This window comes from Streptomyces thermocarboxydus (genome assembly GCF_024760485.1).
GTDB lineage: Bacteria > Actinomycetota > Actinomycetes > Streptomycetales > Streptomycetaceae > Streptomyces > Streptomyces cellulosae.
Map to the genome: position 1 here is coordinate 1,568,662 of NZ_CP058273.1, position 115,097 is coordinate 1,683,758.

The window sequence follows — 115,097 nt, forward strand, 5'->3', positions numbered from 1 at the left end:
TCCCACAGCGGGCAGGGGTCGATGAGTCCCCTGCCGGCCTTGACCAGGTGGGGGCGGGTCCAGGGGCCCCGGATCTCGGGCGCGTTGACCTGGAAGATGCCCCGGTCGGGGTCGCCCCAGAAGATCCAGAAGCGGCCGTCGTGATGGCGCAGGGACGGCGCCCACACCCCGCGGTCGTGCCGGGGCACCGCGAACTCGCTCTCGGGTTCCAGCCGTTGCAGTGCGTGGCCGACGAGGGTCCAGTTGACCAGGTCGCGGGAGTGCAGCAGGGGCAGTCCGGGGACGCGGCCGAAGCTGGACGCGGTGAGGTAGAAGTCGTCGCCGACGCGGATCACGTCGGGGTCGGACCAGTCGGCGTCGAGGACCGGGTTGCGGTAGACGGGCTCGTCGGGGCGGACGCTCATGCGGTCACCGCCTTGGCCACCAGGGCGGCGGCCTCCTGGCGGTCCAGGCGGCCGTCGGCGACGACGGTGACGATCCGGCGCTCGACCGTCTCCCCGGGCGGGACGGGCAGCCGCGCGTCGTGCGCGAGGGAGGAGCCGACGCCCGGGTACTCCTCGGTGCGTACGAACCAGGGGTCGCGGCGGGTCCTGTCCGTGGCGGCGGCGAAGACGAGGGTCCAGGCGGAGCCGGCGAGGGCGACCCAGTCGGCGGTCCGCCCGTGGACCGCGTCCGTGCCGTCGGTCTCCGCGGTGAACACGTCGGGCTCCGTGTCCTCCTTGCGGGCCCGCCAGAAGAAGCCCCCGTAGGCGGCGCCGGGGCGGCCGTTGGTGGCGGGGCTGCCGACAGACAGCGGGCGTCCGGAGACGTTGGTGAGCGCGAAGGCCAGGTCGAGCGCCCAGGCGCCGTCGGTGAGGGCGGTCGCGGTGACCGTGCGCCGCTCGCGGAGGAGTTCGCCGGGCGCGGCCATCCAGCGGAGCTCCTCGGTGAAGCCGTCGGGCTCGCGCCGGTGGTAGGCGGTGTGCCGCTGGGCGCCGTGATTGTCCAGTTCGGTGGGGCCGCGGCCCTGGACGTAGGTGCGTCCGCCCCAGAAGTTGAACCCCTCGACGTCGGGAACGGCGACACCGACGCCGAGGTGGTGTGCGTGGTCGGCGGGGCTCAGTTCGGTGACCGCCGTGCCGGCCAGGGTGGTGACGGGGTGCAGACAGGGCCGTGGGGAGAGCCGGGCCGGCAGTTCCGGCCGGGTCAGGTACCGGCCGACGGGCCGTCCGGCGACGCGCAGCACCACGGAGTCGTTGCCGGTCATCGGGTGCTCACCTCTTTCGGCAGATGGTGGTGGGCGGGCCGGGCCCAGGGGGCGCCCAGCTCGGAGTAGAGGGACAGGCGGTCCGCGGCGGCCTCGACCAGCGCGTCGACGCCGGGCACCACCCGGCGGTCCTCGCCGGGGACGCGGCGCCAGGCGTCGTCGGGCAGCGGGGCCGGGTCGGGGGCGGTGCGGATGGCCTCGACGACCTGCATGAAGGCGCCGGTGTCGTCGGGCGTGACCAGCAGCGGGGCGCCGTCGCGGAGGTGGGCGACGAGGTTCTCCAGCAGGTCGGTGCGGCCGAAGCGCAGTTCCTCGGGACCGTGGTCCGCGCGCTGCAGGAGGACGCGGTCCTGCTTGTACCAGAAGGTGATCCGGCCGCTGGTGCCGTGCACCACCAGGTACGGCTCGTCGGCCCGTTCCGCGCACAGGGTGGCGGCGACGGTGACCGAGCCGCCCCGGACGGTGGTGACGCGGACGCAGGAGGTGTCGTCGGACTCGATGTCGTTGGCGCGCAGCAGCTCGGTCTCGATGCCGGCGACGTCCTCGGCGCGGGTGCTGCCGTCGAGCGCGAGGGCGGTGGCGACGGCGTGCGCGAGGGGGTTGGTGAGCGCCCCGTCCACCACGTCGACGCCGTCCAGCCTCCGGCGGCCCGCCCAGGGCGCGCGGCGGAAGTACGCCTCGGGGCGCACCCAGGCGCCGGCCCCGCCGATGCCGGTCACCCGGCCGACGGCGCCCTCGGCGATCAGGTCGCGGATCGCGGGCACCGCGTGCGAGCCGAGCGACTGGAACCCGATCTGGCAGGCCACCCCGGCCGCGGCGACCCCGTCGGCCATCCGCCGGAACTCCGCGTACGAGGGCGCCGGGGGCTTTTCCAGCAGCAGGTGCACGCCCCGCCCGGCGGCGGCGAGCGCGAGGTCGGTGTGGGTGGGGATGGGGGTGCAGATCACTGCGGCGCGGGCGCCGGTGGAGTCGAGGAGCGCCCCGAAGTCGGCGGACTGCTCGGGGAGTTCACCGCCGAACTCGTCCTCGGTGAGCGGGGTGAGCTCACAGACCCCGACGAGCCGGACCAGGCCCTGAGCCTGGAGGCGGCGGATGTTCTCCACATGCCAGCGGCCGTGGCCGCGGGCGCCGGCGAGGACGACCGGGAGCGGGACGCCGGGAGCGGCGGGCGAGGCGGTCATCCCTTCACCGCCCCCGCGCTGAAGCCGGTGATCAGCCACTTCTGGATGAAGGCGAACACGATGACGACGGGGACGGCCGCGATGATGCCGCCCGCGGCGAGCGCGCCGAGGTCGACGCTGTCCGCGCTCATCAGGGTGTTGAGGCCGACCGGAACGGTCTGCTTCTCCTGGTTGTTGAGGAACATCAGGGCGAACAGGAAGTGGTTCCAGGAGTGCACGAAGGCGAAGGAGCCGACGGCGATCAGGCCGGGCCGCAGCAGCGGCAGGACGACCACCCTGAACGCCCGGAACCGGTTGCAGCCGTCGACCCAGGCGGCCTCCTCCAGCGAGTAGGGCACGTTCTTGATGAAGTTGCTCAGCAGGATCATCGACAGCGGCAGCTGGAACACCGTCTCGGCGATGATGACGCTGCACAGCGAGTTGATCATCCGCAGCTCGGCGAAGATCTCGAACAGCGGGACCAGCAGCAGCGCGCCGGGCACGAACTGCGAGCAGAGCAGCGCCAGCATGAACCCGCGCTTGACCCGGAAGTCGAACCGGGCGAGCGCGTAGCCGCCGGCCAGGGCGACCAGGGTGGTCATGAACAGGGTGGCGACGCCGACGAGCACGCTGTTCTGGAAGAAGGTGCCGAAGCCGCGGTCCGTCCACACCTTCTCGAAGTGGGCGGTGGTCATCGGCCAGGGCACGAGCGAGGTGGAGCCGGCCGGGCGCAGCGCGAACAGCAGGATCCAGTAGAAGGGGATGAGCGTGAAGACGAGGTAGACGCCGAGCGGCAGGTAGATCTGCCAGCGGGGCGCCTCGTCCCAGGCCCTGCGCCGCTTGGCGGGCCGGGGCGGCTCGGGGACGGCCGGGGCGGGGGCGGGGGCGGCCTTGGTGGCCTCCTTGGTGATCACTTCTCGCCTCCGAACTTGCTCAGCCGCAGGTAGACCATCGAGCAGAAGAGCAGGATCACGAACGCCACCGTGGTCAGGGCCGACGCGTAGCCGAAGTCATGGGCGTCGACGGAGGTGTTGGCGATGTACAGCGGCAGCGTGGTGGTCGTGCCGGCGGGTCCGCCGCCGGTCAGCGTGTAGAGCAGGTCGACGTTGTTGAACTCCCACACGGCGCGCAGCAGCGTGGAGAGGATGATGGCGTCCTTCAGGTGCGGCAGCGTGATGTGCCAGAACTGCTTGAAGCGGCTGGCGCCGTCCACCTCGGCGGCCTCGTACAGGTCCTTGGAGACGGACTGGAGGTCGGCGAGGATGAGGATCGCGAAGAAGGGCACCCCGCGCCACAGGTCGGCGACGATCGCGGCGGGGAACACCGTGGAGGTGTCCGACAGCCAGCTCACGCCGTACTCGCCGACGCCCATGTCCGCGAGGTAACGGGTGATGCCCGTCTGGGAGTTGTACAGCAGCACCCAGATCGCGGAGGTGAGCACGCCGGAGACGGCCCACGGGGAGAAGACCAGCGCGCGGCCCAGCGCCCGGCCCACGAAGGTCTGGTTGACGATGAGGGCGAGGGCGAGCCCGAACAGCAGCTGCAGTCCGACCTCGACGAAGACCCACTTGGCGCTGAAGACGAGGGTGTCCCGGAAGAGGGGGTCGTCGGTGAAGATGCGGGTGAAGTTGCCGAATCCCGCGAAGCCGTTCCGCCAGGGCTTGGTGGGGTTGTAGTCCTGCAGGCTGTAGTAGAAGACGCTGAGCACCGGGTAGGCGATGAACCCCAGCATGAGCAGGGCGGCCGGCGCGATCAGCAGGTAGGGCAGTCGGCGGGGTGTGGCGGAGGCACGGCGCCGCCTCGGTGGCGCGGGCGGTTTCGCCACGGCTGCGGCTTGGGCCATGACTGTTCTCCGTTTCTCGGTACGTCGTGCTGTGCGGGGCGCCTGCGCGGGGGCCGGCGGTGCGGGGCGATGCTGGGTCGGGGCGGTGCTCGATCCTTGCGGCGCTTGACAGGAAGCGCTTTCTGCACGGGTGTGCGGGGGCCGGTTCCGCCCGGGCGGGCGGGTCAGCCCGCGTACGGGTCCTGGACGGCGCCCGGCCGGGCGAGGAACTCGAAGTCGCAGCCGGTGTCGGCCTGGGTGATCTGGTCGTTGTAGAGCGCGCCGTAACCGCGTTCGTAGCGTGCGGGCGGCGGCGTCCACTCCGCGCGGCGGCGGCCCAGCTCCTCGTCGTCGACGTCGAGGGTGAGGCTGCGGTTCTCGACGTCGAGGGTGATGAGGTCGCCGGTGCGCACCAGCGCGAGCGGCCCGCCGACGTACGACTCGGGGGCGACGTGCAGCACGCAGGCGCCGTAACTCGTGCCGCTCATGCGGGCGTCGGAGATCCGGACCATGTCCCGCACGCCCTGCTTGAGCAGGTGGTCGGGCAGCGGCAGCATGCCGTACTCGGGCATGCCGGGGCCGCCCTTGGGGCCGGCGTTGCGCAGCACCAGCACGCTGTCCGCGGTGATGTTCAGCGCCGGGTCGTTGATGGTCCGCTGCATCTCCTTGTAGTCGTCGAAGACGACGGCCGGACCGGTGTGCTTCAGCAGGTGCGGCTCGGCGGCGATGTGCTTGATGACGGCGCCGTCCGGGCAGAGGTTGCCGCGCAGCACGGCCACTCCGCCCTCGGCCGCGACCGGGTTGCCGCGGGGCCGGATGACGTCGTCGTCGTGCACCTGCGCCCCGGCGAGCTGGTCGCGCAGGGTGTCGTGGCAGACGGTGGGACGGTCCAGGTGCAACAGGTCAGGGATCCGGGAGAGGAACCCGGGCAGCCCGCCCGCGAAGTGGAAGTCCTCCATCAGGTAGGTCTGTCCGCCCGGACGTACGTTGGCGAGCACGGGGACAGTGCGGGCGATGCGGTCGAAGTCGTCGAGGGTGAGCCTCACGCCCGCGCGTCCGGCCATGGCGATGAGGTGGATGACCGCGTTGGTGGAGCCGCCGAGCCCCAGGACGGTCGTGACCGCGTCCTCGAAGGCGTCGGCGGTGAGGATGTCGCCGATCCTGCGGTCCTTGTGGATGAGGTCGACGATCGTCATGCCGGCCTTCGCGGCCATCCGGTCGTGTCCGGAGTCCACGGCCGGGATGCTGGACGCGCCGGGCACGGTGACGCCGAGCGCCTCGGCGGCGGCGGTCAGGGTGGACGCGGTGCCCATGGTCATGCAGTGGCCGGGCGAGCGGGCCAGGCCGCTCTCCAGTTCCTGCATCTCGCAGTCGCCGATGACGCCGGCCCGCTTGTCGTCCCAGTACTTCCACATGTCGGTGCCGGAGCCGAGGGTCTCGCCGCGCCAGTGACCGGGCAGCATCGGCCCCGCGGGCACGAACACGGCGGGCAGTCCGGCGCTGGCGGCGCCCATCAGCAGGGCGGGCGTGGACTTGTCGCAGCCGCCCATCAGCACGGCCCCGTCGACCGGGTAGGAGCGCAGCAGCTCCTCGGTCTCCAGGGCGAGGAGGTTGCGGTAGAGCATGGGGGTCGGCTTCTGGAAGGTCTCGCTGAGGGTGGAGACCGGGAACTCCAGCGGGAAGCCGCCCGCCTGCCACACGCCCCGCTTCACGGCCTGCGCGCGGTCCCGCAGATGGACGTGGCAGGGGTTGATGTCGGACCAGGTGTTGAGGATCGCCACGACCGGCTTGCCCAGGTGTTCCTCGGGCAGGTAGCCGAGCTGGCGGGTGCGGGCGCGGTGGCTGAAGGAGCGCAGTCCGTCCGTGCCGTACCACTGGTGGCTGCGGAGCTCCTCGGGGGACCTGCGGGGGCTCATATCGACCACCCCGCGGCGATGGCGGCGACCTCGGCGCGCTCGCTCTCGGGCAGCGGCCTGCTGGGCGGGCGTACCTCGCGGCGGCACAGTCCGAGGGAGGCGAGGGCCTCCTTGACGACGGTGACGTTGTTGGCGGAGCCGTTGGCGGCGCGCAGTTCCTCGAAGCGGCGGATCTGCTCCCACACCTTCATGGCGGTCGGGTAGTCGCCGGAGCGCAGCGCCTCCAGCATCGTCAGCGACACGGAGGGGGCGACGTTGACCAGCCCCGAGGTGAAGCCGGTCGCCCCGGCCGAGAAGTAGGAGGGGGCGTACGGCTCGGCGAGGCCCGCCACCCACACGAAGCGTTCCAGTCCCGCGTCCCGCGCGAAGGCGGCGAACCGGGCGGCGTCCGGCACCGCGTACTTCACGCCGACCACGTTGGGGCAGGCGTCGGCGAGTTCGGCGAGCCGGGCGCCGGTGAGCTGCGCGTTGCGGATGTAGGGGACGACGCCCAGCTCGGGCACCGACTCGGCGATGGCCCGGTGGTAGTCGACCCAGCCGCTCTGCGAGACGTACGGGTGGACGGGCTGGTGCACCATCACCATCTGCGCGCCCAGGTCGCGGGCGTGCCGCGCGGAGGCGACCGCGGTGGGTACGTCGTGGCCGACGCCGACGAGGATCGCGGCGCGGTCGCCGGCCTCCTCGAGGGTCAGCTCGGTGACGAGGCGCCGCTCGGCGGGGGTGAGGGCGTAGAACTCGCCGGTGTTGCCATTGGGGGTGAGCGTGGTGATGCCGCCGTCGAGGAGGCGGCGCAGCAACGCCCGGTAGGTGTCCGGGTCGACGGAGCCGTCCTCGGCGAACGGGGTGACGGGGATCGCCACCACGCCGGCCAGCGCCGCCCGCTGTGCCTCGAACGATCCGGCGGTACGGGTGTCGCGCGCCTGGATGGGAGACGTCGTCGTCATGCCTGACCGTCCTTCCGGGTGTCCTCCGCCGCCGGGTACTCCGCCTCGAACTCCGCCTCGGGGAAGGCGCGTCGCACGAAGGACGCGATGTGCGCGTGCAGGGCGCGGGCGGCGCCGTCCGCGTCCCCCGCGAGGGCCAGGTCGAGGATCTTGCGGTGCTCGTCGGCCTCCCGCTCCCAGGAGGGGTCGGCGGCCCAGGCGACCGCGGAGACCAGGGCGGCCTGGTCGCGGACCTCGTCCAGCATCCGGCCGAGCAGCGGGTTGCCGCAGGGCAGGTAGAGGGCGCGGTGGAACTCCCGGTTGGCGAGGGAGCGTTCGGCGGTGTCGGTGGCGCCGTCGGCGCGGGTGAGCGCGTCACGGGCGTCGTCCAGGGAGGCGCCGCGGCGCACGGCGCGCTTCAGCGCCTCCGGTTCGAGCAGCAGCCGCACGTCGTAGACCTCGCGCGCCATGTCCGCGTCGACCATGCGCACCGTGACGCCCTTGTACTGGCTCATCACCACCAGCCCGGTGCCGGCCAGGGTCTTGAGCGCCTCCCGCACCGGGGTCTTGGACACCCCGAACTGCGCGGCGAGGTCGGTCTCGACCAGGGCCTGGCCGGGCGTCAGCCGGCCGGTGAGGATGCGGCGTTTGATCTCCTCCAGCACGTACTGCGTGCGGGAGGGGATCGGCGTGGGCACAGAGGTCATGCGCGCCTCTCGGATCTCGCGTCGGATCGCGTATCGGATCTCGCGTATCGCGTCTCATATATGACGTACGAAGTACGACGCGGATGACCGTAGGAGTGGCCGGATGTTTCGTCAATGCTTCTGACAAAGGAAGTGGGGCTGCGTCTCACCGCGCGGTGGGTCGCGGCCCCCTCGCGCTTGCTCAGGCGAGCCGGGTCCAGCGCGGGTCGCGGCCGCTGAGGCCGAGCGCCCGGTCCAGCAGCGGGGTGTCCGCCGGGACGGGGACGACGGGTCCGAAGATGCCCTCGCCCCGGTCGCCCTCCTCGGCGGCGGCCCGGAGGAAGGCGTGGGCGCTCTCCAGCGCGGCGGGGTCGGGCGTGTACGGCTGTCCGGTCGCGCGGGCCAGGTCCCAGCCGTGGATCACCAGTTCGTCAAGGGCTACGGCGGCGGTGACCTCGCCCGGCATGTCGATGCCCCCGGCGCGTGTCATGCCGGTCCAGGCCGCCGGGTCCCGCCAGGCCTCGGCGAGTTCGTCGAGCGCCTTGGACAGCTCGGCGCGCCAGGCGGGCCCGACGTCCGGCAGGGCGTCCTGCGGGGCGGTGTCCGTGGTGGCCCCGAGGTCCTTGCGGCCCGCGTCGCGGAAGGCGACGGACAGTCCGAGCAGGTGGCCCAGGAGGTGGCGCACCGCGTACCGCGGGCAGGGGGTGGCGTCCGCCAGCTGCGCGTCGGTCACCCTTTCGGCCAGGCGGGCGACGATCCGGGTCTGCGGTCCGAGGTCGAGCGGAGTGTCGGTCATGGCTGCTCCCAAGGGGCGATGGCGTACGGAGGGGTGACCGGTCACGGCCCCGGAACTCATCGGCGGGCGGGTCCGGCGTCCACGCGCGTCCGCCTTCCCAGGGCATTCGCCCGATGCCGTCCCCGCCGCCTTAGGACCACGATGACCAGGCATGACGACGAGATGGACCGCGGTCCGCGTGCTGCGGGACCGCACGGCGGGACGGTGTCTGACGGCGGTGGTGGTGTCCGGGTTCGGGACCTCCGCGCTGTGGCTGGCGTCGGGGGTGTGGGTCAAGGACCTCACCGGCTCGGACGGGCTGGCGGCCCTGTGCATGCTGGCGATGTGGCTGCCGACCCTGGCGGGCCCGGTGCTCGGCACGCTCGCCGACCGCCACCGGCGCCGGCCGCTGCTGGTCACGCTGAGCCTGTGCATGGCGGCTCTGCTGCTCACGCTGTGCGCGGTCGACGCGCCGAGCGAGCTGTGGCTGCTCTACGCGGTGCTGTTCGTGTACGGCGCGGCCGGCACCGTGCACGACGCGGCGGAGTCGGCGCTGGTCGCGGGCGCCGTGGACCGCTCCCTGCTGGGGGACTTCAACGGGCTGCGGATGACGGCCGACGAGGGCATGAAACTGCTCGCCCCGCTGGCGGGTGCGGGACTCTACACGGCGTACGGCGGGCCGGGTGTCGCCGTCCTGGACGCGGCGAGCTTCCTGGCGGCGGCGCTGGTGTACGTGTCGCTGCGGGTACGGGAGGAGCGGCCGGAGCCGGCTCGCGAGGGCGGCCGGAGCGCGACCGCCGAGGGCGTCCGGCACCTGTGGGGCGACCCGGCGCTGCGTCCGCTGGTCCTCGCGGGCGGGGTCACCATGCTGTGCGCGGGCGTGAGCGGGGCGCTGACGTACGCGGTGGTCGAGGACCTGGGCCACTCCCCCGCGTACGCCGGTGTGCTGTACGCCGTGCAGGGCGCGGGGTCGGTGACGGTGGGGCTGCTCTCGGGCCCGGGCCTGCGGCGGCTGGGCGCACGACGGTTCGCCGGGTACGGCATCGGCCTGCTGGCGGTGGCGGTGGCGCTGCGCGCGGTGCCGTACGACCCGGTGGCGTGGGCGTGTGCCGCGGCGATCGGCGTGGGGCTGCCCGCCGCGCTGATCGCCGTGCTCACGGAGGTGCAGCGGCGCACGCCCGGCCCGCTGCTGGGCCGGGTCACCGCCACCGCCAACGCCCTGGTGTTCACCCCGAACGTGATCGGCCTCGCGGCCGGCGCGGGACTGGTCGAACTCATCGGCCACCGCATGCAGTTGACCGGCCTCGGGGCGGCGCTGGGGGTGACGGCGGCGGTGCTCCTCGGTCAGAGGCCGGCCAGCGCCGGCCGTACGGAGGCGAGGTCGGCGTCCGACGCCAGTCCCGCGTGATACAGCCGCAGTTCGGTCGCGCCCAGGCGGCGCGCCTCCGCCGCGTCGGCCGCGAGGGTGCCGGGGCTGCCGCCCATGCCGGAGACGACGGTGAAGTTGGCGGCGAGCACGGCGCCCTCCCGGCTTTCACGGGCGAACGGGGTGATCAGGCCGGGGTCGCCGGTGCAGGGGACGACCACGCCGTCGGCGACGGAGAGGATGTGCGCCGGGTCGACACCGGCGTTGGCGCCGCAGTGGTAGGACACCGGGTCGGCGTGCAGCAGCACCTGGAAGCCGTCCGGTGCGGTCCGGCGCACGGCGGCGACGGCCTCCTCCTGGAGGGTGCGGGCCGTGCGGTCGCGCCACGCGCGTGTGGCGTGCGCGCGGCTGTCGCCGAGCAGCTTCTCGACGCCCGTCCAGCCGCCCCCGGACTGCGCCTCGCCCCGCCACACCGGGTCCAGCGCGTCCCGTACGGCGGCGGCGAGGTCGTCCGCGTCCAGCCCCTCCGTCCCGTAGCCGTCCCGGCAGGCAGGGCAGAAGCACAGGGACATCAGGTACTGCCCGGCGTCCCCGAGCGCGACCCCGGCGGTCTTGTCGTGGGCGTGCAGATGGGCCAGCCCGTACCAGCCGAGCGACTCCAGTTCGGTGCCGTGCGCCCCGGGACGCACGGCCGCCTCGGCGGCGAGGTCCGTCAGGTAGGCGCGGGTGTCCGGCTGGGCGATGCACGGCGCCCACGGGTACCGGTCGCCGTAGGCGTTGACCACGGAGGTGTCCGGATGCTCCGCGCCCAGGCGGGAGTTGTGGGCGAGCACCACCCACGTGTGCACCTCCAGGCCCGCGTCCGTGAGCGCGGCGGCGGCCTCGCCGAAGGCGTCCCCCGGCGCCCAGCCGCCCGCCGGGCGGGGACGCAGGGCGCGTCCCGACCAGCGGGATTCCCCGGGCGGGTACAGCACGGCCGCGTACTCGGCGGTGACCACGCGGTGTCGGGGATGGCGCGGGGTGAGTGCGCGGGTGGAGTGGTAGGCCGCGGCGAGGGTCACCTGAGCGGTGCCCAGTTCCGCGATGCGCGCGGGCGCCCCGGGGTCCCCGTTGACGTCCCAGGGGTAGACGAACGCCGATGCCTTCACATGCCCTCCTCGAGCAGCGCCTGTCCCCGCTCGATCAGCTGAGCGAGCTGCTTGAGATGATCCCCGGCCGGCTCGTGCAGCGGGGGGCGGACCTCCCCCACGTCCAGCCCGCGCAGCCGCACCCCCGCCTTGACCAGCGAGACGGCGTACCCCTGGCCCTTGTCGCGCAGTTCGACGAACGGCCGGTAGAAGCCGTCGACGAGACGGTGCACGGTGGCCTCGTCGCCGGTGCGCAGGGCGGTGTGGCAGGCGAGGGCGATCTCCGGCACGAAGCAGAACACCGCCGACGAGTACAGGGTGACGCCGAGGCCGCGGTAGGCGGGCTGGGTCAGCTCGGCGGTGGGCAGCCCGTTGAAGTACAGGAAGTCCTCGACGCCGGCCGCGCGCACGGCGCTGACCGTGCGCTGCATCAGGTCGAGGTCGCCGTAGCCGTCCTTGAGGCCCACGATCCCCTCGGTGCGGGCGAGTTCGACGACGGTGGCGGGGTTGAGGACGGCGTTGTCCCGCTGATAGACGATCACGGGCAGGGCCGTCGCGGCGGCCAGCTCGCGGTAGTGCCGCAGCAGCCCCTCCTGCCCGGCCTTCACCAGGTACGGAGGCATGGCGAGCAGTCCGTCGGCGCCGGCGTCCTCGGCGAGGCGGGCGTAGCGGACGGCGAGGGCGGTGCCGTAGCCGGCGCCCGCGACCACCGGGACGCGCCCCTCGGCGGCCTCCACCGCCGCGCGCACACAGGTCCCGAACTCCTCGGGCGTCAGCGCGTGGAACTCCCCCGTGCCGCAGCAGGCGAAGACGGCGGCGGCCCCGGCCTCGACGCCGCGCCGCACATGGAGCCGGTATGTGTCCGGGTCGACGGCGCTGTCGGGTCCGTAGGCGGTGACCGGGAAGAACAGCGGCCCGCTGGGGATACTGAGTCGCGCGGCGAGAGGGGCTGACGTCACAAGCTCTCCCTGGTCATGGTGGTCCATATTCTTGATTGCCGTCCATATTTCTGAACGGGACCACGCTAAGGCGGGGCGGGGAGGCGGGTCAAGCGGATCGCTGCGCGTGGCTGACGCGGGTGGGATGGTGCGGGGATACTTGACGTGTCACGTCCAGGCTCCTTAGCGTGTCCACGCACGTGAACGCCGTGCGTCCACCTGCATGTTCGCTCCGTACCGTTCGGCCGGCGCCGCAAGGAGAACCGCAGATGCCCGCTCCCCGCACCGTCCTGCTCACCGGCGCCGCCGGCGGCCTCGGCACGCTGATGCGGGAGCTGCTGCCGCAGTACGGGTACGAACTGCGGCTGTTCGACATGCGGCCGGTGGGGGGTGCGCCCGACGCGGTCGTCGGGGACCTGGGCGACCGGAACGCCGTACGGGAGGCGGTGCGAGGGGTCGACGCGGTGGTGCACCTCGCGGGCATCTCGCTGGAGGCGTCCTTCGACAAGATCCTCAAGGCGAACATCGAGGGGACGTACAACCTCTACGAGGCCGCGCGGGAGGAGGGCGTGCGGCGGATCGTGTTCGCGTCCTCCAACCACGCCGTCGGCTACACCCCGCGCCCGCAGGGCGACGACCCCCTGATCCCGATCGACACGCCGCGCCGGCCGGACACCTTCTACGGGCTGTCCAAGTGCTTCGGCGAGGATCTGGCGCAGCTGTACTGGGACAAGCACGGGGTGGAGACGGTCTCCGTGCGGATCGGGTCCTGCTTCCCGGAGCCGACGAGCGTGCGGATGCTGTCGGTGTGGATGAGCCCGGCGGACGGGGCGCGGCTGTTCCACGCGGCACTGACGGCGGAGGGGGTGGGGCACACGGTGGTGTACGGCTCCTCCGCGAACACGCGGTTGTGGTGGGACCTTGGGTCGGCGCGGGCGCTGGGGTACGAGCCTGAGGACGACTCGGAGATCTTCGCGGAGAGACTGCTCGCCGAGCAGGGCGAGTTGGACCCTGCGGACCCGGCCCACGCCTGTCTGGGAGGCAACTTCGTCACGAACCCCCCGGTCTGGCCGCACTGACGGCACCCGTCTGCCGGGACCGGTCGCCGTCCGGGTGCGGCCCGTCATGGGCCGTTCGCGCAGTTCCCCGCGCCCCTGAAGGGCCGCTGGCCTGCGGGCAGTCGTGCCGCTTGGGGCGGCACGGGTGGGCGCAGGCGGCACCTCCGCAGCGCGCCCCGCTTGGACCCGCACCCTGCGCCGCACGGCAACCCATCTGCCAACACCCGCCGCCCGCCGCGGGCCACTCGCGCAGGTCCCCCCCGCCCCCGAGGGCGCGAAACGCGCCCCCGCCCGGGCGACCGGGCGAGAAACGGGCGCCCCCGGCTCCAAGAGCGGGCACCCGCCCTGCCCGCTCTCACCCCGCACCCAGGTCCGAGCCGGACACACGCCCGCCCACTCGGGCACAACCGGGCACCAACGAACCCGCAACAGACCTGGTCAGCACGCCGCCTCCGCTGTACAAAGTCCTGCAGAGGCCCGAACGGGCAACCGAGCACGACCAAGCACCACAGCGGCAGCGCAGAAAGCAGGGGTCCGGCCATGGCCAACAGAACGGCCGAGGAGCGCCAACGCGAGATCGTGCGGGTGGCCCGAGCCACCGGCTCGGTCGACGTGACCGCGCTCGCCGCCGAGCTGGGCGTGGCCAAGGAGACCGTCCGCCGTGACCTCCGCGCCCTGGAGGACCACGGCCTGGTCCGCCGTACCCACGGCGGCGCCTACCCCGTGGAGAGCGCCGGCTTCGAGACGACGCTCGCCTTCCGCGCCACCAGCCACGTCCCCGAGAAGCGCAGGGTCGCGGCCGCCGCGGCGGAGCTGCTCGGGGACGCCGAGACGGTCTTCGTCGACGAGGGCTTCACCCCGCAGCTCATCGCCGAGGCCCTGCCCGCCGACCGGCCGCTCACCGTGGTCACCGCCTCCCTGCCGGTCGCGGGCGCGCTCGCGCAGAACGGCAACGTGTCCGTCCTGCTGCTCGGCGGCCGTGTCCGCTCCGGGACGCTCGCCACCGTGGACCACTGGACGACGAAGATGCTCTCCGGCTTCGTCATCGACCTGGCGTTCATCGGCGCCAACGGGATCTCCCGCGAACACGGCCTGACCACGCCCGACCCTGCGGTCAGCGAGGTCAAGGCGCAGGCGGTGCGGGCCGCCCGCCGTGTGGTGTTCGCGGGCGTCCACACCAAGTTCGGAGCGGTCAGCTTCTGCCGGTTCGCCGAGGTCGGCGCGCTGGAGGCGATCGTGACGAGCACCCTCCTCCCGGCCTCGGAGGCCCACCGCTACACCCACCTCGGGCCGCAGGTCATCCGCGTCTGACACGGCGCGGCGCACAGAACACGGCGCCGCGCACAGAACCGCACCAACCGCACACCGTTTTCCGTCCCCCTCGGGGCCGAGCCATGCCAGGTGACGCCCGATGTCTCCCTATACGTCCAGGAGCGATCCATGCGAACCCAGAGCCGACGGAGGCCACGCGGCGTACTCGCCACGGCCGCCGCAGGGACGCTGATCGCCCCGCTGCTCTCCGGCTGCTGGGTCGGAGCGGGCGGGGCCGGGTCAGGCGGCGACGCCATCAACGTCCTGATGGTGAACAACTCGCAGATGGTCGAGTTGCAGAAGCTGACCGCCGCCCACTTCACCAAGGAGACCGGCATCAAGGTGAACTTCACCGTGCTGCCGGAGAACGACGTCCGCGACAAGATCAGCCAGGACTTCGCCAACCAGGCCGGCCAGTACGACGTGGCCACCTTGTCGAACTACGAGATACCCATCTACGCCAAGAACGGCTGGCTGAAGGAGATGGACCCGTACGTCGCCGAGGACACGGCGTACGACCAGCGGGACATCCTCAAACCGATGCGGCAGTCCCTCACCGGGGAGGACGGCAAGCTGTACGGGCAGCCGTTCTACGGCGAGTCGTCGTTCCTGATGTACCGGAAGGACATCTTCGCGGAGAAGGGCCTGACGATGCCCGCCCGGCCCACCTGGCAGCAGGTCGCCGACCTGGCCGCGAAGGCCGACGGGGCCCGCCCCGGCATGAAGGGCATCTGCCTGCGCGGCCTGCCCGGCTGGGGCGAGGTCATGGCGCCTCTCACCACGGTGGTCAACACCTTCGGCGGCACCTGGTTCGACAAGGACTGGAAGGCCCGGCTCGACTCCCCCGAGTGGAAGCAGGCCGTCAACTTCTACGTGGACCTGGTGCGGGAGCACGGCGAGTCCGGCGCGCCCCAGGCCGGCTTCGCCGAGTGCCTGAACAACCTCACCCAGGGCAAGGTCGCCATGTGGTACGACGCCACGTCCGCGGCCGGCTCCCTGGAGGCCGACGGCTCCCCCGTCGCCGGGAAGATCGGCTATGCCCCGGCGCCGGTCGAGAAGACGGAGTCGTCGGGCTGGCTCTACACCTGGGCGTGGGGCATCCAGAACGCCTCCCGCAACCCGGACAACGCCTGGAAGTTCGTCTCCTGGGCGTCCGGCAAGGAGTACGAGCAGCTGGCCGGCGAGAAGGTCGGCTGGTCCAACATCCCCGCCGGCAAGCGCGCCTCCACCTACGCCAACCCCGACTACCGGGCGGAGGCCGCCGCCTTCCAGGAGATGACCAAGCGGGCCATCGAGCAGGCCCGCCCCGACGACCCCGGCGTCCAGCCCCGCCCGGCGCCCGGCATCCAGTTCGTCGGCATCCCTGAGTTCACCGATCTCGGCACCAAGGTCTCCCAGGAGATCAGCGCGGCCATCGCCGGACGCCAGTCCGTCGAGGAGGCCCTGAGGAAGTCCCAGCAGCTCGCAGAAGAGATCGCCGAGGAGTACGAGGGACGATGACCGCCACGACCACGGCCCCCGCGGCCGCACCACAGACGTCCGCCGCACCGCACCGGCCCTCCGCCCGGCTGCGCGCCTGGGCCACCCGCGCCCCGCTGCTGCCCGCCCTGGTCTTCATGATCGTGGTCACCCAGCTGCCGTTCGTGGCGACCCTGGTGATCTCCTTCTTCGACTGGAACTCCCTCTACCCCGACGCCCGTCACTTCGCCGGGTTCGCCAACTACCAGGAGGTGCTGACCGATCCGGCGCTGCGCAAGTCCGTCTGGACGACGGTCCTGCTCACCGTGGGCGTGGTCCTCGCGAGCCTGGTGACCGGGCTGCTGCTCGCACTGCTCCTCGACCGGAAGTTCCGCGGGCGGGCCGTGGTGCGCACCCTGCTCATCGCGCCGTTCCTGGTGGTGCCGGTCGCCGCCGCGCTGCTGTGGAAGCACGTCCTGTACAACCCGGAGTACGGCCTGCTCAACGGCCTGCTGCACTACGTCGGCGGCCCCCAGCCCGACTGGATCTCCGGCACCCCGCTGCTCGCCGTGCAGGCGTCGCTGGTGTGGCAGTGGACGCCGTTCATGATGCTCATCCTGCTGGCCGGGCTGCAGAGCCGGGACGCGCAGCAGCTGGAGGCGGCCCGCGTCGACGGCGCGAGCGACTGGCAGATCTTCGTGCACATCACGCTGCCGCATCTGCGCCGCTACCTCGAACTGGGCGCGCTGCTCGGCTCGATCTACATCGTGCAGAACTTCGACGCGGTGTTCACCCTCACGTCCGGTGGTCTCGGCACCGCCAACCTGCCCTACACCGTCTACCAGACCTTCTACCAGGCGCACGAGAACGGCCTCGCCTCGGCGGCCGGCGTCCTTGTCGTCATCGGCTCCATCGTCATCGCGACCTTCGCCCTGCGCGTGGTCTCGTCCCTGTTCCGCGAGGAGGTGTCCCGCGCATGAGCAGCATCGCCGTACGCACCCGCGGCCGGTTCCGCGGCGGAGCGGGTCTCGGCCTGGTCGCCTGGCTGGCCGGCATCGTGTTCTTCCTGCCCATCGCCTGGATGGCGCTGACGTCCTTCCACTCCGAGACGGACGCGGCCACCAACCCGCCCTCGTGGGGCGCCGCCCTCACCCTGGACGGCTACCGCGAGTTCTTCGGCGCGGGCGGCGGCGCCAGCCCCTGGCCCGCCCTGATCAACTCGGCGGTCGCGTCCGTGACCTCGACGCTGCTGGTCCTGGTGCTGGCCCTGCCCGCCGCGTACGCCCTGTCCATCCGTCCGGTGAAGAAGTGGACGGACGTCCTGTTCTTCTTCCTCTCCACCAAGATGCTGCCCGTGGTGGCCGGCCTGCTGCCGATCTATCTGTTCGCGAAGAACGCCGGGATGCTCGACAACATCTGGCTGCTCGTCATCCTCTACACCTCGATGAATCTGCCGATCGCGGTGTGGATGATGCAGTCGTTCCTCTCCGAGATCCCGGTCGCGGTCGTCGAGGCCGCGCAGATCGACGGCGCCCGGCTGCCGACGGTGCTGACCCGGGTGGTCGCCCCGATCGCCCTCCCGGGCATCGCGGCGACGGCGCTGATCTGCTTCATCTTCAGCTGGAACGAGCTGCTGTTCGCCCGGGTCCTGACGGGCGTGGTCGCCGAGACCGCCCCCGTCTTCCTGACCGGCTTCATCACCAGCCAGGGCCTGTTCCTGGCGAAGGTGTGCGCCGCGTCGCTCGTCATCTCCCTGCCGGTGCTCGCCGCGGGGTTCGCCGCCCAGGACAAACTCGTCCAGGGCCTGTCGTTGGGAGCCGTGAAATGAAGGCCGCCGTCATCGAGTCCGTGGGCAGGGCCGTCGTCACCGAGGTCCCGGACCCGACGCCGGGCCCGAGGGACGTCGTCGTCGAGGTCGCCGCGTGCGGGCTGTGCGGGACCGATCTGCACATCCTCCAGGGCGAGTTCGCGCCCAAGCTGCCGATCGTGCCGGGCCACGAGTTCGCCGGCGAGGTGGTCGGCGTCGGCTCCCAGGTCACCGAGGTGGCGCTCGGCGACCAGGTCGCCGTCGACCCGTCCCTGTACTGCTACGAGTGCCGCTACTGCCGTACCGGTCACAACAACCTGTGCGAGCGGTGGGCGGCGATCGGCGTCACCACGGCGGGCGGCGCCGCGCAGTACGCGGTGGCGCCGGTGGCGAACTGCGTGAAGCTCCCCGAGCACGTCCGCACCCAGGACGCGGCCCTCGTCGAGCCGCTGTCCTGCGCGGTGCGCGGCTACGACGTGCTCCAGTCGCGGCTCGGCGCGCACGTGCTGATCTACGGCTCCGGGACCATGGGCCTGATGATGCTGGAGCTGGCCAAGCGGACCGGCGCGGCGAGCGTCGACATGGTCGACCTGAACCCGGCCCGTCTGGAGACGGCCCGAAAGCTGGGGGTCTCCGCGTCCGCGGCCACCCCGGACGAGCTGGACCGTCCGCAGGGCTGGGACCTGGTCATCGACGCGACCGGCAACGCGGCGGCCATCCAGGACGGGCTCGGCCGGGTCGCCAAGGCGGGCACGTTCCTCCAGTTCGGCGTCGCCGACTACGCGACCCGCGTGGAGATCGACCCGTACCGGATCTACAACCAGGAGATCACCATCACCGGCTCGATGGCCGTGCTGCACAGCTACGAGCGCGCGGCGGAGCTGTTCGCGAACGGCGTCCTCGACCCGGACGTCTTCATCAGCGACCGCCTGCCCCTGGACCAGTACCCGCAGGCGCTGGACCAGTTCGCCAAGGGCGTGGGCCGCAAGATCGTGGTGGTGCCGTAGTCCTGCCGGTCCGGTGTGAAGGGGGCGCCGGCGCCGAGGGGAAATCCCCTGGGCGTCCGCGCCCCCTCCCCGTACCATCGCCGGCATGGCCCGACCGAACGGCTTCGCGTACGAGGCGCACCCCGACGGCGCCGTCCACATCACCCACCACGGCCGCCGCGCCACCGTCCTTCGGGGCGACCGGGCCGCCCGTTTCCTCGACGAGGTCACCGGCGCCGACCCCCAGCTCGTCATGGCCCGCTGGACCGGCGACTACAAGCGCGGCAACGAACGCACGGCCCGCGCCCACCCCCGCAACCGGGGCTGACCGTCCCGGCCTGTCCGGCGTCCGAGGACGAGGCCCGTGCGGGGCCGGAGCGGGGATCCGAGGACGACAGCCCCCGGGCTGCGACGGCTGAGGGCGGCGGGGGCGAGAAGACGTACCGTTCGGCCCTGGGTAAGGGAACGGTAAAACGCCCTCGCTCGTTCACCCGGCATGACAGCTATGACCCCCGGCTCGAACATCCCTCTTCCCACCGCCCGCGTGGCGGTGGACGTCGCCGCGCCCGTGCGGCTCGACGTATCGGGCCTGCTGCTCACCGCCGATGGCAAGGTGCGCTCCGACGACGACTTCATCTTCTACAACCAGCCCACGGGCCCGGGCGTGACCTACCGCTCGGGCGGGGGCACGGCGCCCGACGCCATCACGGTCGACACCGCGGCCGTGCCGCCCGGCATCGAGAAGATCGTCGTGACCGCGAGCCCCGACGCGGCGGGCCAGACCTTCCAGGGCATCGAGCCCACCGCGACCGTCCGCGACGCGGACACCGGCGCCGTCCTGGCGACCTTCACTCCCCCGCGGCTCGGCTCGGAGACGGCCCTGGTGGTCGTCGAGATCTACCTGCGCAACGGCGCCTGGAAGGTCCGCGCGGTCGGCCAGGGCTACGCGAACGGCCTGGCCGGCATCGCCACGGACTTCGGCGTGTCCGTCGAGGAGCCGGCCGCCCCGGCGCAGCCGGTGACCCCGCCGGCCCCGCAGGCCGCGCCGCCCGCTCCCCCGGCCGGGGCCCCGCAGGCGCCGCCCGCCCCGGCGGCTCCCCCGGCCCCGCCCGCCGCCGCGCCCGGCACCGGCAAGATCAACCTGGACAAGGGGCGGGTCAGCCTCCAGAAGAACCAGACGGTCTCCCTGATGAAGGGCGGCCGCCCGCTGCTGTCCCAGGTGAAGATGGGCCTCGGCTGGGAGCCCGCCTACCGGGGCAAGGACATCGACCTGGACGCGTCGGTCATCGCCTTCGGCCCGCAGCGCAACCACATCGACAGCTGCTACTTCGGCAAGCTGCAGATCCTCGGCGGCGCGATCCAGCACTCCGGCGACAACCTCACCGGCGAGGGCGCGGGCGACGACGAGGTCATCACCGTCGACCTGGGCCGTCTCCCCATGGAGGTCTCGGGCCTGGTCTTCACGGTGAACTCGTTCTCCGGCCAGAAGTTCACGGAGGTCGCCAAGGCGTACTGCCGTCTGCTGGACGGGGCCACCGGCGAGGAACTGGTCCGCTTCGACCTCACGAGCGCCGAGCCGCAGACGGGCGTGATGATGGCGAAGCTGATCCGGCAGTTCTCCGGCGAGTGGGAGATGACCGCGATGGGCGAGTTCGTGAAGGGCCGCACGGTCCGCGGCATGGTCAAGCCGGCGGGCCAGGCGCTCTGATCCCGAGCCCGTATCCCGGCAACGTCCCACATCCGGGGGCCCGGCCGCGACTGGGGCCCCGGTGTTCGGGCGTGTCCGCTTCCGATGTGCCCTCGCGCGAACCTCGTAGGACCTCGCTTCGCGTCGCAGCAGTAGCTGCGCACGACGAGCTGCCGCAGAGCCTCGCACCCCGGCCCGGGTCGGTGGCCCGGGCCGGCCCGGTTGAGGTGCTCCGGCAGCTGGCAGGCGTCGGCGGCGGGGATCCAGGTCCCGAGGCCGGGTGGGATCACGCCGTGCGGCGTCGTCACCCGAGCCGTTGGGCGTGCTCGGGCCAGGCGTGGCCGAGCACGTCCTCGGTCATCAACGCGGCCTGGACCTGCAGGAGTGTCTCCGGTTGTGAGAGCGGCGACCCGAGCAATTCCTCGATCCGCTTGAGCCGCAGGCCGACGGTGTTCGGGTGCACATACAGCGCGGCTGCCGTGCGGGCGGTGTTCAGGTCCTGCTCCAGGTAGGTCCGCAGCGTCTCGATCAGAGCGGCGTCCCGGCGGGAGTCGTACGCGCGCAAGGGTGCCAGGACGCGATCGGCGTACCGGATGAGCTCGCGGGGATCGTCGAGCTGGAGCAGCAGGCCGTACACGCCCAGCTCGGACAGGGTGACCGTCCGGTCCCGCCCTCCGCGCAGCTGCGCGAGTTCCAGGGCGCCACGGGCCACCCGGAAAGCCGCGGCATAGTCGCTCAGTTCGGAGCAGACGGCCCCGACCGCGACGGATACGGTGGAGTCGTTGAGCGTCCGGCCGACCGCCCGGCGAATCATGTGGCCGGCAGTCACCGGGTCGGCCTGCTGGTTCTTCGATGTGTCGTCGGGCCACAACACCACCACGAACTCACCCCAATTGGTGACGAGCGGGCGGGGCCTGACACCGTCGGTCGCGCTGTGCACGATGCCGAGCAGCCGCCGCACGTCGGCCGGACGCGTACCAGTCGCGAGATCCGCCCCCGCCGTGCCTGCCGTGGTGGTGTCCGCCTTGATCACCAGCACCGCGTGGGGCCGGGAGAGGTCGTGGCCCAGCGTCCGGGCGCGCGAACCGAGTGTCCCGGACGCGACGCCGGAGAGCAGATCACTCAGCAGGTCCCCCCTCAGCCTCCACTCCACCTCCAGCGCGGTCCGGCGGCGGAGTAGTTCGAGGGCGGCCACAGTGGCTCCGTGTTCCACCGCGCGGTGGCCGAGCGGCCCGAGGTCGACGAGCCGGCCCGGCAGCCAGATCCGCGCCACGAGCTCTCCGCCGAGCAGCACCGGCGCCACGATCCGTGGGCCGCCTTCCGGGTCGGGCAGCTCCGTGAGCCGTTCGGAGCCGGTCTCGTCTGTCTGCTCGACGTGCGGGACCTCCAGCCGGCTCCCGTCCTTCTCAGCGCTCCCGAGCGGGTGCCCTGCCGGGTCGGTGATGAGCACGGGGCGGGCGAGGAGTCCGGACAGGGCGGCGGCGACGCCTTGCACTCCGGCCGCGCGCAACGCAACGGACGTCAGATCCCGGTGGATCTGGTCGGCCTCCTGCAGCAGCCGGTGCTGTGTGGTCAGGGACTCGTTCAGCTCCTCGAGATCGGCGATGGTGTCGCGTTCGCGGTCCCGGAGCCGGGCGGTCTCGATGGCTATCCCCGCCTGGTCGGCCAGCGTGATCAGAAGGTCCAGCTCGTCGGCGTCGAAGGTGTGGAGCTGGGTCCGATAGCAGTTCAACGCACCGGCCGGTGTTCCGGCGACCCTGAGCGGTACGGACACCATGGACCGGTAGCCCTGCTCGCGCGCCACCTCCCCCCAGGGCCGGAACATCGGTTCCACCGTGATGTCATCGATCGCCTGGGGCTCGCCGCTGTTGAACGCCCGGCTGGACGGCCCCTCTCCCAGCGGCCCGGGCCCGAGCCGGATCGGGTGGTCGGTGTTGACGCGAGCGACGTACTCGGGGGTGAGGCCGTACGACCCCTCGATCACCAACGCGTCCCGGCTGTCGTTGGCCAGCAGCACGGCGCACAGCTCGTACCCCATGAGGGTGCAGGCCTTCTCGGCCACCAGATCCAGGAGGACCGGCAGTGGCACCGGCGCATTCACGGCGGTCGCGATCTCGGCAACGCCCGCAAGCCATCGCCGCACATCGCTCGTGCCGTCATCGGTAGGGTTACGTTTCGCCTCGCACACGGCCCTCACTGTGCAGACACACAGCGAATCCGGCAAGGGGGGTGCCGGCACACATTGAGACGTGGGAGGCGCCCCGGAACAGTGGAGACACAGACTGATACCGGATTGCCAAGGAGTGCCGTGCCTCCACGTGTCGTCGTGATCGGTGGCTCTCTCGGTGGGCTCAATGCAGCACTCCACCTGTACCGGACGGGTGCGGACGTCGAGGTGTTCGAGCGCAACGGACACGAACCGCGCGACGACGGCGCCGGTGTGCTGCTGCCCCCGTCGACCGAAAGGCTGCTCGCCGAGTGCGGTGCTTTCCCCGTCGGCGTGGCGCGGACGGTGCGCCACTTCGACGCCCAGGGAGCGCTGCTTCGTGAAGAGCCACGCGCCCACCGCTTCGCGTCCTGGGCCGCGCTGCACCGGGCGCTGCTGACGGCATTGGGCCGGGACAGGGTGCGGCGAAACCACGCGGTGGTCGGTCTCGAGCAGGACGGCCGATCCGCCGCGGCCCTCTTCCGCGGCGGGCGGATCGAGCGCGCCGACCTGGTGGTCTGCGCCGACGGCACCGGCTCGACGAGCCGGCGGCTGCTGCTTCCGCGATCCTTCCCGCGCTATGCCGGCTATGTGGCCTGGCGTGGCCGCGTCCACGAGAGCTCCTTGCCGCCGTCCGCGGCCCGGGCCCTCGCCGGGGCGGTGAGCTTTCTCCGGCTGCCGGACAGCCATGTGAGGGTGAGTCCCGCACCGGGGCACCTGCTCGACTTCGTCTGGTACCGCGATCTCCCGGACGGCCGTGCGCTCACCGCGACGCTCACCGACCGCACCGGTACCCAGCGCTCACTGACGGTGTCGGCGGGCATGGTGCCCGACGCCTCCGTGCGACGGATGCGGGAAGCGGCGGCGGAGATGATGCCGCCGTTCTTCGCCGAGCTGGTGTCACGGGCACCGGAGCCGTACGTCGAGCAAGTCGTCGACGTCACGGTGCCCCGGATGGTCGTCGGGCGGATCTGCCTGATCGGCGACGCGGCCTTCACGTCCCGTCCTCCCGCGACGGCGGGCGCGGCGAAGGCGGTCGAGGACGGCTGGTCCCTCGCCGCGGCAATCGGCCGTACGGGCACCGCTGTGCCGGACGCTCTCGCGGAGTGGGAACCAGCCCGGCTGGAGCGGGGGCGTCGGCTGGTCGCCGGAGCATGCGCCCTCGGCCGCTCCGCGGGACTGTGGGAGTCCACAGCGAAATGGCCTTTCATCGTGTAGCCGCACATGTTCCGCCCGAGCCTCGAAGGCCAGTCTGTTCTAGGCCAGTACATGACCTGGAGGCAGATGATGAACGAATACGGTCGGCTGCGAGTGGCGGTGGTCGGCGGGTCCATGGGCGGCCTGACCGCCGCTCTGGTCCTGCGCGAACTCGGTTGCCAGGTGGATGTGTACGAGCGGTCGCCCGAGTTGCTCGACGGGCGCGGGGCGGGCGTGGTCCTGCAGCCCGACACCGTGCGCTGGTTCGAGGAGCACGGTGGAATCGCCGCGGTGGAAAAGGTCAGCACCGGATCGTCGACGCTGCGTTACCTCGGACCGGGCAACGAGATCATTCATGACGAGCCCAGCGCATGGCGGTTCACCTCGTGGACGGCTACCTACCGGGCTCTCCTCGACGATTTCGGGACCGAGCGGTACCACCTGGGTGAGCATGTGGCAGGGCTCGACCAGGACGCCGACCAGGTAACGCTGAGATTCGTCAGCGGGCGGCGGGTCCACGCCGACCTGGTGGTGTTCGCGGACGGCATCTCTTCGACCGGTCGACGGCGGCTGCTGCCGGAGGTCCGGGCGCAGTACTCCGGCTATGTCGGATGGCGCGGCACCGTGCTGGAGAGCGCGGTCAGCGAGGAGACGTTCGAGCTTTTGCACGACTCGCTCGCCTACTCGGTCGGACCGAGCACGCACATCTGCATGTACCCGATCCCCGGCCCGGCCGGAGAGCTTGAGATCGGCAAGCGGCATCTGAACTACGTCTGGTACCGCAATGTCGCCGAGGGGCCCGAGCTGGACGAGCTGCTCACCGACAAGCGGGGCTTCCCCTGCGCGGTGTCGGTACACCCCGGGATGGTCCAGGACCGTTACGTCGAGGAACTGCGCGCCGCGGCACGAGAGCTGCTGGCGCCGGCCGCTGCCGAGATCGTGGAGCGCACCGAGGAGCCGTTCATCCAGCCCGTGCTCGACATCGAGGTGCCCAGGATGGCCTTCGGCCGGGTCGCTCTCACGGGTGACGCCGCCTTCGCCGCGCGGCCCCACGCAGCCGCCGGTACCGCGAAGGCCGCCGCCGACGCCTGGGCTCTGGCCGCCGCGCTGCGCGAGACCGGCGGCGACGTGGTCTCCGCCCTGGCGGAGTGGGAGCCCGGCCGGCTGGAGCTCGGCCGCAGCCTGCTGAGCCGGGTCCGTGCCATGGGCACCCGCTACCAGGTCGACGGCACCGCCGATCCTCGCGACCGTTCGCTGCGATTCGGGCTGTACGGCCCGGACCGGTGAAGCCGACGGCCGTCAGACAGCAGACATCCGTACGACAGGAAAGGATCCACGCCATGCCTGAGGTTCCCGAGGTACAGGTGGTCCGGCACGAGGAGCTCGACGACGACACCCCGCAGACGCCGGGTCTGCAGCGCTTCGAGGCGGTGTCCGCGAAACGCCTCGGCTCCAGGGAGCTGTGGATGGGCCTGTCCGTGCTCCCGGCGGGCGCGAAGACGGGCGTCCACCATCACGGCGAGTCGGAGACGGCTCTGTACGTGCTCAGCGGCGTCGGCCGCTGGTGGGTGGGCGACCGGCTGGACCAGGCCCGCGAGGCGCATGCGGGGGACTTCGTGTTCATCCCGCCGGGCGCCGTGCACTGGGAGGAGAACGGCAGCGACACCGAGCCGGTACGGATGATCGTCGCGCGCAGTACGCAGGACGCCATCGTCGTCAATCTCGATCATCACCCGTACGCTCCCGCACACCGCTCGGACCCCACCCAGGACCGGGCGTCCCATGGTTGAGAACACATGATCCGCCCCACACCCTGTGGGGCACCACAGTCACCTGCCGGATGGCCCGTCGTAATCTCGGGGTAACCGCACCCCCGCCGACCTCGGCCCCGGGCCCCCGGTCACCCGCCCTTCCGCAGGAGCCGCACCGAAGGACAGGCAATGAAGCCGCCCGCATTCACGTACTGCGATCCCGATTCCGTCGATGAAGCCGTCGCGCTCAAGAACGAGTACGGCATCGACTCCCTCGTCCTCGCCGGAGGACAGAGTCTCCTCCCCATGTTGAACATCCGGCTTGCCAGGCCGGAGGCACTGATCGACATCAACAGAATCAGTGACCTGCAGAAGATCGAGCGCTGGTCCGACGTCCTGGAGATCGGCGCAGGGGTCCGGCAGTACCAGCTCGAGGACCACCCTCTCGTCCAGGAACTGGTGCCGCTGCTGCCCCAGGCCGTCAAATTCATCGGCCACATCGAGAACCGCCACCGCGGCACCGTCGGTGGGAGCATCGCGCACGCCGACTCCGCCGCCGAACTGCCGTGCACGGCGGTGGCCCTCGACGCGACGCTGGTCGTGCGCGGCCCGTCGGGCTCGCGCACCATCGCCGCCCGGGACTTCTTCCAGGGCTGGATGACCACCGCCCTGGAGCCCGAGGAGGTCCTCGTGGCGGTCCGCTACCCGGTCATGCCGTGGACCGCCGGCCACGGGTTCGTCGAGGTCGCCAGGCGGGAGGGCGACTTCGCGCTCGCCGGTGCCGCCGCGGTGGTGAACCTCGGCGAGGACGGCCGCATCGCCTCCCTCGCCGTCAGTGCCGCCAGCATCTCGGACACCCCCGTCCGCGCCACCGCGGTCGAGCAGGCGCTGGCCGGCGAGCTGCCGACCAAGGAGAACATCGCCAGGGCCGCCAAGGAGATCGTGCCCTCGGTGACCTCGGGAGACGACATGCACGCCACACGCGCGTACCGACAGCACCTGGCCACCGTGGTGGTGCAGCGAGCGATCACCGCGGCCGTGGCCCGCGCCCACGAGAGGAGCAACGCCCAGTGACGACCTCCACCGGCAGCAAGTACGGCACCGGCCAGCGGACCGTGACCGTGCGCGTCAACGGCCGGGATGTGACGCGCGAGGTGTCGACGCGCACCACACTCGCCGACTTCCTGCGCGACGAGCTCGACCTTGTCAGCGTCCATCTCGGCTGCGAACACGGCGTGTGCGGATGTTGCACCATCCTCCTCGACGGCCACTCGGTGCGCTCCTGCCTGATGCTCGCCGTCCAGGCGGACGGGCACGCGGTCGAGACCGTCGAGAGCCTTTCCGGCAACCCGGCGGAGCTGCACCCCATCCAGGAGTCCTTCGCCGAGGAACAGGGGCTGCAGTGCGGCTTCTGCACGCCCGCGATGGTGCTGCGCACGAAGGAGATCATCGAGACCGGTCGTGAGCTGACCGACGCCGAGGTGCGCCACGAGATCTCCGGAATCCTGTGCCGCTGCACCGGCTACCAGAACATCGTCAACGCGGTCCAGTCCGCCAGTGCCAAGCTCCGCTGCGGTGCGGCCGGGGCCGGCTGCGGCACGGCGGCGACCGACGACAGCACGGGAGGTCGTCACTGATGGCCACGGAGCACGCGAACACCGTGGAGAAGTCCCGCTACAAGTACCTCGGTGCGGACCGCAAGAGGGTCGAGGACCCGCGGCTGCTGGTCGGCCGTGGCGGGTACATCGCCGACCTCAAACTGCCGGGGATGCTGCACGCCGCGATCCTGCGCAGCCCCGTGCCGCACGCGCGGATCCGGTCCGTCGACGCCACCGAGGCGCTGAAGCTGCCGGGAGTCGTCGCCGTGGTCACGGGCGAGGACTGCAAGGCGAAGATGAACCCCTGCATGAACTTCGGCCCGGCATCGATCGCCCAGTACCCGCTCGCGGTGGACAAGGTCCGCTACGTCGGCGAGGCCGTCGCAGCGGTCGTCGCGGAGAGCAGGTACATCGCCGAGGACGCCGTGGAACTGCTCGAGGTCGACTTCGAGGATCTCCCGCCGGTCACCGACCCGATGGCGGCCATGGAGCCCGGGTCCGCCCTGCTGCACGAGGAGCACGGCAGCAACATCGGCTACGAGCGGACCTTCGAGTTCGGCGATGTGAACGCCGCGTTCTCCCAGGCCGACTTCGTGGTGGAGGACACCCTCCACTGGGGCCGCTCGGCAGGCATGCCGATGGAGACCTCGGGCGCGGTGGCCCACCCGGGGCTCAACGGCGTGCTGGAGATCTACTGCAACTCGCTCAACTTCAGCTACTTCTCCTTCCTGATCGCCTCGGCGCTGAAGCTGCCGTCCAACAAGCTGACGATGAAGCCGGTTCCGGCCGGCGGCAGCTTCGGCAGCAAGTTCACCGCGCACAAGGTGCCCACCCTCACCGGCTTCCTGGCCCTGCAGGTGGGGCGCCCGGTCTCGTACATCGAGGACCGGATCGACCACCTGATGAACTCCGATCACCACGCCTCCGACCGCTACTACGACGCCCGCATGGGCTTCCGCGACGACGGCACGATCGTCGGACTCGACATCGACTGCGTCGACGACTACGGCGCCTACATGCAGTTCGGCGTCGGCACCCACGGCAACGCCTTCTCCCAGATCGTCGGCCCGTACCGGTTCCGGGACGTGAAGTACCACGTGCGTGCCGTGCTCACGAACAAGTGCCAGCAGGGCGCCTACCGCGGCTTCGGCTCCGAGGTGCACAACTGGGTGCTGGAACGGCTGGTCGACAAGGCGGCGCGCCGGCTCGGGCTCGCGCCGGAGGAGATCCGCCGCCGCAACTTCATCCAGCCCGACCAGTTCCCGTACAAGATCCCCGGCGGCAACGTCTACGACAGCGGCAACTACCCGGCGGTGCTGGACAAGGCGCTGTCGATGATCGACCTGGACAAGTGGCGCGACGAGCAGAAGCAGCTGCGGGAGGAGGAGGGCCGCTACATCGGCATCGGCCTGGCCACCACCCAGGAGCGAAGCGTCTTCAGCGCCACCGAGTTCTGGGCGCTGATGGACAATCCGGCGTTCCCTCTCACCTCGAGCCCCGAGAGCGCGACGGTGACGATCGACCCCACCGGCGAGTTCCAGCTGCTGCTGCACTGCCAGTCGATGTGGGGCAACAGCCCTGAGACGGTGGGCGCCACCGTGCTGGCGGAGGAGTTCGGCATCGCGCCGGAGAGCGTCAACATCCGGTACGCCGACTCCGCTCACGCGCTGCCGGGCACCGGCCCGGGCGGCAGCCGCTACACCGTCATGCTGGCCGGTGCCGTACGAGGCGCGGCGCGCAAGCTGCAGAAGAAGCTCATCGACATCGCCGCGCACACCCTCGAAGTGGCCACGGAGGACCTCGAGCTCGTCGATGCACGCGTCCAGGTCAAGGGCGCACCCGAGCGGGGTCTGACGCTGGCCGAACTGGCGGGGACCGCGTACTTCTTCGCGCTCAACCTGCCCGAGGGCATGACGAGCGGGCTGGAGGAGTCGTACACCTACGACCACCCGTACACGACGCTGCCGTCACCGGACCGCTCGGACCTGGGCGTCTTCTATCCGATCATGGGCCATGCCTGCCACATCGCGGTCCTGGAGGTCGACCCCGACACCGGGATCCTGTCCTTCCTCGACTACGTGGCGGTGCACGACGCCGGGACGATCGTGAACCCCAAGAGTCTGGGCGGCCACGTCACCGGCGGCGCCGCGCAGGGGCTCGGGTCCACGTTGTACGAGGAGCTGGCCTACGACGAGGACGGGCAGTTCAAGTCCTCGACGTTCATGGACTACCTCATTCCCACGGCCAACGAGGTTCCGGCGTTCCGCATGGCGCACGTCGAGACGCCCTCGCCCTTCACCGAATACGGCATCAAGGGCGGCGGCGAGGGCGGCCGCATGGTGACCCCGTCGGTCGTCTCCGCAGCCATTGACGACGCGCTGCGGGACTTCGGGATGCGCGTCCGGGAGCTTCCGGTCAAGCCCTCGGAGATCGTGGCGACGGTGCAGGCGGGGCGCGCTGCGGCAGGGTCCGCCTGATGTCCGCCACCGCCGCGGAGCTCCTCGCGGTCCTCGGTGAGCTTCGGCCCGAGGACCGCGAGGGTCGGCCTCGCCCGCTCGCCCTTGCCACGCTTGTCGCCGTGCGCGGCTCGTCCTACCGCCGGCCCGGAGCCCGGCTGCTGGTACGCGAGGACTGCAGCACGGCCGGCAACCTCACCGGCGGCTGCCTCGACGCCGAGATCGTCGAGGCAGCCCGTGACGTCGAACGGACCGGGGCCGCCCGAATCGTGACGTTCGACCTCACGGCCGAGGAGGAAGCCGTCCTCGGCTGGGGCATGGGATGCAACGGCGTGCTCGACATCCTCGTCGAACCGGCCGAGTCCGCGCGGGCCGCGGGACACGTGCTCGCCGAAGCGGTGTCGGCCCGCCGCAGGGCCACGCTGCTGACGCTGGTCTCGGGCACGGCCGTCGGCCGGCGCTGGTGGCAGGTGGACTCCGAGGAGCCGACCGGCGGGGCCGACGCCGGGCCCCCGCCGAGCGCGGTCCGGTCCGCGCTCGCCGCAGGCAGAAGCGGCCTGGTGACGCTGCCCTCCGCAGCGGGTGAGGTGCGGGCGTTCGTCGAGGTCCTGCAGCCGCCGCCGCGGCTCGTGGTGTGCGGTGCGGGCGTCGACGCAGTGCCGGTGACCCGCCCCGCCGCGGAGCTCGGCTGGGATGTGGTCGTGGTCGACGACCGGCGGCTCGTGCTGGACCCCGACCGCTTCCCGCCCGGGACCACCCTGATCGTCAGCGCTGCGGGCACGGCCCGTGAGCTGCCGGTGGACGACAACACCTATGTCGTCGTGATGAGCCACAACTTCCTGCGGGACCGCGACTACCTGGGCGCGGCGCTCCGCACGAACGCCCGGTACATCGGGGTCCTCGGCCCCCGGCTGCGGCTCCAGCGGCTTCTCGACGACCTCGCCCGCGACGGAGTGCTGCCGACCGAACGTGACGGGCTGCGTCTCCATGGCCCGGCCGGGCTGGACCTCGGCGCGCAGGGGCCGGACGAGATCGCCCTCTCGATCGTCGCCGAAGTCCTGGCCACCAGTCGCGGACGCTCCGGCCAGGAGCCCATCAGCCGCCCGTACGCGCTGGATCTCACAGCAGAGCCCGCTGCCTGAGAGAGACCGTTACCCGAACGCAATCGATAGGAACACACCGTGCAACTCCAGAACTCATTCGTGGTGTCCTCCCCGGTCGACAAGGCCTGGGACTTCTTCCTCGACGTCGAGAACATCGTTCCCTGCATGCCGGGGGCGGAGCTCGTCGAGACCGTCGACGACAAGAACTGGCGCGGTCGGCTGAAGATCAAGTTCGGTCCGGTGGCGATGGCGTTCGAGGGCACCGTCGAGATGGTCGAGCGCGACGACGCCGAGCGGCGGATGATGTTGCGCGGCGCGGGCAAGGACCAGCGCGGCCGCGGCAACGCGTCGGCCGACATCCACGTGGTGGTCGAGCCCGGCCCGCAGCCGGACACCACGTCGGTGTCGGTGTTCACGGACCTCAAGGTGAGCGGTCAGATAGCCCAGTTCGGACGCGGCATGATGCAGGACGTCTCCGAGCAGATGACGAAGAAGTTCGCCCACTCGCTGCAGGCCCGCCTGCAGCAGTCGGAGCCGGTCCTGGTCGCGGAACCGGGGCAGGAGCCGAGCAGGGAGTGGGGCGCGTCGGCCCCCGTGGAGGGAGCTCCCGCCCCGGCGCAGGCGCCGGCCCGGCCCGCCCCCCGGGAAGCCGAGGCGGTCGCCGGGTTCCGGCTGCTGATGGGCCTCCTCGTACGCGCCCTTCTGCGGCAGTTCGGAAAGCTGCGCGGATCCGAAGGAGCACGGCGTGGCAACTGATGTCCAGCCGACGACGTCCGGGGGCCGCAACAGCATCTCCTCGGTCACCGAGGTCAAGGAGCGGCTCGGGCAGTTCCGTTACCTCGCCGACGAGGGACTCGCCACGGCCGCGTACCTGGCCCTCGGCCTGGAGCGCCCGCTTCTGCTCGAGGGCGAGAACGGCGTCGGAAAGACCGAGATCGCCAAGGCACTGTCCGGGCTGCTGGGCCGCGAGCTGATCCGCCTGCAGTGCTACGAGGGCATCGACACCAGCCAGGCCCTCTACGACTGGCACTACGGACGTCAGCTGCTCGCCGTGCGGGGCGCCGGGGACGGCGGGGCGGAAAACGTCTTCACCCGGGACTATCTGCTCACGCGCCCGCTCCTGGACGCCTTGGAGAAGGGCGACCGCGCCGTGCTGCTGATCGATGAAATCGACCGTGCGGACGATGAGTTCGAAGCATTTCTCCTGGAGCTGCTGTCGGACTTCGCGGTCACGATCCCCGAGGTGGGCCGGATCGAGGCGTCCTCGCGCCCGTTGGTCGTCCTCACCTCCAACCGCACCAGGGATCTGCACAACGCTCTGCGTCGGCGCTGCCTCTACTACTGGGTGGAGCATCCGGACACCGAACGCGAATTCCAGATCCTCAGGCTGCGCGCACCGGAGGTCCCGGAGCCGCTCGCCAGGGAGGTCGCCGCTGCCGTACGGCGGGTCCGCGGGCTCGGCCTCGGCAATCCGCCAGGGGTGGGAGAGAGCATCGACTGGGCCAACGCCCTGCACATGCTGGGTGTTTCCACGCTCTCGCCGGAGACGGCCGCGGCCACCCTGAGCGCCCTGGTCAAGGACGTGGACGACCAGCGGGTGGTGCGGGACCGGATCGCCGACGTCCTGCCGACGGCGCCATGATCTCGCCCTCAGCGTCTCCGGCCGAGGTGACCGGCCGCGCATGCGTGGAATTCGTCGCACTGCTCAGGGACCGGGGCCTGCAGTCCGGACCCGAGCAGACCGTGGCGTTCTACACGGCGCTGCACCTGATGGGCGCGGACTCCGCAGGACCACCCGGCATACGGCAGATGTACTGGGCCGGTCGCGCGGTGCTGGTCAGCCACCGGCACCACTACCCGGTGTACGACCGCGCGTTCGCCGACTTCTTCGGAGGCTCGCCCACCGATGCGCAGGAGGGGCCGCCCACGCCCAAAGCCGTGCCGACGAGCATCCACGAGCGGGAGGACGCCGCGCCCGGCACGCCGACCCCCCGGGCCGCCGACACCGACGACGAGCAGGCCGACGATGCCCGGCTGGTCCCCAGCGAGGTGCAGCTGCTGAAGGAGAAGTCCTTCGGCGCGATGACTCCGGAGGAACGGCGCCGGGTCGCCGCGCTGATCCGCCGGCTGCGCCCGGACCTCCCCCGGCGACGCAGCAGGCGGCAGCAGCCGGCGACTGTGGGCCGGTATCTCCACGTCCGGGGTCTGCTGCGCGGATCGCTGCGGACGGATGGCGAGCCGATGCGGCTGCCCCGCCGCCGGCAGCGCTTCCGGGAGCGTCCGCTGACCCTGGTGATTGACGTGTCCGGGTCCATGGCGCCGTACGCCAAGGCGCTGCTGCGCTTCGGCCATGCGCTGATGCACGCGGGACATCGGGTGGAGGTGTTCACCTGCGGGGTGCATCTGACCCGTGTCACCGACGCTCTGCGCAAGGTGTCGGTGGACGCCGCTTTGCGCCACATCGGCGGTGTCGTCGACGACTGGGACGGCGGCACCCTGCTCGGCACCTCGATGCGTGAACTCGTCGAACGCTACGGAGGACACTGCTCGGTGCGTGGCGCGCTGATCGTGGTGTGTTCCGACGGCCTGGACCGGGACGATCCAGCGACGCTGGGCGAGGCGATGCGCAACCTGTCGCGCCGGGCTCACCGCGTCGTGTGGCTCAACCCCCTGAAGGGCGATCCGCGGTACCGGCCGCTCGCCCGGGGTATGGCCGCCGCGCTGCCTCATATCGACATCTTCCTGCCCGGTCACAACCTTGCAAGCCTCGAGAACATGTGCCGGGCGATCACCACGCGGCACATGCCACGACGGAAAGCCGTGTCCCATGCCCCAGCCCACGCCGCAACCGATTGACCTCGGCCTGCCCCGTACCAGGCGAGCCCCCGACCTCGCGGGCCGCCCGGACACCCCGCTGCTGGTCGACCGCTTCGGCCGCTCGGCCACGGACCTGCGCGTCTCGCTCACCGACCGCTGCAACCTGCGCTGCACCTACTGCATGCCGGAGGAAGGCCTGGACTGGATGCCCGGGCCCGACCTGCTGGACGACGACGAGGTCATCGCCCTCATCACGGTCGCGGTGCACCGGCTCGGCGTCACCGAGGTCCGGTTCACCGGTGGCGAGCCGCTGCTGCGACGGGGGCTGGAGAAGATCGTCGCGGCCACCGCCGCCTTGTCGCCGCGGCCCCGGATCTCGCTCACCTCCAACGGCGTCGGGCTGGCCCGGCGTATCGACGCGCTGGCAACCGCCGGTCTGGACCGGGTCAACATCTCGCTCGACACCGTGCGCGCCGACCGGTACCGCATGATCACCCGGCGGGACCGATTCGACGACGTCCTGGCCGGACTGGCCGCCGCCAAGGCCCACGGCCTGGGGCCGGTGAAGATCAACGCAGTGCTGCTGCGGGGCGTGAACGACGACGAGGCGGTGCCTCTGCTGCGCTTCTGCCTCGAACACGGTTACCAGCTGCGCTTCATCGAGCAGATGCCGCTCGACGCCCAACACAGTTGGGACAGAGCACAGATGGTCACCGCCGCGGAGATTCTGGATTCACTCGGTGCCGCCTTCACCCTGGCCCCCACTGCCGACCCGCGGGGGTCGGCGCCCGCCGAGCGCTGGCTGGTGAACGGCGGCCCGGCGACGGTGGGTGTGATCGCGTCGACGACCAGACCGTTCTGCGACACGTGCGACCGTACCCGGCTGACCGCCGACGGCCAGGTGCGCAACTGTCTGTTCAGCCGGACCGAGACCGATCTCCGCGGCCCGCTTCGAGCCGGAGCGGACGAGGAGACCCTGGCCGGCCTGTGGCGGGGCTCGGCGTGGGCCAAGGCGGCCGGCCATGGGATCAACGATGCGGGGTTCACACAGCCGGGGCGCTCGATGAGCGCCATCGGTGGATGAGGGGGACACGGGTGCACTCCATCGCCGAACACGCCGGACGGCGCGCGTACAGCGCCGGCTTCTGGTTCGTGGCATGTGGCTTTGCGACCGTGATGTCGTTCGGCACGGTGCCGACGCCGCTGTACGTGCTCTACCAGGCCCGTGACCACCTCTCGGCGACGACGGTGACCTTGGTGTTCGCCGCGTACGCGGTGGGCGTACTGCTCAGCCTGTTTCTGCTGGGCCACTTCTCCGACGTGCTCGGCCGGCGGCGGGTGCTGCTGCCCGCGGTGTACGTCGCCGTCGTCGCCGACTTGTGTTTCCTCTTCTGGTCGTCACTGCCCGGACTGATCGTCGCGCGGGTGCTCACGGGCGTCTCGGTCGGACTGATCGCCACGACGGCCACGGCTTACCTGGCTGAGCTTCACCGTGCTGCCCGTCCCGGGGGAAGCATGCGGCGGGCGGAGGTGGTCGCGACCGCGGCGAATCTGGGCGGTCTCGGCCTGGGCCCGGTCGTCGCCGGTGCGCTCGCGGATCTCGCGCCCCGTCCGCTGCAACTGCCCTACTGGATCTATCTGGTCCTGCTGCTGGTGATGGCCGGGCTGATGAGCCTGGCTCCTGAGACCATCGACGTTCCCGAGCCTCGCCCGCCGTACCGCGTGCGGCGCATCGACGTGCCCGCCGCACAGCGCCGCCGGTTCCTCGCCGAAGCCGCCTCGGCGTTCGTCAGCTTCGCCCTGTTCGGGCTGTTCGCCGCGCTGGGGCCGTCGTTCGTCCTCGACACCCTGCGCGAGCCGTCGCACACCGTCGGCGGGCTCGCCGCCACGACCGCGCTGGGATCTGCCGCTGTCGCGCAGGCCCTGGTACGTGAGCGGGAGACGACCGCACGCCGCACGGTCGGGCCGGCCTTCGCCGCCCTGCTGGTCGGGCTGGGCATCGTGGTCGTCGCGGTATGGTCCGGCGCCCTGACCATGTTCCTGGCCGGCGCGGTCGTCGGTGGCGCCGGCGCGGGACTCGCCTTCGCCGCGGCGGTCAAGGCCGTGGCGGACAGCGCCTCCTCGCAGAACCGGGCAGACGCGTTGTCCGGACTGTTCCTGGCCGCTTACCTCGGAATCACTCTGCCCGTCGTCGGCCTCGGTGCAGCGACCCAGCTCGTCTCCCAGCCGCTCGCTCTCACCGCCTTCGCCGTGGTGATGGCGGCGGCGACGGTGGCTGCCGGGCTTGTTGCAGTCAGCGCACGGGTTGTGTCCGACGCGCATTCAGGTGACGTGACGTCAGGCCCGGATCGTTACTGCCGGCTGACCGACCGACCCCTGAGCGTGGACGAGGTGCTGACCGCGGTCACGGGGCCGGGCCAAGGCGGCACCGTGGTCTTCATCGGCACCGTGCGGGACCACAACAACGGCAAGTCGGTGACGCGTCTGGAGTACGAGGCGTACCCGAGTCTGGCGCTGAAGGTGCTGACCGACATCATCCGCCGCTGCGAGGCCACCGCACCCGGAGTCCGCGTCGCCGTCGCGCACCGAACCGGCCGGCTCGAGATCGGGGAACCCGCCGTGGTCCTCGCCGCGGCGGCACCCCACCGAGCCGAAGCGTTCGAGGCCGCCCGCGCGTGTATCGAGCTGCTCAAGGAAGAAGTCCCGATCTGGAAGAAGGAGTTCTCCCCCGACGGCGCCGAGTGGATCGGAACCGGACCGTGAAGCCTGATCGTCGCGCGGCACCGTAGGAGGGCGGCCCTCGCCCGGGCGGTTGATCGGATCACCGGCGCTTCGTCAGTTCCCTCGCTGCGACCGCGCCTTGAACGCAGCCTTCCGCGCTTCCTTCGCGACCTTCTTGTCCGAGTGGAGGCGGCCCATGGCCTCCAGGACGTCCGCCGTCGCCGGGTGGTCCACCCGCCATACCGTGTCGAAGAAGCCGCTGTGCTGCCGGGCCAGGCCCTCGACGAGGGCGTGCAGTTCTTCCGACTCGCCCTCGGCGGCGAGCTGCGCGGCCACCGTGTCGATGGTGAGCCAGAAGATCATCGCCTCGGACGGCGGCGGCACGTCCGCGGCTCCCTGCTCGGCGAGCCACACCCGCGCCAGACCGCCGAGTTCGGCGTCGTCCAGCACCTCCCGCAGCGCGGGCTCCGCGGCGCCGCCCACCAGCGACAGCGCCTGCTGGCAGCGCAGCCGCCGCAGCGGCGCGCCCTCGTCGGAGCCGCGCGCGGCGGCCAGCAGCTCCCGGGCGGCCTCCAGCGGCCGGCGCCGGCTCCAGCCAGTGTTCGGTCTCGGCGTGGGCGGCGGCCGGCGGGTAGGCGGCGGTGCCGTCGAGCAGCGCGTCGGCGCCCTTGTCCGCGAGGTCGCCGACCGCGGGCGCCTCGAAGCCGGCCTCCAGCAGCCGGGCGCGCAGCCCGTACAGCCCCAGCGGGGTGAGCCGTACCAGCCCGTAGCGGGCGACGTCCGTGTCGTCGACGGGCGCGGCGGGCTCCTCGTCGGCGTCGGCCATCAGCGCCTCGTCGACCGGCTGGTACTCCACCAGCCCGACCGGCTCCAGCATCCGGAACTGGTCGTCCAGCCGCATCATCGCGTCGGACACCTGCTCCAGGACGTCGTTGCTGGGCTCCGCCATGCCGTCGGGCACGATGACGGAGGCGGCCAGCGCGGGCAGCGGCACCGGCGCGTCGCCGGCCTTGTCCTCGCCGACGGTCAGCAGGTAGAGGTTGCCGAGGACCCCGTCGAGGAACTCCGCCTCGGCCTCCGGGTTCCAGTCGAGCGCGTCGAGGTCCAGCTCCCCCGACCCCTCGCCCCCGGCGATGGCGTCGACGAGACCGCCCAGGTCGGGCACGCTCGCGTCACCCAGCACGGTCTCCAGGGCGCCGAGCCACACGCTCAGCACGTCCTGCGGGGAGCCTCCGGTGAGCAGCGACAGCTCGTCGCCCGCGCGTACGGTGCCCTGCTCCTCGTCGACCACCTCGACGAGCCCGGTGTCCACGGCGACCCGCCAGGCCTCGCTGGCGTCGGCCGCGGCGTCCTCCCCGCTCAGACCCAACTCCGCGGCGGCGTCCGGGAGCTGCTCGTCGACCAGTCCGCCGCCGGCGTCCACCCGGGTCGCGGGGCCGGCCCAGCGGGCCAGCCGGGCGGCCCGGGACAGCACCGGAGTGGACAGGGCGTCGCGCGCCAGCTCCGCTTCGGGGCGCAACCGCGCCGGCGGCAGGGTGGAGCTGTCTGACATCGGCTGTTTCTCCTAGGGCCTGTGCGTCTCGCCCGCTCAGCCTAGACGGATTTCCACCCATGCCGCCCGCTTCCTCTCCGCGTCGTGCGGCGCACATGGCCGAAACCTTGACAAGTGGCTTGGGAAGGCTGGACATTGACGCGCGTAGACAGGGTGTGTCCCGTACCGCACCCGCCACCCTCGTTCCGGTCCCCGGAGGGAATCCGTTGCCGAGCAGACCGACCGCGCGCCTCGCCGCGCTCACCGTCGCCGCCGTGTGTTCCGCGGCGTCCACCGTCGTCCTCACGACGCCCGCGCACGCCGAGTCCGTGCGCATCCACGACATCCAGGGCGACACGCGTGTGTCGCCCTTCGCCGGGAAGCAGGTCACCGACGTGACCGGCATCGTCACCGGCATCCGTACCTACGGTTCGTCCCGCGGCTTCTGGATCCAGGACCCCGCCCCCGACGCCGACCCGGCCACCAGTGAGGGCGTGTTCGTCTTCACCAGCTCCACCCCGCAGGGTGTCGCGGTGGGCGACGAGGTCTCCGTCTCCGGAACGGTCTCGGAGTACGTCCCCGGCGGGACCTCCTCCGGCAACCAGTCGGTCACCGAGATCACCAAGCCCACCGTCACGGTCGTCTCCCGCGGCAACCCGGTCCCGGCCCCGGCGGTCCTCGACGCGCGCTCGGTCCCGGCCGCGTACGCGCCGCAGGGCGACCCGGCGGCCGCTGGTTCGGTCAACGCCCTCACGCTGCGGCCGGGCACGTACGCCCTCGACCTGTACGAGTCGCTGGAGGGCATGAACGTCCGGGTCGCCGACGCCCGCGTGGTCGGCGCGACCGACCCGTACACGGAGCTGTGGGTCACCGTGAAGCCGCACGAGAACCGGAACAAGCGCGGCGGCACGGTGTACGGCTCGTACGACTCCCAGAACACCGGCCGGATCCAGATCCAGTCGCTGGGCAAGGCGGCCGACTTCCCCGACGCGAACGTCGGCGACGTCCTCGCGGGCGCCACCACGGGCCCGCTGGACTACAACCAGTACGGCGGCTACACCCTGGTCGCGAGCGAGCTCGGCACGCTGGAGGCGGGCGGCACGCAGCGCGGGACGACCCGCGCGCAGCACCGCTCCGAGCTGGCGATAGCCACGTACAACGTGGAGAACCTCGACCCGTCGGACGACACGTTCGCCGCGCACGCCGAGGCGATCGTGCACAGCCTGTCCTCGCCCGACATCGTGTCGCTGGAGGAGATCCAGGACAACAACGGCGCCACGGACGACGGCACAGTCGCCGCCGACGTCACGCTCGCGAAGCTCATCGACGCCATCGAGGCGGCCGGCGGCCCGCGCTACGACTGGCGTGCCGTCGACCCGGCCGACAAGAAGGACGGCGGTGAGCCGGGCGGCAACATCCGCCAGGCGTTCCTGTTCAACCCGGCCCGGGTGTCCTTCACCGACCGGCCCGGCGGCGACGCCATCACGGCGACCGACGTGGTCAAGGTACGCGGCAAGGCCGCCCTGGCCTTGTCGCCCGGCCGGATCGCCCCGGACTCGGCGGCGTTCGAGAACAGCCGCAAGCCGCTGGCCGGCGAGTTCGTCTTCCGCGGCCGCACGGTCATCGTGATCGCCAACCACTTCTCGTCCAAGGGCGGCGACCAGGGGCTGACCTCGCAGTACCAGCCGCCGGTGCGCAGCTCGGAGACGCAGCGCCACCTCCAGGCGCAGGAGGTCCACGACTTCACCGCGAAAATCCTCAAGGCGCAGAAGAACGCGGCGGTGGTGGCGCTCGGCGACATCAACGACTTCGAGTTCTCCCGCACCACCCGCATCATGGAGGGCGACGGCGTGCTCTGGTCGGCGGTCAAGTCGCTGCCCGCGTCGGAGCGTTACTCGTACGTGTACCAGGGCAACAGCCAGGCGCTGGACCAGATCCTGATCAGCCCGTCGATCCGCCGCCAGTGCTCGTTCAGCTACGACAGCGTGCACATCAACGCGGAGTTCCACGACCAGATCAGCGACCACGACCCGCAGGTGCTGCGCTTCAAGCCGTGACCCCTGTGTGATCGCACGTGGCAGAAGGGGACGGGAGCGTTTGTCCGCTCCCGTCCCCAGCCGTTGCGCGGTGCGCCCGCTCAGTGGTGGCGGCGCTGCACCAACACCACCGCGCCCACGGCCACCATCACCAGCGCACCCGCGGCGGCCATCAGCTGCGTACGGTGCTGCTTGCCGACGTCGCCGGCGTGCGCTGCGGTGCTGCGCATCTGCACGCCCATCGCGCCGGCCCGGTCCTTGAATTCGTCGGCGCGCGCCCTGGCCCGTGCCTTGACGTCCATCTTCCCGGCCAGTTCCTCGACGGTGTCGCCGAGTTCGTGCCGGGTGCGTTCGATCTCGCGGCGCAGTTCGTCGGGGCCCTTGGCCCCGCGCGCCTGCTCACTGCCGGCGTCCACGTGGGCTCCCGACGAGGACGCCGAGCCCCTCACGTCGTGCGTCATCGGTGTGCCCTTCCCTTGATCTCCTCGACGTCGGCCTTCACGCTGCCCAGCGTCCGCTCCGGCTTGGGCGGCGTGGCCCGGCGCAGCTGCCCGCGTCCGGCGAGCGCGAGCACGCCGGCGATCAGGAACAGCACGCCCGTGATGATGAGCGCCGCCGCCCACAGCGGCAGCACCAGGTCGAGTGCGGCGATTCCCGTGGCGGCCAGCGCGAGCAGCCCCGCGTAACCGAACGCTCCCGCCGCTCCCAGCATCCCTCCGCCGACTCCGGCCCGGCGCCCCTTCTCCGCCAGTTCCTCCTTGGCGAGCGCCACTTCCTGCCGTGCGAGTCGCGAGATCTGTTCGGTGGCCTGGCCGACGAGCTCGCCGACGCTGTGCTCGTCGCGGACGGGCCGTTGTTGGATGGTTCCGGCCACGGTGCGCCTCCTCTCGGTGGGGTCACCCGAGTACCCCCGCGCACTCCGCACTATCCCTCAAGCAAAGCTTACGGATATCGGTCAGAACCTGTAAGTGGACCTTCACTGTGCGGGGGCCGACACTACTCCCATGACGACCGTTCCTCCCTCCCTCGGCCGCACGCTGTGCGCGATGATCACCCCCTTCACCTCTTCCGGCGCGCTGGACCTGGACGGCGCGCAGCGCCTCGCCGACCATCTGGTCACCCAGGGCTGCGACGGCCTGGTCCTGTCGGGCACGACCGGGGAGTCGCCGACGACGACGGACGCGGAGAAGCGGTCACTGATCGCGGCCGTACGGGAGGCCGTCGGGACCCGCGCCACGCTGGTCGCCGGCGTCGGCACCCCCGACACCGCGCACACCGCCGCCCTGGCGCGCGAGGCCGAGGAGGCGGGCGCCGACGCCCTGCTGGTGGTCGCCCCGTACTACAGCCGCCCGCCGCAGGACGCTATCGAGGCGTACTTCCGCGAGACCGCCGACGCGACGGGCCTCCCCGTGGTCCTGTACGACATCCCGGCCCGCACCGGGGTCCGCGTGGAGCCGGACACGGTGCTCCGCCTGGCGGAACATCCGCGCATCGTGGCGGTGAAGGACTGCAGCAACGACTTCCTGGCGGTGCAGAAGGTGATGGCCCGTACGGACCTGGCGTACTACGCGGGATGCGACGAGCACAATCTGGCGCTGTACGCGGTGGGCGGCGCGGGGTGCGTCAGCACGGTGGCCAACGTGGCCCCGTCCGCGGTGTGTTCCGTCCTGGACGCCTTCGACAAGGCCGACACGGCGGAGGCGACGCGCCTCCAGCAGCGGCTGACACCGCTGATCGAGGCGATGATGGCGGGCGGCCTGCCCGGCACGGTCACGGCCAAGGCCCTGCTCCCCGCCCTGGGCCTCCCCTCGGGCCCGGTCCGCCCGCCCCTACGCCCGGCGGACCCACGCACGACGGCCGCCCTGCGGGAGACCTACGACCTGCTGACGGAGGTCAGTTCCACACCTGCCCGTCGCTGAACGGCGGAACGTGCCCCTGCCCGGGGTCGGCGTTCACCAGCCACGCCCGGGGGCTGTCGGTCTCGTGCTCCCACACGAAGACGTCGTCCCGCTCGGGCCGGACGACCAGGGCGAACTGGTCACCCCCGCCGTTGTCCCCGAGGAACAGCAGAGGATCAAAGGGCATGTACAGCCCGGCGAACGCCTCCCCGGACCAGAACGACAGGTTCTCCTCGACGATGCGCTCGAGCGGCCACACGACGTCGGTCCCGTACGTGTCGACGACGACGCCGCCGCCGTTCTTCCGCAGCACATCGGCCAAAGGCCCCGGCAGCCGCCGCCCGAGCCGCCGCTCCGCGCCCCTCAGCGCGGCTTCGTCCACTCCGGGTCAGTCCCGCCCGGGCCAGACCGGCCCCTCGTCGGTCCAGACGACGCCCTTGTTGCGGCACAGACAGAAGGGGTGCCCGATCGGGTCGGTGAAGATCCGCCACCCGTACCCCTCGGGCCCGACGAAGTCCTTGCGCAGCGTGGCCCCGAGCCCGATCACACGGGCCTGCTCGGCGTCGATGTCGTCGACTTCGAAGTCGAGGTGAAACTGCTTGGGATGCTCGGTGTCGGGCCACTGAGGAGCCCGGTAGTCGTCGACGCGGAAGAAGGCCAACTCGATCTCTCCGAACCGAATCCCGGCCCAGTCCGCGGTGCTGTCCGCCTTGACGGGCCGTCCCGTGACCTCGGAGTAGAAGCCGGCCAACTCCATGGTGTCCGGACAGTCGATGATGAAGTCGGTGAGTCGCAGCATGCCGCGATGGTGTCACAGGGCCTCTGCGCCGTCGCCGTGGGAGCCGGGCACGAAGGTCACGCCGAGTTCGTACCGGGCGATGCCGAACGGCTGGAAATCGGCATCGGCGAGGACGCGGTGGAGGAACTCGGAGGCGGACATGTCGTCGTAGCGGTACCAGGGTCCGGGATCGTGGGACCGTGCGAGGACGGGACAGTGGCCAGGCCGCTCGGCGTCAAGCAACCAGCAGTACTGGTCGGCCCATTCGGTGCAGCCCCACGTGACGACGCCCTTGCCACCCGGCGCGTATTCCTCGTACGGCCCGACCGTGGTGCCCCGGTCGACGCACAGTCCGGCCCGCCACTGCGTGATCAAGTCGAACGAGACGTTGGGTACCGCCGGCTGAACCGCTCGACGAGAGCGGGCAGATCAACCGCGCCGGAAACCGCCAGACACACCTGCCCCGCCCCGTGCCCGCCCCACCCACACACCAACTCCGGCCCACCGGGCCGAACCAGGGAGGCAGCGCCGTCGAGCAGTTCCCGTTCGTCCATGACCGGGAAGTGAAACACACGCCAAGGACAACGCCCCGCGGGGCTCCCCGTACAGAGGGAAGTACAGCAACCACAGCGATCACAACCGATCGTCGCCGACAACGACTGCCGTGCCCGCAGTTCGCATCGAGGGGTATACCGCGACACCCCCGCCCGGGCCGTCCACGGGCCGTGCGGGGGTGCTCAACGACGACTGACGTTGATCATCGACGACAGCTAAGTCGCAGGTCAGGCATTGATCCATAGGGCGGCCGCAGGTCACGGCCGCCGGTGATCAGTTGTGGCTGTGCAGCACCTCGTTCAGCCCGCCCCACACCGCGTTGTTCGGGCGGGCCTCCACGCGGCCCGTTTCCGAGTTGCGGCGGAAGAGGATGTTGGAGGCGCCGGAGAGCTCGCGGGCCTTGACGACCTGGCCGTCCGGAAGAGTGACCCGGGTGCCGGCGGTGACGTAGAGGCCGGCCTCGACCACGCACTCGTCGCCCAGGGCGATGCCCACGCCCGCCTCCGCGCCGACCAGGCACCGCTCGCCGATGGAGATGCGGACGTTGCCGCCGCCCGACAGGGTGCCCATCGTGGACGCGCCGCCGCCGATGTCGGAGCCGTCGCCGACGACGACGCCCGCCGAGATGCGGCCCTCGACCATCGACGTGCCGAGCGTGCCGGCGTTGAAGTTGACGAAGCCCTCGTGCATCACGGTGGTGCCCTCGGCGAGGTGCGCGCCGAGGCGGACGCGGTCGGCGTCGGCGATGCGCACGCCCTTGGGGGCCACGTAGTCCGTCATGCGCGGGAACTTGTCCACGGAGGTCACCTGGAGGTGCAGGCCCTCCGCACGGGCGTTGAGCCGCACCTTCTCCAGCTCGTCCACGGCGACCGGACCCAGCGAGGTCCAGGCGACGTTGGCGAGGTGGGCGAAGATGCCGTCCAGGTTCTGACCGTGCGGCTTCACCAGGCGGTGGGAGAGCAGGTGGAGGCGCAGGTACACGTCGTGCGCGTCGACCGGCTTGGCGTCCAGGGAGGAGATGACCGTGCGGACCGCGACGACCTCGACGCCCCGGCGCTGGTCCGGGCCGACCGCGGCGGTGGCGCCGCCGCCCAGCAGCTCGGCCGCCTGCTCGGCGGAGAGCCGCTCCGTGCCGGACGGACCCGGCTCGGCGGCGAGCTCGGGGGCCGGGAACCAGGTGTCGAGGACGGTGCCGTCGGCGGCGATCGTGGCGAGGCCGGCGGCCACTGCGCCGGTGGTGCTCTGAGCAGTCGTGTCGGTCATGAGGGCAACCTAACCGGCAGGTGGCACCGGACGCGAACCGGTGCCGCCCGTATCTCAGGTGCCGGTCCGCAAGCGGCCTCCGGTGCCGTCCGGTACCCGCCTCAGGTGCCGGCCCCGGCCCCGCCGTCGCCCGGCAGCAGCCGCCCCAGCACCTCCCGCGCGTACGCCTCGTCGTACGGCGTCCCCGTCAGCAGGACCTGGAGGCAGATGCCGTCCATCAGGGCGACCAGGGCCCGCGCCGTCACCGGGTCCGTACGGCGGGACAGCGGCGCGGCGACCTCCTCGCACCACTCGGCGGCGACCGGGCGCAGGGCCGGGCGCCGCAGCGCGGCCAGGTACAGCTCGTACTCCAGCTCCACGCCCGTCCGCTCGCCGCCCAGCCACTCCCCCATCAGCGCCGCCAGCTCGGCCGCCAGGTCGGTGCGCGGGTCCTCCAGGCCGCCGCGTGAGGCGATCACCTTGGCGAAGCCCTCGTTGGCCTGGCGCAGGGCGGCCACCATCAGCTCGTCGAGGGTCTTGAAGTGGTACGTGGTGGAGCCGAGCGGCACGTCCGCCTCCCGGGCGACGCTGCGGTGGGTGAGCCCCGCGATGCCGCTGCGGCCGACCACCCGGATCGCCGCGTCGATGATCCGCTGCCGCCGCTCCGGGTCGTACCGGCGTGCCGCCATCAGTGCGCACCGCCCAGGTTCAGCACGACCACGCCGACGATGATCAGCCCGATGCCGACGGCCTTGGCGGCGCTCATGCCCTCGCCGAGGAACACGATCCCGATGGTCGCGATGGCGGCCGTGCCCACGCCGGCCCAGATGGCGTAGGCGGTGCCGACGGCCACGGTGCGCAGGGTCTGCGCGAGGAGCGCGAAGGAGACGACGTAGCCCAGCAGGGTCAGCAGGGAGGGCCAGAGCCTGCTGAAGCCGTCGCTGTACTTCATGGCGGTGGTGGCGCACACCTCGGCCGCGATGGCCCCGGCCAGCAGGAGGTATCCCATGTGTACGAGCGTACACAACGGCGCCCGGCGAGAAGCACGAAAACCGGCCGGGAGCACGTAAACGGCGACGCCCCCCGAAGGGAACGTCGCCGTCACGCCGTGTGCGGCGGAGCTCAGACGTTGAACCCCAGCGCCCGCAGCTGCTCACGGCCGTCGTCCGTGATCTTGTCCGGGCCCCACGGCGGCATCCAGACCCAGTTGATCCGCAGCTCGTTGACCAGGCCGTCCGTGGCGGACTTCGCCTGGTCCTCGATGACGTCGGTCAGCGGGCAGGCCGCCGAGGTCAGGGTCATGTCGACGGTCGCCACGTTGGAGTCGTCGATGTGGATGCCGTAGATGAGGCCGAGGTTGACGACGTCGATGCCCAGCTCCGGGTCGACGACGTCCATCAGGGCCTCGCGGAGCTCCTCCTCCGAGGCCGGCTTCATCTCCACGGTCTCGCTCATGCCGTAGTCCTTTCGGCGTCGGCGCCCAGCGCCTGGGCCGTCGCGTCCTTCCACGCCATCCAGCTCAGGAGGGCGCACTTGACCCGCGCGGGGTACTTGGAGACGCCGGCGAACGCGATCGCGTCCTCCAGCACCTCCTCCATCGCGTCGTCGGGCTCGATCTTCCCCTTGGACTGCATCAGCTCCAGGAACGTGCCCTGGATCTTCTGCGCCTCGGCGAGATCCTTGCCGACCAGCAGGTCGTTCAGCACGGACGCGGACGCCTGGCTGATGGAACAGCCCTGTCCCTCGTAGCTGACGTCGCTGATGGTCGTGCCGTCGTACTTCACGCGCAGCGTGATCTCGTCGCCGCACGTCGGGTTGACGTGGTGCACCTCGGCGTCGCCATCCCGAAGACCCCGGCCGTGCGGGTTCTTGTAGTGGTCCAGGATGACGTCCTGGTACATGGAGTCCAGCTTCACGCCTCAGCCCCTCATCCGAAGAAGTTCCGTACGTGCTCCAGACCGTCGACCAGTGCGTCGATGTCCGCCGGCGTGGAGTACAGATAGAACGACGCACGGGTGGTCGCAGGAATTCCGTACCGCAGGCAGACGGGGCGGGCGCAGTGGTGTCCGACCCGGACCGCGATGCCCTGCTCGTCGAGGACCTGGCCCACGTCGTGCGGGTGGATGTCCCCGAGGGTGAAGGAGATCGCGGCGCCGCGGTCCTCCGCGGTGGCCGGACCGATGATGCGCAGGTCCGGCACCTCGAGGAGCCGCTTGACGGCGTACTCGGTGATGGCGTGCTCGTGGGCGAGGATCTTGTCCATGCCGATGCCCGACAGGTAGTCGATCGCCGCGCCGAGACCGACCGCCTGGGCGATCGGCGGGGTGCCCGCCTCGAACTTGTGCGGGGCGGGCGCGTACGTCGACGAGCTCATCGACACGGTCTCGATCATCTCGCCGCCGCCGAGGAACGGAGGCAGGTCCTCGAGCAGCTCCTGGCGGCCCCACAGGACGCCGATGCCGGTCGGGCCGCACATCTTGTGGCCGGTGAAGGCCACGAAGTCGGCCTGGAGGGCCTGCACGTCCAGCGGCATGTGCGGCGCGGCCTGGGAGGCGTCGATGCACACGAGGGCGCCGACCTCCTGGGCGCGGCGCACTATGGCCTCGACCGGGTTGACCGTGCCCAGGATGTTGGAGACCAGCACGAAGGAGACGATCTTCGTCTTCTCGGTGATGATCTCGTCGATGTTGGACAGGTCGAGCCGGCCGTCGTCGGTGAGGCCGAACCACTTCAGCTTCGCGCCCGTGCGCTGCGCGAGCAGCTGCCACGGCACGATGTTGGAGTGGTGCTCCATCTCCGTGATGACGATCTCGGTCTCGTGGTCCACCCGGTAGGGCTCGTCGGCCCAGCCGAGCATGTTGGCCACGAGGTTGAGCGACTCGGAGGCGTTCTTGGTGAAGATCACCTCGTCGCGCGAGGGAGCGTTGACGAACTCCGCGACCTTGTCGCGCGCACCCTCGTACAGCGCCGTGGCCTCCTCGGCGAGCACATGCACACCGCGGTGGACGTTGGCGTTGTAGCGCTCGTAGTACTCGCCGAGGGCGTCCAGCACCTGCCGCGGCTTCTGGCTGGTCGCCGCGTTGTCCAGGTACACGAGCTTGCGCCCGTCGTGGACCTGACGGTCCAGGATGGGGAAGTCCTTGCGGATCGCCTCGGTGTCGAGGAGGCCCGGCAGCTGTGTCACTCGGATGCGCCACCCTTCGTGTAAGCCTCGTAGCCCTCGGCCTCCAGCTTGTCGGCGAGCTCGGGGCCGCCGGACTCGGCGATCCGTCCGGCCGCGAAGACGTGGACGTGGTCGGGCTTGATGTAGCGCAGGATGCGCGTGTAGTGCGTGATCAGCAGGGTGCCGACCTGGCCGGACTCGCGGACGCGGTTGACGCCCTCGGAGACGACGCGCAGGGCGTCGACGTCCAGGCCGGAGTCGGTCTCGTCGAGGATGGCGATCTTCGGCTTGAGCAGCTCCAGCTGAAGGATCTCGTGGCGCTTCTTCTCACCGCCGGAGAAGCCCTCGTTCACGTTCCGCTCGGCGAAGGCGGGGTCCATGTTGAGGCGCTCCATGGCCTCCTTGACCTCCTTCACCCAGGTACGCAGCTTGGGGGCCTCGCCGCGGACGGCGGTGGCGGAGGTGCGCAGGAAGTTGGAGACGGAGACGCCGGGGACCTCGACCGGGTACTGCATGGCGAGGAACAGGCCGGCGCGGGCGCGCTCGTCGACGGACATCTCCAGGACGTCCTCGCCGTCGAGGGTGACGGTGCCCTGCGTGATCGTGTACTTGGGGTGACCCGCGAGCGAGTAGGCGAGGGTCGACTTGCCCGAGCCGTTGGGGCCCATGATGGCGTGCGTCTCGCCCTGCTTCACGGTGAGGTCGACGCCCTTGAGGATCTCCTTCGTGGCGTTGTCGGCCTCGACGGTGACGTGCAGGTCTCGGATTTCAAGCGTTGCCATGGGTGCCTCAGGACTCCTGGGTGAGGGAGACGAGCACGTCGTCCCCTTCGATCTTTACGGGGTATACGGGGACGGGGCGCGTCGCCGGAAGGGCGTCGGGCTTGCCGGAACGGAGGTCGAAACGCGAGCCGTGCAGCCAGCACTCGATGTGGCAGTCGTCCACCTCGCCCTCCGAGAGGGACACGTTCGCGTGCGAGCAGATGTCGTTGATCGCGAACACCTCGCCCTCGGTGCGCACGATGGAGACCGGCGTGCCGTCGAGCTCCACCCGCTTGGGGGTGTCCTCCTCCAGCTCGCCCAGTCCACAGACGCGTACGAAGGTCATGCGACCGCGGCCTCCAGCTCCTCCTCGATCTTGGCGATCAGGCGCTCCTCGATGTCGGGGACGCCGATCTGCTGGACGAGCTCGGCGAAGAAGCCGCGGACCACCAGACGGCGGGCGTCCTTCTCGGGGATGCCGCGGGCCATCAGGTAGAAGAGCTGCTCGTCGTCGAAGCGGCCGGTCGCGGAGGCGTGGCCGGCGCCGACGATCTCGCCGGTCTCGATCTCCAGGTTCGGCACGGAGTCGACCCGCGCGCCGTCGGTGAGGACGAGGTTGCGGTTCATCTCGTAGGTGTCGGTGCCCTCGGCCTTGGCCTCGATGAGCACGTCGCCGATCCACACGGCGTGCGCGTCGTCGCCCTGCAGCGCGCCCTTGTAGACGACGTTGGACTTGCAGTGCGGGACGTTGTGGTCGACCAGGAGGCGGTGCTCCTGGTGCTGGCCGGCGTCCGTGAAGTACAGGCCGAACAGCTCGGCCTCGCCGCCGGTGCCCGCGTAGGTGACGCGCGGGTGCAGGCGGACGACGTCGCCGCCGAAGGTCACGACGACCGACTTGAAGGAGGCGTCGCGGCCGACGAGGGCGTTGTGCTGGGCGACGTGCACGGCCTTGTCGTCCCAGTCCTGGACGGACACCACGGTGAGCTTGGCGCCGTCGCCGAGGACGTACTCGACGTTGGCGGCGAGCACCGCGTCGCCGGTGTGGTCGATGACCACGAGGGCCTCGGCGAAGGCGCCGAGCTCGATCACCTGGTGGCCGTAGGCGATGCCGCCCTCGCCGTGCACCGCGATGCGGATCGGCTCGGTGAGGACGGTCTCCTTCGGCACGGTCACGACCGACGCCTGGGTGAAGGCCGAGTACGCCTGCGCGGCGACGCGGTCCACCGGGGCTCCGGTGCGGCCGAGCCGGGCGTCGTCACGGCCGACGGTCTCGACGGTGACGCCCTCGGGCGCCTCGACGGCGACCTTGACGCCCGCGTCGGTGGCGGCGGCGGTGCCGTCGTGCAGCCCGCGCAGCCGCTCCAGCGGGGTGAACCGCCACTCCTCCTCACGGCCGTGGGGGACGGGGAAGTCCGCCACGTCGAAGGACGCGGGCGCGCTCATGCGCGTGGCGACGGTCGACTCGGCGGCGACCGCAATCGAACCGGCGGTCGTGGAACCGACCGGTGGGGGTCCCCCCGCCGAAGCGTAGCCGGAGGTGGGGGAGTTCTGAGCCTCAGCCATGGCTGTCGTAGTGCTCGCTTTCCGTTGCGTAAGGGGCCTGACGGGAGACGGGGGCGGCGGTCAGCCGACCGCGCCTTCCATCTGGAGCTCGATCAGCCGGTTGAGCTCGAGCGCGTACTCCATCGGCAGTTCCTTGGCGATCGGCTCGACGAAGCCGCGCACGATCATCGCCATCGCCTCGTCCTCGGAGAGGCCGCGGCTCATCAGGTAGAAGAGCTGGTCCTCGGAGACCTTGGAGACGGTCGCCTCGTGGCCCATGGACACGTCGTCCTCGCGGACGTCCACGTAGGGGTAGGTGTCCGAGCGGGAGATGGTGTCCACCAGCAGCGCGTCGCACAGCACGTTGGACTTGGAGCCCGGGGCGCCCTCGCCGATCTCGATGAGACCGCGGTAGGAGGTCCGGCCGCCGCCGCGCGCCACCGACTTGGAGACGATGTTCGACGACGTGTTCGGGGCCATGTGGACCATCTTGGCGCCGGCGTCCTGGTGCTGGCCCTCGCCCGCGAAGGCGATGGACAGGGTCTCGCCCTTGGCGTGCTCGCCCATCAGGTAGACGGCCGGGTACTTCATCGTCACCTTGGAGCCGATGTTGCCGTCGACCCACTCCATGGTGGCGCCCTCGTAGGCCACGGCGCGCTTGGTCACCAGGTTGTAGACGTTGTTCGACCAGTTCTGGATGGTCGTGTAGCGGCAGCGGGCGTTCTTCTTGACGATGATCTCGACGACCGCGGAGTGCAGCGAGTCCGACTTGTAGATCGGCGCGGTGCAGCCCTCGACGTAGTGCACGTAGGCGCCCTCGTCGACGATGATCAGGGTCCGCTCGAACTGGCCCATGTTCTCGGTGTTGATCCGGAAGTAGGCCTGGAGCGGGATCTCGACATGCACGCCCGGGGGCACGTAGATGAAGGAACCGCCGGACCACACGGCCGTGTTCAGCGCGGCGAACTTGTTGTCACCGGCGGGGATGACCGTGCCGAAGTACTCCTTGAAGAGCTCCGGGTGCTCCTTCAGGGCGGTGTCGGTGTCGAGGAAGATGACGCCCTGCTCCTCCAGGTCCTCGCGGATCTGGTGGTAGACGACCTCCGACTCGTACTGGGCGGCGACACCGGCGACGAGGCGCTTCTTCTCGGCCTCGGGGATGCCCAGCTTGTCGTAGGTGTTCTTGATGTCCTCGGGGAGGTCCTCCCAGGACTCCGCCTGCTTCTCCGTCGACCGCACGAAGTACTTGATGTTGTCGAAGTCGATGCCGGAGAGGTCGGAGCCCCAGTTCGGCATGGGCTTCTTCTCGAACAGGCGCAGGCCCTTGAGGCGGAGCTTCGTCATCCACTCCGGCTCGTCCTTCTTCGAGGAGATGTCCCGGACGACGTCCTCGTTCAGGCCGCGGCGCGCCGACGCACCGGCCTCGTCACGGTCGGCCCAGCCGTATTCGTAGGTGCCCAGACCCTCCAGCTCGGGGTGGGCAGTCTCCGTGGGGAGAGTCATGCGGGGTTCCTCCCGGACGTGCTTGCAGATGCGGTGTGGGAAATCTTGGGGATGAACGTCGTGCAGACGCCGTCGCCGTGCGCGATCGTCGCCAGCCGCTGTACGTGAGTACCGAGGAGCTCGGCGAAAAATTCCGTCTCGGCCTCGCAGAGCTGCGGGAACTGTTCGGCGGCGTGGGCGACCGGGCAGTGGTGCTGGCAGAGCTGCTCGCCGACCGGTGCGCTGCGCGCGGTCGCAGCGTACCCGTCCGCGCTGAGCGCCTTGGCCAGGGCTTCGGTGCGCTGCTCGGGCGGTACGGACTCGACGGCCTTGCGGTAGGAGCCCGCCTGGGCGGCGATACGGGCGCGGGCGAACGCGGCGATGGCGTCGTCGCCGCCCTCCCGCTCGCCGATCCAGCGCAGCGCGTCCACCGCGAGCTTGTCGTAGGACTGGTCGAAGGCGTCCCGGCCGCAGTCGGTCAGGGCGAACACCTTGGCCGGACGTCCGCGCGAGCGCGTGCCGTAGACCCGCCGCTCGCGGGCCTCCACGACGTTGTCCGCGGCCAGGGCGTCGAGGTGGCGGCGCACGGCCGCCTGGGTGAGCTTCAGCCGCCCGGCCAGTTCGGCGACGGTCGACGGGCCGTGGTCCAGGATGGAGCGGGCGACGCGGTTGCGGGTGGACCGCTCACCGGTTGCCAGCTCCTCGTGGGACGCCTCGCCAACGTTTTTCACAACGCCATTGTTGCGTAATTCCTCGGAGCCGGGCAAGCCGCGTCCGGACGGCCCACAGTGCCTTGCATCACTTAGGTAAACCTAATCCGACCTGCGGAAACGATCTCTGATCGATCAGACAGGGGCCGACCGCACACACCGTGCCGACATCGCCCGCACCCCCTCCGACCGGCGCATTTCCCGTCCGGAAGCACATTCCGGACGGCCCACGCAAGACCGCCTTTCCCGTCCGGACGGCTTCCCGCACCCCCGGGTCCGGGGCCCCCGGAACCTCCCTAGACTCATGACCCATGCGAAGTGAGCCCGTGGTCCAGGTGCAGGCCCTGGTGAAGCGGTACGGCACGAAGACCGCGGTGGACGGCCTCGACCTGGCGGCCCGGCAGGGCGTGACCGCCGTGCTCGGCCCCAACGGAGCGGGCAAGACGAGCACGGTCGAGATCTGCGAGGGGTACCGGCGGCCGGACTCCGGCACGGTGCGCGTCCTGGGTCTCGACCCGGTCCGTGAGTCGGCGGCGCTGCGGCCCCGCATCGGCGTGATGCTCCAGTCCGGCGGCGTGTACGCGGGGGCGCGGGCGGACGAGATGCTGCGCCATGTGGCGAAGCTGCACGCGCGCCCGCTGGACGTGGACGCGCTGATGGAACGCCTGGGCCTCGGCTCCTGCGGCCGTACGTCCTACCGGCGGCTGTCCGGCGGGCAGCAGCAGCGGCTCGCGCTGGCGATGGCCGTGGTGGGCCGCCCCGAGCTCGTGTTCCTGGACGAGCCGACCGCCGGACTCGACCCGCAGGCCCGCCACGCCACCTGGGACCTGGTCCGGGACCTCCGCAACGACGGTGTCTCCGTCGTCCTCACCACGCACCACATGGACGAGGCCGAGCAGCTCGCCGACGACGTGGCGATCATCGACGCCGGCCGGGTCGTCGCCCAGGGCTCCCCCGAGGAGCTGTGCCGGGGCGGCGCCGAGAACACCCTGCGCTTCTCCGGGCGGCCCGGTCTGGACGTGGCGTCCCTGCTGAAGGCGCTGCCGTCCGACGCGTCGGCCGCCGAGGTGACGCCGGGCTCGTACCGGGTCACCGGCAAGGTAGACCCGCAGCTGCTCGCCACGGTGACGTCCTGGTGCGCGCAGCACGGTGTCCTGCCGGACCGGATCTCGGTGGAACGGCACACCTTGGAAGACGTCTTTCTTGAGCTGACCGGCAAGGAGCTGCGTTCGTGACGGCCACCGGGACCTACTCACCGCAGCCGGGCGCGGCGCCCCTCGTGCGCATGATCGCCGCCCAGGCGGTGCTCGAGACGAAGATGCTGCTGCGCAACGGCGAGCAGCTGCTGCTCACCGTGATCATCCCCAGCCTGCTCCTGGTGCTGTTCAGCACCGTGGACGTGGTGGACACCGGCGACGGCGCGGCGGTGGACTTCCTCGCGCCCGGCATCCTGGCGCTCGCGGTGATGTCGACCGCGTTCACCGGGCAGGCCATCGCGACCGGCTTCGAGCGGCGCTACGGCGTGCTGAAGCGGCTCGCCGCCTCTCCGCTGCCGCGCTGGGGGCTGATGACCGCCAAGACGCTGTCGGTGCTGGTCACCGAGGTGCTCCAGGTGGTCCTGCTGACGGTGATCGCGCTGATGCTCGGCTGGGACCCGCAGGGCGGCGCGCTCGCGGTGGTCGCCCTGCTGGCGCTGGGCACGGCCGCCTTCTCGGGGCTCGGACTGCTGATGGCCGGCACGCTCAAGGCGGAGGCGACGCTCGCCGCCGCCAACCTGGTCTTCCTGCTGCTGCTCGTCGGCGGCGGCGTGGTCGTACCGCTGGACAAGTTCCCCGAGGCCGCGCAGGACGTGCTCGGGCTGCTGCCGATCGCCGCGCTGTCGGAGGGCCTGCGGGACGTCCTCCAGCACGGCGCCGGGATGCCCTGGGCCGACCTGGGGATCCTCACCGCCTGGGCGGTCGCGGGGCTCGCCGCGGCCGGTGCGTTCTTCCGCTGGGAGTAGTGCGCGATGACCGGGACCGACCCTCGTGAAACCGTGCACAAGCGGACGCCTACGATGGGACGCGTGCCAAACGTGACCCGCGCCGACGCCCCCTCGCCGCTGCGCAACCCGCTCGCCTTCGTCGCCGCCCGCTGGACCCCGGCCCCCGGGACCGTCCGGCGCGCGGCCCTCGCCGCGCTCGTGATGTCGGTGGTCATCGTGGTCACCGGCGGCGCCGTCCGGCTGACCGGTTCCGGCCTGGGCTGCCCGACCTGGCCCAAGTGCACCGAGGACTCGCTCCACAACACGGCCGAGATGGGCATCCACGGCTACATCGAGTTCGGCAACCGCCTGCTGACGTACGTGCTGTGCGCGGCCGTCGGCTGGGCGATCGTCGCCGCGCGCTCCCAGAAGCCGTACCGGCGCAGCCTCACCCGGCTGGGCTGGGCGCAGTTCTGGGTGGTCATGGGCAACGCGGTGCTCGGCGGCATCGTGGTGCTGGTCGGTCTGAACCCGTACACGGTCGCGGCGCACTTCCTGCTGTCCTCGGCGCTGATCGCGGTCGCCACGGTGATGTGGCAGCGCACCCGCGAGGGCGACGCCGGGCCACGGCCGCTGGTCGGCAAGGCCGTGCAGCAGCTGGTGTGGTTCCTGGTGGCCGCGTCCGCGCTGCTGATCGCGGCCGGCACGGTGGTCACCGGCGCGGGCCCGCACGCGGGCGACTCCAGCGAGGTCCCGCGGATGCCGCTGGACTGGGAGACGGTCACCAAGCTGCACGCCGTCCTGGCGTGGATCGTGGTGACGCTGACCTTCGCCCTGTGGTTCGTGCTGAAGGCCGTCGACGCCCCCAAGGGCCCGCTGTCGCGCACCCGTGAGCTGTTCCTGGTCCTGCTGGCGCAGGGCGCGATCGGCTACGTGCAGTACTTCACCGACCTGCCCGAGATCCTGGTGGGCGCGCACATGTTCGGCTCGTGCGCGGTGTGGATCTGTGTGCTGCGCGTCCTGCTGTCGCTGCGCGAGCGCCCGGAGTCGGGCCCGCAGCCGTCGGCCGTCCCGGCTCAGGAGCCGGCCACCAGCGCGTCGATCGCCGGCCCCAGGTAACCCCGCACCAGCGCGGCACGCCGGCGCACGTCGGCCATGACCGCCCCGCCGTACCGGCGCGCGCGGATGTCCTCGACGACCTCCTCGGGCGCGCCGAGGCCGGGCAGCACGTCCAGCGCCTCCCGCTTGCTGATCAGCCGGCCCTCCCGGAGGGTGACGGTGGCCCGCGCGTGGGTCAGCATCCCCAGGTCGACCCATACGTCCCGCGTCCACAGGTCCGCCCGGTCCACGTGCGGCCGCCAGTAGTCGCGCTGGTCGCGCAGCACGAACGCGGCGAGCTCGCCGTCGGCACCGCAGGCAGCAGGTCCGCGGGCGGCGCACCGTGCAGCACCCGGCCCGACGTGTGCAGTTCGGTGCGGGTGACCGGGGTGACGGGCCGCCGCAGCAGCCGCTCGTGCGCCCAGGTGAGGTGCCTGCGCTCCGCGTCGGCTGCCGTCTTCGGAGCCAGGTACGTGCAGTGGAGCCCGCCCGCGAGCGGTGCGGCGCGCAGCCGGTTGTGCAGGACCGCCACCCGCCACACGGTGCCGGCGCCCGGCGGATGCGGCAGGACGGCGATCAGGTCGAGGTCGCTGCGGCCCTCCACGTAGTCCCCGGCGGCCAGGGAGCCGTGTGCCCACACCGCGAGCGGGGACAGGGGCGCGAGCCCGGCGAGGAAGCGGCCGAGCAGGGCGTCGGTCTGCTGCATCCGCCCAGTCTCCCCCGGCCAGCTCCCCCGCACGGCGTCTTCCGGTCAGCTCAGCCCGTACACCCGGGCCGCGTTGCCGGAGGCGATCATCGTGGCGACGCGCTGGGCGTCGTCCAGGGACCAGGCGCCCTCGGAGACCCAGCCGCCGAGGACCCGGGCGAGGGCCTCCCGGAAGAGGTGGGCGCCGACGACGTGCAGCTCGGGCAGGCCGCGGGCGCCGCTGGAGAAGAGGATCTTGCCGAAGGGGGCCAGTTCCAGCACCTCCGCGAGGACGGTCGCCGCGCGGGCGCCGGTGCGGACCAGGGCGGCGCCGCAGTCGGCGTAGACGTGCGGGAAGACGCCCGCGAGGTGGGCGGCGTGGCGGTGGTACGGGTAGCCGTGCAGCAGGACGAGGTCGGTGCCGAGTCCTGCGGTGGCCCGGACGAAGTCGGTGAGCAGGACCGGGTCGGTGCGGTCGACGCGCGCGCCCGGGGCGCCGAGGCCGGCGTGCAGCTGGAGCGGCAGTCCCGAGGCGACGGCGATCCACAGCAGATGGCGCAGCAGCACCGGGTCGGTGAGCCGGTCCCCAGCGACGCGCGCGGCCAGCCAGCGTCCGGCCGCGCCGCGCACCTCCCCCGCCTCGGGCGGCTCGGGGGCGAGTGCGAGGCCGTGGCGCAGTCCGGCCACGGAGGTGAAGGCGACGGCGTGCGCGGCGGCGCCGTGCACCGACTCGGCGAGGTTGGCGAGGAAGGACTCGACGGTGCCGGAGGTGTCGGCGACCTGTTCGGCGAGCTGCTCCAGGCGGACGATCTCGTGCGCCTCGGCCTGGCCGGCGCGGGCCAGCTCGTCGGGGTCGGTGAGGTCGTCGGGCAGGCCGGTGTCGACGAGGTAGGCGGTGATGCCGCTGCCGCGCAGCAGCCGGCGGCCCGCCTCGACCGTGCCGAGCTCACGGCGGCGGGCGAGGTAGCGGGCGGGAGGGCAGTGCGGTTCGAGGCCCAGCAGGGGCGGGCACCAGCGGCGCACCGCGAACCCGGTCTGGGTGTCGAAGAGGGTGGTGCCGGGCGCCGGCGGTCCCTCGGTGCGGGCCAGCTGGGCCTCGAACGTGCCGAGGCCCAGCTCCGTGCGCAGTACGCCGTGGCAGTACTGGTCCACGAGGGACGGCGGGTCGATCATCTCCGGACTCTCCCCGTGTGGACGCTGTCTACAGGTCCTAACGGGTGAACCGGGGAAGAGGTGTTGCCCGTGGGGCGGTCAGTCGTTGGAGGGGCCGCCGACCTGGATGCCGGCCATGCGGCTCCACTCGTACGGGCCGGTCCTCACCTTGGCGGCGAAGTCGCCGTCGAACTGCTCGTGCACGGTGATGCCCGCCTTCTCGACGGCCAGCCGGGCGATCTCCATGGAGGGCGCGTGCACGTCCCCCCAGGCGCCGTCCTCGCCGACGAGGACGATGCGGGCGCCGCGCTCTCCGAGGTACTCCACATGTCCCTCGGCGCCGCCGTGCTCCTTGGCGTAGCCGCCGATCCGCTTGGCGAGCCGGGCCGCCTTCTGCCCGTCCTTCGGGTCCACCTGCTGCGTGTCTGCCATGAGCAGGATGCTACCGACGGGTAGATCGAACGGCGACGGGCGGGGTCCGTGGCCTTGGCCACGTGCCCCGCCCGTCGGCGTGCAGGCGTGCGTCTCAGCGCAGGAAGGGGTCCACCGCGATGGCGACGAAGAGCAGGGAGACATAGGTGATGGACCAGTGGAAGAGGCGCATCTCCTTGAGCTTGGCGCCCGTCACCTCGGCCTTGGCGCGGTTCAGCAGCGCGTGCGCCTCCCACAGCCACCAGCCGCCGGCCGCCAGGGCGACCGCGGTGTAGAACCAGCCGGTGTAGCCCATCGGGGTGAGGAGCAGCGACACGCCGACCATCACCCAGCTGTAGAGGACGATCTGCTTGGCGACCGCCTTGTTGCCGGCGACGACCGGCAGCATCGGCACGCCCACGCGCGCGTAGTCCTCCTTCACCTTCATGGACAGCGGCCAGTAGTGCGGCGGCGTCCAGAAGAAGATGACGAGGAAGAGGACGACCGGGGCCCAGGACATCGAGTTGGTGACGGCGGACCAGCCGATCAGCACCGGCATGCAGCCGGCGATGCCGCCCCACACGATGTTCTGCGCCGTGCGGCGCTTGAGGATCATCGTGTAGACGACGACGTAGAAGAGGAGCGCGCCGAGGGACAGCCAGGCGGACAGCCAGTTGACGGTCAGGCCGAACAGCAGCGTCGAGACGACCGCCAGGGTGATGCCGAAGACCAGGGCCTCACGCGGGCTGACCATGCCGGTCACCAGCGGGCGCTGCGAGGTGCGGTCCATCAGCGCGTCGATGTCGCGGTCGATGTACATGTTGAGCGCGTTGGCGCCGCCGGCCGACAGATAGCCGCCGAGGCAGGTCAGCAGCACGAGCGTCAGGTCGGGCACGCCCTGCTGCGCCAGGAACATCACCGGGACGGTGGTGATGAGCAGCAGTTCGATGATCCGCGGCTTGGTGAGAGCCACGAATGCCGTCACACGGGCCCGGAACGGCCGATGCGCAGGGCTCTGACTCGTCCCCAAAACCCCCGCCGGGCGGGATTCAACGGCCGTCACGCACACCCCTACAGAGACATCCCAGCGAGCCTTTCCCTGTGAAGTGCCGGTAAAGGCTCGCGCGTACCACGCCACTCTAGACGTTGCCCAGACCCCGGCATTCGCGGGGGTCCGGTCGTGTTGGCGGACCCCTCTCCGAGGTGCGTCCCGAAGCTCGATTGAGCACGCGGATGAGCGGCTCCGTATTCATCTGCCGAATGCGGAAACTTCCCAGTCAGGAGGCGCGTCCCGGGGAGTGCCCGCACTCTGGAATGACCCGGAAAAAGGCACGTCCTACGGGGGTAGGCTCGACCACGCCGGTGGGCAATCGCCGGCATCCGACATGTGGAGAGGAGCCCTGACTCAGGGTGAGCACCAAGCCGACCACCACAGACCTCGAGTGGACCGAACTGGACCAGCGGGCCGTCGACACCGCCCGCGTCCTGGCCGCCGATGCCGTACAGAAGGTCGGCAACGGCCATCCGGGTACGGCGATGAGCCTGGCGCCTGCCGCCTACACCCTCTTCCAGAAGGTGATGCGGCACGACCCGGCGGACGCCGACTGGGTCGGGCGAGACCGCTTCGTGCTGTCCGCCGGCCATTCGTCCCTGACCCTCTACACCCAGCTCTACCTGGCCGGCTTCGGCCTGGAGCTGGACGACCTGAAGTCCTTCCGCACCTGGGGCTCGAAGACTCCGGGCCACCCGGAGTACGGGCACACCACGGGCGTGGAGACCACGACCGGCCCGCTCGGCCAGGGTGTCGCCAACGCGGTGGGCATGGCGATGGCCGCCCGCTACGAGCGCGGGCTGTTCGACCCGGAGGCCCCCGCCGGGGAGTCCCCGTTCGACCACTACATCTACTGCATCGCCGGTGACGGCTGCCTCCAGGAGGGCATCTCCGCCGAGGCCTCCTCGCTGGCCGGGCACCAGAAGCTCGGCAACCTGGTCCTGCTGTGGGACGACAACCACATCTCGATCGAGGGCGACACCGAGACGGCCGTCTCCGAGGACACGGTCAAGCGGTACGAGGCGTACGGCTGGCACGTGCAGCGTGTGGCGCCGAAGCCCGACGGGGACCTGGACCCGAACGCGATCTACGACGCGATCCAGGAGGCGAAGAAGGTCACCGACCGGCCGTCCTTCATCGCGATGCGCTCGATCATCGCCTGGCCCGCGCCGAACGCGCAGAACACCGAGGCCGCGCACGGCTCGGCGCTCGGCGACGACGAGGTCGCGGCCACCAAGCGGGTCCTCGGCTTCGACCCGGAGAAGACCTTCGAGGTCGCCGACGAGGTCATCGCGCACACCCGCAAGGCGCTGGAGCGCGGCCAGGCCGCGCGCGCCGTGTGGGAGAAGTCCTTCCAGCAGTGGCGGGACAACAACCCGGAGCGCGCCGCCCAGTACGACCGCATCGCCGCGGGCGAGCTGCCCAAGGGCTGGCAGGACGCGCTGCCGGTGTTCGAGCCGGGCAAGGGCGTCGCCACCCGCGCCGCCTCCGGCAAGGTGCTGCAGGCGCTCGGCGCGGTGATCCCGGAGCTGTGGGGCGGCTCGGCCGACCTCGCCGGCTCCAACAACACCACGATCGACAAGACGTCGTCGTTCCTCCCGGCGGACAACCCGCTGCCGGAGGCGAACCCGTACGGCCGCACGATCCACTTCGGCATCCGCGAGCACTCCATGGCCGCGGAGATGAACGGCATCGCGCTGCACGGAAACACCCGCATCTACGGCGGCACCTTCTTGGTGTTCTCCGACTACATGCGCAACGCCGTGCGTCTGTCGGCGCTGATGCACCTGCCGGTGACGTACGTGTGGACGCACGACTCCATCGGTCTCGGCGAGGACGGCCCGACCCACCAGCCGGTCGAGCACCTCGCGTCGCTGCGCGCCATTCCGGGCCTGAACGTGGTCCGCCCGGCCGACGCGAACGAGACCGCGATCGCCTGGCGCGAGATCCTCAAGCGCTGGACCAAGGAGTTCGGCAAGGGCGCCCCGCACGGTCTGGCGCTCACCCGCCAGGGCGTGCCGACGTACGAGCCGAACGAGGACGCGGCCCGCGGCGGGTACGTGCTGTTCGAGGCCGAGGGCGGCGAGCCCGAGGTCGTCCTGATCGCCACCGGCTCCGAGGTGCACGTCGCCGTCGAGGCGCGCGAGCGGCTCCAGGCCGACGGTGTGCCGACGCGCGTGGTGTCCATGCCGTCCGTGGAGTGGTTCGAGGAGCAGGACCAGGGGTACCGGGACAGCGTCCTGCCGCCGTCCGTGAAGGCGCGTGTGGCCGTCGAGGCGGGGATCGGCCTCACCTGGCACAAGTACGTGGGCGACGCCGGCCGCATCGTCTCGCTGGAGCACTTCGGCGCCTCGGCCGACGGCAAGGTGCTGTTCGAGAAGTACGGCTTCACCGCCGACAACGTGGCCGCCGTCGCGCGGGAATCGATCGCCGCCGCCCGGCGCTGACGCTCACACACGACACGTAGGAGATGGAATTTCCATGACAGACGCACTGAAGCGCCTTTCCGACGAGGGCGTCGCGATCTGGCTGGACGACCTGTCGCGCAAGCGGATCACGTCCGGCAACCTGTCGGAGCTGATCGACCAGCAGCACGTCGTGGGCGTCACCACCAACCCGACGATCTTCCAGAAGGCGATCTCCGAGGGCGACGGCTACGACACGCAGCTGGCCGACCTCGCGGCCCGGAAGGTCACCGTCGAGGAGGCCATCCGGATGATCACGACGGCGGACGTCCGTGACGCCGCCGACATCCTGCGTCCGGTCTTCGACGCCACCGACGGCCGTGACGGCCGGGTGTCCATCGAGGTGGACCCGCGGCTGGCGCACGACACCCGCGCGACGGTCGCCGAGGCCAAGCAGCTCGCCTGGCTGGTGGACCGGCCGAACACCCTGATCAAGATCCCGGCGACCGAGGCGGGCATCCCGGCCATCGCCGAGGTCATCGGCCTGGGCATCAGCGTCAACGTCACGCTGATCTTCTCCCTGGAGCGCTACCGCAAGGTGATGGACGCGTTCCTGACCGGCCTGGAGAAGGCCAAGGAGCGCGGCCTGGACCTGTCGAAGATCCACTCCGTGGCGTCCTTCTTCGTGTCCCGCGTGGACACCGAGATCGACAAGCGGATCGACGCGCTCGGCACCGACGAGGCCAAGGCGCTGCGCGGCAAGGCCGCCATCGCCAACGCGCGCCTGGCGTACCAGGCGTACGAGGAGGTCTTCTCCACGGACCGCTGGGCCGCGCTGGAGCGCGAGGGCGCCAACAAGCAGCGTCCGCTGTGGGCGTCGACCGGTGTGAAGGACAAGGCGTACAAGGCGACGATGTACGTCGACGAGCTGGTGGCGCCGAACACGGTGAACACCATGCCGGAGGCGACGCTGTTCGCCACCGAGGAGCAGGGCGACATCCGGGGCAACACCATCGCGGGCACGTACGAGCAGGCGCGCGCCGACCTCGACGCGGTCGAGCGGCTCGGCATCTCGTACGACGAGGTGGTGCGGCTTCTGGAGGACGAGGGCGTCGACAAGTTCGAGGCGTCCTGGAACGACCTGCTGAAGTCGACCGAGGCGGAGCTTCAGCGCCTCGCCCCTTCGGAGGGCTGAGATCTTGTCGAGCAGCAATCCGCTGCGTGACCCCGCCGACCGACGGCTCCCGCGTATCGCGGGGCCGTCGGGCCTGGTCATCTTCGGCGTCACGGGTGACCTGTCGCGCAAGAAGCTGATGCCGGCCGTGTACGACCTCGCCAACCGGGGGCTGCTGCCGCCGGGCTTCTCGCTGGTGGGCTTCGCCCGCCGGGAGTGGGCGAACGAGGACTTCGCGCAGGAGGTCCACGACGCGGTCAAGGAGCACGCGCGGACCCCCTTCCGTGAGGAGGTCTGGCAGCAGCTCATCCAGGGCATGCGCTTCGTGCAGGGTACCTTCGACGACGACGAGTCCTTCGAGCGGCTGCGCGGCACGATCGAGGAGCTGGACAAGGCACAGGGCACGGGCGGCAACTTCGCCTTCTACCTGTCGGTGCCGCCGCGGTCCTTCCCGGTGGTCATCCAGCAGCTGAAGAAGCACGGTCTCGCGGACCAGACGGGCGGCTCCTGGCGGCGCGCGGTCATCGAGAAGCCGTTCGGGCACGACCTGAAGTCGGCCGAGGAACTGAACGCCATCGTGCACGAGGTGTTCGCTCCGGACCAGGTCTTCCGGATCGACCACTACCTGGGCAAGGAGACCGTCCAGAACATCCTGGCGCTGCGCTTCGCCAACACGATGTTCGAACCGATCTGGAACCGGTCCTTCGTGGACCATGTGCAGATCACCATGGCCGAGGACATCGGCATCGGCGGCCGGGCCGGCTACTACGACGGCATCGGCGCCGCCCGCGACGTCATCCAGAACCACCTGCTGCAGTTGCTCGCGCTGACCGCGATGGAGGAGCCCGCCTCCTTCGACGCGGACGCGCTCGCCGCGGAGAAGACCAAGGTGCTCGGCGCCGTGCGGCTGCCGAAGGACCTGGGCAGGGACACCGTCCGCGCGCAGTACGCGGCCGGCTGGCAGGGCGGCGCGAAGGTCATCGGCTATCTGGAGGAGGAGGGCATCGACCCGTCCTCCAAGACCGACACCTACGCGGCGATCAAGGTGGGCATCGACAACCGCCGCTGGGCGGGCGTCCCCTTCTATCTGCGTACCGGCAAGCGCCTCGGCCGCCGGGTCACCGAGATCGCGGTGGTCTTCCAGCGGGCGCCGCACTCCCCCTTCGACACCACGGCCACCGAGGAGCTCGGCCAGAACGCCATCGTGATCCGCGTCCAGCCGGACGAGGGCGTCACGGTGCGGTTCGGCTCGAAGGTGCCGGGCACGTCGATGGAGATCCGGGACGTGTCGATGGACTTCGCGTACGGCGAGTCGTTCACCGAGTCCAGCCCGGAGGCGTACGAGCGGCTGATCCTCGACGTCCTGCTCGGCGACTCCAACCTCTTCCCGCGCACGGAGGAGGTCGAGCTGTCCTGGAAGATCCTCGACCCGATCGAGGAGTACTGGGACGCGCACGGCAGGCCGGCCCGGTACCAGGCCGGCACCTGGGGACCCGTCGAGGCGGACGAAATGCTCGAGCGAGACGGACGGAGCTGGCGCCGGCCATGAAGACAGACCTCACGGACACCACGGCCAGCAAGATCAACAAGGCGCTGGTGAAGGCGCGGCGGGCCATAGGCACGCCGGCCGTCGGCATGGTGCTGACCCTGGTCATCGTGACGGACGAGGAGAACGCCTACGACGCCTTGAAGGCGGCCGGCGACGCCTCGCGCGAGCACCCCTCGCGCACCCTGGTCGTCATCAGGCGCGTCTCCCGCTCCCCGCGCGACCGGACGCAGTCGCGGCTGGACGCCGAGGTGCGGGTCGGCGCGGACGCGGGCACCGGCGAGACGGTGGTCCTGCGGCTGTACGGCGAGGTCGTCGACCACGCCCAGTCGGTGGTGCTGCCGCTGCTGCTCCCCGACGCCCCGGTCGTGGTGTGGTGGCCGGTGAACGCGCCGCTGGACCCGGCGAACGACCCGCTGGGCGCGCTGGCCCAGCGCCGGGTGACCGACACCTACGCGTGCGAGCAGCCGGTGAAGGAGCTGGCCGCCCGCGCCGACGCCTACACCCCGGGCGACACGGACCTGTCGTGGACCCGCATCACGCCGTGGCGTTCGATGCTGGCCGCCGCGCTGGACCAGGTCGCCTGCCAGGTGCAGGGCGTCGAGGTGGAGGGCGAGGAGTTCAACCCGAGCTGCGAGCTGCTGGCGATGTGGCTCGCGGACCGGCTGGACGTGCCCGTGCGGCGCACCCGTTCCGCGGGCCCGGGTCTCACGGCGGTCCGGATGGACACCGACTGCGGCCCGATCGTGCTGGACCGCGCCGACGGTTCGCTGGCGACGCTGGCCATCCAGGGCCAGCCGAAGCGGGCGGTGGCGCTGAAGCGCCGGGACACCGCGGAGCTGATCGCGGAGGAGCTGCGCCGGCTCGACCCCGACGACACCTACGCGTCGGCCCTGCGCTACGGCGTGGAGCGGCTGAAGCAGGGGGACGGCGGTGACGCGCCGGCCAAAGGAGAACGGGACGCCGGGGCACGCGAGGCCGTCCCCGCTCCCGTCGAGTCGGCTGCGAAAGGTCCCGCGGCCGAAGCGACGGAGGAGGCACCGGTGAAGGAGGCGGCGGCGAAGTGACGACGGCACCCCAGCTGGTCGTGCACCGGGACAAGGAGCTGATGGCGCAGGCCGCGGCGGCCCGGCTGATCACCAGGATCGTGGACGCGCAGTCCTCGCGGGGCGAGGCGTCGGTCGTGCTGACCGGCGGCCGCAACGGCAACGGCCTGCTGGCCGCGCTGGCCGCCGCCCCGGCCCGGGACGCGATCGACTGGTCGCGCCTGGACCTGTGGTGGGGCGACGAGCGGTTCCTGCCCGAGGGCGACCCGGACCGCAATGTCACCCAGGCCCGCGAGGCGCTGCTGGACGCGGTGCCGCTGGACCCGAAGCGCGTGCACGCCATGCCCGCGTCGGACGGCCCGCACGGCTCGGACGTGGAGGCGGCGGCCGCCGCCTACGCGGCGGAGCTGGCCGCGGCGGCGGGCCCGGAGGACCACGGCCCGGTGCCGTCCTTCGACGTCCTGATGCTGGGCGTGGGCCCGGACACCCATGTGGCGTCCCTGTTCCCCGAACTGCCCGCGGTCCGCGAGACGGAACGCACGGTGGTGGGCGTCCACGGCGCCCCCAAGCCCCCGCCCACCCGCATCACCCTCACCCTCCCCGCGATCCGCGCGGCCCGAGAGGTGTGGCTGCTCGCGGCGGGCGAGGACAAGGCGGAGGCGGCGGCGATCGCGCTCTCGGGCGCGGGCGAGATCCAGGCCCCGGCAGCGGGAGCGTACGGCCGCAGCCGCACGCTGTGGCTCCTGGACGCGGCCGCGGCGTCGCAGCTCCCGAGGTCGCTGTACCCGCCGGCGACGCCGTGATCCTTCAAGTCCGCACGGCGCAGTCCAGCCCGTCCGGCGTTTGAGGACGAGGCCCGAAGGGCCGAAGGGGGCAAGGGGCGCAGCCCCAGGGACGGGAAGGGAAGGGGCGGAGGGGGCGACCAACCCTCCCCGCCCCACCCCCTACTTCACGGACCCCGCCATGACCCCCTGCACAAAGTGCCGCTGGAACGCGAAGAACACCACCACCGGCACCACCAGCGACAGAAACGCCCCCGGCGCCAGCACATCCACGTTGCTGCCGAACTGCCGGATCTGCGACTGCAGCTCCACCGTGAGCGGCTGCGACGAACTGTCCGCGAACAGCAGCGCCACCAGCATGTCGTTCCACACCCACAGGAACTGGAAGATGGCGAGGCTGGCGATCGCCGGCCGCCCCACCGGCAGCACGAGCCGGGTGAAGATCCGCCACTCGCTGCCGCCGTCCATCCGCGCGGCCTCCAGCATCTCCTTCGGCATCTCCGCGAAGTAGTTCCGCAGCAGGAACACCGCGAACGGCAGCCCGTAGGCGACGTGGAACAGCACGACACCGGGGATGGTCCCGAACAGGCCGAGCTGTCCGAAGAGTTTGGCGACCGGCAGCAGACCGATCTGCACGGGCACCACCAGCAGCGCCACCACGACCAGGAACACCGTGTCCCGTCCGGGGAACTCCAGCCAGGCGAAGGCGTATCCGGCGAGCGCGGCGACGACCACGACGAGCACGGTGGTCGGCACCGAGATGAGCACGGTGTTCCAGAACGCCTGCGTGATGCCGGAGTTCTCCAGCAGCGCCGAGTAGTTGTCGAAGGACAGCTGCCCGGGGCTGCTGAACACGGTCCACCAGCCGCCCTTCGCGGTGTCCTCGGCGGACCGCAGCGAGGACAGGAACAGGCCGGCCAGCGGGGTCATCCAGACCAGCCCGATGACGACCAGGAAGGCCTGCACCACCGCGTTGCCCAGGCCGCGACGGATCACGTTCATCGCTGACTCCTCTTGAAGCGGCGGACGTTGAACACCATGGCCGGGATGACCAGGAGCAGCAGCAGGACGCCGAGCGCGCTGCCCAGCCCCTGGTTGTTGCCGCCGCCGAAGGACACCAGCCACATCTGGGTGGCGAGGACGGTCGCGTCCTCCTGCACGGGTCCGGGCGCGATGATGTAGACGAGGTCGAAGACCTTCATCACGTTGATCACCAGCGTCACGAACACCACGGTCAGGACGGGCGCGAGCAGCGGGACGGTGATCCTGCGGAAGATCTGCCACTCGTTGGCGCCGTCCATCCGGGCCGCCTCGAGCGCGTCCCGGGGCAGCGTGGACAGGCCCGCCCCGATCAGCACCATCGCGAACCCGGTCCAGATCCACAGGTACGCCCCGATGATCGCCGGGGTGACCAGCGCCGGACCGAGCCAGGAGACGCCCTCGTAGGGCGGAGCGAAGTTGTCCGAGGGCAGCTTCAGGGCGTACGCGCCGTCGTCGAGGCCGGTGAAGCGGAAGGAGCCGTCGGACGCGGTGGTGGCGCTCGCTACCGTCTTCCCGTCGCGCACCGCCTCGACGGTCACGCCGGGCAGTCCGCTCTCCTCGAGGTCGACCACGCCCTGCTTCCCTCCCCCGCCGGGCGTGAAGTCCAGGTACACCACGCCGCGTACCTCGTCCGGGGCGGCCGTGTCCGACGCCGCCTTCGACGCGGGTCCGGCCTCGCCGGGCAGGTCCTTGGGGGCGACGCCGACCAGGCCGAGCGCCTGCGTGTCGCCGGGTGAGACGTCCGCTGCGGTGACGTAGGAGCCGTCCGGTTCCCTGGTGAGGCCCTGACCGTCGCGGGCGCGGGCGGTCGGGTAGGAGGAGCTGCCGGCGAAGGCGTCGTGGACGGAGACGACGGCCGCGTTGAGGACGCCCTTGTCGGGGTCCTCGTCGTAGGCGAGCCGGAAGATGATGCCGGCGGCGAGGAAGGAGACCGCCATCGGCATGAACAGCAGCAGTTTGAAGGCGGTGGCCCAGCGGACCTTCTCCACCAGCACGGCGAGGATCAGGCCGAGCCCGGTGAGCAGGGTCGGGGCGACGACGACCCAGACGGCCGTGTTGCGGATGGCCGTGAGGGTCGCCGGGTCGCGGAACATCTCGGCGTAGTTCTCGCCGCCGACGAACTCGGTGCCGGAGGCGTCGAAGAAGCTGCGGCCGACGGAGAACAGCACCGGGTAGACGACGAGCGCGCCGAGCAGCAGCAGCGCGGGGAGCGCGAACAGCAGGGCGACGATCCGGCCGCGCCGGCGCAGGCGCCGCCCGCGCGCGCCGTCGGGGCGCGCGGGGGCGGGCGGGGTCGCCTCTTTCACGACTGTGGCGGTCATGGCCGTCAGTTCCCGTAGGCCTTGGCGGCGGCCTTCTCGAGCTCGGCAGCGGTCTTCGCCGGGTCGGACGGGTCACGCAGGAAGTCCTGGAGGATCTTCCACTCGCCCGCGCCCTTGGTGCCGCCGAACGCCGCGGGGGCCTGGTCGGACATGTCGAAGCGGACCGAGTCGCCGGCCTTCACCAGGGACTCGGCGGTGGCGCGGGTGACGTCGTCGCCGTAGGAGGACAGGTCGAGCTTCTTGTTCGGGGAGAGGAAGCCGCCCGCCTCGGCCCAGACGGCCGCGGCCTCGGGGCTCGCCAGGTACTCGACGAGCGCCATGCCGGCCTCGCTGTTCTTGCCGTCCTTGAGGACGACGGCCGCGTCGCCGCCGCTGACCACGGGCGCCTCACCGCCGCCGACCGGCGGGAACGGGAAGAACTCGGCGTCGGTGCCGATGGTCCGGCCGAACTGGTCCTTGGCGACGCCGGCCACGAAGTCGCCCTCGTAGACCATGGCGGCCTCGGCCTCGGGTCCGAAGACCTTCTCCACCGAGCCGGGGAAGTCGGTGTTCAGGGCGCCCTTCTGGCCGCCCGCGATGAGCTGCTTGTCCTTGAACAGCTTGCCGAGGGTGGTGAGCGCGTCGACCACGGTCGGGTCGGTCCACTTGATCTCGTGCGCGGCGAGGGCGTCGTACTTCTCGGGTCCGGCCTGGGAGAGGTAGACGTTCTCGAACCAGTCGGTGAGGGTCCAGCCGTCCTGGCCGGCGACGGAGAAGGCGGCGAGTCCGGAGTCGGATATGGTCCGGCCGTTCTTCAGCATCTCGTCGTACGTCCGGGGCTCGGCGACGCCGGCCTGCTCGAGCGCCTCGGGGCTGTACCAGACGGTCGACTTGTGGGCGGCCTTGAAGTAGAGGCCGTACAGGGTGCCGTCGACGCTGCCGTAGTTCTGCCACACCTCGGCGAAGTTGGCGCCGACCGCGGACTGCACCTTCTTGTCCAGCGGCTTCAGCCAGCCCTGTCCGGCGAACTGCTTGAGCACGCCGACCTGCGGGACCATCACGACGTCGGGGGCGTTGCCGCCCTCGATCTTGCTGCCGACGACGGTGGAGACGTTGTCGCCGGTGGAGACGAACTGCGTCTTGGCGCCGGTCTTCTCGGTGAAGGCGTCGAGCACCTTCTGGAAGTTCTTCTGCTCGCTGCCGGACCAGACGCCGGCCACGGTGACGGTCTGTCCGTCGAGTGACTTGTCGCCGCCGCCGGCCGCGACGGGCTCGCCGCCTCCGCAGGCGGTCGCGCCGAGCGCGAGGACGAGGGCGGTGCATCCGGCGAGCAGGGTGGTACGTCGTCGCATCATCATCGATGTCCCTTCGGGGAAACGGGTGTTGACCGGGGCGTGCTTCTCGGCCGGGTGGTGGCCGGGGCGGTGCTTCTCAGGAGCCGTCGATCCACCAGGCGGCGGTGGAGCCGGGGAGCTCCCCGGGCCGGCAGGGGCCGCTGGAGAGCAGCGGGGTGCCGGGGACCGGGGCGGGTACGGGGGCGGTGCCGAAGTTGACCGCGCAGACGAGGTCGTCGCGGGCGAAGGCGAGGACGCCGGGCTGGGTGTCCAGCCAGCGCAGCGTGCCCTCGCCCAACTGATGCAGGGCGGACCGCAGTTGCAGACCGTCGCGGTACAGGTGCCAGGAGGAGCGGGTGTCGGCGAGGGCGCGGTGGGTGGCGTACTCGGCGAAGTAGTCGGGCTGCGGCAGCCAGGGCTTGGCGCCCTCGGCGCCGGAGGTGAAGCCGAACGGCGAGGCCTGTCCCGACCAGGGCAGCGGCACCCGGCAGCCGTCGCGGATACGGGCGCGGCTGCCGGTACGGCGGAAGATCGGGTCGGTGAGCACGTCGTCGGGCAGGTCCACGACCTCCGGAAGACCCAGCTCCTCGCCCTGGTAGATGTACGCGGCGCCGGGCAGCGCCAGCATCAGCAGCGCGGCGGCGCGGGCGCGGGCGGCGCCGAGTCCGCTGCCCTCGGGGGCGGGTTCGCCGTAGCGGGTGACGGTGCGCACCTGGTCGTGGTTGTTGAGCACCCAGGTGACCGTGGAGCCGGTGCCGGCGATGTCCTGCATGGCCTCGGAGATGACCTTGCGGAAGGCGTCGGCGTCCCAGGGCGCGCCGAGCAGGTCGAAGAAGAACGCCTGGTGGAGCTCGTCCGGGCGGACGTACTTGGCGTGCTCGCGGGCGGAGGGCACGGAGACCTCGCCGACCAGGAGGCGTTCGCGGCCGTCGCGGGCGGTGTACTCCTCGCACACCGCGCGCCAGTGCCGCCACACGTCGTGCACCTCGGGCTGGTTCCAGGCAAGCGGGTTGACCGAGTCGCGGGTGCGGGCGTCGGCCTCGGGGTCCGGGGAGTCGGGCAGTTCGGGGTGCTTGAACAGTCCCGCGGCGACGTCGATGCGGAAGCCGTCGACGCCCCGGTCCAGCCAGAACCGCAGGACCTGGTCGAACTCGTCGGCGACCTCGGGGTTGCGCCAGTTCCAGTCGGGCTGCTCGGGCGTGAACATGTGCAGGTACCACTGGCCGGGCCGGCCGTCCGCCTCGGTGACGCGGGTCCAGGCGGGGCCGCCGAACATGGCGTGCCAGTTGTTGGGCGGCTCACTGCCGTCGGGGCCGCGGCCGTCGGCGAAGTGGAAGCGGGCCCGCTCGGGGCTGCCGGGCGCGGCGGCCAGGGCCGCGCGGAACCACGGGTGGGCGCTGGAGCAGTGGTTGGGCACGACGTCGAGCAGCACCCGGATGCCCAGGCGGTGGGCGGAGGCCACCAGCCGGTCGAACTCGTCGAGGTCGCCGTAGACCGGGTCGACGTCGCGGTAGTCGGCCACGTCGTAGCCGTGGTCGTGCTGGGGCGACGGGTAGAACGGGCTGAGCCATATCCCGTCCACGCCGAGCTTCCTCAGGTACGGGAGTCCCGCCCTGACGCCGGCGAGATCGCCGATGCCGTCCCCGGTGCTGTCCAGAAAGCTGCGGACGTACACCTGGTAGATCACCGCGTCACGCCACCAATGGTGCCTGTTCACCCCGATTGACCTGTCTGTGAGGAGCGCTGCTTGTTATGCATGCATGTTAGGTAGCGGTGAACAGCGGGTGTCAATGAACGTGCGCAAGCTACCGGGAGGTTACGGGGTGCAGGCCAGGGCGAATAGGGGCGATTCCGGCGCGAACGAGACGTGCGCGTTATCTAACGTGTAACTAAGGAGAGGGTCAGCGGGAGGAGACGGCGGCCAGCTCGGCCGCCAGTCGGCGCACCGCGGCCTCCGGCGTCTGCCGCCCGCTCATCGCGTCGTGCACCACCGCCTGCACCACCAGGCTCACCTGGTCGTAGCGCGGGCTCTTGGGCCGCGGCGCGGCTGCCAGCACGCTCTCGCGCAGGGTCGGCAGATAGGGGAAGCGGCGCACCAGCTCCGGGTCGTCGTACAGACCTGCCCGTACGGGCGGCAGCGCGCCGCGCGTGAGGACCTGGCGCTGCACCCGCTCGCCGGTGAGGTACGCGAGCAGCCGGGCGGCGGAGTCGGGGTGCTCGGCGTGACTGCTGACGGCCAGGTTGGACCCGCCGAGCACGCTGGTCCCGGGACCGTCCGGTCCCGGCAGGGGCACGGCGCCGACCTTCCCGGCGACCTTCGAGCCCGGGGCGGAGGCGGCGACGTACGCGTAGGGCCAGTTGCGCAGGAAGAGCAGCCTGCCCTCCTGGAAGGCCCGCTTGGACTCCTCCTCCTTGTACGCCAGCGCCTCCTTCGGGATCCAGCCCTCGCGGACCCCTCTGGCCAGGAAGCCGATGCCCTTGCGGGCCGCCCGGGAGTCCACGGTGACGCGTTCGCCCTCGTCGCCGAGGATGGTGCCGCCCGCCGAGTAGACAGCCTCGGCCGCGTTCACGGTCAGCCCCTCGTAGGGCAGGAACTGGCCCGCGTAACCGTCGAGTCCGTGCGCGGGGGCGAGGGTCTTCGCGGCCCGTTCCAGTTCGGCCCAGGTGCGCGGCGGCGGGACGCCGGCCTCGTCGAGGACGTCCTTGCGGTACAGCAGCAGCCCGGCGTTGGTCACGTACGGCACGGCGTACAGCCGGTCGTCGTAGGTGGCCGTGTCGACGACCCGGGGCAGGAAGGTGTCCAGCGGGAACCGGTCGCGGGGCAACGGGCGGATCCAGCCCGCGGCGGCGAACTCGGAGGTCCAGCTGACGTCGATGTTCAGCACGTCGAAGCGGCCGCCCTCACCGGCCCGCAGGTCGGTGATCATCTGCGCGCGCGTCTCGTCGGCGGAGTCGGGCAGTTCGACGAGGGTGACCTCCTCGCCGGGGTGGGTGCGGTTCCAGCCGTCGAGGACGGAGCCGAGGTAGCCGGTGAGGTCCCCGGCGGTGGCGAGCGTGAGGGGTCCGCGCCCGTCCCCGGGACCCTCGTCGGCGCTCGCGCCGGAGGCGACATAACCGGTCATGACGACGATCAGGACGAGAAGGCCCCTACCCGCGGCATGGATCCACCGCATAGGTTCCTCCCTGTACACCGGCACCCGGGCACCCTTGCCGGGGTCAGAGGCCATGTATACCCGTTAGGTATGGGCGATACTAGGTCCTGCGGCACATTACCCAGGAGCGCGAGGAGGAGAGCACGAGTGCGGCTGCCCCTCCTGGCGCTGCTCGCCCGCGGCCCGGCGCACGGTTACGAGCTCAAGCAGGACCTTGAGCAACTGCTGGGCGCCGCGTACCCTCAGCCGAACGTCGGCCAGATCTACGTCACCCTCGGCCGCCTCGAGAAGACGGGGCTGATCGAGGGCGAGGCCATCGAGCAGTCGAGCCGGCCGAACAAGAAGGTCTACCACCTCACCGAGGCCGGGCACGAGGCGCTGCGCGCCTGGTTCGAGGAGACGGCGGACGAGCCGCGGGTGCGGGACGAGTTCTTCATGAAGCTGGCCCTGGCTCCGCAGACCGGTCTCGCCGACCAGATCTCACTGATCAACCGCCAGCGCCGCCAGTATCTGAACACCATGCGGCAGCTGTCGAAGCTGGCCGCCGCCGAGGACCGGGACAACCGCATCTCCCATCTGCTGATCGAGGGCGCGATGCTGCACCTGCAGGCCGATCTCGACTGGCTGGAGCGGTGTCAGGAAGAGCTGGAGGAGCTTCAGTGAGCGAGAGCGACGCTCCCCTGCTGCGCGCCGAAGGCCTGGTCAAGACCCACCACGGCGAGGGCGCCCCGGCACGCGCCGTGCGCGGCGTGGACCTGCGGGTGACCCGCGGCGAGTTCGTGGCGGTCACCGGCCCCTCCGGCGCGGGCAAGTCGACGCTGCTGCATCTGCTCGGCGGGCTCCAGCGGCCGGACGAGGGCTCCGTCTGGCTGGACGGCGAGCGCGCCGACGGCTGGAGCGAGGCGCGCTGGGCGGTGGAGCGGCGGCGGCGCATCGGGATCGTGTTCCAGTTCTTCAACCTGGTCTCCGACCTGTCGGTCGCGGACAACGTGGAGCTGCCCGCGCTGCTCGCCGGGGTCCCGCCGAAGAAGGCCCGCGCCGGGCGCCGGGAGCTGCTGGCCGAGCTGGGCCTGGAGGGCAAGGAGCGGAGCATGCCGGGCGAGCTGTCCGGCGGTGAGCAGCAGCGGGTCGCCCTGGCCCGCGCCCTGGTCAACCACCCTCCGCTGCTGCTGGCCGACGAGCCCGCGGGCAGCCTGGACAGCAGGGGCACGCGTGAGGTGATGCGGCTGCTGTCCCGCTTCCACCAGCGTGGGCAGACGATCCTGCTGGTCACGCACGACGCCCGGCTGGCGAGCGCCGCGGACCGGGTGATCTCGTTCTTCGACGGCCGGATAGCCGACGACGCCACCCTGGACGCGGGCCCGCCCCCGCGCCGGGCCGGCGCCTCCGGCGTGCTGGAGCTCAGGGACTGACATGCGCGTCCACGACCGACCCGCGAGGCACTGACATGCGCGTCACCCACCGACCCGCCGCGAGCACGCGTCCATGCGGTACGCGCCGCCCCGCCGCGCGCACGCCCATAGGCCTCACCCACCGCCCCGCCGCGGGCACGCGCACGCACGTCGTCCACCGACCCGCCGCGAGCACGCGCATACGCGTCGCCGGCCGACCCGCGAAGGGCTGAGGCCGGTGCGAGCGACTCTGCGCTGGGCGCACTCCGATCTGCGCACGCACCGCGGCGAGGCGCTGTTCCTGGTGCTCGCCACCGCGGGCATCGTGGTGTCCCTCCTGCTGGCCGCGGCCCTCTTCGGCTACGCCACCAACCCCTGGCAGCGCGTCTTCACCCAGGCGCACGGCGCCCACGTCACCCTGCACACCACCGCCTCCGCCGACGCCGGCAGGCTGACCGGCCTGGAGGGCGTGCGGTCGGTCTCCGGCCCCTACCCCACCTCCGCGCTCACCCTCGCCTCGCAGGGCGGCCGGGCCTCCGTCGAGGTGCGCGGCACACGGGACCGTCCCGAGGTGGGCCGCCCGCTCGTCACCTCCGGGCACTGGCTGGACCCGGCGACGCCCGACGGCGTGGTGCTGGAGAGCAACCTGGCCCGCGCCCTGCTCACCGCCCCCGGCGACACCCTCACCGTGCCCGGCACCGCACGGCAGTTCACCGTGGTCGGCGTCGCGGACAGCGCCGAGCCGCGGTTCCGGCCGGGCGAGCGGGCGGGGCTGGTGTGGGCGCTGCCGTCGGCGGTGCCGGAACCGGACGGGCAGGTCGTCGGGGTGCGGCTGGCCGACCCGGGCGACACCGGGTACGCCGTGCAGCGGGCGGTGACCGAACTGGGCGCCGGGGCGATCGGCGAGGTGGCGACCTGGCAGCAGGCCCGTGCCGAGGCGCAGGGCGACAACCGGCTGCTGGGGCAGGTGCTGGGCCTGTTCGGGCTGGGCGCGCTGGTCGCCGCCGGGTTCGCCGTGCACGGCGCGATCACCACCCGGATCCGGGGGCATCTGCGGGACATCTCCGTCCTCAAGGCGATCGGCTTCACGCCCGGCCAGGTGGTGCGCGTCTTCCTGATCCAGCACCTCGGCCACGCCCTGCTCGGGGCGGTGGCCGCCGCCGCGCTCACCGAGGCGCTGGGCGGCGCGGTGCCGGGACGGCTCGGGGACGCGGTGGACGTGTGGCAGGGGCTGCCCGGGCACACGGCCGCGCTGGTCGTGGTGCCGGTGGGCGCGGTGCTGTTCATCGGCGCGACGACCGGGCTGGCCGCCTGGCGGGCGGGCCGGGTGCCCCGGTGCCGGTGCCGCGTCGGCGGCGGCTCGGCGGGCGGCTGAGCGGCGGCGCGCCGGCGCTGGGCGGCGGGTGCCTCCGGCGCTGGTGCTGGGCTGGCACAAGGCGTTCACCCGGCGGTCGCGGGTCGCTGGGCGCGGTGGCCAGGCTGGCGCTGCCGCTGCTGCTGATCGGTGGTGGCGCTGAGCGCGTGGACGACGATCGACCCGCTTCCACGGCGCGCCCGAGCGGATCGGGCTGCCGGCGGCGCTCAGCGTGCGCGCGACGCCTCGCTGGACGACGGGGAGGCGCGGGAGCTGCTGGAGAGCGATCCGCAGGTCGCGGCCGCCCACCCGGGCTGGAGGTGGCCGCGCTGGTCCCGGCCAGACCGCGACGATCGCCTGCGCGGCTACGGCACGCACGAGGACCCGTACCCGTTCGCGCTGGCCGAGGGCAGGCCGGCGCACGGTCCTGACGAGGCGGTGGCGGGCAGGGCTGCTCGACCTGCGCACGTCCGGGTGGGCGACTGGGTCGGATGACCGTCGGCGACCGCCCGCAATCCTGCACATCGTGGCCGCAGCATCGAGCCGGAGAACGCGGACGGGTCATCTCCACCTCCCTCGACACGCTCCGCGCCAACGACCCGGAGATGCGCCGCCTCTACCAGGTGCGTCTCGGCCCGGCGCGACCCGGCGGAGGTGGCGGCGCGGCTCGCGGCGGAGAGCCGCGGCCATCTGGACGTGCACACCGTGGCGAACCCGGCGGACGGGCTGTCGCCGCTGCGGGCGGTGGTCCTGGGCTGGTGGCGTGCTGGCCTGATCGGTCTGGTGGAGCTGCTGACGGCGATCGGCGGCACGTCCGCGAGGGCGAGAGGGACCTGCTGGCGCTGAAGGCGGTCGGCCTGTCGCCCCGGCAGATCACCGCGGTCACGGTCACCGCCACCGCCGGCACGGCCCTGGCGGCGGTGCTGCTCGCCACCGCGCTGGGGCTGCCGCTGGCGCACTGGCTGATCGACGCCCAGGCAGGTCGAGCGGCATCGGCGCGGGCATCGCCGGCTGCCCTTCCCCGCGCTGCTGGTGCTGCTCGGCGCGGCCGCCCTGGCCGCCGTCCCGGCCGCCCGCGCGGCCCGCCGCCGCCTCGCGGACACCCTGAGCGCGGTGGCCTGAGCGGCGGGGTCGCAGGCCTTACGGTGCTGGGGCTCTCACGGACGGTACGGAGGCTGCGGGCCGGGCGGGGTGTACGGGTTCCCGCCGGGGCCGGGCGCGTAGGGGTTGCCGCCGCCCTGCCCGGGGACGAACCCGCTCCCGGGGTGCGGCTGCGGCGGGACGTAGGGGGCGCCGGGCGGAGGTCCGTACGGGTTGCCCGGGGGCGGGGCGAACGGGTTCCCCTGCGGCGGGACGTGCGGGTGCCCGGACGGCGGGCCCGGGGGCATCGGCGGGACGCGACCCGGGGCCGGCGCGTGACCGGCCGGGTGCGCCCCGAGCCTGATGCCGTAGCGCCGCCTGAGCCGGCCGGTCTCGAGCAGGGCGATCCCCGTGACCGTCACCGGGGCGCCGAGGATGAAGACGACGCCGAGGGTGAGCCCGAGTCCGTGCAGATCGCCGGTGACCAGGTCGGGGATCGCCACCAGCCAGGTGGTGACCGTGGCGAGCAGGGCGGGCAGACAGCGGTGCACGGCACCGGTGCCGAAGAAGTTGCCGGTCACCCGGAAGGCTCCCCGGGCGACGAAGCCGAGCATCCACATCATCGTGATGCCCACCCCGATGATGACGAGGGGGTTGTGCGTGGCGTTGACGGTCTGCACGAACAGCACCAGCGCGACGACGGAGCCGATGAACAGCAGGAGCAGCGCGAGGGAGTTGAGGAGCGGTGTCCTCAACTGCCGCAGCGGTCCGGTGCGCCGCCAGACGAGAAGCATCACGCCGACCGTGACGGGCGTGAGGACCAGCAGCGCCGCCGAGGCGGTGAGGGCGTTCTCCAGGAGCTCCGTGAAGTCGAAACCGCCCTCGAACACGGTGTACACACCGATGGAGGCCACCCCTCCGGCGATGACCCGGATCCGCTTGAGCCGGTCGATGGACGGGTCCAAGGACGGCGGGATCCACGCCGGGTGGAACACAGCGTCCGCCACCTTGTGCGGCCTCAGGATGTCGCGTGCCGTGAGTGTGCCGCCGGTCCACCGGCCGGGTGTTCGTGCCACTTCGTGTTCCCCCGAGTGCTCGCCGTGATCTTCGACCCGGGGATTGTACGGGAGCGGGCGGCGGCTCGCCGTCCGCTCCCGTGACGGGGGTCAGCTGCGGCCGCGCAGCTCCCGGTAGGCGGCGACCAGGGCCTTCGTCGAGGGGTCGAGGCCGGGGACGTCGGCGCCCTCGGTGAGGGCGGGCTCGACGCGCTTGGCGAGCACCTTGCCGAGTTCGACGCCCCACTGGTCGAAGGAGTCGATGTTCCAGATCGCGCCCTGCACGAAGACCTTGTGTTCGTAGAGGGCGACCAGCTGGCCGAGCACGGACGGGGTGAGCGCCCGGGCGACGATCGTGGTGGTGGGGTGGTTGCCCTGGAAGGTCTTGTGCGGGACCAGTTCCTCGGGCACGCCCTCGGCGCGCACCTCGTCCGGGGTCTTGCCGAACGCCAGCGCCTGCGTCTGGGCGAAGAAGTTGGCCATCAGCAGGTCGTGCTGGGCGGCGAGCCCGTCGCTCAGTTCCTCCACGGGCTGGGCGAATCCGATGAAGTCGGCGGGGATGAGCTTGGTGCCCTGGTGGATCAACTGGTAGTACGCGTGCTGGCCGTTGGTGCCCGGCGTGCCCCACACCACGGGGCCGGTCTGCCAGTCGACCTCACGTCCGTCCCGGCCGACGTACTTGCCGTTGGACTCCATGTCGAGCTGCTGGAGATAGGCGGTGAACTTCGACAGGTAGTGCGAGTACGGCAGCACCGCGTGCGACTGCGCGTCGTGGAAGTTGTTGTACCAGACCCCCAACAGGCCCATGAGCAGCGGCGCGTTGGCCTCCGGCGGGGCCGTGCGGAAGTGGTCGTCGACGATCCGGAACCCGTCCAGCATCTCCCGGAACCGGTCCGGACCGATCGCGATCATCAGCGACAGCCCGATCGCCGAGTCGTAGGAGTACCGCCCGCCGACCCAGTCCCAGAACTCGAACATGTTCGCCGTGTCGATCCCGAACGCCGACACCTTCTCCGCGTTCGTCGACAGCGCCACGAAGTGCCGCGCCACCGCCTTCTCGTCCCCGCCGAGCCCGTCCAGCAGCCAGCCGCGGGCGGACGTGGCGTTGGTGACCGTCTCGATCGTGGTGAACGTCTTCGACGCCACGATGAACAGCGTCTCCGCCTGATCCAGGTCCCGGACCGCCTCGTGCAGGTCCGCGCCGTCCACGTTGGACACGAACCGGAACGTCAAGTCCCGTGCGGTGTAGGCGCGCAGCGCCTCGTACGCCATCGCCGGGCCGAGATCCGAGCCGCCGATGCCGATGTTGACGACGTTGCGGATCCGCCGGCCCGTGTGACCGGTCCACTCCCCGGAGCGGACGCGGTCGGCGAAGTCGGCCATCCGGTCCAGGACCGCGTGCACGGCCGGGACGACGTTCTCCCCGTCGACCTCGACCACCGCGTCCCTGGGCGCCCGCAGCGCGGTGTGCAGCACCGCGCGGTCCTCGGTGGTGTTGATCCGCTCCCCGCGGAACATCGCGTCCCGCAGCCCGAACACGTCCGTGGCCACCGCCAGTTCCCGCAGCAGCCGCAGCGTCTCGTCGGTGACCAGATGCTTGGAGTAGTCGACGTACAGGTCACCGACCCGGAGGGTGTAGCCGGTGCCGCGGTCCGGGGCGGCCTCGAACAGCTCGCGCAGCCGCACCTCGCCGAGCTCCTCACGGTGCTTGGCCAGTGCGGTCCACTCGGGCGTCTGGTTGAGCCTGCTACGGCCGTCTGCGTTCATCTCGGACTTCAGCCTTCTTCCTTGGATGTCCCCGCTGTGCCGACTGGTATCAACCTAATTGATCAGTCGTGAGGAGAACGGAAGAGTCCGGAGAGCGAACCGGCCGTGCGGCAGACGAATGCGCCCGGTGTGCCGGTGCTTAGATCTCGCCCCGCAGCTTGGCGAGCGCCTCGGCGAGGATCGCCTCGCCGTCCGCGTCGCTGCGCCGCTCGCGCACATAGGCGAGGTGCGTCTTGTAGGGCTCGGTGCGGGGCGGGTCCGGCGGGTTGTCGCGGTCCTGCCCGGCCGGGAAGCCGCAGCGTGGGCAGTCCCAGGTGTCGGGCACCTGCGCGTCGCTGGCGAAGCTCGGCTGTGTCTCGTGCCCGTTGGAGCACCAGAAGGAGATGCGCAGCCGCGGCGCGGACTCGCCGCGCTCGGCCTCGCCCATCGGCCCCGCCCCGACCCGGCTTCCCCGGATCGCGTTGCCACTTGCCACGGTCGTAACTCCCTGCGTAATGGTGCCGCGAAGCGAGTCGGCGTACCGCTTCGCTGCGAGCGCCTCAGTCTACGTAAGGCCCAACGCGCGTCCAGTGATAGGAGTTACCTGTCTCCGCATCCAGACGCAAGCCCCATGATAGGCCGCGCTCAGCTGCGCGTACCGAACATGGGGCGTTACGTGGGGAATGCGGGCGGATCGCGCCGCGTGGGTCAGTTGTTCATCTTCATCGTGATGCCGAGCACCACGATGCACGCGAACCAGAGCAGACCGATCACGACCGTGATCCGGTCGAGGTTGCGCTCGGCGACCGAGGAGCCGCCGACGGACGACTGCATGCCACCACCGAACATGTCGGAGAGGCCGCCGCCCTTCCCCTTGTGCATCAGCACCAGCAGCATCAGCAGCAGGCTGAAGACGATCAGGGCGATGGAGAACCCCAGAACCACGGCTGGACCAACTTCCTCGGAAACGGATGGACGACACGGGGTCCAGCACCGGACTGGACCCCGCAAGAGTACGACGGATCGGCCCTGCGGCCTACTCCCGATCCCGGGGTGCGCCCGCGGGCGGGCGCACCCCGGCCGCTCACTGGTCGCGGAAGCGGATGATCTTCACGAACTCGTCGGCGTCCAGCGAGGCGCCGCCGACCAGGGCGCCGTCGATGTCGGCCTGCGCCATGATCTCGGCGACGTTGCCGGACTTCACGGAGCCGCCGTACTGGATGCGGACCTTGTCGGCCAGCTCCTGGGAGTACAGCTCGGCGAGCTTGCCGCGGATCGCCGCGCAGACCTCCTGCGCGTCCTCGGCGCCGCAGACCTTGCCGGTGCCGATGGCCCACACGGGCTCGTAGGCGATCACGACGGACTCGGCCTGCTCGGCCGGGACGTCCTTCAGACCGGCCTCGACCTGGGCGAGGGTGTGGGAGACGTGGTTGCCCGCCTCGCGGACCTCCAGCTCCTCGCCGACGCACAGGATGGGGGTGAGGCCGTGCTTGAAGGCGGCCTTGGCCTTGGCGTTGACGATCTCGTCGGTCTCGTGGTGGTACTGCCGGCGCTCGGAGTGGCCGACCGCGACGTAGGTGCACTTCAGCTTGGCCAGCATGGGGCCGGAGATCTCGCCGGTGTAGGCGCCGCCGTCATGGGCCGAGACGTCCTGGGCGCCGTACTTGATCTTCAGCTTGTCGCCGTCGACCAGGGTCTGCACGGAGCGCAGGTCGGTGAACGGCGGCAGGACGGCGACCTCGACGGCCTCGTAGTCCTTGTCGGCCAGGGCGAAGGCGAGCTTCTGGACGTGGGCGATGGCCTCGAGGTGGTTGAGGTTCATCTTCCAGTTGCCCGCCATCAGCGGCGTACGGGTGGTCATTGAGGGTCAGTCCTCCAGTGCTGCGAGGCCGGGGAGCGTCTTGCCCTCGAGGTATTCGAGGGAGGCGCCGCCGCCGGTCGAGATGTGGCCGAATGCCTGCTCGTCGAAGCCCAGGGTACGGACCGCGGCGGCGGAGTCCCCGCCGCCGACCACGGTGAAGCCCGGGGAGTCGAGGAGGGCCTGGGCGACCGCCTTGGTGCCCTCGGCGTAGTCGGGGTGCTCGAAGACGCCCATGGGGCCGTTCCAGAAGACGGTGGCGGCGTCGGCGAGCTTGGAAGCGTAGAGCTTGCGGGTCTCCGGGCCGATGTCCAGGCCCATCTTCCCGGCCGGGATGGCGTCCGCGGCGACGTTCTCGGGGTTGCCCGGCGTCTTGGCCTTCATGTCGGGGAACTCGTCGGCGACCAGGGTGTCGACCGGCAGCACCAGCTCGACGCCGCTCTTCTCGGCGCGCTCCAGGTACTCCTGGACGACCGGGATCTGGTCCTCCTGGACCAGGGACGAGCCGATCTCGTACCCCTTGGCCTTGAGGAAGGTGTACGCCATGCCGCCGCCGATGAGGATGCGGTCGGCCTTGCCGAGCAGCTGGTCGATGACGGCCAGCTTGTCGGAGACCTTGGCGCCGCCGAGGGCGACCACGTAGGGCCGCTTGACGTCGTCGGTGAGCTTCCTCAGCACGCCGACCTCGGTGGCGATGAGGTACCCGGCGTAGTGCGGCAGGCGGGCCGGGAGGTCGAAGACCGAGGCGTGCTTGCGGTGCACCGCGCCGAAGCCGTCGCCGACGTAGATGTCGGCGAGGGCGGCGAGCTGGTCGGCGAAGGCGCCGCGCTCGGCGTCGTCCTTGCTGGTCTCGCCCGCGTTGAAGCGCAGGTTCTCGACGACGGCGACCTGGCCGTCGGCGAGTGCCGCGACGGTCGAGGAGGCGGACTCGCCGACCGTGTCGGTGGCGAACGCGACGTCGGCGCCGAGGAGTTCACCGAGGCGCGTGGCGGCGGGGGCGAGGGAGAAAGCGGGGTCCGGGGCGCCCTTGGGGCGGCCCAGGTGCGAGGCGACGACCACGCGGGCGCCCGCGTCGGCGAGCGCCTTGACGGTGGGCAGCACGGCGCGGATGCGGCCGTCGTCGGTGATGGCCGTGCCGTCCAGCGGCACGTTGAGGTCGGCGCGGACGAAGACCCGCTTGCCCGCGACGCCTTCGGAGAGGAGTTCGTCGATCGTCTTCATAGGGGGCTCCCTGTCAGAGCAACGTGTTCAGCGACCTGTTCGCTCGTGATCGCTCGTGATCGAAAGAGGGCGACCGTTCCGATACGTGCGTCAGGGCCCGGACGGCGCGTCGCCGCACCGTCCGAGCCCTGCACTCATATCAGGCCGTCCGCTCCGTGATCAGAGCTGGTTGCCGATGAAGACCGTCAGGTCGACCAGGCGGTTGCTGTAGCCCCACTCGTTGTCGTACCAGCCGATGACCTTCACGTTCTTGCCCTCCTGGACCATGGTCAGGGAGGAGTCGAAGGTGCAGGACGCCGGGGCGTTGACGATGTCGGAGGAGACGATCGCGTCCTCCGTGTACTCCAGGTAGCCCTTCAGCTCGCCCTCGGCGGCCTTCTGGAAGGCGGCGTTGACCTCTTCCTTGGTGACCTCGCGGGAGAGCTCGACCACCAGGTCCGTGACGGAGCCGGTGGGGACCGGGACGCGCATGGCCATGCCGTCCAGCTTGCCCTTGAGCTGCGGCAGCACCAGGGCGGTGGCCTTCGCGGCGCCCGTGGTGGTCGGGATGATGTTCTCGGCGGCGGCACGGGCGCGGCGCAGGTCCTTGTGCGGGAAGTCAAGGATGCGCTGGTCGTTCGTGTACGCGTGGACCGTCGTCATCAGGCCCTTGACGATGCCGAAGTTCTCGTCGAGGACCTTCGCCATCGGCGCCACACAGTTGGTGGTGCAGGAGGCGTTGGAGATGACGTGGTGGTTCGCCGCGTCGTACTGATCGTGGTTCACGCCCATGACGAGAGTGATGTCCTCGCCCTTCGCCGGGGCGGAGATGATGACCTTCTTGGCGCCGCCGGCGATGTGCTTCTCGGCGTCTTCCTTCTTGGTGAAGATGCCGGTCGACTCGATGACGATGTCGGCACCCAGCTCGCCCCACGGAATGTCGGCGGGGTTGCGCTCGGAGAGGACCTTGATCGTCTTGTCACCGACAGTGATGGTGTCCTCGGTGTGCGAGACCTCCTGCTTCAGACGGCCCAGGATGGTGTCGTATTTCAGCAGGTGCGCGGTGGTCGCCGTGTCGCCCAGGTCGTTGACGGCCACGATCTCGATGTCGGCGCCCTGCTCCAGGAGCGCGCGGAAGTAGTTCCGACCGATGCGGCCAAACCCGTTGATGCCTACGCGGATCGTCACGAACCGATCTCCTCGTTGGTACGCCGGCTCTGACGCCGGCGAGCTGTATTTGGGATGTCCCCGACCACTGTCGACCCTACCTCTCCGGGGCCCCGGCCGTGACATCGAGTTGTCCCATACCCGGCAGTGCGGTCCGTACCCGCCAGTAGGGTACGGACCGCCCCTGGGCGACGGTGTTCGGTCACCCCTTTTCGCCGCGCGTGTCCGCTTTTGCCGGCGCCGGTGTCACCCCCGGACGGCGGCCAGCGCCTTCCTCAGCAGGGCGGCCCGGTCCGCCGCCGAGGTGAGGTGCTCCAGGCCGAAGCCCAGCAGCACGGTGTCCTCGGTGGTGACCGCCGCGAACGTCCGGAACAGCTCCCCGGTGCGGGTCCAGTCCTTCAGCACGGCCGGGCTGCCCGGTGGCGGCCCGGAGGCCCGCCAGGCGCCCAGGGACTCCTCGAAGCCCTCGGTCTCGGTGACCGTTCCGCCCACGACCAGGGAGGCCTCGTCGGCGAGGACGCCCCGGCCGCCGCTGCCCGGGTCGGTCACGTAGGCGACCGACACCTCGGCCGTCCGGCCCGCGTAGGCGCTCAGGTCGAACTCCACCTGCTGCCAGCCGCCGGAGGACCCGGTGAGGGCATTCCACGCGCCGGTGGTGCCGGCGGCGGTGCAGCCGTCCTCGCCGAGCGTCAGATAGTGCTCCAGCCAGGGGTGCCCGGCGATGTAGAACCCGGCCGCGCACTCGGCGGGCACGGTGGCGCGGGTGGCGCCGCCCGCCTCGGGCAGGGTCGTCCAGTCGTCGCCGCCGGCCGTGCGCGCCTCGACGATCACGTTGTCGTACCCCGGCTCGGTGTCCCACAGCAGCCGGGTGCGCAGCGTGGGCCGCTCGGCGGCGGTGACACCGGTGAGGTCGACGGTGCGGGTGAGCCGCTTGTAGCCGTCGTCGGTGTGCACGGCGGCCGCCATGGAGGAGCCCGCGTAGGGCCCGTACGGGTTGACCGTGCCGGTGAACGATCCGGCGCCGGCGCTCCTGAACTGCGGGTACGTCGCCGGCGGCAGTTCGTCGGAGGTGAGGGCGAAGCTGCCGGGCCCGTCGAGCGGGTTCCCGGGCGCGTCGCCGAGCGGTCCGCCGGTGCCCGCGAGGCGTCCGGCGCCTGTGAACGCGGTGGCGCCGGGGGTGGCGGTGCGGGAGTAGGCGCCCAGGTAGTACTGGCTGAAGTCGTCGGACAGGACGCCGTCGCCGAGGTCGACGCTGCCGCCGGCCCGCTCGCCCGCCTCGATCAGCCGGCCGCCCTCGTTGAGGTAGGCCCGCAGCTGGAGCTGGGTGGCGACGCCCGGGACGGCCGCCCCGGTGTGGTGGACGACGGTGCGGAAGTGGCTCAGCACGCCGAGCGCGTCCGGCGCGCCCTTCTCCGCGACGTCCCAGACGGCTGCGCTCCGGCCGTCCGCCCGCAGCGCGTCGAGGTACGCCTTCGTGCCTGTCGCCTTCGCGCCCTCCTCGGACACGACGAGCACGTCCGCGCGGGGCCGCTCGGCCACGGTGTAGGTGAAGGGCTTGCTCGACACCTTCTTGCCGCCGCGTGCCTTGCCGGTGAACCACACCTGGACCCGGTCGCCGGGCCGGGCGTGCCGGACCTCGGCGCGGTACTCGTCGAAGTAGAGGTCGTCCTCGCCGCCGTAGCGCTCGCCGCCCCGCCAGGTCCTGAGGTCCGCGCTGTGCGTGCGGCCGCCGTTCACGCGGTACCGCAGCTCCTTGTCACGGACCGACTTGCGGACGACGACGGAGACCTCCTGGTCCGCACCGCGCGCGTAGGACGTCGTGAACGCGGCCGGGGTGAAGTCCGCGGCCTCCAGGCCGACCGAGGAGGACGGCCGGTCGGGGTGCGCGGCGGTCTCGGCGACGGAGAGCGCGAACGGAACGTTCTTTTCGAACTCCTGCTGGATCAGGGCCTCGTCGTCCGGGAAGGTGAAGATCGAACGGCAGTCGCGGGGCTCCCAGGCGTCGTCGGGGTCGTACGCGGAGGCCGTCTGGCAGGTCGACATCTCCGGGGTGAACATCGCCATGCCGTTGACGTTTGCCGCATGCCCGTCGGCCTCGCCGTTGGTGGTGTACAGCTCGGAGGAGAGCTGCGGGTGGTAGCCGGGGACGGCCGAGTTGTCCGGCGTGCCCGCGAGCGCCTTGTACAGCACGTCGTCGGGGGTCGGCGTGGCCACCTGCCAGCCGACCCCGTAGAGGAGCAGCTCGGCGGCGGAGTGGTAGTTGATGCCGTAGGTGAAGCCGATGCGCTTCTGGAAGGCGTCGATCGCCTTGGTCTCGGGCTCGGAGCCCGGGGAGGCGCCCCGGTAGGTCTGGCTGGAGGGGCTGGGCGAGGAGCCCTCGTCGTCGTAGCCCCACTTGTAGGGGAAGTTCCGGTTGAGGTCGACGCCGTCGCCGGAGCCGATCTGCCCGTCGCCGTTGACGTCCCGCAGGTTCTTGCGCCACAGGCGGTTGGCGTCGTCGGCGAACGTGTAGTCGTAGCCGTCGGGGTTGGCGGAGAGGACGAACCAGAGCTCGGTGGTGTCGACGATCCTCTTGATCCGCTTGTCGGTGCGGTAGCGGTCCACGTAGTGGTGCATCAGCCGGCGCGTCATCTCCGGCGTGATCCACTCACGGGCGTGCTGGTTGGCCATGTAGAGGACGGCCGGCTTGGAGCCGTCCTTCCTGGTGCGGGCCTGCTTGGTGAGCTTCAGGGCCAGGATGTCCTTGCCCTGGATCGTCTTTCCGATGGAGACGACCTTGGTGAGGGAGGGGTTCTCCTGCGCGGTGCGCAGCATCTCCTCCTTGAGGCCGCCCTTGCCGCTGTACGGCCGGAACACGCCCTCCGCGGCGTCCGCCACGCGCTTCTCCGCCCGGGCGGGAAGCGTGTGCTCGGTGAGGTCGACGCCCTGCTTCTCCAGCTTTCGGGCCTGTCCCTCGGTGAGGTACACCTCGACGGCGGCCGTGCCCCGTTCGGGCACCCGTTCGCCGAGTTCGTGACCGTCCTGCCCCGCCGCGAGCAGCAGGGGTACCTGCTGCCGTGTGACGTCGGCGCGGTAGACCTTGACCTCGCCGGGATCACCGGACGAGGGCGGTGCGGGTTGTGCCTGGGCGACAGGTGCGAAGCCGGCTCCGCCGAGCAGGAGCGTGCCGACAGCGAGGATCGATCTCGCTCTTCGTCTCATGAGCCCCCCTGAAAGAGGTCCGCCACGGCAGCGAACAGATGCCAGGCTCATGACACAACATGATCGAGTCAAGGGTGCCGCCCCGACACACGGAACCGGCGCCGGTCACCCAACTGGGCGGCGGCGCCGGTTCTCTGATCAGACGTCAGAAGCCGGTCACGCGTCGGGGTCAGACGCCGATCTTGTCGTCCAGTTCCTCGCTGAGGTTGGCCTCCGTGCCCGGGATGCCGAGGTCCTGGGCGCGCTTGTCGGCCATGGCCAGCAGTCGGCGGATGCGCCCGGCCACCGCGTCCTTGGTGAGCGGCGGGTCGGCGAGCGCGCCCAGCTCCTCCAGGGAGGCCTGCTTGTGCTCCATGCGCAGCCGGCCGGCCGCGGCGAGGTGCTCGGGGACGTCGTCGCCGAGGATCTCCAGCGCGCGCTGCACCCGGGCGCCGGCCGCGACGGCGGCGCGGGCGGAGCGGCGCAGGTTGGCGTCGTCGAAGTTGGCCAGCCGGTTCGCCGTGGCGCGCACCTCGCGGCGCATCCGGCGCTCCTCCCAGGCCAGCACGGACTCGTGCGCGCCGAGCCGGGTGAGCAGCGCGCCGATCGCGTCGCCGTCCCGGACGACCACGCGGTCCACGCCGCGCACCTCGCGCGCCTTGGCGGCGATGTGCAGCCGGCGGGCGGCGCCGACCAGGGCGAGCGCGGCCTCGGGACCGGGGCAGGTCACCTCCAGGGAGGAGGAGCGGCCGGGCTCGGTGAGGGAGCCGTGCGCGAGGAAGGCGCCCCGCCAGGCGGCCTCGGCGTCGCAGGTGGCCCCCGAGACCACCTGCGGGGGCAGGCCGCGGATCGGGCGGCCCCGGCCGTCGACCAGGCCGGTCTGCCGGGCGAGCTGGTCACCGCCCGCGACGACGCGCACCACGTAGCGCGAGCCGCGACGCAGTCCGCCCGGCGCCATCACGATCAGCTCGGAGCTGTGGCCGAAGATCTCCAGGATGTCCCGCTTGAGCCGCCGGGCGGCCATGGCGGTGTCCAGCTCCGCCTCGATCACGATGCGCCCGCTGACCAGGTGGAGGCCGCCGGCGAACCGCAGAATGGCGGAGACCTCCGCCTTCCTGCAGCAGGTACGGGTGACGGGGAGCCGGCTGATCTCGTCCTTCACCGCTGCCGTCATCGCCATGGGCCGATCCTTCCATGCATCCGAAAAATACGGTCGTACGCGGCGGCCAACAGCTCCGGGTCGTGCCGGGGGCTTCCGTCGGGCCGGGCCACGGGGGCCAGCTCGACCGCGGCGCCGAGCCGCTTGGCGGCATCGGTCAGCAAGTCGCGGTCGGGCACGGCGGCCTCGTCGGCCAGCACCACGTCCAGGGCGAGTTTAGGGGCGTGTCGCCCCAAAACCTCCAAATGACGCTGCGGGGAGAAGCCCTCGGTTTCTCCGGGCTGCGGGGCGAGGTTCAGCGAGAGTACCCGCCGGGCCTTCGTCTCGACGAGGGCGTCCAGCAGTTCCGGGACCAGCAGGTGCGGGATCACCGAGGAGAACCAGGAGCCGGGTCCCAGCACCACCCAGTCGGCGTCCAGCACCGCCGCGACCGCCTCGGGCACGGCCGGCGGGTCGTTCGGCACGAGGTGCACGGACTGCACCTCGCCGGGGGTGAGCGCGACGGTGGCCTGGCCGCGCACGGTGTCCGTGTCGTCGGGACGCTCCGGGTCGTGGCCCTTGACCAGCGCCTGGAGCTCCAGCGGCACCGCCGACATGGGCAGTACCCGGCCGTGCGCGCCGAGCAGCCGCCCTACCAGGTCCAGCGCCTTGACGTGGTCGCCGAGCTGCTCCCACAGGGCGACGATCAGCAGGTTGCCGACCGCGTGCTCGTGCAGGTCGCCCTTGGACTGGAAGCGGTGCTGGATGACGCGCGCCCAGGTCTGGCCCCACTCGTCGTCCCCGCACAGCGCCGCCAGCGCTTTGCGCAGGTCACCCGGGGGCAGCACACCCAGTTCGTCACGCAGCCGGCCGCTGGAGCCGCCGTCGTCGGCGACGGTGACCACGGCCGTGAGGTCGCCGGTGATCCGGCGCAGGGCGGCGAGCGACGCGGACAGGCCCATGCCGCCGCCGAGGGCGACGACCTTGGGCTGGGCGCCCCGGCGGCGCGGGCGCGCGCCGCGCGTCTCGGCCGGCCGGCCGGCGCGGCCCTCGGGGACCGCCCTGCGCAGCCGGCTCAGCCGCGGAGTACGTCGTGTCATTCCCGTCCCATGTCCCGGTGGACGACCACCGTCTCCACGCCCTCCGCGGCGAGCCGGGCGGCGAGCTTCTCCGACATGGCGACCGAGCGGTGCTTGCCGCCCGTACAGCCGACCGCGATGGTCACGTAGCGCTTGCCTTCACGGCGGTAGCCCGCGGCGACCAGGCGCAGCAGCTCGGCGTACCGGTCGAGGAACTCCTTGGCGCCGGGCTGGTTGAAGACGTACGACGCCACCTCCTCGTTGAGGCCGGTGAAGGGGCGCAGCTCCGGGATCCAGTGCGGGTTGGGCAGGAACCGCATGTCCACGACCAGGTCGGCGTCGACCGGGAGGCCGTACTTGAAGCCGAAGGACATTACGGTGGCCCGCAGCTCGGGCTCCTCCTCGCCGGCGAACTGCGCGTGCATCTTCGCGCGCAGCTCGTGCACGTTGAGCCCGGAGGTGTCGATCACCAGGTCGGCGTCGCCGCGCAGCTCGCGCAGCAGCTCCCGCTCGGCGGCGATGCCGTCGACGATCCGGCCGTCGCCCTGGAGCGGGTGCGGACGGCGCACCGACTCGAAGCGGCGCACGAGGGCGTCGTCGGAGGACTCCAGGAAGACCGTGCGACGGGTGACCCCGCGCGCGTCGAGGTCGGCGAGGGACTCGCGCAGGTTGTCGAAGAAGCGCCGGCCGCGGACGTCGACGACGACCGCGATCCGCGCCACGTTCCCCTGGGAGCGCGCGCCGAGCTCCACCATGGTGGGGATCAGCGCGGGCGGCAGGTTGTCGACGACGAACCAGCCGAGGTCCTCCAGGCACTTCGCGGCCGTCGACCTGCCCGCCCCGGACATCCCGGAGATGATCACCAGCTCGGGGATGCCCGCCTCGGGCACCCCGCCGTTGTCCTTGCCCGTCTTCACCTGTGCTCCGTTGTCCTGCCGGACGCCGGCGCGGGCCGTGGCCCCGCCCGCCTGCTGTGCCGCCCGGTCGCCGGGCCCTGTCTCGTGCTCGGTCATCGCTCCTGCCCCCGTCGTTCGTCCGGGGCGCCCGTGGACACGGGCTCCCCCGGAGAACCCGTCTGCTGCCCGGGTTCTTCCGTGTCATCCATGATCTCGCCCGTCGCCGTGTTCACGGCGGGACCGCCGGGTGCGGCCTGGGCGAGAGCCGCGACGATCGTCTCGGCCGTCTTGCGGCCTATGCCGGGAACGTCACAGATCTGCTCGATTGTCGCCGACCGCAGCCTCTTCAACGAACCGAAGTGCTTGATCAGCGCCCGCTTCCGGGTCTCGCCGAGGCCGGGGACGTCGTCCAGGGGGCTGGAGCGGAAGCGCTTGGCGCGCTTGGCACGCTGATAGGTGATCGCGAAGCGGTGGGCCTCGTCCCGGATGCGCTGCAGCAGGTACAGGCCCTCACTCGTACGGGGCAGCACCACCGGGTCGTCCTCGCCGGGCAGCCAGACCTCCTCCAGCCGCTTGGCGAGGCCGCACACCGCGATGTCGTCGATGCCCAGCTCGTCCAGCGCCCGCTGGGCCGCCGCGACCTGCGGCGCGCCGCCGTCCACCACGACGAGCTGCGGCGGGTACGCGAACCGCTTGGGACGCCCGTCCTCCTCGGTGAGGGTGCTCGCCGGCGGCTCGGCGAGACCCGCGGCGGCCGTTTCGGGGTCGGCGGTCGCACCGGGCTCGTCGCCGTCGGTCCACTCCCCCGTGCGCTCCTTCTCCGCGAGGTAGCGGCGGAAGCGGCGGGTGATCACCTCGTGCATGGACCGCACGTCGTCCTGACCGGCGAAGCCCTTGATCTGGAAGCGGCGGTACTCGCTCTTGCGGGCCAGCCCGTCCTCGAAGACGACCATGGACGCCACCACGTCGTCACCCTGGAGGTGCGAGATGTCGTAGCACTCGATCCGCAGCGGGGCGCTGTCCAGGCCCAGGGCGTCGCTGATCTCCTCCAGCGCGCGCGAGCGCGTGGTGAGGTCGGAGGCGCGCTTGGTCTTGTGCAGCACGAGCGCCTGCTGCGCGTTCCGCTGCACCGTCTCCATCAGCGCCTTCTTGTCCCCGCGCTGCGGGATGCGCAGCGAGACGTTCGAACCGCGCCGGCCGGTCAGCCACTCCTGCACCGGCTCCACCGGGTCCGGCAGGGCGGGGACCAGCACCTCACGCGGGACGGCGTCGCCGGTCTCCTCGCCGTAGAGCTGCTGCAGGGCGTGCTCGACCAGGGCGCCGGTGGTGATCTCCTCGACCTTGTCCGTGACCCAGCCGCGCTGGCCGCGCACGCGCCCGCCGCGCACGTGGAAGATCTGGACGGCCGCCTCCAGCTCGTCCTCGGCGACCGCGATCAGGTCGGCGTCGGTGGCGTCCGCCAGCACCACCGCGTTCTTCTCCATGGCCTTCTTCAGCGCGCCGATGTCGTCGCGCAGGCGGGCGGCCCGCTCGTACTCCATCGCCTCGGCCGCCTCCGCCATCTGCTTCTCCAGACGGCGCAGATAGGTGCCGGTGCGGCCGGCCATGAAGTCGCAGAACTCCTCGGCCAGCTCCCGGTGGTCCTCGGCGGAGATCCGCCCCACGCAGGGCGCCGAGCACTTGCCGATGTACCCGAGCAGACAGGGGCGGCCGGTCCGGGCGGCGTTCTTGAACACGCCCGCCGAGCACGTGCGCACCGGGAAGACGCGCAGCATCAGGTCCACGGTGTCGCGGATCGCCCACGCGTGCGCGTACGGGCCGAAGTAGCGCACGCCCTTCTTCTTGTGACCGCGCATCACCTGCACGCGCGGGTACTCCTCGTTCATCGTCACCGCGAGGTACGGGTAGCTCTTGTCGTCGCGGTACTTGACGTTGAACCGGGGGTCGAACTCCTTGATCCAGGAGTACTCCAGCTGCAGCGCCTCGACCTCGGTCGAGACCACGGTCCACTCCACGGACGCGGCGGTGGTCACCATCGACCGGGTGCGCGGGTGCAGTCCGGCCAGGTCCTGGAAGTAATTCGCCAGGCGCTGGCGCAGGCTCTTCGCCTTCCCGACGTAGATCACCCGGCCGTGCTCGTCACGGAACCGGTAGACCCCCGGCGAGTCGGGGATCTCACCCGGTCTGGGGCGGTAGCTGGAGGGGTCGGCCATGTAACACACCCTACTGGCGGACACCGACATGACGGCGGGGGTGTGGACGGCGGGGGCGGGGTCGGCGGTGGCTCCGGAGACCTGTGGGAGGGGATGGCCGCGGAGAGTGCGGGAGAGGCCGCTCAGGGGGTCCGGCATGCGGTCGCGTGGAGTCCACGATGCGGTTCCGCCGGGCCGATGCGAGCCGGATGGGTTACGGCGGCCGGTTAGCGGGAATGTGGGGGGTCCGTGCCTCGGGCGATCACCGGGGCCGGCGGACGGGCCGCAGCGGCGGTCCGCCCGGCGGTCCGCACCGGCGCTCCTGCCGGTGGTCCGAGGCGGTCGTGACGGCGGTCACCCAGGTGGCCGCGAGTCGGGAGGTCGTATGCGCCAGATGCGGATCGAGAAAACACGACGGCCGGCCCGGTACCGGCGGTACACGGACGAGACTGCCGCCTTCCCCGAGTCCCTCGACCCGCGCGACCCCGACATCGTGCGCGCCAAGCGCCTCGCCGCCACGGATGCGCGGCTTCGCGGCGGGGGCCGTACCGAGAGGGCCTGATCCCGGACGAAGACGTACACACCCGCGTACACACCTCAGGGGGCCGTACCGGCCGCACGGCCGGTACGGCCCCCTCGCCGTGCCGCTCTTGCCGCCAGACGGTTGTCGGGACTTGGTCAACACGCTTCAATGCGGGGGAACTCGGGGCGCTGAACGACGGCGTACGCATGTGAAGACCGCGCCGTGCCGACGGGGGCGGGCCCCCGGGGATGCTCCGTGCGAACGGTCTGACCAGCCGTTGTGACATTCACAGAAAGGCCCCTGCATGCCGCACGCCACACAGCACGCGGACGTCGTGACCGCAGAACTGGACTCGGCCCTGCGCGGCGGCCCGTTCCACGTCGCCCTGCGCGCCGCGATCGCCGCGCGGGGACTGCCGTTGCAGCGGGTGCAGCACCACCTGTCGCGCCACGGCGTGAAGGTGGGCGTCACCAGCCTGAGCTACTGGCAGCAGGGCGCCCGCCGCCCGCAGCGCCCGGAGTCGCTGCGCGCCGTGCGGGCGCTGGAGGAGATACTGCAGCTGCCGGAGGAGTCGCTGATCCGTCTGCTCGCCGAGACGGACGACCGGGCCGGCGACCGCCGCTCCGCCGGCCGCGCCTACCGCTCCCTCGTCGAGGCCTCGGGCGTCCTGGACAAGCTCCTCGCCGAGTTCGGCGCCCCGCGCGACGGCGGGCTGCACACCCTCGGCCACCACGAGCGCGTCCGCATCGGCAACCGCCGCGAGCTGGCGGAACGCGAGTCGCACCACATCGTGCGCGCCCACCGCGACGGCATCGACCGCTATGTCGCCGTCCACCACGGCGACCCGGGCGCCGACCCCGAGCGCATGCGCGTCCGCGCCCTGGAGAACTGCCGCATCGGCCGCGTACGCCGGCACCACGACACCGGCGTCCTCGCCGCCGAGCTGCTTTTCGACATCCGGCTGCGCGCCGGCGACACCTTCCTCTTCCGGTACACCGTGGAGGACGGCACGGCCGGCGTCTGCCGCGAGTACGTACGGGGCGCCGACTCCCCCGGCGGCCAGTACGCACTCCAGGTCTGCTTCGACTCCTCCGCGCTCCCGGTGCGCTGCCACCGCTTCACCCAGCACTCGGCCGCCGCCCCGCGCGGGGGACGCCAGGAGCTGCGCCTCAGCGCGCTGCACCGCTCGGTGCACCTGGTGGAACCGCGCCTGCGGGCGGGGTACGTGGGGATCGCCTGGGACTGGGGGTGATCCGGGGCCCCCACGTGTGTGGTCAGTCCTGAGGCCTGGCGACCAGGGTGCCGTTCTTCACCTCGACGGCCAGCGGCTTCAGGGGCGCCACGGCCGGCTCCCGCAGCACCTTGCCGGTGCCGGCGTCGAACTCGCTGCCGTGACACGGACACACCAGCCTGGTCCCGTCCAGCTTGTTGATGGGGCACCCCGCGTGCGTGCACACCGTGCTGTACGCGGTGAAGGAGCCATCCTCGCCCCGGCTGACGACCACGTTGTGATCCCGGTACAGCTTCGCGCCGCCCGCGGGCACCTCGTTCTCCGGGCCCAGCTCGACGGGCTCGGACAGCGGCGCGGCCCTGTCGTCACCGCCCGCGCGGCAGGCCGTGAGGCCCAATCCCGCGACGGGCGTGAGGGCCGCGCCTCGCAGGACGGTACGGCGGGTCGCGGCGGGTCGGGCGGACATGCGGGCTCCCACGGGTGGTGCGCGGTGGACGGGTGTTCACCGGGACGATATCGGGGGTGGTGGGGACGGGGTGCGGGTGGGTGGGGTGGGGCCGGGGTGCGGGTGAGTGGGGTGGGGCCGGGGCTGTGGGGGGTGGGCGCAAACGCTTGCGTAAGCGTTCGCGTAAGCGCTCGTGTAAGCGTTCGCCCAGGTCCTGGCGTAAACGTTCGCGTAACCGCTTACGCAATCGCTGACGTAAGCACTGACGTAAACGCTGTCGTAAACGCTTACGCAAGCGTTTACGACCCCCACTCCCATGCGATACGGTCCCCACCCGAGCACCGCTCAGGCCCCCGCACGAAGGAGAACGGACAACGATGGCCACCATGGCGGATGTGGCGCGCAGCGCCGGAGTCTCCATCGCGACCGTCTCGCACGTGCTGAACGGCACCCGCCCCGTCCTCCCCCACACCCGCCAGGCCGTCCTGGATGCCGTGGAGGAGCTCGGCTACACCCCCAACACCCTGGCCCGCTCGCTGGTCACGGCCCGCACCCGGTCGATCGGGCTCGCGGTGTCGGCGATCAGCAACCCGTACTTCACAGAGATCCTCCAGGGCGTGGAGGCGGCCGCCCTGGAGTGCGGCTACAGCCTGCTCATCGCCGATCCGCACGACGACCCGGCGCACGAGCGGAAGGTCGTCCAGCTGCTCCACGAGCGCCGGGTGGAGGGCATGATCGTGGCGCCCTCCCCCGAGCCCGGCGAGCTGCTGGCCTACCTGAAGCGGCACGAGGTACCGGCCGTGTTCCTGGACCGCCTGGTGGGCTCGCCCGCAGACGACGACCGGCCCCTCTTCGACCAGGTCTGCGCCGAGAGCACCGAGCCGACCGCCGGCCTGGTCACCCATCTCGCCGGTCTGGGCCACCGCCGCATCGGCCTGGTGGCCGGTCTGCCCGGGCTCAGCACGACCACGGAGCGGATCACGGGTTACCGGCACGGGCTGGCGGCGGCGGGACTGCCGTACGACGAGCGGATCCTGGTGCACGGCGACTCGAAGGCCGCGGGGGCCGAGCGCGCCACGGCCGAACTGCTGCGGCTCGGGTCGCGCCCCACCGCGCTGGTCACCGCCAACAACGCCATGACCATCGGCGCCCTGCGCGCTCTGCGGGCCCACGGTCTGTCCGTGCCGGGGGACATCGCCCTGTGCTGCTTCGACGACTTCGCCTGGGCGGACCTGTTCTCGCCCCGTCTCACCGCCGTGTCCCAGCCGAGCCGGGACATCGGCGCGCGGGCCGTGCAGATGCTGCTGGACCGTATCGCCGACCCCGGCCGGCCGACCCGTACCGAACGCCTCCCGTGCACCTTCGTGCACCGCACCTCCTGCGGCTGCCCGGAAGAAAGGAACCCCTCGTGATCGTCGTTGCCGGTGAGGCACTGATCGACCTGGTACCGCAGGGGGCGGGTGCGCTCGCCGCGCTGACGCCCGCGCTGGGCGGCGGTCCCTTCAACACGGCAGTGGCGCTGGGCCGCCTCGGCTCCCCCACCGCGTTCTGCTCGCGGGTGTCGCGGGACGCCTTCGGGGAGGCGCTGCTGGACCGGCTGCGGGACACGGGCGTGGACGTGGCGTCGGTGCAGCGCGGTGACGAGCCGACGACGCTCGCCGTCGCCACGGTCGGCGCGGACGGTTCGGCGGCCTACTCGTTCTACGTGGAGGGCACGGCGGACCGGCTGTTCGGCATGCCGGAGGCGTTGCCCGCCGGCACCCGGGCGGTGTCGTTCGGGACCTGCTCCCTCGTGCTGGAGCCTGGTGCGAGCGCGTACGAGGCGCTGATGCGTGAGGCGTCGGCGCGGGGTGTGTTCACGGCGCTCGACCCGAACATCCGGGCGGGGCTGATCGCGGACGCCGACGCCTACCGGGCCCGGTTCAGGAGCTGGCTGCCGTCGGTGTCGCTGCTGAAGCTGTCCGCGGAGGACGCCGAGTGGCTCGGCGGGTCCCCGCGGGAGTGGCTGGCGGCGGGTCCCGCGGCGGTGGTGGTGACCCGGGGCGGGGACGGGCTGACGGCGTACACCCGTGACGGCGCCGAGTACGCGGTGCCGGGCGAGCGGGTCGACGTGGTGGACACCATCGGCGCGGGCGACACGGTGAACGCGGCGCTGCTGCACGGGCTGTCCGAGCGGGACGCGCTGAGCGGCGAGGGCGTGGCCGCGCTCGGCGCCGAGGGCTGGGAGAGCCTGCTGAGGTTCGCGGCGCGCGCGGCGGCGGTCACTTGTTCCCGCGCCGGTGCGGAGCCTCCGTACGCCCATGAGCTGGAGGAGTGGAAGACCGTCTGACGCACGTGTGCCGTGCCATGGAGGACAAGCCTCGGTGGCACGGCACAGGTGCGGGCGGGCCGGTCAGGCCTTGGTGCCGCGTGTCGTCTTCTTCGCGGCGGTCTTCCCGGCCGTCTTCTTGGCGGTGCTGCCGACCGTCTTGGTCGTGGTCTTCTTCGCCGTCGACCGGGCGGCGACCGTCTTCTTCGCCGTCTTGCGCGGGGCGCGGACCTGCTGGGCGTCGCTGACCCGCTCCGCGCCCAGGATCTCCCGCAGGAACTTGCCGGTGTGGCTGGCCGGTACGCCGGCGACCTGCTCGGGCGTGCCTTCCGCGACGACGAGGCCACCGCCGGCGCCGCCCTCGGGGCCCATGTCGACGACCCAGTCGGCCGTCTTGATGACATCGAGGTTGTGCTCGATGACGATCACGGTGTTGCCCTTGTCGACCAGACCGGACAGGACGGTCAGCAGCTTGCTGATGTCCTCGAAGTGCAGGCCGGTCGTCGGCTCGTCGAGGACGTAGACCGTGCGGCCGGTGGAGCGCTTCTGCAGTTCGCTGGCGAGCTTGACGCGCTGCGCCTCGCCGCCGGACAGGGTGGTCGCGGACTGGCCGAGCCGGACGTAGCCGAGGCCGACGTCGTTGAGCGTCCGCAGGTGGCGGGAGATCGCCGGGACCGCCTCGAAGAAGTGCATGGCCTCTTCGATCGGCATGTTCAGCACGTCGGCGATGGACTTGCCCTTGTAGTGGACCTCCAGCGTCTCCCGGTTGTAGCGGGCGCCGTGGCAGACCTCGCAGGGGACGTAGACGTCCGGCAGGAAGTTCATCTCGATCTTGATCGTGCCGTCGCCCGAGCAGTTCTCGCAGCGGCCGCCCTTGACGTTGAAGGAGAAGCGGCCCGGCATGTAGCCGCGGACCTTCGCCTCCGTCGTCTCCGCGAACAGCTTGCGGATGTGGTCGAACACGCCCGTGTACGTCGCCGGGTTGGACCGCGGGGTGCGGCCGATGGGCGACTGGTCGACGTGCACGACCTTGTCGACGAGGTCGTCGCCGTCGACGCGCGTGTGCCGGCCCGGGACGCCGCGCGCGCCGTTGAGCTCGCGGGCGAGGTGCGTGTACAGGATGTCGTTGACCAGCGTGGACTTGCCGGAGCCTGACACACCGGTGACCGCGGTGAACACACCCAGCGGGAAGGACACGTCGATGTCCCGCAGGTTGTTCTCCCGGGCGCCGCGCACCGTGATGCGGCGCGACGGGTCGTGGGGGCGCCGGATGTCGGGGAGCGGGATCGCCTTCTTGCCCGACAGGTACTGGCCGGTCTGCGACTCGGTGTTGGCGAGCAGTTCCTTGAGGGAGCCGCTGTGCACGACCTTGCCGCCGTGCTCGCCGGCGCCGGGGCCGATGTCGACGATCCAGTCGGCGACCTTGATGGTGTCCTCGTCGTGCTCCACGACGATGAGCGTGTTGCCCATGTCGCGCAGCCGGACGAGGGTCTCGATCAGCCGGTGGTTGTCGCGCTGGTGCAGGCCGATGGACGGCTCGTCGAGCACGTAGAGCACGCCGACGAGGCCGCTGCCGATCTGGGTGGCCAGGCGGATGCGCTGGGCCTCGCCGCCGGAGAGGGTGCCGGCCGCGCGGTTCAGCGAGAGGTAGTCCAGGCCGACGTCGACCAGGAAGCGCAGCCGCTCGTTGACCTCCTTGAGGACGCGCTCGGCGATCTTCTTGTCGCGGGCGGTCAGCTTCAGCTCGCCCAGGAAGTCCGCGCAGTCGCTGATGGACATCGCGGAGACCTCGGCGATGGACTTGCCCATGACCGTGACGGCGAGGACGACCGGCTTGAGGCGCGTGCCCTCGCAGGAGGGGCAGGGCACCTCGCGCATGTAGCCCTCGAAGCGCTCACGGCTGGCGTCGCTCTCGGCCTCGCTGTGCCGCCGCTTGACGAACGGCACCGCGCCCTCGAAGGCCGTGGTGTAGCGCCGCTCGCGGCCGTAGCGGTTGCGGTAGCGGACCTCGACCTGGGTCTTGTGGCCGTACAGCAGGGCCTTCTTGGCGCGCTGCGGCAGCCCCGCCCACGGGATGTCCGTACGGAAGCCCAGCGCGTCCGCGAGGGCGCCGATCAAGCGGTCGAAGTAGTCCTTGGTGTGGCCGTGGGACCACGGGTGGATGGCGCCCTCGTCGAGGCTCTTGTCCGGGTCGGGGACGATCAGCTCGGGGTCGACCTCCATGCGCGTGCCGATGCCGGTGCACTCGGGGCAGGCGCCGAAGGGCGAGTTGAAGGAGAACGAGCGGGGCTCCAGCTCCTCGAACGACAGGTCGTCGTACGGGCAGTAGAGATGCTCGGAGTACATGCGCTCGCGCTCGGGGTCGTCCTCGGGGAGGTCGACGAAGTCGAGCACGACCATGCCGCCGGACAGCCCGAGGGCGGTCTCCACGGAGTCGGTGAGACGGCGCTTGGCGGAGTCCTTCACCGTGAGCCGGTCGACGACCACCTCGATGGTGTGCTTCTCCTGCTTCTTCAGCGTCGGCGGGTTCGACAGCTGGACGGTCTCGCCGTCCACCCGCGCGCGGGAGTAGCCCTTGGTCTGGAGGTCGGAGAAGAGGTCGACGAACTCGCCCTTGCGCTCGCGCACCAGGGGGGAGAGCACCTGGAAGCGGCTGCCCTCGGGCAGTTCCAGGACCTTGTCGACGATGGCCTGCGGCGACTGGCGGGAGATCGGCCGGCCGCACTCGGGACAGTGGGGCTTGCCGATGCGCGCGAAGAGCAGGCGCAGGTAGTCGTAGACCTCGGTGATGGTGCCGACCGTGGAGCGCGGGTTGCGCGAGGTGGACTTCTGGTCGATGGAGACCGCCGGGGACAGTCCCTCGATGAAGTCGACGTCCGGCTTGTCCATCTGGCCGAGGAACTGCCGGGCGTAGGAGGAGAGCGACTCGACGTAGCGCCGCTGCCCCTCGGCGAAGATGGTGTCGAAGGCCAGCGAGGACTTGCCCGACCCCGACAGGCCCGTGAACACGATGAGCGAGTCGCGCGGGAGGTCGAGCGAGACGTTCTTGAGGTTGTGCTCGCGCGCTCCACGGACGATGAGACGGTCGGCCACGCCGGTCCGCACCTTTCTTGAGGGTAGTGACAGGGGCGGGGCCCCCGTCTTTCTCAGACTAGGGGGAGCCACTGACAACGCCGGTTCGGATTCACGGATAGTCAACAAACCCCGGCTCTCCAGCATGCCCGACGCCGCACCCGACCTTATAGCACGTGCATTCGATTTTGCTGTCCGGTTCACCTCCTTCACCCGAAGGTGTGACGCGGTTAGGGTCGGCGGCATGATTGATCACGCTGATGACCTGGCGTCTGTACAGGCCGCTACCGAGCGGCTGCTCCACGCGGTCGGCACCCTGGACAACGCGGCTGTGACCCAGTCGTCACGCCTGCCCGGCTGGACCCTCGGTCATGTGCTGACCCACCTGGCCCGCAACGCGGACGCCCTGGTGAACGTCCTCGAGGGCCGTCCCATGTACGCCTCCGCCGAGGCGCGGGACGCCGACATCGAGGCGGGCGCCGCGCGCCCCCTGGACGAGCAGCTGGCGGATGTACGGGAGAGCGCGGAGCGCTTCCGTGCGGCGGGCGCGGCCACGGCGGACTGGTCCCGCACCGTCGCCCTGCGCAACGGCGTCACCGACCGCGCCGAGCGGGTGCCGTTCCGGCGCTGGATCGAGGTGGAGCTGCACCACGTCGACCTGGGGACCGGCTACGAGCTGGAGGACCTGCCGGCCGACTTCACCGAACGCGAGATCGCGTTCCTCGCGGCCCGGTTCGGCGGCCACCCGGACGTGCCCGCCACCACCCTGTCGGACACCGACGGCCGCACCTGGACGACCGGCGGCGGGGCGGACGGCGGCCCGGTCACGGTCGAGGGGACGCCCGCCGATCTGCTCGGCTGGCTCGCCGGACGCCGGGACGGCGGCGCTTTGTCGGTGAAGGGCGGGGACCTCCCGAAGCTCCCGCCTCTGTGAGCGCTGTCCGGCGCCGGTTCCGGCGCTAGGCTGACGCCCATGACGTACAGCGGGCGGGTGACGGTCGGCGGACCGGCCGACGTGCACGAACTCAAGGACCTGATGATCACCAAGGTCGCGGTCGGCCCCATGGAGAACAACGCGTATCTGCTGCGCTGCCGGGCCACCGACGAGCAGCTGCTGATCGACGCGGCCAACGACGCCGAGACGCTGCTGGGCACGATCGGTGACGACGGCATCGCGTCCGTCGTCACCACCCACCGGCACGCCGACCACTGGCAGGCGCTCGCGGAGGTCGTGGCCGCCACCGGCGCCCGCACCTACGCGGGCCGGTACGACGCCGAGGGCATCCCGGTGCCGACCGACGTGCTCGTGGACGACGGCGACGTGATCCGCGTCGGCCAGGTCGAGCTCACCGCCCGCCACCTCGTCGGTCACACCCCCGGCTCGATCGCCCTCGTCTACGACGACCCTCACGGGCATCCCCATGTGTTCACCGGGGACTGTCTCTTCCCGGGCGGTGTGGGCAACACCCACAAGGACCCGAAGGCGTTCGCCAGCCTGCTGCACGACGTCGAGACCAAGATCTTCGACGTTCTCCCGGACGAGACCTGGGTCTACCCGGGCCACGGCAACGACACCACGCTCGGCGCCGAACGCCCCCACCTTCCGGAGTGGCGCGCCCGCGGCTGGTGAGCGGGCGCTCCACGGACGTCAGGCCTCGGCCGCGCCCGGTCCCGCCAGCGCCGCGATCCGCTCCACCGCGAACACGTACCCCTGGACGCCGCACCCGGCGATGACGCCGTCGGCGCGCAGGGAGACGTAGGAGTGGTGCCGGAAGCTCTCCCGCCGGTGGATGTTGGAGATGTGGACCTCCATCACGGGCATGCCGTCGCAGGCGTTGAGGGCGTCCAGGATGGCGACGGAGGTGTGCGAGTAGGCGCCCGGGTTGATGACGATGCCGCAGTGGTTCAGCCGCGCCTCGTGGATCCAGTCGACCAGTTCGCCCTCGTGGTTGGACTGGCGGAGGTCCACCGTGCCGTTGTGCGCCGCGGCCGCGCGGGCGCACATCGCCTCGACGTCGGCGAGCGTGTCGCGCCCGTAGATCTCCGGCTGCCGCTGCCCGAGCAGGTTCAGGTTGGGGCCGTTGAGGATCATGATCGGGGCGTCGGCCAGGTTGCGGGGCACGTTTCCTCCGGTCCGTCGGGGATGCGGTCCCTCGCCGGAACCGCTGGTCGCACCCGGTCTATCACGCTGTGGCGGCGGTCCGTACGGCACCTCCGCCGCGCCCGCTCAGGTCGGGAGGCGCCCGGGGGCCGCCCGGACGTGCGGGCGGCCCCCGGGGGTCCCTGGGTCAGGGGTTGATCGCCAGTTCCAGATAGGCGGCGAGCAGCACCAGGTGCACGCCGCCCTGGAGCGGCGTGGCCCGGCCCGGGACCACCGTCAGGGCGCTGACCACCACGGTCAGGGCGAGCAGCACCATGTGGGTGTTGCCGAGGCCGAGGACGAGCGCGCCGGGCAGCCAGAGCGACGCCAGCGCGACGGCGGGGATGGTCAGGCCGATGCTGGCCATCGCCGAGCCGAGGGCGAGGTTCATGCTGGTCTGCACATGGTTGCGGCGCGCGGCGCGTACGGCGGCGATGGTCTCCGGCAGCAGCACCAGCAGGGCGATGATCACACCGACCACGCCGTGGCCCAGACCGGCCGCCTCCACCCCCGACTCGATCGTCGGCGAGACGCCTTTGGCGAGGCCGACGACCCCGATCAGGGCGAGGAGCAGCAGTCCGGCGCTGATCAGCGCGGTGCGCGTGGACGGCGCCTCGGCGTGCTCCGCCTCCGGTTTCGACGGCTCGCCCTGCTTGGCGACGGGCAGGAAGTAGTCGCGGTGCCGCACGGTCTGGGTCGCGACGAACAAGCCGTAGAGGCTCAGCGAGGCGACCGCCGCGAAGGTGAGCTGGACGGTGGAGAACTCCGGACCCGGCTTGCTGGTGGTGAACGTCGGCAGCACGAGGCTGAGGGTCGCCAGTGTGGTCACGGTGGCGAGGGCGGCCCCGGTGCCCTCCGAGTTGAAGACCGCCGTCTTGTGGCGCAGCGAGCCGACGAGCAGGCTGATGCCGACGATGCCGTTGCAGGTGATCATCACGGCGGCGAACACGGTGTCGCGGGCGAGCGTCGCGCTCTTGTCCCCGCCGTCGAGCATCAGGGTCACGATCAGCGCGACCTCGATGACCGTGACGGCGACCGCCAGCACCAGGGAGCCGAACGGCTCACCGACCCGGTGGGCGACCACCTCGGCATGATGCACGGCCGCCAGCACCGCTCCGGCCAGGACCAGGGTCACCAGGACGACGATGCCTCCGGGCAGGTCCCTCCCCCAGGTCAGGGCGAGCAGCACGACCGCGAGCACGGGAACGGCGACCGTCCATCGGGACGCCATGGACTTGATCCGGTCCGTCATGCGGCGATCGTCCCCGGCATGAGGGGGTGCCGCACCTCAAGGACTGTCGACCACCGGGTGACCGTCGAGGGCGTCGGAACTGCTGTCACCGCCGTGCGGCGACCCCTTCCGCTCCGCGATCTTGATCGTCTCGGGGTCGTCATGGTCACGCATGCCCTCCTCGTACTGGTCGGTTGCGGTGGGCGCCGTCCGGGGGCGGCGCGCTGGACGTGCGGCTCCGGGAGCGGGGCCGGCGATGTACCGCCCCCGCTCCTGGTGCCCGTGTTGCTGATGTCGACGCGGGTCAGACGTCGATGTCGCTCTTCGCGGGGGTCTCGGCCGGCCCGGCGACCGCCTCGGCCTGCGCCTGCTTACGGGACGCGCGGAGGCTGGTGATCGTGGTGACGACCAGCACCGAGCAGATCACGCCCAGGGAGACCGGGATGCCGATCTCGGGGACGTGCACCCCGGACTCGTGCAGGGCGTGCAGCACCAGCTTCACGCCGATGAAGCCCAGGATGATCGACAGGCCGTAGGACAGGTGGACCAGCTTCCTCAGCAGTCCGCCGATGAGGAAGTACAGCTGCCGCAGACCCATCAGGGCGAACGCGTTCGCCGTGAACACGATGTACGGGTCCTGGGTCAGGCCGAAGATCGCGGGGATCGAGTCCAGCGCGAACAGGACGTCGGTGGTGCCGATCGCGAGCATCACGACGAGCATCGGGGTCATGACCCGCTTGCCGTTCTGCCGGATCCACAGCTTGGTGCCGTGGTAGCGGTCGGCCACGCCGAAGCGGCGCTCGGCCGCCTTGAGCAGCTTGTTCTCTTCGAACTCCTCGTCCTCCCGGTCGGCCCGGGCCTCCTGGATGAGCTTCCAGGCGGTCCAGATCAGGAACGCGCCGAAGAGGTAGAACACCCAGGAGAAGCTGGCGATGACGGCCGCGCCCGCGGCGATGAATATCGCCCGCAGCACCAGGGCGATGAGCACTCCGACGAGGAGCACCCGCTGCTGGTACTTCGAGGGCACCGCGAACTTCGCCATGATCAGGACGAAGACGAAGAGGTTGTCGACGCTCAGCGACTTCTCGGTGATGTAGCCGGCGAAGAACTCGCCCGACGGCCGGCCGCCTCCGAAGATCAGCAGGCCGAGTCCGAAGAGCGCGGCGAGGACGATCCAGACGACCGTCCAGATGCCCGCCTCCTTGACGGACACGTCGTGCGGTTTGCGGCCGATGAAGAAATCGGCGGCGATCAGGGCACACAGGCCCACGATCGTCAGGACCCACAGGGTCAGGGAAACATCCACTGCGCCTCCGGCAGATACGTCACACGGCAAATGTCAGCGTCGTCGCTGCCGGAGGTCTCTTCCACCCGGACCTGGGGCGCGTGATGCGCTCCGACGGCCCTCGGGCCGACGCCCCGGGATCTGGCCAGATCCGTATTGACGGGGTCGCCGCACAGACAGGGAGTACTCCCCTCCGTGCGGCCAAGACTACCCAATCACCAAGGATTGGTAAAGAGATCAGTAAAGAAACTTACAAAGCACCAGGTGAGAGGGCTTTACGAGTCCTTGATCAAAGTGCTCGGGCAGTCACCTGTTCCACGCCCGGCGGGCTTCGGCGACCTTGGTGAGGACCTGGCGGAGCACGTCGCTGCCGTCCGGCACCACCGGCGGCTCGTACGTCCAGGCGTGCCCCACCCACGGGTCGGCGAGGTGGTCGTCGGGCACCGGGGTCAGACGCAGCAGCGCACGCCACAGCGGGTCGAGCAGAGGGCCGTACCCCGAGGACTCCTCGCGGTCCGCGACCATCATCAGGTGGACGCCGACCGACGGTCCCTCGTCGACGAGGTAGCGCAGCTGGTTCACGGCCCGGTCGTCGAAGCCGTGCGGGAAGTCGTTGACGATCAGCAGCTGCTGCGAGGTGTCGAAGCCGGGCGGCAGCGCGTCCGGCGCCCCGCCGCGCAGCGCCATCTGCACCAGGTCGACCCGCTGGGTGAGCCGGGCCAGCACCTCCGTCACCCCCGCCGCGCCCTGCGCGGGCGGTCCCACGAGGACGCCGGTCTGGGCGAGCGGTGCCAGGGCCTGCGCGCCGGACCCGGCCGGGTCGACGACATGCACGGTGAACTCGCCGGCCGGGTAGACGGCGAGCAGCCGCGCGGCGTGCGCCACCGCGGTGTCCATGGCCAGGCGCCGCATGTCGTGGGAGTCGGTGAACGACCCGTCCAGGGAGTCGGTGCGTCCGCTGTCGATCCACAGCCCGCGCTCCAGCGGCAGCCTGAGCAGCATGGGGATGCGGACCGCCTCGGCCTCGGGCAGCCGGAGGTCGCCCAGGCGCAGCGCCATGGGTATCTCCATCGGCACCCGGTAGGCGTGCCAGCAGGGGTTGTCCCAGCGGGCGAACGCCGGGGGCAGGGCGGGCTCGACGACCTCGGACTCGGCGACGAGCTGTGCGACGTCCCGGTCGAGGGACGCCCGTGCCTGATCGACGAGTTGCGAGTACCGCGCGCGGGCCGCCTCACGGGCGGCGTCGCCCTGTCCGCCGAGGCGGCTGCGCGGGTCGGACAGGGCCTGTTCCAGCTCCTTGTCCATCCGCGACTCGGCGAAGTCCACGGCACTGCGGTACGCGGCGGCGGTGCGCGCCAGGTCCTCGAACATGCCCCAGACCTGGTTGTACAGCCGCTCCTCCATGGACCAGCCGGTCGCGTCGCCCGCCACGGGCTGCGCCGGCTGTCCGGGCTGGGCCGGGGGCGCCGTCGGCGGGGGCGGCGGCGGGGCGGAGGTCTGCCGTCCGGGGTGGCGGTAGTTGACGGGCCCGCCGGAGGCCGTGTGAGGGTCCGGGGCGCCGCCGTAGGCGGGCTGCGGCCCTCCCTGTCCCTGGCCGCCGGCCGGCTGCCCGCCGTAGCCGGCGGCACGGGGCCGGGGGCGCCCTGGGGAGCGGCGCCCTGATCGGGGCCGACTGCGGGGGCCGCGGCCTGGCGGGAGCGGTCGCCCTCGGACGTGCGGGGCGGGGGTGCCTGGACGGAGCGGGCGAGGCCACGGGCGACGGCCTCGTCGATGCCGGACGCGAGCTGCGCGGCCTCTATCAGCCCCTGGTCGGCGAAGAGTTCGGCCATTCCGCCCGCGTAGCCCTGGCCGACGGCGCGCACCTTCCAGGCGCCCTGCCGCCGGTACAGCTCCAACGCGACGACGGCGGTCTCCAGGTCCAGGCCGGTGATGGTGTAGCTGGCGACCTCGGTGCCGTCGAGGCCGGTGACGGCGACGAAGGGAGCGGCCACGGAGCCGAAGCGGACGGGTCCCGCGCCGCCGTTCGGGGCGGGCAGGGCGAGCAGCACACTGACGCGGTGGACGGCGTCGGTCATGGCGTCCAGGTCCACCGCGAGACGGTGGTCGGCGGCCGCCTGGCGCGACACCTCCAGGCCGGGCTGCACGGGGGCGCCGGGGTGGGCCACCCACTCCGTGCCGTGGATCCGTCCGTTGTCGTCGCTCAGTGCGGCGGCGGCCGCGACCGGCGTGCCGGCAGAGATCCGGATCTCCAGACGGGACTGGGACAGCGGGTGGTTCTGCCCCCGCACCAGCTCGGCCGTCATCGCGTGGTCCCCCTGTGTCGCGTCGATGTCTTCGGGTGCGACGAACCGGCCCCCGCGCGGGGGCCGGTTCGTCCGCGGCTGCCTAGAGGACCGGCAGGATGGCCGGCATCAGGTCCTGGAACGTGCGGCCGTTGGCCGGGTTGCCGAGGGCCGTCATCGTCCAGCCGGAGCCGGAGCGGTGCACCTTGGCCATGATCTGGGCGGTGTAGGGGCCGCCGCCGGCCAGCGTGTAACGGGCGAGCTCCTGGCCGTTGGTCTCGTCGACCAGGCGGCAGAAGGCGTTCTGCACCTCCTGGAACGTCTGGCCCGTGAAGGAGTTCACGGTGAAGACGATCTGGTCGATGTGGACCGGGACGCGCGAGAGGTCGACGAGGATGGCCTCGTCGTCGCCGCCCTGGCCGACACCGCCGACGAGGTTGTCGCCGGTGTGGCGCACGGAGCCGTCGTCGCTCACCAGGTGGCGGAAGAAGACGACGTCGACCGGCTGCTTGTCGGCGAAGAGGACCGCCGAGGCGTCCAGGTCGATCTCCCGCGTGCGGGTGCCGAACAGGCCACGCCGGGGGGCCGCCTGCCATCCGAGACCCATGCGCACCGCGGTCAGGCTGCCGCCGTCGTTCTTCTGCAGACTGATGGCCTGACCCTTGGTCATGTTGACGGTCACGCGCTGATTCCCCTCTCGGACGTCCCCTGTTGCCGCGAAGACCGCGGTTGACCAGAACCCTACGCAGGTGCACTGACAGCGACGTACCCCGGTCCGCACTTTGTGTCGGTCTTGCAACACATTCCGTGTGCGGAGGTCAGGACAGGCCCGCCTCCTGCATCTGCCTCAGTTCCTTCTTCATCTCGGACACCTCGTCGCGCAGCCGTGCCGCGATCTCGAACTGCAGGTCGGCGGCGGCGGCGCGCATACGCGCGGTCATCTCCTCGATCTGCTCGGCGAGTTCGGCCGCGGGGCGGTCGGTGGGCACGGTCTCGGCGGCCTTGCCCTTGGCGCCCTTGGCGTTCTTCGCGGCCTTGGCCGCCTTGCCGCCGAGGGCGGGCACGGGCGTCTTGGTGCCGCCACCGTCCTTCTTGGCCTGGCGGTAGCCCGAGCCGAGCAGCTGCTCGGTGTCGATGTCCTCACGGGCGATCTGCGCGACGATGTCGTTGATCTTCTTGCGCAGCGGCTGCGGGTCGATGCCCTTGGCCTGGTTGTACGCGATCTGCTTCTCGCGGCGGCGGTTGGTCTCCTCGATGGCCTTCTCCATCGCCGGCGTGATCTTGTCCGCGTACATGTGGACCTGGCCGGAGACGTTGCGCGCCGCGCGGCCGATGGTCTGGATCAGGGAGGTGCCCGACCGCAGGAAGCCCTCCTTGTCCGCGTCGAGGATCGCCACCAGGGACACCTCGGGCAGGTCGAGGCCCTCACGCAGCAGGTTGATGCCGACCAGGACGTCGTACTCGCCGCTGCGCAGCTCCCGCAGCAGCTCCACCCGGCGCAGGGTGTCGACGTCGCTGTGCAGATAGCGCACCTGGATGCCGAGTTCGAGGAAGTAGTCCGTGAGGTCCTCGGCCATCTTCTTGGTGAGCGTGGTGACCAGGACGCGCTCGTCCTTCTCCACACGTGTGCGGATCTCGTGCACCAGGTCGTCGATCTGGCCCTCGGTGGGCTTGACGACGACCTCGGGGTCGACGAGTCCGGTCGGGCGGATGATCTGCTCGACGAAGCCGTCCGAGCGGGAGAGCTCGTACTGTCCCGGGGTGGCCGACAGATATACCGTCTGGCCGACGCGCTCCTGGAACTCCTCCCACTTCAGCGGGCGGTTGTCCAGGGCGGACGGCAGCCGGAAGCCGTGGTCGACGAGGGTGCGCTTGCGGGAGGCGTCGCCCTCGTACATGGCGCCGATCTGCGGCACCGTGACGTGCGACTCGTCGATGACGAGGAGGAAGTCGTCCGGGAAGTAGTCCAGGAGCGTGTTGGGCGGCGAGCCCGGCGTGCGGCCGTCGAAGTGCATCGAGTAGTTCTCCACGCCGGAGCAGGTGCCGATCTGGCGGAGCATCTCGATGTCGTACGTGGTCCGCATGCGCAGCCGCTGGGCCTCCAGGAGCTTGCCCTGCTTCTCCAGCTCGGAGAGGCGCTCGCCGAGCTCCTTCTCGATGTCGTTGACCGCGCGCTCCAGCCGCTCGGGCCCTGCGACGTAGTGGGAGGCGGGAAAGACGTAGAGCTGCTGGTCGTCGCTGATGATCTCGCCGGTGAGCGGGTGCAGCGTGGACAGCGCCTCGATCTCGTCGCCGAACATCTCGATGCGGACGGCGAGCTCCTCGTAGACCGGGAAGATCTCGATGGTGTCTCCGCGCACGCGGAAGGTGCCTCGGGTGAAGGCCATGTCGTTGCGCGTGTACTGGATGTCGACGAAGCGGCGCAGCAGCTCGTCGCGGTCGATCTCGTCGCCGACGCGCAGGGGGACCATGCGGTCCACGTACTCCTGCGGGGTGCCCAGGCCGTAGATGCAGGAGACGGAGGCGACCACGACGACGTCGCGGCGGGTGAGCAGCGAGTTGGTCGCGGAGTGGCGCAGCCGCTCGACCTCCTCGTTGATCGAGGAGTCCTTCTCGATGTAGGTGTCCGACTGCGGGACGTACGCCTCGGGCTGGTAGTAGTCGTAGTACGAGACGAAGTACTCGACCGCGTTGTTCGGCAGGAGCTCGCGGAACTCGTTGGCCAGCTGCGCGGCCAGGGTCTTGTTCGGCGCCATGACCAGGGTGGGGCGCTGGAGCTTCTCGATCATCCACGCGGTGGTGGCTGACTTGCCGGTGCCGGTGGCGCCGAGCAGCACGACGTCCCGCTCGCCGGCCTCGATGCGCCGGGCGAGCTCGGCGATGGCCGCGGGCTGGTCGCCGCTGGGCTGGTAGGGGCTGACGACCTCGAAGGGCGCCACCGTGCGTTCGATCTGGGAAACGGGCCGCATGTCATCCACGGTACGACCCCCCACTGACAACGGGTCCGGTCAGCGGCGCTGGGGGGTGCGGGAGCAGTGCTCCACGGGGCCGCGGGCGCGCAGCCGGGGGCGGACCGGGGGGTGGTCCGCCGGGGAGTGGGCCGGGATGCCTGGCAGGCGCTCGGCGGTGAGCGCCGGGGACCGGCCCATGACGACCAGCGGGTCGAAGACCACCACGATGCCGGCGAGGACGAGGACGGCGAGCGGGCCGGCCATCATGGGGCCGAGAAGCGCGGCCGCGGACTCCCCCGTGGCGGGTTCGGCGGTGCCGTGCACATGGACCTCTACGGCGGCCATCCCGATGTAGTGCATGCCGGTGACCGCGAGGCCCATGACGAGGCTCGCGCCCACGCTCCACAGGAACCCTTTGGCCTGTCCGGCGGCCCACAGGGCGGCACTGGCGGCGGCCATGGCGACGACGACCGAGGCGGCGACGGCGACGGTGTTGTACTCGATCCGTCCGTCCAGACTCATTCCGGCCATGCCGAGGTAGTGCATGGAGGCCATGCCGAGACCGGTGACGGTGCCCCCGGTGAACAGGGCCGTCCCGGTGGCCCCCCGGTAGCCGACGATGAAGACGCCTATGCCCACCATGACGACGGCGACGGCGAGACTGGCGAGGGTCATCACGCGGTCGTAGTGGATCGGCGTGCCCTCGACGGTGAAGCCCATCATCGCGATGAAGTGCATCGTCCAGACGCCGGCGCCTATGGAGGCCGCCCCGAGGGCGAGCCAGCCGGGCCGCCAGGAGCGCGGTCCCAGGCCGGCCCGGGTGGTGCAGCGCAGCCCGAGCGCACCTCCGAGACAGGCCATGAGATAGGCCATGAGAGGTGTTACCAGCCCGTAACTGAATCCGTCGACCGTGCCCTGCATGCGCGGCTGCCCTTCCGCCCTGTACGTCCCGCGTTGCCCCGTTGTACGCCCCCTCCCAGGACCGCTGCGGCGGCCAGGGTTTCGCAGAGAGTATGACCCCCACCGGAATGGTCGAACGACTATCCGACAAAGAAACACGTCCTTGCCGCAGGTGTGTGGCACCGGTGTGCGGCGTCAAGGGGCCGGCGTTCAATCTGTGGCCATCCCGCACCCGTCTCGCGTTGACCCTCTGCTGTCACAGTGGTTCTGACCGTGACCGTTCGACGCGAGGAGTACACATGCACGTACGCGCTGTTGCCGCCTCGACCACCGCGCTTGCGGGAGCCGCCGTCCTCCTGCTGCCGCTGTCCCCGGCCCGGGCCGCCGAGGGCGCCGCGCCCGCACCCGTGGTCGTCGCGCACCGGGGCGCCTCCGGTTACGCACCGGAGAACACGCTCGCGGCCGTCGACAAGGCGGCCGCCCTGGGCGCCGAGTGGGTGGAGAACGACGTCCAGCGCACCAAGGACGGCGAGCTCGTCGTCCTCCACGACGACAGCCTGCAGCGCACCACCGACGTGGAGGAGGTCTTCCCGGACCGTGCGCCGTGGAAGGTGAAGGACTTCACCGCCGCCGAGATAGCCCGCCTGGACGCGGGCAGCTGGTTCGACGCGTCGTACGCGGGCGCGCGCGTGCCGACGCTGGAGCAGTTCGTGCACCGCATCGACCAGCACCGGCAGAAGCTGCTGCTGGAGATCAAGAACCCGGAGCTGTACCCCGGCATAGAACGGGACATCCTCAAGGTGCTCGCCGACGAGGGCTGGCTCGACCCGGCGCACCTGCGGCAGCGGCTGACCGTGCAGAGCTTCGGCGCGGACAGCGTGCGCACGGTCCACCAGCTGGCCCCCGCGGTGAAGACCGGCCTCCTCGGCACGCCCCCGGTCGGCGATCTGCCGGCGTACGCGGCTTTCACCGACCAGATCAACCCCTCGCAGGCGTCGCTCACCGCCGACTACGTGACCGCGGTGCACGCTCTCAAGGGGGCGCACGGCAAGCGGCTGGAGACGTTCACCTGGACGGTGAACGACGCGGCCGCCGCCCGGCGGGTGGCCGGGTACGGGGTGGACGGGATCATCACCAACAACCCCGACGTGGTGCGTGACGCGGTGGGCGGCTGACCCCTCGGCCGTGGCTGTCCTGCCTCTTGCCCCGTTCCGGCGGGCGTTGTCGGTGGCGGGTCGTACGGTGGGGCGCATGGACGGCGATGGGCGGTACGGGCAGCGGGTCGTGTGGGCGGTCGTGGACACCGCCATCGGCCCGCTGCTGCTGGCCGCGACCCGGGAGGGCCTGGTCAACGTGGTGTTCCACGCCACCGACGAGGTGCGCGACAAGGCGCTGGAGCGGCTGGCGTCCCGGCTGGGCCGCGAGCCCGTCGAGGAGCCCGGTTCTCCTCTGCTGGCCGAGGCGATACGCCAGTTCGACGCCTACTTCGCGGGCGAGCGGCACTCCTTCGAGCTGCCGCTGGACTGGTCGCTGATCTCGGGCTTCAACCGCGAGGTGCTGCGCGAACTGGCCACCACCGTGCCGTTCGGCACGGTGGTGGGCTACGGCGATCTGGCGGGCCGTGTCGGTCAGCCGGGCGCCGCGCAGGCCGTGGGCATGGCCATGGGCGCCAACCCGCTGCCGGTGGTCGTGCCCTGTCACCGGGTCGTGGAGAGCGGGGGCGGCATCGGCGGGTTCGGGGGCGGGCTGGAGACGAAGCGGCGGCTGCTCGCCCTGGAGGGTGTGCTGCCGGAGCCGCTGTTCTGACAGCCCTGGCGGTTTGTGAAGCCGCCGGTCAGTCGTAGTGGCGCGCCTCGAAGACGTTGCCGTCGGGGTCGCGGAAGTAGAAGCTGCGCTTGGCCAGGCCGCGTGCGCCGAAGGAGTCGTGGGCGATGTCCGACACCGGGACCGACTGCTGCTGAAGCCGGTCGAGGAGGGCGTCGAAGGCCTCCGCGGACAGCGACAGGCAGACGTGGTTGACGGGGTGGCCGGAGCTGTCTGCGGCCCCGGGGAGCATCGTCATTCGGTCCGCCTTGGAGCGCGGCATGAGGTCGAGGATCGTCTCCGCGCTGACGCGCACCGAGGGGAAGGGCGCCTCGCCGACCGAGAAGTCGGCGAGCCTGACCGGCTCCAGGCCGACGGCCTTCTCGTAGAAGTGCGCGGCGGCGATCGGGTCGCTCACCCAGAGGACGATGTGGTCGAGCCGGGTCGCGTGATCTGTCATGGCCCCAGCCTCCGTGAGCCGCGTGACGCGCCGCAAGGGTTTGGCCCGGTGTGCCGCCCGCCAGAGATGGAGGGAGAGGCGGCAGACGGGAGGCAACGCGTGGTGCTCATGGTGTCGGAAGAGGTACGGAACGCGATCGCGACGGGCCGGCCGGTGGTGGCCCTGGAGTCCACGATCATCGCCCACGGCCTGCCCCGGCCGCGCAATCTCCAGGTGGCGCGCGAACTGGAGGCCGCGGTGCGGCGGGAGGGCGCGGTCCCGGCGACGATCGCCGTGCTGGACGGCACACCGCGGGTCGGTCTGGACAAGGAGCAGCTGGAACGGGTCGCGAACGAGGACGGCATCCGCAAGCTGGGCCACCGTGACCTGCCGCTCGCGGTGGCCACGGGGGCGAGCGGGGCGACGACGGTGTCCGCGACCGCGCTGCTCGCGGCGCTCGCGGGCATCCGGGTCTTCGCCACCGGCGGGCTCGGCGGGGTGCACCGCGAATGGACGGTCACCCAGGACGAGTCGGCCGATCTGGGGCTGCTGGCGCGCACCCGGATCACCGTGGTGTGCGCGGGCGTGAAGTCGATCTTGGACGTCCCGGCGACCCTGCAGCGGCTGGAGACGCTGGGCGTGGCGGTCGCCGGGTACGGCACGGACCGTTTCCCGGGCTTCTACCTGTCGGACTCCGGGCATCTGGTGGACTGGCGGCTGGACACCCCGGACGAGGTGGCCGGGGTGATGCGGGCGCAGGACGCACTCGGCGGCCCGGAGTCGGCGCTGATCATCGCCAACCCGGTGCCGGAGGACGAGCAGCTGGATCCCGGGGTGCACGCGCGGGTGCTCGACGAGGCGCTGCGGGCGTGCGAGGCGGCCGGGGTCACCGGTCAGGGCGTCACGCCGTTCCTGCTGGACCACCTGGTGAGGCACACCGACGGCGCCTCCCTCGATGCCAATCTGGCGGCGGTGCGGGGCAACGTGGCGCTCGCGGCCCGGGTGGCGGCGGCCTGGGCCGCCGGGGCGTGACCGGGCCGGGCGGGGCGCTGCTGGTCGTCGGTGACGTGATCACGGACGTGGTCGCGCGCCATGCCGGTCCACTCGCCCCGGGCACGGACACGGCGGCCGTGATCCGCACGGTGCCGGGCGGGGCGGGCGCCAACGTCGCCTGCTGGGCGGCGCACCGGGGCGGGTGCGAGGTGCGGCTGCTGGGGCGGGTGGGCGCGGACGCGGCGGTCCGGCACGAGCGGGAGCTGTCCGCCTGCGGGGTGCGTCCGCGGCTGGTCGTGGACGCCGACGTGCCCACGGGGACGGTCGTGTGCCTGGTCGACGAGGGTGCGGCGGCCGAGCGGACCTTCCTCACCGACAGCGGGGCGTCGCTGCGGCTCGGCCCCGAGGACTGGTCGGACGCCCTGCTGGACGGGGTGGGGCGGCTGCACCTGTCGGGCTATCTCCTGTTCGGTGGGAGCAGCCGGGCCCTGTCGGCGGTGGCGCTGAAGGCCGCGGAGGCGCGCGGGGTGCCGGTGAGTGTGGACCCGGCGTCGGCCGGGTTCCTGGCCGAGCTGGGTCCGGACCGCTTCCTGGCACTGGTGGAGGGGGTGGACGTGCTGCTGCCGAGCCGCGACGAGGCATGTCTGCTGACAGGGTGTCCGGATGCGGCGGAGGCCGCGGCGTCGCTGAGCCGACGGGTGCCGCTGGTCGTGGTGAAGCTCGGCGCGGAAGGTGCGCTGCTGGCGCGATCCGGCGAGGTGTGCGCCCGTGTTCCTGCCCTGCCGGTGACGCCTCGGGACACGACCGGCGCGGGCGACGCCTTCACCGGGGCGTTCCTCGCGGCGCTGCTGACCGGTGCGGATGACCTGCGGGCGGCGGAGGAAGGGTGCCGGGCGGGGGCCGCGGCGGTGGAGCGGGTGGGGGCGCGGCCGCCGGGGCGGGGCTGACGGGCGGGGCGGCCGCAGGCCCGGGCTGTAAGGCGCCAACTTGCACAGTACGGTGCCTCCTTGTGCAGGCGGGCACCCCTTTTCCACAGGCCGGAACCAAACGGAACTCACCGTTCCCACAGGCCCGCACGCGGTCGGCCGGTCGCTGGCAGACTGGCGCGGCAAGCCGACGAGGAAGCGCCGACGAGGAAGCGCGGCACGGGGGATCCACGCAAGGGGGAGCCGAATGTCCAGGGCAGTGAATCTGAGGAAGGTCACCGGTCTCGGCCGGGTGGGCAGGCTGCGTGGTCTGGCGCGCAGGCGCCCCCGGGTGGATCTGAGCCACCCCGCCCGGTCCCCGCTGGGCTCCTCGGTGGTCAACTGCGTGATGTACGAGGACGGTCGGCGCCTCTCCGTGCCCGGGGACGCGGCCGAGGCCGTCAAGCGGGTCCGTGAGAGCGGGGAGGGGTTCGTGTGGCTGGGGCTGCACGAGCCGACGAGCCGGGAGTTCGCCGGCATCGCCGAACTGTTCGACCTGCATCCGCTCGCGGTGGAGGACGCCGTCGAGGCGCACCAGCGGCCGAAGCTGGAGCGGTACGGGGACACGCTGTTCGCGGTGTTCAAGACCGTCTGCTACGTCGAGCACGAGGAACTGACCGCTACCAGCGAGGTGGTGGACACCGGCGAGATCATGGTGTTCGTCGGCGAGGACTTCGCGGTGACCGTGCGGCACGGCCGGCACGGGTCGCTCGGCCCGCTGCGCGAGGGGCTGGAGGCCGATCGCGCGCGGCTGGCGCAGGGCCCGTCCACGGTGCTGCACGCCGTCGCGGACCAGGTCGTCGACGACTATCTGCGCGTGGTCGACTCCGTCCAGGGGGACATGGACCAGGTGGAGACGGAGGTGTTCGCGGAGCACGGCGCCCGCGTCGACCCGGGCCGCATCTACCAGCTCAAGCGGGAACTGCTGGAGCTGAAGCGGGCGGTGGTGCCGCTCGGCCGGCCACTGGAGGAGCTCGCCACTCGGCCGAACCGGGTGGTCGCCCCCGACATACAGGCGTACTTCCGCGACGTCGCCGACCATCTGCAGCGGGCGGCCGAGCAGATAGCGGCGTTCGACGAGCTGCTCAACTCGATCCTCCAGGCCCACCTGGCGCGGGTCACGGTCGCCCAGAACGAGGACATGCGCAAGATCACCGCATGGGCGGCGATCGTCGCGGTGCCGACCATGGTGTGCGGGGTGTACGGCATGAACTTCGACCACATGCCGGAGCTGCACTG

At 71.5% G+C, this 115,097-nt stretch carries 101 protein-coding genes and 4 pseudogenes (2 of these 105 only partly in view); 45 read left to right on the plus strand and 60 right to left on the minus strand.

What is annotated here, in order from left to right; all coding sequences use genetic code 11:
- The 9 genes from AY578_RS07375 to AY578_RS07415 form a co-directional block, all read right to left on the minus strand.
- On the minus strand, positions 1 to 404 hold the beginning of the coding sequence (locus tag AY578_RS07375; RefSeq protein ID WP_028960704.1) for a glycoside hydrolase family 43 protein. The gene continues 1,189 nt to the left of window position 1, outside the view; 404 of the gene's 1,593 nt are visible here — the first part of the coding sequence; its start codon is at positions 402 to 404; the stop codon falls past the left edge of the window.
- The gene (locus AY578_RS07380; protein WP_019522182.1) at positions 401 to 1,246 is read right to left on the minus strand and encodes a DUF6807 domain-containing protein; all 846 of its coding nucleotides are present in this window, start codon (positions 1,244 to 1,246) and stop codon (positions 401 to 403) included. Before AY578_RS07380 ends, AY578_RS07375 begins: the two co-directional genes overlap by 4 nt.
- On the minus strand, positions 1,243 to 2,427 hold the full coding sequence (locus tag AY578_RS07385; protein WP_215047988.1) for a Gfo/Idh/MocA family protein: 1,185 nt from the start codon (positions 2,425 to 2,427) through the stop codon (positions 1,243 to 1,245). The genes AY578_RS07380 and AY578_RS07385 overlap by 4 nt, the downstream gene beginning before the upstream one ends.
- A complete protein-coding gene (locus AY578_RS07390; RefSeq protein ID WP_215047987.1) occupies positions 2,424 to 3,320 on the minus strand; it encodes a carbohydrate ABC transporter permease in 897 nt (298 codons plus the stop codon). The genes AY578_RS07385 and AY578_RS07390 overlap by 4 nt, the downstream gene beginning before the upstream one ends.
- On the minus strand, positions 3,317 to 4,249 hold the full coding sequence (locus tag AY578_RS07395) for a carbohydrate ABC transporter permease (RefSeq protein WP_020699984.1): 933 nt from the start codon (positions 4,247 to 4,249) through the stop codon (positions 3,317 to 3,319). The genes AY578_RS07390 and AY578_RS07395 overlap by 4 nt, the downstream gene beginning before the upstream one ends.
- A gap of 164 nt (positions 4,250 to 4,413) precedes the next feature.
- Positions 4,414 to 6,144: an L-arabinonate dehydratase gene (araD, locus tag AY578_RS07400; RefSeq protein WP_136239285.1), complete on the minus strand. Its 1,731-nt coding sequence runs from the start codon at positions 6,142 to 6,144 to the stop codon at positions 4,414 to 4,416.
- Positions 6,141 to 7,088, minus strand: coding sequence for a dihydrodipicolinate synthase family protein (locus AY578_RS07405; protein WP_019522187.1), 948 nt, complete (start codon positions 7,086 to 7,088; stop codon positions 6,141 to 6,143). Before AY578_RS07405 ends, araD begins: the two co-directional genes overlap by 4 nt.
- Complete coding sequence (locus AY578_RS07410) at positions 7,085 to 7,774, minus strand: GntR family transcriptional regulator (RefSeq protein WP_020699985.1); 690 nt, start codon at positions 7,772 to 7,774, stop codon at positions 7,085 to 7,087. Before AY578_RS07410 ends, AY578_RS07405 begins: the two co-directional genes overlap by 4 nt.
- A 181-nt stretch (positions 7,775 to 7,955) precedes the next feature.
- Positions 7,956 to 8,549, minus strand: coding sequence for a TIGR03086 family metal-binding protein (locus AY578_RS07415; RefSeq protein WP_136239284.1), 594 nt, complete (start codon positions 8,547 to 8,549; stop codon positions 7,956 to 7,958).
- Positions 8,550 to 8,700: 151 nt separating this feature from the next.
- Here AY578_RS07415 and AY578_RS07420 point away from each other — a divergent pair, with 151 nt between their 5' ends.
- A complete protein-coding gene (locus AY578_RS07420) occupies positions 8,701 to 9,936 on the plus strand; it encodes an MFS transporter (RefSeq protein WP_136239283.1) in 1,236 nt (411 codons plus the stop codon).
- Here the strand turns inward: AY578_RS07420 and AY578_RS07425 are convergent.
- Entirely contained in the window at positions 9,873 to 11,042 is a 1,170-nt protein-coding gene (locus tag AY578_RS07425) for a hypothetical protein (protein ID WP_019522191.1), read from the minus strand. The genes AY578_RS07420 and AY578_RS07425 overlap by 64 nt on opposite strands.
- On the minus strand, positions 11,039 to 11,980 hold the full coding sequence (locus AY578_RS07430; protein ID WP_136239282.1) for a 5-dehydro-4-deoxyglucarate dehydratase: 942 nt from the start codon (positions 11,978 to 11,980) through the stop codon (positions 11,039 to 11,041). Before AY578_RS07430 ends, AY578_RS07425 begins: the two co-directional genes overlap by 4 nt.
- 248 nt (positions 11,981 to 12,228) lie before the next feature.
- Between AY578_RS07430 and AY578_RS07435 the strand changes: the two genes are divergently transcribed.
- The 8 genes from AY578_RS07435 to AY578_RS07470 all read left to right on the plus strand — a co-directional run bounded on the left by AY578_RS07435 (position 12,229) and on the right by AY578_RS07470 (position 20,287).
- On the plus strand, positions 12,229 to 13,038 hold the full coding sequence (locus AY578_RS07435; protein WP_136239281.1) for an NAD-dependent epimerase/dehydratase family protein: 810 nt from the start codon (positions 12,229 to 12,231) through the stop codon (positions 13,036 to 13,038).
- 519 nt (positions 13,039 to 13,557) lie between these two features.
- Positions 13,558 to 14,328: a DeoR/GlpR family DNA-binding transcription regulator gene (locus tag AY578_RS07440; RefSeq protein ID WP_028960701.1), complete on the plus strand. Its 771-nt coding sequence runs from the start codon at positions 13,558 to 13,560 to the stop codon at positions 14,326 to 14,328.
- Between the two features lie 129 nt (positions 14,329 to 14,457).
- Positions 14,458 to 15,828 (plus strand): ABC transporter substrate-binding protein, encoded by a 1,371-nt coding sequence (locus AY578_RS07445; protein WP_019522195.1) that lies wholly within the window; start codon positions 14,458 to 14,460, stop codon positions 15,826 to 15,828.
- The gene (locus AY578_RS07450; RefSeq protein WP_019522196.1) at positions 15,825 to 16,766 is read left to right on the plus strand and encodes a carbohydrate ABC transporter permease; all 942 of its coding nucleotides are present in this window, start codon (positions 15,825 to 15,827) and stop codon (positions 16,764 to 16,766) included. Before AY578_RS07445 ends, AY578_RS07450 begins: the two co-directional genes overlap by 4 nt.
- Positions 16,763 to 17,614: a carbohydrate ABC transporter permease gene (locus AY578_RS07455; RefSeq protein WP_019522197.1), complete on the plus strand. Its 852-nt coding sequence runs from the start codon at positions 16,763 to 16,765 to the stop codon at positions 17,612 to 17,614. Before AY578_RS07450 ends, AY578_RS07455 begins: the two co-directional genes overlap by 4 nt.
- Positions 17,611 to 18,600, plus strand: a complete 990-nt coding sequence (locus AY578_RS07460; protein WP_028960700.1) for a zinc-dependent alcohol dehydrogenase family protein — start codon at positions 17,611 to 17,613, stop codon at positions 18,598 to 18,600. The genes AY578_RS07455 and AY578_RS07460 overlap by 4 nt, the downstream gene beginning before the upstream one ends.
- A gap of 85 nt (positions 18,601 to 18,685) precedes the next feature.
- The gene (locus AY578_RS07465) at positions 18,686 to 18,907 is read left to right on the plus strand and encodes a hypothetical protein (RefSeq protein WP_019522199.1); all 222 of its coding nucleotides are present in this window, start codon (positions 18,686 to 18,688) and stop codon (positions 18,905 to 18,907) included.
- Between the two features lie 177 nt (positions 18,908 to 19,084).
- A complete protein-coding gene (locus AY578_RS07470; protein ID WP_258907272.1) occupies positions 19,085 to 20,287 on the plus strand; it encodes a TerD family protein in 1,203 nt (400 codons plus the stop codon).
- 283 nt (positions 20,288 to 20,570) lie between these two features.
- Here the strand turns inward: AY578_RS07470 and AY578_RS07475 are convergent, their stop codons facing one another.
- Entirely contained in the window at positions 20,571 to 22,355 is a 1,785-nt protein-coding gene (locus AY578_RS07475; protein WP_234008113.1) for a helix-turn-helix domain-containing protein, read from the minus strand.
- Between the two features lie 219 nt (positions 22,356 to 22,574).
- On the opposite strand from AY578_RS07475, the gene AY578_RS07480 reads away from it, so the two are divergent.
- The 12 genes from AY578_RS07480 (at position 22,575) to AY578_RS07535 (ending at position 36,157) form a co-directional block, all read left to right on the plus strand.
- Complete coding sequence (locus tag AY578_RS07480) at positions 22,575 to 23,690, plus strand: FAD binding domain-containing protein (protein ID WP_161232251.1); 1,116 nt, start codon at positions 22,575 to 22,577, stop codon at positions 23,688 to 23,690.
- A gap of 69 nt (positions 23,691 to 23,759) precedes the next feature.
- Positions 23,760 to 24,956, plus strand: coding sequence for an FAD binding domain-containing protein (locus tag AY578_RS07485; RefSeq protein WP_026243414.1), 1,197 nt, complete (start codon positions 23,760 to 23,762; stop codon positions 24,954 to 24,956).
- A 53-nt stretch (positions 24,957 to 25,009) separates the two neighbouring features.
- Positions 25,010 to 25,459, plus strand: a complete 450-nt coding sequence (locus AY578_RS07490; RefSeq protein WP_019522204.1) for a cupin domain-containing protein — start codon at positions 25,010 to 25,012, stop codon at positions 25,457 to 25,459.
- A gap of 150 nt (positions 25,460 to 25,609) precedes the next feature.
- Complete coding sequence (locus AY578_RS07495) at positions 25,610 to 26,494, plus strand: FAD binding domain-containing protein (protein WP_161108459.1); 885 nt, start codon at positions 25,610 to 25,612, stop codon at positions 26,492 to 26,494.
- The gene (locus AY578_RS07500) at positions 26,491 to 27,057 is read left to right on the plus strand and encodes a (2Fe-2S)-binding protein (protein WP_019522206.1); all 567 of its coding nucleotides are present in this window, start codon (positions 26,491 to 26,493) and stop codon (positions 27,055 to 27,057) included. Before AY578_RS07495 ends, AY578_RS07500 begins: the two co-directional genes overlap by 4 nt.
- The gene (locus tag AY578_RS07505) at positions 27,057 to 29,495 is read left to right on the plus strand and encodes a xanthine dehydrogenase family protein molybdopterin-binding subunit (protein WP_258902191.1); all 2,439 of its coding nucleotides are present in this window, start codon (positions 27,057 to 27,059) and stop codon (positions 29,493 to 29,495) included. The genes AY578_RS07500 and AY578_RS07505 overlap by 1 nt, the downstream gene beginning before the upstream one ends.
- A complete protein-coding gene (locus AY578_RS07510) occupies positions 29,495 to 30,616 on the plus strand; it encodes an XdhC family protein (RefSeq protein WP_258902192.1) in 1,122 nt (373 codons plus the stop codon). The genes AY578_RS07505 and AY578_RS07510 overlap by 1 nt, the downstream gene beginning before the upstream one ends.
- 39 nt (positions 30,617 to 30,655) lie before the next feature.
- Entirely contained in the window at positions 30,656 to 31,333 is a 678-nt protein-coding gene (locus tag AY578_RS07515) for an SRPBCC family protein (protein ID WP_019522209.1), read from the plus strand.
- Positions 31,323 to 32,219 (plus strand): AAA family ATPase, encoded by an 897-nt coding sequence (locus AY578_RS07520; protein ID WP_137207112.1) that lies wholly within the window; start codon positions 31,323 to 31,325, stop codon positions 32,217 to 32,219. Before AY578_RS07515 ends, AY578_RS07520 begins: the two co-directional genes overlap by 11 nt.
- A 44-nt stretch (positions 32,220 to 32,263) precedes the next feature.
- Positions 32,264 to 33,433, plus strand: coding sequence for a vWA domain-containing protein (locus AY578_RS07525; protein ID WP_258902193.1), 1,170 nt, complete (start codon positions 32,264 to 32,266; stop codon positions 33,431 to 33,433).
- A gap of 58 nt (positions 33,434 to 33,491) precedes the next feature.
- Positions 33,492 to 34,478, plus strand: a complete 987-nt coding sequence (gene moaA, locus AY578_RS07530; RefSeq protein WP_214258163.1) for a GTP 3',8-cyclase MoaA — start codon at positions 33,492 to 33,494, stop codon at positions 34,476 to 34,478.
- Positions 34,382 to 36,157, plus strand: a complete 1,776-nt coding sequence (locus AY578_RS07535) for an MFS transporter (protein WP_258902194.1) — start codon at positions 34,382 to 34,384, stop codon at positions 36,155 to 36,157. The genes moaA and AY578_RS07535 overlap by 97 nt, the downstream gene beginning before the upstream one ends.
- 72 nt (positions 36,158 to 36,229) lie before the next feature.
- On the opposite strand, the pseudogene AY578_RS07540 reads toward AY578_RS07535, so the two are convergent.
- A pseudogene (locus AY578_RS07540) lies at positions 36,230 to 37,667 on the minus strand (hypothetical protein).
- Positions 37,668 to 37,873: 206 nt separating this feature from the next.
- Between AY578_RS07540 and AY578_RS07545 the strand changes: the two are divergent.
- Entirely contained in the window at positions 37,874 to 39,703 is a 1,830-nt protein-coding gene (locus AY578_RS07545; protein ID WP_258902195.1) for a DUF8508 domain-containing protein, read from the plus strand.
- An 80-nt stretch (positions 39,704 to 39,783) separates the two neighbouring features.
- Here AY578_RS07545 and AY578_RS07550 read toward each other — a convergent pair whose 3' ends face one another.
- The gene (locus AY578_RS07550; RefSeq protein ID WP_086020092.1) at positions 39,784 to 40,098 is read right to left on the minus strand and encodes a DUF3618 domain-containing protein; all 315 of its coding nucleotides are present in this window, start codon (positions 40,096 to 40,098) and stop codon (positions 39,784 to 39,786) included.
- A gap of 41 nt (positions 40,099 to 40,139) precedes the next feature.
- Entirely contained in the window at positions 40,140 to 40,556 is a 417-nt protein-coding gene (locus tag AY578_RS07555; RefSeq protein WP_136239272.1) for a phage holin family protein, read from the minus strand.
- A 130-nt stretch (positions 40,557 to 40,686) separates the two neighbouring features.
- Between AY578_RS07555 and dapA the strand changes: the two genes are divergently transcribed.
- Positions 40,687 to 41,601 carry a 4-hydroxy-tetrahydrodipicolinate synthase gene (gene dapA, locus AY578_RS07560; RefSeq protein WP_161231427.1) on the plus strand — a complete coding sequence of 305 codons (915 nt, stop codon included), beginning with the start codon at positions 40,687 to 40,689 and terminating at the stop codon, positions 41,599 to 41,601.
- Here dapA and AY578_RS07565 read toward each other — a convergent pair.
- The 14 genes from AY578_RS07565 to AY578_RS07630 all read right to left on the minus strand — a co-directional run bounded on the left by AY578_RS07565 (position 41,576) and on the right by AY578_RS07630 (position 51,834).
- Positions 41,576 to 41,962 (minus strand): SMI1/KNR4 family protein, encoded by a 387-nt coding sequence (locus AY578_RS07565; RefSeq protein ID WP_258902196.1) that lies wholly within the window; start codon positions 41,960 to 41,962, stop codon positions 41,576 to 41,578. The genes dapA and AY578_RS07565 overlap by 26 nt on opposite strands.
- A 6-nt stretch (positions 41,963 to 41,968) precedes the next feature.
- A complete protein-coding gene (locus tag AY578_RS07570) occupies positions 41,969 to 42,379 on the minus strand; it encodes a VOC family protein (protein WP_019522220.1) in 411 nt (136 codons plus the stop codon).
- Between the two features lie 12 nt (positions 42,380 to 42,391).
- Entirely contained in the window at positions 42,392 to 42,733 is a 342-nt protein-coding gene (locus AY578_RS07575) for a hypothetical protein (protein ID WP_052183348.1), read from the minus strand.
- A 453-nt stretch (positions 42,734 to 43,186) separates the two neighbouring features.
- On the minus strand, positions 43,187 to 44,176 hold the full coding sequence (dapD, locus tag AY578_RS07580; protein ID WP_161108453.1) for a 2,3,4,5-tetrahydropyridine-2,6-dicarboxylate N-succinyltransferase: 990 nt from the start codon (positions 44,174 to 44,176) through the stop codon (positions 43,187 to 43,189).
- Between the two features lie 101 nt (positions 44,177 to 44,277).
- The gene (locus tag AY578_RS07585; RefSeq protein WP_019522223.1) at positions 44,278 to 44,844 is read right to left on the minus strand and encodes a TetR/AcrR family transcriptional regulator; all 567 of its coding nucleotides are present in this window, start codon (positions 44,842 to 44,844) and stop codon (positions 44,278 to 44,280) included.
- Positions 44,844 to 45,164 carry a DMT family transporter gene (locus AY578_RS07590; protein WP_019522224.1) on the minus strand — a complete coding sequence of 107 codons (321 nt, stop codon included), beginning with the start codon at positions 45,162 to 45,164 and terminating at the stop codon, positions 44,844 to 44,846. The genes AY578_RS07585 and AY578_RS07590 overlap by 1 nt, the downstream gene beginning before the upstream one ends.
- A 113-nt stretch (positions 45,165 to 45,277) precedes the next feature.
- Positions 45,278 to 45,610 (minus strand): metal-sulfur cluster assembly factor, encoded by a 333-nt coding sequence (locus AY578_RS07595; RefSeq protein WP_006131178.1) that lies wholly within the window; start codon positions 45,608 to 45,610, stop codon positions 45,278 to 45,280.
- Positions 45,607 to 46,071, minus strand: a complete 465-nt coding sequence (gene sufU, locus AY578_RS07600; protein WP_019522225.1) for a Fe-S cluster assembly sulfur transfer protein SufU — start codon at positions 46,069 to 46,071, stop codon at positions 45,607 to 45,609. Before sufU ends, AY578_RS07595 begins: the two co-directional genes overlap by 4 nt.
- Positions 46,072 to 46,082: 11 nt before the next feature.
- Positions 46,083 to 47,339 (minus strand): cysteine desulfurase, encoded by a 1,257-nt coding sequence (locus AY578_RS07605; RefSeq protein WP_019522226.1) that lies wholly within the window; start codon positions 47,337 to 47,339, stop codon positions 46,083 to 46,085.
- A complete protein-coding gene (sufC, locus tag AY578_RS07610) occupies positions 47,336 to 48,100 on the minus strand; it encodes a Fe-S cluster assembly ATPase SufC (RefSeq protein ID WP_019522227.1) in 765 nt (254 codons plus the stop codon). Before sufC ends, AY578_RS07605 begins: the two co-directional genes overlap by 4 nt.
- A 7-nt stretch (positions 48,101 to 48,107) precedes the next feature.
- Positions 48,108 to 48,425, minus strand: a complete 318-nt coding sequence (locus AY578_RS07615) for a non-heme iron oxygenase ferredoxin subunit (RefSeq protein WP_028960693.1) — start codon at positions 48,423 to 48,425, stop codon at positions 48,108 to 48,110.
- Complete coding sequence (gene sufD / locus AY578_RS07620) at positions 48,422 to 49,642, minus strand: Fe-S cluster assembly protein SufD (RefSeq protein WP_258902197.1); 1,221 nt, start codon at positions 49,640 to 49,642, stop codon at positions 48,422 to 48,424. Before sufD ends, AY578_RS07615 begins: the two co-directional genes overlap by 4 nt.
- A gap of 60 nt (positions 49,643 to 49,702) precedes the next feature.
- The gene (gene sufB / locus AY578_RS07625) at positions 49,703 to 51,124 is read right to left on the minus strand and encodes a Fe-S cluster assembly protein SufB (protein ID WP_189899490.1); all 1,422 of its coding nucleotides are present in this window, start codon (positions 51,122 to 51,124) and stop codon (positions 49,703 to 49,705) included.
- Entirely contained in the window at positions 51,121 to 51,834 is a 714-nt protein-coding gene (locus AY578_RS07630) for a helix-turn-helix transcriptional regulator (protein WP_019522230.1), read from the minus strand. The genes sufB and AY578_RS07630 overlap by 4 nt, the downstream gene beginning before the upstream one ends.
- A gap of 290 nt (positions 51,835 to 52,124) precedes the next feature.
- Between AY578_RS07630 and AY578_RS07635 the strand changes: the two genes are divergently transcribed.
- Genes AY578_RS07635 through AY578_RS07645 form a run of 3 tightly spaced genes read left to right on the plus strand, consistent with a single transcriptional unit; the run spans position 52,125 to position 54,895 of the window.
- The gene (locus AY578_RS07635) at positions 52,125 to 53,048 is read left to right on the plus strand and encodes an ABC transporter ATP-binding protein (RefSeq protein WP_215187890.1); all 924 of its coding nucleotides are present in this window, start codon (positions 52,125 to 52,127) and stop codon (positions 53,046 to 53,048) included.
- Positions 53,045 to 53,815 (plus strand): ABC transporter permease, encoded by a 771-nt coding sequence (locus AY578_RS07640; protein ID WP_136239269.1) that lies wholly within the window; start codon positions 53,045 to 53,047, stop codon positions 53,813 to 53,815. The genes AY578_RS07635 and AY578_RS07640 overlap by 4 nt, the downstream gene beginning before the upstream one ends.
- A 54-nt stretch (positions 53,816 to 53,869) precedes the next feature.
- A complete protein-coding gene (locus tag AY578_RS07645) occupies positions 53,870 to 54,895 on the plus strand; it encodes a COX15/CtaA family protein (RefSeq protein WP_215187891.1) in 1,026 nt (341 codons plus the stop codon).
- Here AY578_RS07645 and AY578_RS07650 read toward each other — a convergent pair.
- The 4 genes and pseudogenes from AY578_RS07650 to AY578_RS07665 form a co-directional block, all read right to left on the minus strand.
- Positions 54,853 to 55,580 (minus strand): annotated as a pseudogene (locus AY578_RS07650) (nucleotidyltransferase domain-containing protein). The gene AY578_RS07645 and the pseudogene AY578_RS07650 sit on opposite strands and share 43 nt — an antisense overlap.
- A 45-nt stretch (positions 55,581 to 55,625) precedes the next feature.
- Positions 55,626 to 56,732 (minus strand): amidohydrolase family protein, encoded by a 1,107-nt coding sequence (locus AY578_RS07655; RefSeq protein WP_019522235.1) that lies wholly within the window; start codon positions 56,730 to 56,732, stop codon positions 55,626 to 55,628.
- Positions 56,733 to 56,810: 78 nt separating this feature from the next.
- Positions 56,811 to 57,143, minus strand: a complete 333-nt coding sequence (locus tag AY578_RS07660) for a hypothetical protein (RefSeq protein ID WP_028960689.1) — start codon at positions 57,141 to 57,143, stop codon at positions 56,811 to 56,813.
- A 94-nt stretch (positions 57,144 to 57,237) separates the two neighbouring features.
- Positions 57,238 to 58,191 carry a heme o synthase gene (locus tag AY578_RS07665; protein WP_161108448.1) on the minus strand — a complete coding sequence of 318 codons (954 nt, stop codon included), beginning with the start codon at positions 58,189 to 58,191 and terminating at the stop codon, positions 57,238 to 57,240.
- Between the two features lie 341 nt (positions 58,192 to 58,532).
- Between AY578_RS07665 and tkt the strand changes: the two genes are divergently transcribed.
- From tkt to pgl, 5 genes are read left to right on the plus strand one after another with little or no spacing between them, the layout of a single operon-like run.
- A complete protein-coding gene (tkt, locus tag AY578_RS07670) occupies positions 58,533 to 60,620 on the plus strand; it encodes a transketolase (protein WP_019522238.1) in 2,088 nt (695 codons plus the stop codon).
- A 34-nt stretch (positions 60,621 to 60,654) separates the two neighbouring features.
- A complete protein-coding gene (gene tal, locus AY578_RS07675; RefSeq protein ID WP_210638198.1) occupies positions 60,655 to 61,773 on the plus strand; it encodes a transaldolase in 1,119 nt (372 codons plus the stop codon).
- 4 nt (positions 61,774 to 61,777) lie between these two features.
- Complete coding sequence (gene zwf / locus AY578_RS07680; RefSeq protein ID WP_028960688.1) at positions 61,778 to 63,301, plus strand: glucose-6-phosphate dehydrogenase; 1,524 nt, start codon at positions 61,778 to 61,780, stop codon at positions 63,299 to 63,301.
- Complete coding sequence (gene opcA / locus AY578_RS07685; RefSeq protein ID WP_136239264.1) at positions 63,298 to 64,365, plus strand: glucose-6-phosphate dehydrogenase assembly protein OpcA; 1,068 nt, start codon at positions 63,298 to 63,300, stop codon at positions 64,363 to 64,365. The genes zwf and opcA overlap by 4 nt, the downstream gene beginning before the upstream one ends.
- Positions 64,362 to 65,147: a 6-phosphogluconolactonase gene (gene pgl / locus AY578_RS07690; protein ID WP_136239263.1), complete on the plus strand. Its 786-nt coding sequence runs from the start codon at positions 64,362 to 64,364 to the stop codon at positions 65,145 to 65,147. The genes opcA and pgl overlap by 4 nt, the downstream gene beginning before the upstream one ends.
- 141 nt (positions 65,148 to 65,288) lie before the next feature.
- Here the strand turns inward: pgl and AY578_RS07695 are convergent, their stop codons facing one another.
- The 5 genes from AY578_RS07695 to AY578_RS07715 form a co-directional block, all read right to left on the minus strand.
- Entirely contained in the window at positions 65,289 to 66,128 is an 840-nt protein-coding gene (locus AY578_RS07695) for a carbohydrate ABC transporter permease (protein ID WP_019527484.1), read from the minus strand.
- Complete coding sequence (locus AY578_RS07700; RefSeq protein ID WP_136239262.1) at positions 66,125 to 67,489, minus strand: ABC transporter permease; 1,365 nt, start codon at positions 67,487 to 67,489, stop codon at positions 66,125 to 66,127. Before AY578_RS07700 ends, AY578_RS07695 begins: the two co-directional genes overlap by 4 nt.
- Positions 67,490 to 67,494: 5 nt before the next feature.
- Positions 67,495 to 68,823, minus strand: a complete 1,329-nt coding sequence (locus AY578_RS07705; RefSeq protein WP_026244218.1) for an ABC transporter substrate-binding protein — start codon at positions 68,821 to 68,823, stop codon at positions 67,495 to 67,497.
- 76 nt (positions 68,824 to 68,899) lie between these two features.
- Positions 68,900 to 70,519, minus strand: a complete 1,620-nt coding sequence (locus AY578_RS07710; RefSeq protein ID WP_136239261.1) for a glycoside hydrolase family 13 protein — start codon at positions 70,517 to 70,519, stop codon at positions 68,900 to 68,902.
- A 184-nt stretch (positions 70,520 to 70,703) separates the two neighbouring features.
- The gene (locus AY578_RS07715) at positions 70,704 to 71,975 is read right to left on the minus strand and encodes an ABC transporter substrate-binding protein (RefSeq protein ID WP_019527488.1); all 1,272 of its coding nucleotides are present in this window, start codon (positions 71,973 to 71,975) and stop codon (positions 70,704 to 70,706) included.
- A 126-nt stretch (positions 71,976 to 72,101) separates the two neighbouring features.
- On the opposite strand from AY578_RS07715, the gene AY578_RS07720 reads away from it, so the two are divergent.
- The 3 genes and pseudogenes from AY578_RS07720 to AY578_RS07730 all read left to right on the plus strand — a co-directional run bounded on the left by AY578_RS07720 (position 72,102) and on the right by AY578_RS07730 (position 75,821).
- Positions 72,102 to 72,617 carry a PadR family transcriptional regulator gene (locus AY578_RS07720; protein ID WP_028960684.1) on the plus strand — a complete coding sequence of 172 codons (516 nt, stop codon included), beginning with the start codon at positions 72,102 to 72,104 and terminating at the stop codon, positions 72,615 to 72,617.
- Positions 72,614 to 73,366 (plus strand): ABC transporter ATP-binding protein, encoded by a 753-nt coding sequence (locus tag AY578_RS07725; RefSeq protein ID WP_019527490.1) that lies wholly within the window; start codon positions 72,614 to 72,616, stop codon positions 73,364 to 73,366. Before AY578_RS07720 ends, AY578_RS07725 begins: the two co-directional genes overlap by 4 nt.
- Before the next feature lie 217 nt (positions 73,367 to 73,583).
- Positions 73,584 to 75,821 (plus strand): annotated as a pseudogene (locus AY578_RS07730) (FtsX-like permease family protein).
- Positions 75,822 to 75,856: 35 nt separating this feature from the next.
- Here the strand turns inward: AY578_RS07730 and AY578_RS07735 are convergent.
- From AY578_RS07735 to uvrC, 12 genes are all read right to left on the minus strand, one after another.
- Positions 75,857 to 76,855 (minus strand): hypothetical protein, encoded by a 999-nt coding sequence (locus tag AY578_RS07735; protein ID WP_026244220.1) that lies wholly within the window; start codon positions 76,853 to 76,855, stop codon positions 75,857 to 75,859.
- A 90-nt stretch (positions 76,856 to 76,945) separates the two neighbouring features.
- Positions 76,946 to 78,601 carry a glucose-6-phosphate isomerase gene (gene pgi, locus AY578_RS07740; protein WP_258902199.1) on the minus strand — a complete coding sequence of 552 codons (1,656 nt, stop codon included), beginning with the start codon at positions 78,599 to 78,601 and terminating at the stop codon, positions 76,946 to 76,948.
- 139 nt (positions 78,602 to 78,740) lie between these two features.
- On the minus strand, positions 78,741 to 79,076 hold the full coding sequence (locus tag AY578_RS07745; protein ID WP_003957010.1) for an RNA polymerase-binding protein RbpA: 336 nt from the start codon (positions 79,074 to 79,076) through the stop codon (positions 78,741 to 78,743).
- A gap of 212 nt (positions 79,077 to 79,288) precedes the next feature.
- A complete protein-coding gene (secG, locus tag AY578_RS07750) occupies positions 79,289 to 79,525 on the minus strand; it encodes a preprotein translocase subunit SecG (RefSeq protein WP_019525267.1) in 237 nt (78 codons plus the stop codon).
- A 139-nt stretch (positions 79,526 to 79,664) separates the two neighbouring features.
- Positions 79,665 to 80,441 (minus strand): triose-phosphate isomerase, encoded by a 777-nt coding sequence (tpiA, locus tag AY578_RS07755; RefSeq protein WP_019525268.1) that lies wholly within the window; start codon positions 80,439 to 80,441, stop codon positions 79,665 to 79,667.
- 6 nt (positions 80,442 to 80,447) lie between these two features.
- Positions 80,448 to 81,659, minus strand: a complete 1,212-nt coding sequence (locus AY578_RS07760; protein ID WP_136237720.1) for a phosphoglycerate kinase — start codon at positions 81,657 to 81,659, stop codon at positions 80,448 to 80,450.
- 159 nt (positions 81,660 to 81,818) lie between these two features.
- On the minus strand, positions 81,819 to 82,826 hold the full coding sequence (gap, locus tag AY578_RS07765) for a type I glyceraldehyde-3-phosphate dehydrogenase (protein ID WP_019525270.1): 1,008 nt from the start codon (positions 82,824 to 82,826) through the stop codon (positions 81,819 to 81,821).
- Positions 82,827 to 83,051: 225 nt separating this feature from the next.
- Positions 83,052 to 86,006: a M14 family metallopeptidase gene (locus tag AY578_RS07770; RefSeq protein WP_136237721.1), complete on the minus strand. Its 2,955-nt coding sequence runs from the start codon at positions 86,004 to 86,006 to the stop codon at positions 83,052 to 83,054.
- A 169-nt stretch (positions 86,007 to 86,175) separates the two neighbouring features.
- Entirely contained in the window at positions 86,176 to 87,165 is a 990-nt protein-coding gene (gene whiA, locus AY578_RS07775) for a DNA-binding protein WhiA (RefSeq protein WP_006135276.1), read from the minus strand.
- Positions 87,156 to 88,223: a gluconeogenesis factor YvcK family protein gene (locus tag AY578_RS07780; RefSeq protein ID WP_019525272.1), complete on the minus strand. Its 1,068-nt coding sequence runs from the start codon at positions 88,221 to 88,223 to the stop codon at positions 87,156 to 87,158. Before AY578_RS07780 ends, whiA begins: the two co-directional genes overlap by 10 nt.
- Entirely contained in the window at positions 88,220 to 89,215 is a 996-nt protein-coding gene (gene rapZ / locus AY578_RS07785) for an RNase adapter RapZ (RefSeq protein WP_019525273.1), read from the minus strand. Before rapZ ends, AY578_RS07780 begins: the two co-directional genes overlap by 4 nt.
- Complete coding sequence (gene uvrC / locus AY578_RS07790) at positions 89,212 to 91,311, minus strand: excinuclease ABC subunit UvrC (protein WP_019525274.1); 2,100 nt, start codon at positions 91,309 to 91,311, stop codon at positions 89,212 to 89,214. Before uvrC ends, rapZ begins: the two co-directional genes overlap by 4 nt.
- Before the next feature lie 364 nt (positions 91,312 to 91,675).
- On the opposite strand from uvrC, the gene AY578_RS07795 reads away from it, so the two are divergent.
- Both AY578_RS07795 and AY578_RS07800 read left to right on the plus strand, forming a co-directional pair.
- Positions 91,676 to 91,852, plus strand: a complete 177-nt coding sequence (locus AY578_RS07795) for a hypothetical protein (RefSeq protein ID WP_019525275.1) — start codon at positions 91,676 to 91,678, stop codon at positions 91,850 to 91,852.
- Between the two features lie 265 nt (positions 91,853 to 92,117).
- A complete protein-coding gene (locus AY578_RS07800) occupies positions 92,118 to 93,065 on the plus strand; it encodes a hypothetical protein (RefSeq protein WP_258902200.1) in 948 nt (315 codons plus the stop codon).
- Positions 93,066 to 93,087: 22 nt separating this feature from the next.
- On the opposite strand, the gene AY578_RS07805 is transcribed toward AY578_RS07800, so the two are convergent.
- Positions 93,088 to 93,510 (minus strand): Rieske (2Fe-2S) protein, encoded by a 423-nt coding sequence (locus AY578_RS07805; protein WP_258902201.1) that lies wholly within the window; start codon positions 93,508 to 93,510, stop codon positions 93,088 to 93,090.
- A 356-nt stretch (positions 93,511 to 93,866) separates the two neighbouring features.
- On the opposite strand from AY578_RS07805, the gene AY578_RS07810 reads away from it, so the two are divergent.
- Together AY578_RS07810 and AY578_RS07815 are read left to right on the plus strand one after the other, a co-directional pair.
- Positions 93,867 to 94,901 (plus strand): LacI family DNA-binding transcriptional regulator, encoded by a 1,035-nt coding sequence (locus AY578_RS07810; protein ID WP_258902202.1) that lies wholly within the window; start codon positions 93,867 to 93,869, stop codon positions 94,899 to 94,901.
- Positions 94,898 to 95,818 (plus strand): carbohydrate kinase family protein, encoded by a 921-nt coding sequence (locus AY578_RS07815; protein ID WP_028960484.1) that lies wholly within the window; start codon positions 94,898 to 94,900, stop codon positions 95,816 to 95,818. The genes AY578_RS07810 and AY578_RS07815 overlap by 4 nt, the downstream gene beginning before the upstream one ends.
- Before the next feature lie 63 nt (positions 95,819 to 95,881).
- Here AY578_RS07815 and uvrA read toward each other — a convergent pair whose 3' ends face one another.
- Positions 95,882 to 98,890, minus strand: coding sequence for an excinuclease ABC subunit UvrA (gene uvrA, locus AY578_RS07820; protein WP_258902203.1), 3,009 nt, complete (start codon positions 98,888 to 98,890; stop codon positions 95,882 to 95,884).
- A gap of 223 nt (positions 98,891 to 99,113) precedes the next feature.
- On the opposite strand from uvrA, the gene AY578_RS07825 reads away from it, so the two are divergent.
- Positions 99,114 to 99,803 (plus strand): maleylpyruvate isomerase family mycothiol-dependent enzyme, encoded by a 690-nt coding sequence (locus AY578_RS07825; RefSeq protein ID WP_258902204.1) that lies wholly within the window; start codon positions 99,114 to 99,116, stop codon positions 99,801 to 99,803.
- Between the two features lie 39 nt (positions 99,804 to 99,842).
- A complete protein-coding gene (locus tag AY578_RS07830; RefSeq protein ID WP_019525282.1) occupies positions 99,843 to 100,499 on the plus strand; it encodes an MBL fold metallo-hydrolase in 657 nt (218 codons plus the stop codon).
- 18 nt (positions 100,500 to 100,517) lie between these two features.
- On the opposite strand, the gene aroQ is transcribed toward AY578_RS07830, so the two are convergent.
- From aroQ to AY578_RS07865, 7 genes and pseudogenes are all read right to left on the minus strand, one after another.
- Positions 100,518 to 100,991 (minus strand): type II 3-dehydroquinate dehydratase, encoded by a 474-nt coding sequence (gene aroQ / locus AY578_RS07835; protein WP_028960487.1) that lies wholly within the window; start codon positions 100,989 to 100,991, stop codon positions 100,518 to 100,520.
- Positions 100,992 to 101,157: 166 nt separating this feature from the next.
- Positions 101,158 to 102,261: a calcium:cation antiporter gene (locus tag AY578_RS07840; RefSeq protein ID WP_019525284.1), complete on the minus strand. Its 1,104-nt coding sequence runs from the start codon at positions 102,259 to 102,261 to the stop codon at positions 101,158 to 101,160.
- A gap of 283 nt (positions 102,262 to 102,544) precedes the next feature.
- Positions 102,545 to 103,546, minus strand: coding sequence for a TerC family protein (locus AY578_RS07845; RefSeq protein ID WP_019525286.1), 1,002 nt, complete (start codon positions 103,544 to 103,546; stop codon positions 102,545 to 102,547).
- Positions 103,547 to 103,831: 285 nt separating this feature from the next.
- Positions 103,832 to 105,828 (minus strand): annotated as a pseudogene (locus AY578_RS07850) (TerD family protein).
- 82 nt (positions 105,829 to 105,910) lie between these two features.
- Positions 105,911 to 106,489: a TerD family protein gene (locus AY578_RS07855; RefSeq protein ID WP_019525288.1), complete on the minus strand. Its 579-nt coding sequence runs from the start codon at positions 106,487 to 106,489 to the stop codon at positions 105,911 to 105,913.
- 136 nt (positions 106,490 to 106,625) lie between these two features.
- Complete coding sequence (gene uvrB, locus AY578_RS07860) at positions 106,626 to 108,776, minus strand: excinuclease ABC subunit UvrB (protein ID WP_019525289.1); 2,151 nt, start codon at positions 108,774 to 108,776, stop codon at positions 106,626 to 106,628.
- Positions 108,777 to 108,815: 39 nt separating this feature from the next.
- Positions 108,816 to 109,679: an MHYT domain-containing protein gene (locus AY578_RS07865; RefSeq protein WP_258902205.1), complete on the minus strand. Its 864-nt coding sequence runs from the start codon at positions 109,677 to 109,679 to the stop codon at positions 108,816 to 108,818.
- Positions 109,680 to 109,957: 278 nt separating this feature from the next.
- On the opposite strand from AY578_RS07865, the gene AY578_RS07870 reads away from it, so the two are divergent.
- Both AY578_RS07870 and AY578_RS07875 read left to right on the plus strand, forming a co-directional pair.
- Positions 109,958 to 110,833 carry a glycerophosphodiester phosphodiesterase gene (locus AY578_RS07870; protein WP_019525291.1) on the plus strand — a complete coding sequence of 292 codons (876 nt, stop codon included), beginning with the start codon at positions 109,958 to 109,960 and terminating at the stop codon, positions 110,831 to 110,833.
- A 76-nt stretch (positions 110,834 to 110,909) separates the two neighbouring features.
- Positions 110,910 to 111,464, plus strand: coding sequence for a methylated-DNA--[protein]-cysteine S-methyltransferase (locus tag AY578_RS07875; protein WP_019525292.1), 555 nt, complete (start codon positions 110,910 to 110,912; stop codon positions 111,462 to 111,464).
- Positions 111,465 to 111,492: 28 nt separating this feature from the next.
- Here the strand turns inward: AY578_RS07875 and AY578_RS07880 are convergent, their stop codons facing one another.
- Positions 111,493 to 111,921, minus strand: a complete 429-nt coding sequence (locus tag AY578_RS07880) for a VOC family protein (protein ID WP_019525293.1) — start codon at positions 111,919 to 111,921, stop codon at positions 111,493 to 111,495.
- A 99-nt stretch (positions 111,922 to 112,020) separates the two neighbouring features.
- On the opposite strand from AY578_RS07880, the gene AY578_RS07885 reads away from it, so the two are divergent.
- The 3 genes from AY578_RS07885 to AY578_RS07895 form a co-directional block, all read left to right on the plus strand.
- Complete coding sequence (locus AY578_RS07885; protein ID WP_019525294.1) at positions 112,021 to 112,932, plus strand: pseudouridine-5'-phosphate glycosidase; 912 nt, start codon at positions 112,021 to 112,023, stop codon at positions 112,930 to 112,932.
- Positions 112,929 to 113,840: a carbohydrate kinase family protein gene (locus AY578_RS07890; protein WP_136237726.1), complete on the plus strand. Its 912-nt coding sequence runs from the start codon at positions 112,929 to 112,931 to the stop codon at positions 113,838 to 113,840. Before AY578_RS07885 ends, AY578_RS07890 begins: the two co-directional genes overlap by 4 nt.
- A gap of 226 nt (positions 113,841 to 114,066) precedes the next feature.
- On the plus strand, positions 114,067 to 115,097 hold the 5' portion of the coding sequence (locus AY578_RS07895; RefSeq protein WP_136237727.1) for a magnesium and cobalt transport protein CorA. It continues 88 nt past the right edge of the window; only the first 1,031 of its 1,119 coding nucleotides appear in the window; the start codon lies at positions 114,067 to 114,069; its stop codon lies off the right edge, out of view.

Bases quoted from the DNA above. Each gene is read 5' to 3' on its own strand.
- pgi (WP_258902199.1), bottom strand. From the start codon at position 78,601: ATGAACGCAGACGGCCGTAGCAGGCTCAACCAGACGCCCGAGTGGACC.
- AY578_RS07595 (WP_006131178.1), bottom strand. From the start codon at position 45,610: ATGAGCGAGACCGTGGAGATGAAGCCGGCCTCGGAGGAGGAGCTCCGC.
- AY578_RS07380 (WP_019522182.1), bottom strand. From the start codon at position 1,246: ATGACCGGCAACGACTCCGTGGTGCTGCGCGTCGCCGGACGGCCCGTC.
- araD (WP_136239285.1), bottom strand. From the start codon at position 6,144: ATGAGCCCCCGCAGGTCCCCCGAGGAGCTCCGCAGCCACCAGTGGTAC.
- AY578_RS07585 (WP_019522223.1), bottom strand. From the start codon at position 44,844: ATGGCGGCACGCCGGTACGACCCGGAGCGGCGGCAGCGGATCATCGAC.
- AY578_RS07870 (WP_019525291.1), top strand. From the start codon at position 109,958: ATGCACGTACGCGCTGTTGCCGCCTCGACCACCGCGCTTGCGGGAGCC.
- AY578_RS07465 (WP_019522199.1), top strand. From the start codon at position 18,686: ATGGCCCGACCGAACGGCTTCGCGTACGAGGCGCACCCCGACGGCGCC.
- AY578_RS07385 (WP_215047988.1), bottom strand. From the start codon at position 2,427: ATGACCGCCTCGCCCGCCGCTCCCGGCGTCCCGCTCCCGGTCGTCCTC.
- sufC (WP_019522227.1), bottom strand. From the start codon at position 48,100: ATGGCAACGCTTGAAATCCGAGACCTGCACGTCACCGTCGAGGCCGAC.
- sufD (WP_258902197.1), bottom strand. From the start codon at position 49,642: ATGGCTGAGGCTCAGAACTCCCCCACCTCCGGCTACGCTTCGGCGGGG.
- AY578_RS07880 (WP_019525293.1), bottom strand. From the start codon at position 111,921: ATGACAGATCACGCGACCCGGCTCGACCACATCGTCCTCTGGGTGAGC.
- AY578_RS07805 (WP_258902201.1), bottom strand. From the start codon at position 93,510: ATGTCCGCCCGACCCGCCGCGACCCGCCGTACCGTCCTGCGAGGCGCG.
- AY578_RS07655 (WP_019522235.1), bottom strand. From the start codon at position 56,732: ATGATCGACCCGCCGTCCCTCGTGGACCAGTACTGCCACGGCGTACTG.
- AY578_RS07505 (WP_258902191.1), top strand. From the start codon at position 27,057: ATGGCCACGGAGCACGCGAACACCGTGGAGAAGTCCCGCTACAAGTAC.
- AY578_RS07700 (WP_136239262.1), bottom strand. From the start codon at position 67,489: ATGACCGCCACAGTCGTGAAAGAGGCGACCCCGCCCGCCCCCGCGCGC.
- AY578_RS07440 (WP_028960701.1), top strand. From the start codon at position 13,558: ATGGCCAACAGAACGGCCGAGGAGCGCCAACGCGAGATCGTGCGGGTG.
- AY578_RS07840 (WP_019525284.1), bottom strand. From the start codon at position 102,261: ATGACGGACCGGATCAAGTCCATGGCGTCCCGATGGACGGTCGCCGTT.
- AY578_RS07395 (WP_020699984.1), bottom strand. From the start codon at position 4,249: ATGGCCCAAGCCGCAGCCGTGGCGAAACCGCCCGCGCCACCGAGGCGG.
- AY578_RS07490 (WP_019522204.1), top strand. From the start codon at position 25,010: ATGCCTGAGGTTCCCGAGGTACAGGTGGTCCGGCACGAGGAGCTCGAC.
- AY578_RS07455 (WP_019522197.1), top strand. From the start codon at position 16,763: ATGAGCAGCATCGCCGTACGCACCCGCGGCCGGTTCCGCGGCGGAGCG.
- AY578_RS07660 (WP_028960689.1), bottom strand. From the start codon at position 57,143: ATGGCAGACACGCAGCAGGTGGACCCGAAGGACGGGCAGAAGGCGGCC.
- uvrB (WP_019525289.1), bottom strand. From the start codon at position 108,776: ATGCGGCCCGTTTCCCAGATCGAACGCACGGTGGCGCCCTTCGAGGTC.
- AY578_RS07635 (WP_215187890.1), top strand. From the start codon at position 52,125: ATGCGAAGTGAGCCCGTGGTCCAGGTGCAGGCCCTGGTGAAGCGGTAC.
- AY578_RS07810 (WP_258902202.1), top strand. From the start codon at position 93,867: ATGGCCACCATGGCGGATGTGGCGCGCAGCGCCGGAGTCTCCATCGCG.
- AY578_RS07795 (WP_019525275.1), top strand. From the start codon at position 91,676: ATGCGCCAGATGCGGATCGAGAAAACACGACGGCCGGCCCGGTACCGG.
- AY578_RS07435 (WP_136239281.1), top strand. From the start codon at position 12,229: ATGCCCGCTCCCCGCACCGTCCTGCTCACCGGCGCCGCCGGCGGCCTC.
- AY578_RS07800 (WP_258902200.1), top strand. From the start codon at position 92,118: ATGCCGCACGCCACACAGCACGCGGACGTCGTGACCGCAGAACTGGAC.
- dapA (WP_161231427.1), top strand. From the start codon at position 40,687: ATGACGACCGTTCCTCCCTCCCTCGGCCGCACGCTGTGCGCGATGATC.
- tpiA (WP_019525268.1), bottom strand. From the start codon at position 80,441: ATGACCACCCGTACGCCGCTGATGGCGGGCAACTGGAAGATGAACCTC.
- AY578_RS07645 (WP_215187891.1), top strand. From the start codon at position 53,870: ATGGGACGCGTGCCAAACGTGACCCGCGCCGACGCCCCCTCGCCGCTG.
- AY578_RS07570 (WP_019522220.1), bottom strand. From the start codon at position 42,379: ATGCTGCGACTCACCGACTTCATCATCGACTGTCCGGACACCATGGAG.
- AY578_RS07780 (WP_019525272.1), bottom strand. From the start codon at position 88,223: ATGACACGACGTACTCCGCGGCTGAGCCGGCTGCGCAGGGCGGTCCCC.
- AY578_RS07770 (WP_136237721.1), bottom strand. From the start codon at position 86,006: ATGAGACGAAGAGCGAGATCGATCCTCGCTGTCGGCACGCTCCTGCTC.
- AY578_RS07825 (WP_258902204.1), top strand. From the start codon at position 99,114: ATGATTGATCACGCTGATGACCTGGCGTCTGTACAGGCCGCTACCGAG.
- AY578_RS07715 (WP_019527488.1), bottom strand. From the start codon at position 71,975: ATGCGGTGGATCCATGCCGCGGGTAGGGGCCTTCTCGTCCTGATCGTC.
- AY578_RS07865 (WP_258902205.1), bottom strand. From the start codon at position 109,679: ATGCAGGGCACGGTCGACGGATTCAGTTACGGGCTGGTAACACCTCTC.
- AY578_RS07760 (WP_136237720.1), bottom strand. From the start codon at position 81,659: ATGAAGACGATCGACGAACTCCTCTCCGAAGGCGTCGCGGGCAAGCGG.
- uvrC (WP_019525274.1), bottom strand. From the start codon at position 91,311: ATGGCCGACCCCTCCAGCTACCGCCCCAGACCGGGTGAGATCCCCGAC.
- AY578_RS07415 (WP_136239284.1), bottom strand. From the start codon at position 8,549: ATGACCGACACTCCGCTCGACCTCGGACCGCAGACCCGGATCGTCGCC.
- AY578_RS07445 (WP_019522195.1), top strand. From the start codon at position 14,458: ATGCGAACCCAGAGCCGACGGAGGCCACGCGGCGTACTCGCCACGGCC.
- AY578_RS07510 (WP_258902192.1), top strand. From the start codon at position 29,495: ATGTCCGCCACCGCCGCGGAGCTCCTCGCGGTCCTCGGTGAGCTTCGG.
- AY578_RS07695 (WP_019527484.1), bottom strand. From the start codon at position 66,128: ATGAACGTGATCCGTCGCGGCCTGGGCAACGCGGTGGTGCAGGCCTTC.
- AY578_RS07495 (WP_161108459.1), top strand. From the start codon at position 25,610: ATGAAGCCGCCCGCATTCACGTACTGCGATCCCGATTCCGTCGATGAA.
- AY578_RS07705 (WP_026244218.1), bottom strand. From the start codon at position 68,823: ATGATGCGACGACGTACCACCCTGCTCGCCGGATGCACCGCCCTCGTC.
- rapZ (WP_019525273.1), bottom strand. From the start codon at position 89,215: ATGACCGAGCACGAGACAGGGCCCGGCGACCGGGCGGCACAGCAGGCG.
- AY578_RS07470 (WP_258907272.1), top strand. From the start codon at position 19,085: ATGACCCCCGGCTCGAACATCCCTCTTCCCACCGCCCGCGTGGCGGTG.
- AY578_RS07615 (WP_028960693.1), bottom strand. From the start codon at position 48,425: ATGACCTTCGTACGCGTCTGTGGACTGGGCGAGCTGGAGGAGGACACC.
- AY578_RS07450 (WP_019522196.1), top strand. From the start codon at position 15,825: ATGACCGCCACGACCACGGCCCCCGCGGCCGCACCACAGACGTCCGCC.
- AY578_RS07420 (WP_136239283.1), top strand. From the start codon at position 8,701: ATGACGACGAGATGGACCGCGGTCCGCGTGCTGCGGGACCGCACGGCG.
- AY578_RS07875 (WP_019525292.1), top strand. From the start codon at position 110,910: ATGGACGGCGATGGGCGGTACGGGCAGCGGGTCGTGTGGGCGGTCGTG.
- sufB (WP_189899490.1), bottom strand. From the start codon at position 51,124: ATGACTCTCCCCACGGAGACTGCCCACCCCGAGCTGGAGGGTCTGGGC.
- AY578_RS07590 (WP_019522224.1), bottom strand. From the start codon at position 45,164: ATGGGATACCTCCTGCTGGCCGGGGCCATCGCGGCCGAGGTGTGCGCC.
- tal (WP_210638198.1), top strand. From the start codon at position 60,655: ATGACAGACGCACTGAAGCGCCTTTCCGACGAGGGCGTCGCGATCTGG.
- AY578_RS07485 (WP_026243414.1), top strand. From the start codon at position 23,760: ATGAACGAATACGGTCGGCTGCGAGTGGCGGTGGTCGGCGGGTCCATG.
- dapD (WP_161108453.1), bottom strand. From the start codon at position 44,176: ATGACCGACACGACTGCTCAGAGCACCACCGGCGCAGTGGCCGCCGGC.
- AY578_RS07410 (WP_020699985.1), bottom strand. From the start codon at position 7,774: ATGACCTCTGTGCCCACGCCGATCCCCTCCCGCACGCAGTACGTGCTG.
- whiA (WP_006135276.1), bottom strand. From the start codon at position 87,165: ATGGCGATGACGGCAGCGGTGAAGGACGAGATCAGCCGGCTCCCCGTC.
- opcA (WP_136239264.1), top strand. From the start codon at position 63,298: ATGAAGACAGACCTCACGGACACCACGGCCAGCAAGATCAACAAGGCG.
- AY578_RS07830 (WP_019525282.1), top strand. From the start codon at position 99,843: ATGACGTACAGCGGGCGGGTGACGGTCGGCGGACCGGCCGACGTGCAC.
- AY578_RS07460 (WP_028960700.1), top strand. From the start codon at position 17,611: ATGAAGGCCGCCGTCATCGAGTCCGTGGGCAGGGCCGTCGTCACCGAG.
- AY578_RS07405 (WP_019522187.1), bottom strand. From the start codon at position 7,088: ATGACGACGACGTCTCCCATCCAGGCGCGCGACACCCGTACCGCCGGA.